At 40.5% G+C, this 115,343-nt stretch carries 92 protein-coding genes and 3 tRNA genes (2 of these 95 only partly in view); 50 read left to right on the forward strand and 45 right to left on the reverse strand.

Annotated elements, in window-relative coordinates; translation table 11 throughout:
* The 3 genes in view from NLF99_RS09475 to NLF99_RS09485 are tightly spaced (at most 21 nt apart) and all read left to right on the forward strand, a layout consistent with a single transcriptional unit that may run on beyond the window.
* On the forward strand, positions 1-204 hold the final stretch of the coding sequence (locus NLF99_RS09475; protein WP_254527924.1) for a flavohemoglobin expression-modulating QEGLA motif protein. 1,632 nt of this gene lie to the left of the window's left edge; only the last 204 of its 1,836 coding nucleotides appear in the window; its start codon lies beyond the left edge, outside the window; the stop codon is at positions 202-204.
* A 21-nt stretch (positions 205-225) separates the two neighbouring features.
* Positions 226-1,233 carry a glutathione synthase gene (locus NLF99_RS09480; RefSeq protein WP_254527927.1) on the forward strand — a complete coding sequence of 336 codons (1,008 nt, stop codon included), beginning with the start codon at positions 226-228 and terminating at the stop codon, positions 1,231-1,233.
* Positions 1,234-1,236: 3 nt separating this feature from the next.
* Entirely contained in the window at positions 1,237-2,346 is a 1,110-nt protein-coding gene (locus tag NLF99_RS09485; protein WP_254527929.1) for a hypothetical protein, read from the forward strand.
* Here the strand turns inward: NLF99_RS09485 and NLF99_RS09490 are convergent, their stop codons facing one another.
* A complete protein-coding gene (locus NLF99_RS09490; protein WP_185214240.1) occupies positions 2,347-3,321 on the reverse strand; it encodes a YihY/virulence factor BrkB family protein in 975 nt (324 codons plus the stop codon).
* Positions 3,322-3,451: 130 nt separating this feature from the next.
* On the opposite strand from NLF99_RS09490, the gene NLF99_RS09495 reads away from it, so the two are divergent.
* Complete coding sequence (locus NLF99_RS09495) at positions 3,452-3,619, forward strand: hypothetical protein (protein ID WP_185214239.1); 168 nt, start codon at positions 3,452-3,454, stop codon at positions 3,617-3,619.
* Between the two features lie 418 nt (positions 3,620-4,037).
* On the opposite strand, the gene NLF99_RS09500 is transcribed toward NLF99_RS09495, so the two are convergent.
* From NLF99_RS09500 to NLF99_RS09520, 5 genes are all read right to left on the reverse strand, one after another.
* Positions 4,038-7,208 (reverse strand): efflux RND transporter permease subunit, encoded by a 3,171-nt coding sequence (locus tag NLF99_RS09500; RefSeq protein ID WP_185214238.1) that lies wholly within the window; start codon positions 7,206-7,208, stop codon positions 4,038-4,040.
* Between the two features lie 25 nt (positions 7,209-7,233).
* Positions 7,234-8,292, reverse strand: a complete 1,059-nt coding sequence (locus NLF99_RS09505) for an efflux RND transporter periplasmic adaptor subunit (protein WP_185214237.1) — start codon at positions 8,290-8,292, stop codon at positions 7,234-7,236.
* A gap of 13 nt (positions 8,293-8,305) precedes the next feature.
* Positions 8,306-9,625 (reverse strand): TolC family protein, encoded by a 1,320-nt coding sequence (locus NLF99_RS09510; RefSeq protein WP_254527931.1) that lies wholly within the window; start codon positions 9,623-9,625, stop codon positions 8,306-8,308.
* Between the two features lies 1 nt (position 9,626).
* Complete coding sequence (locus NLF99_RS09515; protein ID WP_254527933.1) at positions 9,627-10,232, reverse strand: TetR/AcrR family transcriptional regulator; 606 nt, start codon at positions 10,230-10,232, stop codon at positions 9,627-9,629.
* 152 nt (positions 10,233-10,384) lie between these two features.
* A complete protein-coding gene (locus tag NLF99_RS09520) occupies positions 10,385-11,047 on the reverse strand; it encodes an NUDIX domain-containing protein (protein WP_254527935.1) in 663 nt (220 codons plus the stop codon).
* 142 nt (positions 11,048-11,189) lie between these two features.
* On the opposite strand from NLF99_RS09520, the gene pfkA reads away from it, so the two are divergent.
* Genes pfkA through gap form a run of 3 tightly spaced genes read left to right on the forward strand, consistent with a single transcriptional unit; the run spans position 11,190 to position 14,027 of the window.
* Positions 11,190-12,173, forward strand: coding sequence for a 6-phosphofructokinase (pfkA, locus tag NLF99_RS09525; protein WP_185214233.1), 984 nt, complete (start codon positions 11,190-11,192; stop codon positions 12,171-12,173).
* Between the two features lie 4 nt (positions 12,174-12,177).
* Positions 12,178-13,026, forward strand: coding sequence for a BadF/BadG/BcrA/BcrD ATPase family protein (locus NLF99_RS09530; RefSeq protein ID WP_254527937.1), 849 nt, complete (start codon positions 12,178-12,180; stop codon positions 13,024-13,026).
* 5 nt (positions 13,027-13,031) lie between these two features.
* Positions 13,032-14,027 carry a type I glyceraldehyde-3-phosphate dehydrogenase gene (gene gap, locus NLF99_RS09535; RefSeq protein WP_185214231.1) on the forward strand — a complete coding sequence of 332 codons (996 nt, stop codon included), beginning with the start codon at positions 13,032-13,034 and terminating at the stop codon, positions 14,025-14,027.
* Positions 14,028-15,421: 1,394 nt separating this feature from the next.
* Here the strand turns inward: gap and NLF99_RS09540 are convergent.
* Positions 15,422-15,811 carry a nuclear transport factor 2 family protein gene (locus tag NLF99_RS09540; protein WP_254527939.1) on the reverse strand — a complete coding sequence of 130 codons (390 nt, stop codon included), beginning with the start codon at positions 15,809-15,811 and terminating at the stop codon, positions 15,422-15,424.
* Positions 15,812-15,922: 111 nt separating this feature from the next.
* On the opposite strand from NLF99_RS09540, the gene NLF99_RS09545 reads away from it, so the two are divergent.
* A complete protein-coding gene (locus NLF99_RS09545) occupies positions 15,923-16,255 on the forward strand; it encodes a helix-turn-helix domain-containing protein (protein ID WP_254527941.1) in 333 nt (110 codons plus the stop codon).
* A 684-nt stretch (positions 16,256-16,939) separates the two neighbouring features.
* Here NLF99_RS09545 and mnmA read toward each other — a convergent pair.
* Positions 16,940-18,040 (reverse strand): tRNA 2-thiouridine(34) synthase MnmA, encoded by a 1,101-nt coding sequence (gene mnmA / locus NLF99_RS09550; protein WP_185214228.1) that lies wholly within the window; start codon positions 18,038-18,040, stop codon positions 16,940-16,942.
* 187 nt (positions 18,041-18,227) lie between these two features.
* Here mnmA and NLF99_RS09555 point away from each other — a divergent pair.
* The 4 genes from NLF99_RS09555 (at position 18,228) to NLF99_RS09570 (ending at position 20,428) form a co-directional block, all read left to right on the forward strand.
* Positions 18,228-18,303 (forward strand) — tRNA-Phe (locus NLF99_RS09555).
* Between the two features lie 41 nt (positions 18,304-18,344).
* Positions 18,345-18,417: transfer RNA gene (locus tag NLF99_RS09560), tRNA-Phe, on the forward strand.
* 183 nt (positions 18,418-18,600) lie between these two features.
* A complete protein-coding gene (locus tag NLF99_RS09565) occupies positions 18,601-19,419 on the forward strand; it encodes a hypothetical protein (RefSeq protein ID WP_254527943.1) in 819 nt (272 codons plus the stop codon).
* Positions 19,420-19,948: 529 nt separating this feature from the next.
* Positions 19,949-20,428 carry a hypothetical protein gene (locus NLF99_RS09570; protein ID WP_254527946.1) on the forward strand — a complete coding sequence of 160 codons (480 nt, stop codon included), beginning with the start codon at positions 19,949-19,951 and terminating at the stop codon, positions 20,426-20,428.
* A gap of 672 nt (positions 20,429-21,100) precedes the next feature.
* Here NLF99_RS09570 and NLF99_RS09575 read toward each other — a convergent pair.
* The 3 genes from NLF99_RS09575 to NLF99_RS09585 are packed head-to-tail and all read right to left on the reverse strand — an operon-like array spanning position 21,101 to position 23,614.
* Positions 21,101-22,069 (reverse strand): MBL fold metallo-hydrolase, encoded by a 969-nt coding sequence (locus NLF99_RS09575; protein WP_254527949.1) that lies wholly within the window; start codon positions 22,067-22,069, stop codon positions 21,101-21,103.
* Positions 22,069-22,665, reverse strand: a complete 597-nt coding sequence (gene coaE / locus NLF99_RS09580; RefSeq protein WP_254527951.1) for a dephospho-CoA kinase — start codon at positions 22,663-22,665, stop codon at positions 22,069-22,071. The genes NLF99_RS09575 and coaE overlap by 1 nt, the downstream gene beginning before the upstream one ends.
* A gap of 1 nt (position 22,666) precedes the next feature.
* The gene (locus NLF99_RS09585; protein WP_254527953.1) at positions 22,667-23,614 is read right to left on the reverse strand and encodes a YbbR-like domain-containing protein; all 948 of its coding nucleotides are present in this window, start codon (positions 23,612-23,614) and stop codon (positions 22,667-22,669) included.
* 170 nt (positions 23,615-23,784) lie between these two features.
* Between NLF99_RS09585 and purL the strand changes: the two genes are divergently transcribed.
* The gene (purL, locus tag NLF99_RS09590) at positions 23,785-27,459 is read left to right on the forward strand and encodes a phosphoribosylformylglycinamidine synthase (RefSeq protein WP_254527955.1); all 3,675 of its coding nucleotides are present in this window, start codon (positions 23,785-23,787) and stop codon (positions 27,457-27,459) included.
* 85 nt (positions 27,460-27,544) lie between these two features.
* Positions 27,545-28,408: an aminoglycoside 6-adenylyltransferase gene (locus tag NLF99_RS09595; RefSeq protein ID WP_254527957.1), complete on the forward strand. Its 864-nt coding sequence runs from the start codon at positions 27,545-27,547 to the stop codon at positions 28,406-28,408.
* Positions 28,409-28,423: 15 nt separating this feature from the next.
* On the opposite strand, the gene NLF99_RS09600 is transcribed toward NLF99_RS09595, so the two are convergent.
* Together NLF99_RS09600 and NLF99_RS09605 are read right to left on the reverse strand one after the other, a co-directional pair.
* Entirely contained in the window at positions 28,424-29,041 is a 618-nt protein-coding gene (locus NLF99_RS09600) for a hypothetical protein (RefSeq protein ID WP_254527959.1), read from the reverse strand.
* Between the two features lie 109 nt (positions 29,042-29,150).
* On the reverse strand, positions 29,151-30,749 hold the full coding sequence (locus NLF99_RS09605; RefSeq protein ID WP_254527961.1) for a Na+/H+ antiporter: 1,599 nt from the start codon (positions 30,747-30,749) through the stop codon (positions 29,151-29,153).
* Positions 30,750-30,790: 41 nt separating this feature from the next.
* On the opposite strand from NLF99_RS09605, the gene rlmF reads away from it, so the two are divergent.
* The 12 genes from rlmF (at position 30,791) to NLF99_RS09665 (ending at position 50,111) form a co-directional block, all read left to right on the forward strand.
* Complete coding sequence (rlmF, locus tag NLF99_RS09610; RefSeq protein ID WP_254527964.1) at positions 30,791-31,675, forward strand: 23S rRNA (adenine(1618)-N(6))-methyltransferase RlmF; 885 nt, start codon at positions 30,791-30,793, stop codon at positions 31,673-31,675.
* A gap of 465 nt (positions 31,676-32,140) precedes the next feature.
* The gene (locus NLF99_RS09615) at positions 32,141-35,104 is read left to right on the forward strand and encodes a SusC/RagA family TonB-linked outer membrane protein (protein ID WP_254527972.1); all 2,964 of its coding nucleotides are present in this window, start codon (positions 32,141-32,143) and stop codon (positions 35,102-35,104) included.
* A 6-nt stretch (positions 35,105-35,110) separates the two neighbouring features.
* Positions 35,111-36,616 carry a RagB/SusD family nutrient uptake outer membrane protein gene (locus NLF99_RS09620; RefSeq protein ID WP_254527974.1) on the forward strand — a complete coding sequence of 502 codons (1,506 nt, stop codon included), beginning with the start codon at positions 35,111-35,113 and terminating at the stop codon, positions 36,614-36,616.
* Between the two features lie 11 nt (positions 36,617-36,627).
* Positions 36,628-37,728: a fasciclin domain-containing protein gene (locus NLF99_RS09625; RefSeq protein WP_185214217.1), complete on the forward strand. Its 1,101-nt coding sequence runs from the start codon at positions 36,628-36,630 to the stop codon at positions 37,726-37,728.
* A gap of 24 nt (positions 37,729-37,752) precedes the next feature.
* Positions 37,753-38,844: a DUF5007 domain-containing protein gene (locus NLF99_RS09630; RefSeq protein ID WP_185217547.1), complete on the forward strand. Its 1,092-nt coding sequence runs from the start codon at positions 37,753-37,755 to the stop codon at positions 38,842-38,844.
* An 11-nt stretch (positions 38,845-38,855) separates the two neighbouring features.
* Positions 38,856-42,017, forward strand: a complete 3,162-nt coding sequence (locus NLF99_RS09635; RefSeq protein WP_254527977.1) for a SusC/RagA family TonB-linked outer membrane protein — start codon at positions 38,856-38,858, stop codon at positions 42,015-42,017.
* Between the two features lie 5 nt (positions 42,018-42,022).
* On the forward strand, positions 42,023-43,567 hold the full coding sequence (locus tag NLF99_RS09640; protein WP_254527979.1) for a RagB/SusD family nutrient uptake outer membrane protein: 1,545 nt from the start codon (positions 42,023-42,025) through the stop codon (positions 43,565-43,567).
* Position 43,568: 1 nt separating this feature from the next.
* Complete coding sequence (locus tag NLF99_RS09645) at positions 43,569-44,324, forward strand: fasciclin domain-containing protein (protein ID WP_214648463.1); 756 nt, start codon at positions 43,569-43,571, stop codon at positions 44,322-44,324.
* Between the two features lie 4 nt (positions 44,325-44,328).
* On the forward strand, positions 44,329-45,939 hold the full coding sequence (locus tag NLF99_RS09650; RefSeq protein WP_185217550.1) for a DUF5008 domain-containing protein: 1,611 nt from the start codon (positions 44,329-44,331) through the stop codon (positions 45,937-45,939).
* 10 nt (positions 45,940-45,949) lie between these two features.
* Positions 45,950-47,668, forward strand: coding sequence for a LamG-like jellyroll fold domain-containing protein (locus NLF99_RS09655; RefSeq protein WP_254527981.1), 1,719 nt, complete (start codon positions 45,950-45,952; stop codon positions 47,666-47,668).
* Between the two features lie 11 nt (positions 47,669-47,679).
* Entirely contained in the window at positions 47,680-49,056 is a 1,377-nt protein-coding gene (locus NLF99_RS09660; RefSeq protein ID WP_254527982.1) for a DUF1735 domain-containing protein, read from the forward strand.
* A gap of 29 nt (positions 49,057-49,085) precedes the next feature.
* Positions 49,086-50,111: a PKD domain-containing protein gene (locus NLF99_RS09665; RefSeq protein WP_185214209.1), complete on the forward strand. Its 1,026-nt coding sequence runs from the start codon at positions 49,086-49,088 to the stop codon at positions 50,109-50,111.
* Positions 50,112-50,476: 365 nt separating this feature from the next.
* On the opposite strand, the gene yajC is transcribed toward NLF99_RS09665, so the two are convergent.
* The 4 genes from yajC to NLF99_RS09685 are packed head-to-tail and all read right to left on the reverse strand — an operon-like array spanning position 50,477 to position 53,340.
* Positions 50,477-50,788: a preprotein translocase subunit YajC gene (yajC, locus tag NLF99_RS09670; protein ID WP_185214208.1), complete on the reverse strand. Its 312-nt coding sequence runs from the start codon at positions 50,786-50,788 to the stop codon at positions 50,477-50,479.
* Between the two features lie 27 nt (positions 50,789-50,815).
* Positions 50,816-51,259 (reverse strand): DUF1573 domain-containing protein, encoded by a 444-nt coding sequence (locus NLF99_RS09675; RefSeq protein WP_254527983.1) that lies wholly within the window; start codon positions 51,257-51,259, stop codon positions 50,816-50,818.
* Positions 51,260-51,270: 11 nt separating this feature from the next.
* Entirely contained in the window at positions 51,271-52,221 is a 951-nt protein-coding gene (nusB, locus tag NLF99_RS09680) for a transcription antitermination factor NusB (RefSeq protein ID WP_185214206.1), read from the reverse strand.
* Between the two features lie 48 nt (positions 52,222-52,269).
* The gene (locus tag NLF99_RS09685; protein WP_185214205.1) at positions 52,270-53,340 is read right to left on the reverse strand and encodes a Glu/Leu/Phe/Val dehydrogenase; all 1,071 of its coding nucleotides are present in this window, start codon (positions 53,338-53,340) and stop codon (positions 52,270-52,272) included.
* A 147-nt stretch (positions 53,341-53,487) separates the two neighbouring features.
* Between NLF99_RS09685 and NLF99_RS09690 the strand changes: the two genes are divergently transcribed.
* The 4 genes from NLF99_RS09690 (at position 53,488) to NLF99_RS09705 (ending at position 59,337) form a co-directional block, all read left to right on the forward strand.
* Complete coding sequence (locus tag NLF99_RS09690) at positions 53,488-55,260, forward strand: ABC transporter ATP-binding protein (protein WP_254527984.1); 1,773 nt, start codon at positions 53,488-53,490, stop codon at positions 55,258-55,260.
* 98 nt (positions 55,261-55,358) lie between these two features.
* On the forward strand, positions 55,359-57,329 hold the full coding sequence (locus tag NLF99_RS09695) for a DUF3857 and transglutaminase domain-containing protein (RefSeq protein WP_254527985.1): 1,971 nt from the start codon (positions 55,359-55,361) through the stop codon (positions 57,327-57,329).
* Entirely contained in the window at positions 57,326-59,227 is a 1,902-nt protein-coding gene (locus NLF99_RS09700; RefSeq protein WP_254527987.1) for a DUF3857 domain-containing protein, read from the forward strand. The genes NLF99_RS09695 and NLF99_RS09700 overlap by 4 nt, the downstream gene beginning before the upstream one ends.
* A 36-nt stretch (positions 59,228-59,263) precedes the next feature.
* Positions 59,264-59,337: transfer RNA gene (locus NLF99_RS09705), tRNA-Ala, on the forward strand.
* A 259-nt stretch (positions 59,338-59,596) separates the two neighbouring features.
* Here the strand turns inward: NLF99_RS09705 and rpmA are convergent.
* From rpmA to glmM, 7 genes are all read right to left on the reverse strand, one after another.
* Complete coding sequence (gene rpmA / locus NLF99_RS09710; RefSeq protein WP_094256038.1) at positions 59,597-59,863, reverse strand: 50S ribosomal protein L27; 267 nt, start codon at positions 59,861-59,863, stop codon at positions 59,597-59,599.
* 43 nt (positions 59,864-59,906) lie between these two features.
* On the reverse strand, positions 59,907-60,218 hold the full coding sequence (gene rplU, locus NLF99_RS09715; RefSeq protein ID WP_099367640.1) for a 50S ribosomal protein L21: 312 nt from the start codon (positions 60,216-60,218) through the stop codon (positions 59,907-59,909).
* 116 nt (positions 60,219-60,334) lie between these two features.
* Positions 60,335-60,982 (reverse strand): hypothetical protein, encoded by a 648-nt coding sequence (locus NLF99_RS09720; protein WP_185214201.1) that lies wholly within the window; start codon positions 60,980-60,982, stop codon positions 60,335-60,337.
* Positions 60,972-61,475: an RNA polymerase sigma factor gene (locus NLF99_RS09725; protein WP_185214200.1), complete on the reverse strand. Its 504-nt coding sequence runs from the start codon at positions 61,473-61,475 to the stop codon at positions 60,972-60,974. The genes NLF99_RS09720 and NLF99_RS09725 overlap by 11 nt, the downstream gene beginning before the upstream one ends.
* Positions 61,476-61,559: 84 nt before the next feature.
* A complete protein-coding gene (locus NLF99_RS09730) occupies positions 61,560-62,489 on the reverse strand; it encodes a hypothetical protein (protein ID WP_214649552.1) in 930 nt (309 codons plus the stop codon).
* 98 nt (positions 62,490-62,587) lie between these two features.
* Positions 62,588-63,157: a hypothetical protein gene (locus NLF99_RS09735; RefSeq protein WP_254527989.1), complete on the reverse strand. Its 570-nt coding sequence runs from the start codon at positions 63,155-63,157 to the stop codon at positions 62,588-62,590.
* Between the two features lie 74 nt (positions 63,158-63,231).
* Positions 63,232-64,614, reverse strand: coding sequence for a phosphoglucosamine mutase (gene glmM / locus NLF99_RS09740; protein WP_254527999.1), 1,383 nt, complete (start codon positions 64,612-64,614; stop codon positions 63,232-63,234).
* Positions 64,615-64,805: 191 nt separating this feature from the next.
* Between glmM and NLF99_RS09745 the strand changes: the two genes are divergently transcribed.
* Together NLF99_RS09745 and NLF99_RS09750 are read left to right on the forward strand one after the other, a co-directional pair.
* Entirely contained in the window at positions 64,806-65,405 is a 600-nt protein-coding gene (locus tag NLF99_RS09745) for a phosphatase PAP2 family protein (RefSeq protein WP_185217560.1), read from the forward strand.
* Entirely contained in the window at positions 65,402-66,238 is an 837-nt protein-coding gene (locus NLF99_RS09750) for a ZIP family metal transporter (protein ID WP_185214196.1), read from the forward strand. The genes NLF99_RS09745 and NLF99_RS09750 overlap by 4 nt, the downstream gene beginning before the upstream one ends.
* Here the strand turns inward: NLF99_RS09750 and NLF99_RS09755 are convergent, their stop codons facing one another.
* Positions 66,239-66,712 carry a MarR family winged helix-turn-helix transcriptional regulator gene (locus NLF99_RS09755; protein ID WP_185214195.1) on the reverse strand — a complete coding sequence of 158 codons (474 nt, stop codon included), beginning with the start codon at positions 66,710-66,712 and terminating at the stop codon, positions 66,239-66,241.
* 106 nt (positions 66,713-66,818) lie between these two features.
* On the opposite strand from NLF99_RS09755, the gene NLF99_RS09760 reads away from it, so the two are divergent.
* The 5 genes from NLF99_RS09760 to NLF99_RS09780 all read left to right on the forward strand — a co-directional run bounded on the left by NLF99_RS09760 (position 66,819) and on the right by NLF99_RS09780 (position 72,734).
* A complete protein-coding gene (locus tag NLF99_RS09760) occupies positions 66,819-67,058 on the forward strand; it encodes a FeoA family protein (protein ID WP_185214194.1) in 240 nt (79 codons plus the stop codon).
* Entirely contained in the window at positions 67,058-69,160 is a 2,103-nt protein-coding gene (gene feoB, locus NLF99_RS09765) for a ferrous iron transport protein B (protein WP_254528001.1), read from the forward strand. Before NLF99_RS09760 ends, feoB begins: the two co-directional genes overlap by 1 nt.
* Positions 69,160-69,306, forward strand: coding sequence for a FeoB-associated Cys-rich membrane protein (locus NLF99_RS09770; protein WP_185214192.1), 147 nt, complete (start codon positions 69,160-69,162; stop codon positions 69,304-69,306). Before feoB ends, NLF99_RS09770 begins: the two co-directional genes overlap by 1 nt.
* Positions 69,307-70,615: 1,309 nt before the next feature.
* Positions 70,616-72,055 carry an amino acid permease gene (locus tag NLF99_RS09775; RefSeq protein WP_185214191.1) on the forward strand — a complete coding sequence of 480 codons (1,440 nt, stop codon included), beginning with the start codon at positions 70,616-70,618 and terminating at the stop codon, positions 72,053-72,055.
* 10 nt (positions 72,056-72,065) lie between these two features.
* Positions 72,066-72,734, forward strand: a complete 669-nt coding sequence (locus tag NLF99_RS09780; protein WP_185214190.1) for a lysoplasmalogenase — start codon at positions 72,066-72,068, stop codon at positions 72,732-72,734.
* A gap of 47 nt (positions 72,735-72,781) precedes the next feature.
* Here NLF99_RS09780 and asnB read toward each other — a convergent pair whose 3' ends face one another.
* The 3 genes from asnB to NLF99_RS09795 all read right to left on the reverse strand — a co-directional run bounded on the left by asnB (position 72,782) and on the right by NLF99_RS09795 (position 77,694).
* Positions 72,782-74,476 carry an asparagine synthase B gene (gene asnB, locus NLF99_RS09785; protein WP_254528003.1) on the reverse strand — a complete coding sequence of 565 codons (1,695 nt, stop codon included), beginning with the start codon at positions 74,474-74,476 and terminating at the stop codon, positions 72,782-72,784.
* A gap of 443 nt (positions 74,477-74,919) precedes the next feature.
* Positions 74,920-76,758: a UbiD family decarboxylase gene (locus tag NLF99_RS09790; protein WP_254528004.1), complete on the reverse strand. Its 1,839-nt coding sequence runs from the start codon at positions 76,756-76,758 to the stop codon at positions 74,920-74,922.
* 63 nt (positions 76,759-76,821) lie between these two features.
* On the reverse strand, positions 76,822-77,694 hold the full coding sequence (locus tag NLF99_RS09795) for a hypothetical protein (protein WP_185214187.1): 873 nt from the start codon (positions 77,692-77,694) through the stop codon (positions 76,822-76,824).
* Between the two features lie 204 nt (positions 77,695-77,898).
* On the opposite strand from NLF99_RS09795, the gene NLF99_RS09800 reads away from it, so the two are divergent.
* The 4 genes from NLF99_RS09800 (at position 77,899) to NLF99_RS09815 (ending at position 84,505) form a co-directional block, all read left to right on the forward strand.
* The gene (locus NLF99_RS09800) at positions 77,899-79,134 is read left to right on the forward strand and encodes a deoxyribodipyrimidine photo-lyase (RefSeq protein WP_254528005.1); all 1,236 of its coding nucleotides are present in this window, start codon (positions 77,899-77,901) and stop codon (positions 79,132-79,134) included.
* A 199-nt stretch (positions 79,135-79,333) separates the two neighbouring features.
* On the forward strand, positions 79,334-82,075 hold the full coding sequence (locus NLF99_RS09805; protein WP_185214185.1) for a 2-oxoglutarate dehydrogenase E1 component: 2,742 nt from the start codon (positions 79,334-79,336) through the stop codon (positions 82,073-82,075).
* A gap of 65 nt (positions 82,076-82,140) precedes the next feature.
* Complete coding sequence (gene odhB / locus NLF99_RS09810) at positions 82,141-83,388, forward strand: 2-oxoglutarate dehydrogenase complex dihydrolipoyllysine-residue succinyltransferase (RefSeq protein ID WP_185214184.1); 1,248 nt, start codon at positions 82,141-82,143, stop codon at positions 83,386-83,388.
* 97 nt (positions 83,389-83,485) lie between these two features.
* Positions 83,486-84,505, forward strand: a complete 1,020-nt coding sequence (locus NLF99_RS09815; protein WP_254528006.1) for a hypothetical protein — start codon at positions 83,486-83,488, stop codon at positions 84,503-84,505.
* Here the strand turns inward: NLF99_RS09815 and NLF99_RS09820 are convergent.
* Entirely contained in the window at positions 84,502-86,427 is a 1,926-nt protein-coding gene (locus NLF99_RS09820) for an LTA synthase family protein (RefSeq protein ID WP_254528007.1), read from the reverse strand. The two genes, NLF99_RS09815 and NLF99_RS09820, sit on opposite strands and share 4 nt — an antisense overlap.
* A 1-nt stretch (position 86,428) precedes the next feature.
* On the reverse strand, positions 86,429-88,309 hold the full coding sequence (locus NLF99_RS09825) for an LTA synthase family protein (RefSeq protein ID WP_254528008.1): 1,881 nt from the start codon (positions 88,307-88,309) through the stop codon (positions 86,429-86,431).
* 166 nt (positions 88,310-88,475) lie between these two features.
* Here NLF99_RS09825 and NLF99_RS09830 point away from each other — a divergent pair, with 166 nt between their 5' ends.
* Positions 88,476-91,091 carry a valine--tRNA ligase gene (locus NLF99_RS09830; RefSeq protein ID WP_254528011.1) on the forward strand — a complete coding sequence of 872 codons (2,616 nt, stop codon included), beginning with the start codon at positions 88,476-88,478 and terminating at the stop codon, positions 91,089-91,091.
* A 67-nt stretch (positions 91,092-91,158) separates the two neighbouring features.
* Here the strand turns inward: NLF99_RS09830 and NLF99_RS09835 are convergent, their stop codons facing one another.
* Entirely contained in the window at positions 91,159-91,659 is a 501-nt protein-coding gene (locus tag NLF99_RS09835; RefSeq protein WP_185214180.1) for a PepSY-like domain-containing protein, read from the reverse strand.
* A 197-nt stretch (positions 91,660-91,856) separates the two neighbouring features.
* Between NLF99_RS09835 and NLF99_RS09840 the strand changes: the two genes are divergently transcribed.
* Positions 91,857-92,495, forward strand: coding sequence for an HdeD family acid-resistance protein (locus tag NLF99_RS09840; protein ID WP_185214179.1), 639 nt, complete (start codon positions 91,857-91,859; stop codon positions 92,493-92,495).
* A gap of 59 nt (positions 92,496-92,554) precedes the next feature.
* Here the strand turns inward: NLF99_RS09840 and NLF99_RS09845 are convergent, their stop codons facing one another.
* From NLF99_RS09845 to folB, 6 genes are all read right to left on the reverse strand, one after another.
* Positions 92,555-95,626, reverse strand: coding sequence for an efflux RND transporter permease subunit (locus NLF99_RS09845; protein WP_254528012.1), 3,072 nt, complete (start codon positions 95,624-95,626; stop codon positions 92,555-92,557).
* Between the two features lie 18 nt (positions 95,627-95,644).
* Positions 95,645-96,700, reverse strand: a complete 1,056-nt coding sequence (locus NLF99_RS09850) for an efflux RND transporter periplasmic adaptor subunit (RefSeq protein WP_254528014.1) — start codon at positions 96,698-96,700, stop codon at positions 95,645-95,647.
* A 5-nt stretch (positions 96,701-96,705) separates the two neighbouring features.
* Positions 96,706-98,067 (reverse strand): TolC family protein, encoded by a 1,362-nt coding sequence (locus tag NLF99_RS09855; protein WP_254528017.1) that lies wholly within the window; start codon positions 98,065-98,067, stop codon positions 96,706-96,708.
* A 33-nt stretch (positions 98,068-98,100) separates the two neighbouring features.
* The gene (locus tag NLF99_RS19795; RefSeq protein WP_185214175.1) at positions 98,101-98,730 is read right to left on the reverse strand and encodes a TetR/AcrR family transcriptional regulator; all 630 of its coding nucleotides are present in this window, start codon (positions 98,728-98,730) and stop codon (positions 98,101-98,103) included.
* A 143-nt stretch (positions 98,731-98,873) separates the two neighbouring features.
* Entirely contained in the window at positions 98,874-99,317 is a 444-nt protein-coding gene (locus NLF99_RS09865; protein WP_185214174.1) for an Hsp20/alpha crystallin family protein, read from the reverse strand.
* A 172-nt stretch (positions 99,318-99,489) separates the two neighbouring features.
* Entirely contained in the window at positions 99,490-99,858 is a 369-nt protein-coding gene (gene folB / locus NLF99_RS09870) for a dihydroneopterin aldolase (protein ID WP_185214173.1), read from the reverse strand.
* Between the two features lie 77 nt (positions 99,859-99,935).
* Between folB and NLF99_RS09875 the strand changes: the two genes are divergently transcribed.
* Positions 99,936-100,667, forward strand: a complete 732-nt coding sequence (locus NLF99_RS09875; RefSeq protein ID WP_254528019.1) for a DUF1080 domain-containing protein — start codon at positions 99,936-99,938, stop codon at positions 100,665-100,667.
* A gap of 70 nt (positions 100,668-100,737) precedes the next feature.
* On the opposite strand, the gene NLF99_RS09880 is transcribed toward NLF99_RS09875, so the two are convergent.
* The 3 genes from NLF99_RS09880 to NLF99_RS09890 form a co-directional block, all read right to left on the reverse strand.
* A complete protein-coding gene (locus tag NLF99_RS09880) occupies positions 100,738-102,249 on the reverse strand; it encodes a carbon-nitrogen hydrolase family protein (RefSeq protein ID WP_254528021.1) in 1,512 nt (503 codons plus the stop codon).
* 318 nt (positions 102,250-102,567) lie between these two features.
* Positions 102,568-102,885 (reverse strand): DUF3467 domain-containing protein, encoded by a 318-nt coding sequence (locus tag NLF99_RS09885; protein WP_185214170.1) that lies wholly within the window; start codon positions 102,883-102,885, stop codon positions 102,568-102,570.
* A gap of 24 nt (positions 102,886-102,909) precedes the next feature.
* A complete protein-coding gene (locus tag NLF99_RS09890) occupies positions 102,910-104,025 on the reverse strand; it encodes a M42 family metallopeptidase (protein WP_185214169.1) in 1,116 nt (371 codons plus the stop codon).
* 93 nt (positions 104,026-104,118) lie between these two features.
* On the opposite strand from NLF99_RS09890, the gene lgt reads away from it, so the two are divergent.
* Together lgt and NLF99_RS09900 are read left to right on the forward strand one after the other, a co-directional pair.
* Complete coding sequence (gene lgt / locus NLF99_RS09895; RefSeq protein WP_185214168.1) at positions 104,119-104,946, forward strand: prolipoprotein diacylglyceryl transferase; 828 nt, start codon at positions 104,119-104,121, stop codon at positions 104,944-104,946.
* Between the two features lie 47 nt (positions 104,947-104,993).
* Complete coding sequence (locus NLF99_RS09900; protein ID WP_254528023.1) at positions 104,994-106,199, forward strand: multidrug effflux MFS transporter; 1,206 nt, start codon at positions 104,994-104,996, stop codon at positions 106,197-106,199.
* 70 nt (positions 106,200-106,269) lie between these two features.
* Here the strand turns inward: NLF99_RS09900 and aroQ are convergent, their stop codons facing one another.
* Entirely contained in the window at positions 106,270-106,692 is a 423-nt protein-coding gene (gene aroQ / locus NLF99_RS09905) for a type II 3-dehydroquinate dehydratase (protein ID WP_254528025.1), read from the reverse strand.
* Positions 106,693-106,725: 33 nt separating this feature from the next.
* The gene (locus NLF99_RS09910; protein ID WP_254528027.1) at positions 106,726-108,366 is read right to left on the reverse strand and encodes a gliding motility protein RemB; all 1,641 of its coding nucleotides are present in this window, start codon (positions 108,364-108,366) and stop codon (positions 106,726-106,728) included.
* Positions 108,367-108,559: 193 nt separating this feature from the next.
* Here NLF99_RS09910 and NLF99_RS09915 point away from each other — a divergent pair, with 193 nt between their 5' ends.
* On the forward strand, positions 108,560-109,981 hold the full coding sequence (locus tag NLF99_RS09915; RefSeq protein ID WP_254528028.1) for a glycoside hydrolase family 125 protein: 1,422 nt from the start codon (positions 108,560-108,562) through the stop codon (positions 109,979-109,981).
* Positions 109,982-110,041: 60 nt separating this feature from the next.
* On the opposite strand, the gene NLF99_RS09920 is transcribed toward NLF99_RS09915, so the two are convergent.
* On the reverse strand, positions 110,042-110,899 hold the full coding sequence (locus tag NLF99_RS09920; RefSeq protein WP_254528029.1) for a hypothetical protein: 858 nt from the start codon (positions 110,897-110,899) through the stop codon (positions 110,042-110,044).
* Positions 110,900-111,205: 306 nt separating this feature from the next.
* Between NLF99_RS09920 and murI the strand changes: the two genes are divergently transcribed.
* Positions 111,206-112,030, forward strand: a complete 825-nt coding sequence (gene murI / locus NLF99_RS09925) for a glutamate racemase (RefSeq protein WP_254528030.1) — start codon at positions 111,206-111,208, stop codon at positions 112,028-112,030.
* A gap of 80 nt (positions 112,031-112,110) precedes the next feature.
* Positions 112,111-112,851 (forward strand): carboxypeptidase-like regulatory domain-containing protein, encoded by a 741-nt coding sequence (locus tag NLF99_RS09930; RefSeq protein WP_254528031.1) that lies wholly within the window; start codon positions 112,111-112,113, stop codon positions 112,849-112,851.
* 35 nt (positions 112,852-112,886) lie between these two features.
* Here NLF99_RS09930 and NLF99_RS09935 read toward each other — a convergent pair whose 3' ends face one another.
* The gene (locus tag NLF99_RS09935; RefSeq protein WP_185214159.1) at positions 112,887-113,312 is read right to left on the reverse strand and encodes a SufE family protein; all 426 of its coding nucleotides are present in this window, start codon (positions 113,310-113,312) and stop codon (positions 112,887-112,889) included.
* A 6-nt stretch (positions 113,313-113,318) separates the two neighbouring features.
* Positions 113,319-114,542 (reverse strand): aminotransferase class V-fold PLP-dependent enzyme, encoded by a 1,224-nt coding sequence (locus NLF99_RS09940; RefSeq protein WP_254528033.1) that lies wholly within the window; start codon positions 114,540-114,542, stop codon positions 113,319-113,321.
* 154 nt (positions 114,543-114,696) lie between these two features.
* Here NLF99_RS09940 and NLF99_RS09945 point away from each other — a divergent pair, with 154 nt between their 5' ends.
* Positions 114,697-115,343 carry the 5' portion of an acyl-ACP desaturase gene (locus tag NLF99_RS09945; RefSeq protein ID WP_185214157.1) on the forward strand. The gene runs 346 nt beyond the window's last position, so the window shows 647 of its 993 coding nt (coding positions 1-647); it begins with the start codon at positions 114,697-114,699; its stop codon lies beyond the right edge, outside the window.

The following is a 115,343-nucleotide window of genomic DNA, read 5'->3' on the forward strand; positions in this document are numbered from 1 at the left end:
CTGAATTACCTGAAGGATGGCAACAATGTACACCTGCTCATGATGGGAAAAATCCGAAAGGATTACCTGCCCATTATCAAGGATCTCCTCCAAAAGGAAATCTTGATCCCCCCTGCTATCACACCACGCTACCTCTTCCCAGAGTTCAGTCCACAATGGAAGGACGTGAAAAGGAAAGGCAGCATTTTTAAATTAATTCAATAAGAAATTTTTTCAACAACATATATGAAAATAGCGATCTTAATCAACCAGTCTCACAAAGAAGAGGAAAAATTCACGACGACCATGCTGGCCCTCAAAGCCCTTGAAAGAGGACATTCCGTTCTTTACATTGGCTTGGCAGATTTTGTTTATGAAGATGAACAGACCGTATTGGCGCATTGCCGCGTCATTAACCCCGAACATGGCCTCAGCAATGGAGCAGATTTTGTAAAACACCTGAAAGATGCTGAAAAGACCTTGGTCGATTTAGGCGAGATCGATGTCCTTTGGCTTAGGTTTGACCCTACCCTGGACATGCTCAATAGACCTTGGGCCGCAGCAGCGGGAATCCAGTTTGCACAGATCGTCAAAAGGAATGGTCGCTATGTTATCAATGACCCTGATTATTTGGTCCAAGCCAACAACAAACTCTATCTGGAGAATTTTCCAAAATCCGTTCGTCCCAAAACCTTGGTCACCAGAAACCACGACGATGTCCTTCGTTTCTTGGAGGAGCAAAAGGATAAGATCATCCTTAAACCCTTAAAAGGTTCCGGAGGCAAAAATGTCTTTATGATCGACTATAAAGAACGCCAAAACCTAAAACAAACCGTAGAGGCCATTGCTAGGGACGGTTATGTCATTGCACAGGAATACCTTCCTGAAGCAAAAAAAGGCGATATTAGATTCTTTATGATGGATGGCGAACCATTGATCGTCGATGGAAAGTATGCCGCAGTCAGGAGAGTCCAAAAAGAAGATGAAATCCGTAGCAATATCCACCAAGGGGCTAAACCGGAAGAAGCTATCATTGATGAAAATATCCTGAACCTCGTTGGCAAGGTATCCCAACAGCTTAAAGATGATAACATGTACCTAGTTGGTTTAGATATCGTTGGCGACAAGATCATGGAGGTGAATGTATTCAGCCCAGGTGCTTTATACCATGCTTCACAAATTTTAAAGAAGGACTTTGCAAATGCCATCATCATGGATTTAGAGAAAAAGGTCAAGGATTTTTACAATAAATAATTGATGAAGAAGCTTTCAAAATGGAGCCTTTTACTTGTGGTCATAACGGCCATCAACCAAGCTGAGGCTTCACAGGTAGCTTTAAGGGATACCATTCAGGTAGATAGCGCATTTACAGACCTGCTGCTGCCAGAAAACCCTATTGGGATATCAGGAGCAGATGGAAGCATTTCAATAGATCTAGGCCAAGGAAAATCGCTCTTCCTCTGGGGAGACTCTTTCCTTGGCCCTATCAAAGATAATATCAGGCAGCAGCCATCAAAGTTTATCTTAGGGAATACCGCAACGCTCATGAGCAAGGATTCCATCAGAAGCCTATATTCCGGAAATTTTGATCAACCCAGTTCCTTTATTGATGTGAAGGAAGAAGAAAAAGGCAAGTACTGGTATTGGCCAGGAGATGCAATAATCTACAAGGAAAAGCTACTGGTATTTATGGCCAAATACAGCAAGAAAGCTAACGAGAAAGGACCATTTGCCTTTCAATATGAAGGCTGTGATTTCCTGTTGCTGGACCCTGTGAACTATAACATTCTAGATCGTTCTCCATTTATTGCAGGCAGTAACCCAATTCATTATGGACATGCCATCCTCCGAAAAGATAATGTGCTCTATATCTATGGTTCGAAAGCAGACAACAAAAACTTCAGGTCGGAATTGCATGTTATGCGAGCTCGCATAAAAGGGAGCAGATTAGAAAAATTAGAATATTGGAATGGTAGCAATTGGGTAAAAGAAGCTGATAAAAGCCAAGCCATCAAGGGCATAAACAGTATGGTTTCCGAGCAATTCAGTGTTCTGGAGCTCAATGGCAAGATTGTATTGATCAACCAAGATCGCTATCAGATACCTGGAAAGATCCTTTCCTATACCGCTGATAATTTCCAAGGACCATTTGCACAGGAGAAACTGCTCTATCAAATCAATGAACCCGAACTTAAATCAGATAGCCTATTCACCTACAATGCCATGTTCCATCCTCAGATCAGGAAAAACAACAGCGTATTGGTCAGTTATAACGTCAATACCTACAGTGAAAGACTATGGTGGAAGAAAGCCTCCGTTTACCGCCCAAGATTTATCTGGATTCCTATAGACAGCATCTTCAATTGATTATTTTTCAATAACCCTTTCCTCCTCAGTTAGTGGCGCGGGGGGGATTTCACTGACATTCCTTTCTATCTCTTTTAATTCTACATGAACCGCATATTCCGATGGTTCAATACTGATGCCATGGAACGTAGCAAACTCTCGGGTAAATATGGCTCCAAAATAAAGGATGGCGGCCGTATAGTACACCCATAACAAGATCAAGACAATGGATGCCGCAGTACCATAGGTAGACTCCGTGTCGGATGATTGTAGATAAAAACCAATTCCAAAACGGCCAATAGCGAACAATATAGCTGTAAAAAGGGCTCCTGCCTTTACAGGCCTCCAGCTGATGGTCACATCGGGTAGCACCTTAAAGATCACGGCAAAGAGGATAAAAGTGATACCGAAGGTCAATGCAAAATTGATTAAATCCATCACATAGACCGTCATATCCGGGAAAAATCGTAATAACCTATCGGTAAAGGCCAGGATAATACCATTGACAACCAAAGTCACGACCAATAAGAATCCCAATCCAATGATCAAGGAAGAAGAAAGCAAACGGTCCATAATCATCTTTAACCAGCCCTTTTTGGGTTTAGCCTTGACATGCCAAATCTTATTGATGGAGTTTTGCATATCCCCAAATACTGTGGTGGCACCGATGATCAAGGTCACGATACTGACGATAAGGGCCAGATTAGATTTACCAGAAAGACTCAGGTTCTTGATGACGTCCTGAATCTGACGGGCAGCGGTCAGCCCAACAAGCTCATTCAACTCTGAAAACAACTTACCTTTGATGGCATCCTCTCCATAAAAGATCCCTGCCAGGGAAATCATCAAAACCAATATGGGACCAAGTGAAAATATCGTATAATAAGCTAGTGAAGCGCTGTATTTCATACTGTCCTCATTCATAAATCCCATGACAGTATTCTTTAATATTTGAAATGTATCCTTAAAAAATCCTTTGCTTTCTTGTTTTTCCATAAATTATCGTTGCTCTCTATCTGTTAGAAACATCCATCAAATTAAAATGTTTGCTTATGCAATCAACAATTGTTCCGAACATAAAGCTGCCTCTCTTGTTCTAAGCATAGAAACAATTAATACACAGATCATGAGCAAACAGAAAGAAACAAGACCTGAAGAATTAGAAAAAGACAAACCTGAACAACCAAGGGAGGACAACGAAAAAGTACAATCGGATACCGGAAAGCGTCCGGAAGGTGATACCAATCCGCTCCCTCCTAACCCCAATAAGGTCGATGACCACGATGGCGATTAAAAGAAAACGGAAAAAATTAAACGGCCTGTATCCTTGCGGATTCAGGCCGTTAGCATAATAGTTAGTGTGTGTGATCTTTAAATATCTCGACCCAAAAAATCGATTTCAAATTTAATTCGATTCGTTGGAGGAATTTGCTTTGTACCAAGTACGGTAAATTTCACGAGAGAAGGATATATTTCTAAAAAAAGTAAAGGTTTTATCGGTCTCAAAAAACCATAAATCTGTCTTAAAACCACAAAAAACAATGATTTTACCAGAAATAAATTACATGTTTAACCACCTGCTTTTCCGTCGATTTCCATCAATTTCTAATCCATTTCCAGCAAAAATGGACGCTAAAATTTACCTATTATCAATAAAAAAGGCCTGAAACGAATTCCAGGCCTTTGGTATTTAGAAAATTAATTGTTCAAGTTTAGTTATGCTTAACTTCCATTTCGTCAACATAATGTTCGTTTGGAACATAATCCGCTTCCATCAATTCAGCATAATCCGTTTTTTCTTTCTTACCCCAACGACGACCGAAACCATCGAAGATCGAGTAAACTACCGGCACGACAACTAAGGTCAATAATAGAGACGATAAAAGTCCCCCGATAATTACAATCGCTAAACCTCTGTTGGTATCCGCACCATCACCTGTCGCCAATGCAATCGGGATCATACCGAAAACCATCGCGATGGTTGTCATCAAGATCGGACGTAGACGGGCATGGTTGGCAGCAACCAAAGCGTCATGTGTACTGTCCCCATGTTCTTTTCTATGGTTGGCAAAGTCAACCAATAGGATCGCATTCTTCGCCACCAAACCGATCAACATGATAATACCCAAGATGGTAAAGATGTTCAAGGTCTGGTTCGTTAATGCTAGCAACAATAACGCTCCGATGAATGACAATGGAATCGAGAACAATACCACAAATGGAGTAGAGAAACTATCGTAAAGAGCAACCATAACCAAGTACACCAATAAGATGGATGCAATCAAAGCTACTCCTAAGGTACCGAAACCTTCAGTTTGACTTTCCATGTTACCACCCCATACATATACTACACCAGGCTTACGCTCCAACTTAGAGAATCCTTCTTCCCATTCAGCAGCTACGGTACCCATTGGGCGACCAACTACCGAACCTTGGATAGATACCGCCGGTGATTTATCACGACGTTCCAATAATGTTGGTCCTGATCCGTAACCTACGGTTGCAAACTGATCCAGTGAAATGGTAGCCCCTTGATTATTGATAAACTTCAAGGTTCTCACATCATTGATATTTGCTCTTCCACTCTCAGCGAAACGGATATTGATATCATATTCGTTATCACCTGCACGGAATTTATTGTCCGTGTTACCCGAGAATGCTGTCTGCATGGTCATACCTACAGTAGCCACATTCAATCCAAGTGAAGTCATCTTATCACGGTCCACTTGAACACGGATCTCAGGGTTACCATCTTCCGAAGTCAATTTCACACCTGTAGCTCCAGGGATATTGCGTAAAATCTCTTCCGCCTTGATCGCAAACTCACGTGCATCTTCCAAATCTGAACCCATTACGGTCAATTTCAAAGGTGCCTGCTCTGCTCCCATCAAGCCCATGTTTACGGCCGTAACTTTGGAACCGATCAATTTATTCTCCAACTCACGTTTCAAACGAGCTGAATAAACCTTCGAACTTTCTGTATAGGTATCTTTTAAGATCACGTGGATCTCTGACTTATAGCGTGAACCTGCTGTAGACATTACCCCATCAGAGGATTGACCTACTGTGGTAATGATACTTTCCACTTCTGGTTTAGACTCGATAATCGATTCTGCTTTTTGTGTCAGGAAGTTGGTTTTCTCCAAAGACGCATCCTTCTCCAATTCCAACTGGATCATGAATTCTCCCTTATCTGATGCCGGGAAGAAGTCAGTACCGATATATCCAAGTCCTACCAATGCGAATGAACCGAAGAATAGAACCAAAGCGATAAACAAGGTTGCCAATTTGGTTTTCCAGTTTTTCAAACACCATTCAAGGATACCTGTGATCCAGTGCGTGAATGCTGTCAATCCTGCTTCAAAACCATGTACAATCTTTCCGATAAAGGAATTAGGATTGATATGCTCTAATTTTCCGAAACGTGAATACAACCAAGGCACCACGGTAAAGGAAACCAATAAGGATAATAAGGTCGAAATAATTACCGTCACACAGAACTGTGCTAGGATGTTAGCTACCAAACCGGTTGACATCGCAATAGGCAAGAATACCACCACGATAACCAAGGTAATCGCCGATACGGTAAATCCAATCTCTTTTGCTCCATCATAAGCTGCACGAACCTTATTCTTACCCATCTCCATATGGCGGTGGATATTCTCGATTACAACGATCGCATCATCGACCAAGATACCTACCACTAGGGAAAGACCTAACAAGGACATCAAGTTCAAGGTATATCCCATCAATAACAGACCGATAAAGGTTGCCACCAAGGATAACGGAATCGCAATCATGGTGATCGCCGCATTTCTCAAACTGTGCAAGAAGAACAACATGATAAAACCTACCAAGGCAATCGCGATCATTAAATCGTGGATTACGTTGTCTGCTGCATTCAAGGTATAATCCGTTGAATCGTTCGCAACTTTGATCTGAATATTATCTGTTTTGTAATCTACCTGAACAGTTTCAATGGTTTCTTTTACCAATTTGGAAACCTCAACCGCATTCGCATCCGACTGCTTGAATACCTGTAATAGAATGGTATTCTTACGGTCCAAACGAGCGATTTTTTCGATTTCCTTGATACCATCCTGAACATCGGCAACATCTCTCAAGAAGATCGTTACACCTGTAGGCGTGGTAATAGGCAAGTTTCTCAACTCTTCAACATCCACAACTTTACCTGCCAAACGGATTGTCGTTCTAGACTCACGTGTGCTCACGTTACCCGTAGGAAAGTCCAAATTGGACTGTGCAATTACGTTCTGGATCTGGGAAATGGAAACTCCATAACCTTCTGCTTTTTGTGGATCTACGGAAACCTGGATTTCACGTTCTTCACCACCGACCATGTCTACTTTTGCAACACCAGAGATACGCGCAAAGATCGGCTGTATCTTGTTGTCCAACAGGTCGTACAATTCTTTCTCAGATTGGTTGGAAGTCACCGCCAAACTCATGATGGCGATATCATCCAGGGAGAATTTATTCAAGGATGGAGCCTCGACATCTTCAGGGAGGTCATTGAGGACCGCATTGATCTTCCGCTGGGCATCTGTGAGCAGGAAGTTGACATCCGCTCCATCATTCAGGGTAATCATTACGATCGAAACGTTCTCCAAGGAAGTGGATTCCAATTTCTTGATATTTTCCAACGAGGATACGGCATCCTCAATTTTCTTGGTTACAGTACTCTCAACCTCGGAAGGTGAAGCACCTGGATACACGGTTTGGATGGTAATTACGTTTACCTCAAACTTAGGTATCAACTCATAACCCAATTGGGTATATGAGAATATCCCGCCTAATGTCAATAGTATGAACAATACTATGATTAGACTCGGACGTTTTATCGATATTTCAGTAATCTTCATTTTATGAGTTCGTTCTTAGCACAAATTATTTAATGATTTCAACAGGTGAGTTGTTAAACAAGTTGATCTGACCTGAAACAATAACTTGGTCACCAGCTTGTAAACCGCTAAGAACCTCAATATTATCACCAAAGCTTCTACCTGCTACAACCTCTGATTCTACTGCTTTTCCGTTTTTCAAAACGAATACTTTGTTATCCGAAATACTACCTACGAATGCTGTTCTAGGAACCACTAATACGCTTGAAGTACCGCTTGCTCCGAATACAGCAGTTCCGTACATACCTGCACGCAATTCATTGTTCGGGTTGTTCGCAATCTCGATCTCCACTGGGAAGTTTAAGCTTCCATCGGACTTAGGTGCAATGAAAGTAATCTTTCCAGTAAACTCTCTGTCAGCATATACACTCACTCTTACGTTTACAACCTGTCCCACTCGTAGGGTTGCAACATTCTTTTCGTCAACATTCACACGCAATTTCAAAGTGCTCACATTTACGATATCAAATGCCGGAGTACCTGGGCTTACATAAGCACCTGGTTCAATCTTACGGGAATTCACGATACCTGCAACCGATGTTTTGATCGTTACGTCACCAGCAGTCAATTTTGCACTTTTCAGGTTATTTTTCGAACTTTCAAACTGAAGGCGCATTTGATCCACTTGTTGTTGAGTAACACCACCAGTGCTCAGGGCATTCTCATAACGTTGTAGGTTCGCTAGCGCATTATCATAACTTGCCTGCGCATTAGCAACATTCACGTTCAGCTTATCGCCTTCCACGATTGCCAAAGTCTGTCCTGCTGAAACTCTTGATCCTTCATCAACCATAACACGAACCACACGACCACCAGTTTCTGCTGCTACCGTTACTTCTTGTTTTGGCATAAAAGTACCGTTCGCTAGGTATTCTAAGCTCATATTGCTATTCTCAGCCGTATCGATACGAACTGCCACTGCAGCATTCTTCTCAGCTACCGCAGCTGTATCTGCATCATTTTTTGCTTTATTCTTTTGGAGGATAAAGTAGATACCTGCTCCAGCAGCAATGATAACAATTAGGGTAATTAATGTACGTTTCATTTATGTGGTTATATTATTCGTTTACTAATGTTTTTAACTGTCCGTTTGCTTTGATCAACTGGATCTCGGCAATTTTATAATTCAACAATGAGGTATTCAGGTTGTTCTCTGCCGTAGCCAGTGCATTCTCTGCATCCAAAAGCTCGGTCAAGGTTGCCAAACCGTTACGGTAGTTGTTCTGGGTATCATCCAAAACTTCTTTTGACAGGTCAACGTTTCTTCTGTTCGCATCCACGGTCAATAAACTGTTCTTGATCTGCGCTTTCGCATTTTCATTGGCCAAGTTCAGTCCAAGACGTGTATCTTCAATATCAACCTCCAATTGTTTGATCTGGATGGTTGCCTGATTGATCTTCGCTTTGGTAGAACCACCATTGAAGATTGGAATGGATAGGTTCAAGCCTAGTCCTGATGTTGGGAACCATTTGAAGTCATTGCTTCCCGGAATCCCTTGACCGAAACCTTGGTAACCGATATCACCACCAAATGACAACGATGGATAATAGGCCGCTTTCATGCTCTTCCTGTTCAGCTCCAATAATTCAGCTTGTTTTTCCATCAACTTGATCTCGGTCCTACCTGATAAATCCATGGTTGATGTTGCCATTTCCAGATTTACATCAAATGTTTCTTCTGGCAATTCAATATCTGTTTCGATTGGCATACCTATCGCAAACTTCAAGGCATTTTCCTTTAGTTCCAATGCATTGACAACGATCTGTCTCTGTGCAACCAAGTTGTTGATGTTTACTATGATACGATCTAAGTCGATCTGTCTTGCGATACCCGCAGTAACCAAACCTTCAATTACCGTCTTGGTCTTATTGGTATTTTCCAAGTTATTGTCAATGGTTTCCAATTGCAGTTGCGTTTGGAAAACATCGTAATACGCATTGGCCACTTTCTCGATCAAGGATTCATCGGTCAACTGTCTGTTGATTATATAAAATTCGCGCGTGGTCTTTGCTGCTTTCAAGCCAGTGAACAAAGATTGGTTAAAGATCTGTTGGTTCACTGAAAGTCCAGCAGTGGAGTTCCAAGGCTGACCCATTTTAAGGTATTGGGTCTGTCCACCAACTTCCAAGGGCATACTTGGGATGATGGCATTGTATTTTACACTTGCCGAGCCGTTGATTTGTGGTAAAGCTCCTGCCCTAACCTCGTCGATTTGGTACTCCGAGTTTTCTAGGTCCAGCATCGCCTTTTTGGCTTCAGCTTTATTCTCCAATGCAAATTTTACCGCTTCCTGCAAGGTTAAGGTCTCTTGTGCATGTAACAATGATCCGGATAGCATTCCCGCTACCATAAGGGCCATAAGTTTTGTTTTATTCATTCTATTTGTTGCTAGCTATTCGTGCTTCGAAAATTAGTTTTAGCGCTCTTTTTTGACTCTCTACGATCTTGTCTACATTCGCCTCATTCGGAATGCCTGTAATGACATCCGAAATGGTATGAATAATCCCAAGGCCTTTCTGTATTTCTACTAGAGTCTGTGCACATCCTTCCACATCATCCATGATCAATTCGGCAGCTTCTATCGAACGTTGGAAAAGCATCTTGATCAAGGCCACCTCACGTTTATAGAACTCCTCCATCACCTCGTTCAAGTCCAGACCTTTGATCCAGTCCAGGTTCTCACAGATATGCAACACATAATATTTGCGGGTATAAGCAGCCCTATATTCCAATACATCCGTCATCGTCTTCATCAGGTCGCCTGAATAGGACTCTACAATCTCCTTCTCTCCTGCATACACATCATTTCCAATCTTTATCAATACATCTAAAATAAAAGTTGACTTATCTGGGTAATAATAGTAAAGATTGGCTTTTGTAATTCGCAGATCATCGGCAATTTCATTCATTGTGGTTTTATGAAAACCAAAATGAGAGAAGCGTTTCAACGCTGCATCAATGATTTGATCCTTACGGTTCTCCATTTTTATACCTTTTTTATTTTTGACTTTTTCTAAAAATTGTTCAAAAGTATAAAATAGAAAATAAATAATATCATCCCTTTGTCAAAAAAGTGACGATTAACACTTTTTTAACATAGGACCTACGTTTAGACAAAAATTTAAGGAAGTTGTTTTTAGTCCTGGCTAAAGATTTTGTGGAATTTTTTCTTGTCGAATGAATACAGCTTTGCTGCACGATAGGATACTCCTTTTTGGAATTCATTCAATTCTTTGAGATAACCCAGATTATTGATTTTTTTCCTAAAGTTCCTTTTATCTAGCTGTTTGTTGAGTAAGGCCTCGTAGACTTGCTGCAATTGGGTCAGGGTAAACTTGGCTGGCAATAACTCATAGGGAGTGGTAGAAAAAGTGACCGTTTTCTTGAGTCGGTCCAAGCTCAGCTCTATAATATCTTTGTGGTCAAAGGCCAGGTCAGGCAATTCTGTTACAGGAAACCATTTCAGCTGACGCATATAGGTACCGCCCGAGGAAATTTTATTCTTGACCTCTTCCATCTGTACCAAAGCCATGTAAGCAACCGTTAGGATCCGCCCTTCGGGATGTCGCTTGACCCCGGCAAAGGCGGCCAATTGATCCATGTAAATATACTTTAACCCAGTCATCTCGAATAGGATACGGGCCACAGCATCGGCCATTTCCTCGTATTTATTCACAAAATAGCCCGGTAGAGCCCACCAATCCTTGTAAGGATATTCATTTCTTTCCGCTAACAATACTTTTAGTTGGCCCTCATCAAATGTCAGAATGACACAATCTATGGTAAAATGTGTTTGCAAAATCTAAATTTATTTTAATTGATCAATTGTTTCCCCTAAAACCTCAACAATAATAAGAATTACACAAACAAATTACTAAAAAAATTTAATAGTGTAAGAAATACACATTATATTCGTATTTCTAAAAAATAAGAAAGACCTAATGAACAAGATACGAAGGATTGGCGTTTATACATCAGGAGGAGACGCTCCAGGCATGAATGCAGCCATTCGCGCAGTAGTTCGAACAGCACTTTTTAACGACCTCAAAGTAACAGGTATATTTAGGGGATACGAAGGAATGATCGAGGGAGATTTCACCGAAATGGTAAGTCGCTCGGTAAGTTCTATCCTTCAAAAAGGTGGAACTATTTTGAAATCTGCTCGCTGCCCCGAATTTAGAACTCCTGAAGGACGTAAAAAAGCGTACGAAAATATTAAAAGAGTGGGGATTGACGCTTTGGTGGCAATCGGTGGAGATGGAACCTTTACAGGGGCCGAAGTGTTCTCCCAAGAATATGATATCCCGGTGATGTGTATCCCAGGAACTATCGACAACGACCTATATGGTACGGACTATACCCTAGGTTTTGACACGGCAAACAATACTGTCATTGATGCCATCGACAAAATTAAAGATACCGCCGCATCACATAACCGTTTGTTTTTCGTTGAAGTAATGGGTAGAGACTCTGGATGTATCGCCCTGAATGCTGGTGTAGCTGGTGGTGCAGAAGCCATTATGCTCCCTGAAAAGGATACCGCGATCGACGAACTCATCGAAATGTTGGAAGTTGCAAAAGATCGAAACAAAACCTCCATGATCGTTATTATTGCTGAAGGTGATAAAAATGGTGGCGCCTACAATGTTGCCAAACGCGTGGAAGAAAAATTTGATTTTTATGACACAAAAGTTAGTATATTAGGACATTTACAACGTGGAGGATCCCCAAGTAGTTTCGACAGAGTACTTGCAACCCGAATGGGATATTTCGCAGTCAATGAACTAATAAATGGCAATAGAAGCGCTACAGTAGGAATACGTGGTAGCAAAATGGTAAGCACCACTCTGGAGGAAGCTTTGCGTGGCAAGGAATTCAAACTGGATGAAGAGCTCATCACTATTGCTGAAGTAATGAACATATAAACTTATGATTGCAGTCGTTTTTAGTGGATCAAGATACGCCGATTGGCGACTTGCCGAAAAAGGCAGGATCCTTCATGGATTCCGCACTACCGGTATCAACCCTTATATCCAAGATGAAAGGTTTATCTTTCAGCTGCTCAATAAAAACACCCAACTGATCAACAATGCCGAAAAGATCCGCAAGATCTATTTCTTCGGCGCCGGTGCCTCTTCCAAAGAAAGACAGGAAAAGATCGAAAAGGTATTTTCCAATTTCTTCAAGAATGCCAAAGTCAAAGCCAGCCACGATATGCTGGCCTCGGCAATCTCCACCTTCGGAAACGAAAAAGGGATCATTGGCATCATCGGCAGTGGGTCAAATGCTGCATATTATAACGGACGTAAAGTCGTCGAGAACAATTATGGTCTGGGCTACATCCTAGCGGATGAAGCTTCTACAAACTGGCAGGCACGTCAGATCCTCAAGGATTTCCTGACCGAGTCCATGCCCCAGGGATTCCGCGAAAAGTTATTGCACAAGCACAACATCGACCGCAAGGTCATCCTGGACAAAACGTACAACAGCCCAAACCCTAACATCTTCCTGACCTCTTTCGCCGACTTCATCCTGGAAAACAAGGATGACCCTTACATGGAAGGGATCATCAAAAAAGGTCTCGAAAAATATGTGAAGACCTATTTGGTCCCCCTTTCGGAGACATTCCCTGACTCAACCTTAAATTTCACAGGTTCAGTAGCTAATAATTACGCCGATTGGTTGCGCGAAATCGCCAAAGAAAACCATCTGGCCGTGGGCACCATTATTAGGGAACCTGTACAAAACCTTGTTAAATATTTTATAAATAAAAATTAGTAAAAATGAAAATTGGAATTAACGGATTTGGCCGTATTGGCCGTTTAGCATTCAGAGCTGCTGTAAAACGCAGTGATATCGAAGTAGTAGGTATCAACGACTTAGTAGAACCTGATTACTTAGCATATATGTTGAAATACGATTCAACACATGGTCAATTCGACGGTACTGTTGAAGTAAAAGACGGTAACTTGATCGTTAATGGAAAAACTATCCGCGTTACAGCTGAAAAAGACCCTGCAAACCTGAAATGGAATGAAGTTGGTGCTGAAGTTGTGATCGAATCTACAGGTTTCTTCTTGACTCAAGAATTAGCTCAAAAACATATCGAAGCTGGTGCTAAGAAAGTAATTATGTCTGCTCCTGCTAAAGACGACACTCCTACTTTCGTAATGGGTGTAAACCATAAAGATCTTAAACCAGAATACAACATCGTTTCTAACGCTTCTTGTACTACAAACTGTTTAGCGCCTATCGCTAAGGTATTGAACGACAAATTCGGTATCGTAGAAGGTTTGATGACTACAGTTCACGCCGTGACTGCTACTCAAAAAACTGTGGACGGTCCTTCAGTAAAAGACTGGAGAGGTGGACGTGGTGCTTACCAAAACATCATCCCTTCTTCAACTGGTGCTGCTAAAGCGGTTGGTCTTGTTTTACCTGAATTGAAAGGTAAATTGACCGGTATGTCTCTACGCGTTCCTACTGCTGACGTTTCTGTTGTTGACTTAACGGTACGTCTAGAAAAAGGTGCTTCTTACGAAGACATCAAAAAAGCAATGAAAGAGGCTTCTGAAGGCGACTTGAAAGGTATCCTTGGATACACTGAAGATGATGTAGTTTCTACTGACTTCTTAGGTGACGCCCGTACTTCTATCTTCGACGCTAAAGCTGGTATCTCCTTGAACGATAACTTCGTGAAAGTGGTATCATGGTACGATAATGAGTGGGGTTACTCAAACAAAATTATCGACCTAGCTCAAGAAGTAGGTAAATTATAAGGATAATTTGATTTGTTCCTGGAAACAGGAATAATTCCTATATGAAAAACAGTAGTGGCGTAGTGCTGCTACTGTTTTTTTGTTGTTACTTTTTGCGAAAAAGTAAGCAAGTTCATGTTTGAACCAGGATGGAAGGGATGTGAGGATGGTCCAAGATTATGCTTAATTTGCCACTGGAAAGGTAGCCGATTTTGTAGGAGCTTATTGCATAAGCCCGCTTTCTGCAATCCTAACATCAACATCAATTCTGATTAAAGAAATTCCTCGATTTTCAAACTCTCGCGCGTACAAATCCATAACCCAACCCTCCATGGGGAACATCTTTATAAAAAATGGAAATCGATCAACGACCAATCCACAGCATGGCTGAAATATTTTTTACCATCTTTTATGTGTCACCCTGAGGGCTCCGCCGAAGGGTCTTGGAACTATCCACAATCATTTGAAATAGTTTCCTCATCTTACGATTACGGAATGACACGGATCCTTAAAAAGTTAAAAAATAGATTCTTCGTTTCACTCTGAATCCCTCTTTAGCGCATTTTGATTCTGAACGAACAGTGAAGAATCTGTACGCTTCTCTACTAATATTCCCTGTCATCCTTTACCGAAGGTAAAGGACCTGTACGCCAAAACCATTCTTAACTTTTCATGACTAAAGATAAATAAAGGTATTTAGGACTCATAAACCCCTAGAATGGATGGAATATTTGTAGAAATTGGATGTTTGTAACGACCAATCCACAGCTTGGGTGAAATATTTTTCACCATCTTTTATGTGTCACCCTGAGGGCTCCGCCGAAGGGTCTCGGGACTATCCACAATCATTTGAAATAGTTTCCTCATCTTACGATTACGGAATGACACGGATCCTTAAAAAGTTGAAAAATAGATTCTTCGTTTCACTCTGAATCCCTCTTTAGCGCATTTTGATTCTGAACGAACAGTGAAGAATCTGTACGCTTCTCTACTAATATTCCCTGTCATCCTTTACCGAAGGTAAAGGACCTGTACGCCAAAACCATTCTTAACTTTTCATGACTAAAGATAAATAAAGGTATTTAGGATTCATAAACCCCTGGATGGGTGGAATATTTGTAGAAATTGGATGTTTGTAACGACCAACCCACAGCGTGGGTGACATCTTTGTAGACCCATGTTATCAATCAATGACCAAACCTCAGCATGGCTGAAATATTTTTCACCATCTTTTATGTGTCACCCTGAGGGCTCCGCCGAAGGGTCTCGGATCTATCTATGCCCATATTTTTTTTGAAAACCCCTGGATGGAATGAAATATTTCCCAACCCTTCCCTTCCTTGCTTATCCCTGAATAAAAAAAGAGCATTTTTTAGAATGCTCTTTTATCAATATGTCCTTTAAATAATATTTTACTATTTCCCCCAAAAAGCATTTTCAGCTTCTTGGTCATCTGAAAACAACCAAACTTCGGTAATCTTTCCATTTTCCACTTTAAACAGATCAACACCTAACATATCCAATTTGCGTTCGTCTATCGAACCGCTGAAACGCAAAGGCATTGCAACCAAATCACCATTGACCATTAAATTACTGTTTGGCGTTAATGCAAAGGTCCCTTTGGAAACTTCCATCATACCAGCAATCATTTTACCGATTTCATCAGCACCGTTTTTCAATCCAGAAAATTGATTGTCGCCTGGCTGATGCCATTTAACGCCTTTTGAAAAATACGAAAATGCTGTCGGTACATCACCTTTTCCCAGTGCTTCAGCATATGCAATTACTACTTCTTTTGCTGTCATAATAATTTCTTTTAATGTTTATTGTACAAAATTAGAACATTACTTACCTTTGTACAAGTACCTACCTATTGGTACAGTACTTACCTATTTGTTAGAAACACTGATTATCAAATGGAAGAAAATAAAAAAATAATTAAGCAGTCCGACGAAAACTGTCCTGTACGGAAATCTTTGGAATTATTGGGTGGTAAATGGACCTTATTGATACTGTTTCAAATAAACGAAAGGGTAATCCGTTACGGCGAACTCAAACGCTGCATTCCCAAAATCAGCGAAAAAATGCTGATTCAAGAACTAAACTCCCTGGTAGCAAACAAATTAGTTTACAAAAAATCATATCCCGAAATCCCCCCAAAAGTGGAATACAGCCTTACCGATTTGGGCTTAAAAACATTACCCATCGTGGATAAACTGGCTACTTTTGGATTGGAAAATTTGAAATAGAATAATTAAGGTCAGAGAAACAGATAAGCTCTAATCAAAATCTAAAGATCGAAAAAGATTTCACCCACCCTGAGGGTTATACGTTATATATTTTCAAAATCTATAAAGATTTCACCCCTGCTAGGGGTTTTGCTAATTATTCAATCCACATATAATCTTGCCCTATCCTCTCATCCTTTCCATCCTGGTTCAAAACCCAGATCTTGTCCCATCCTCTCATCCCTTCCATCCTGGTTCAAAACCCAGATCTTGCCCCATCCTCTCATCCCTTTCATCCTGGCTCAAAACCCAGATCTTGATCCATCCTCTCATCCCTTCCATCCTGGTTCAAATCCAATTCCCTAAATTTTTCAATAAACCCCATCCGCTTGTCTCGCGACCATTCCCTTTCCTTTTCCAAAAACCAATACAAAAACCATCCCCTCATCCCCCAGCCCTTCTCAATAAAAAAACTCCAAAAATCCATCAAAATTTGACCACGTCAGCTTAGTATCCTTTTACTCTCATTCGAGGCATATTGCGAAAATTCCGAATATGTCTCGAATGAGACCAAAAGCATTCCCGACCTTAAGCTCATCTCCTAATCCAAACAAAAATGGTCCAAAAACAACAAAAGGCGATGTGATTTCCACATCGCCTTTTAGCATTTTTATTAATTCACTTTTTTACAAAAGTGATCTTATTTTATCTCTCTTCTTTCATCAAGAAACCACCACCGATCAAATCATCGCCTTCATAGAATACGGCCGACTGACCTGGGGCAATCCCTTTTACATTATGGACAAAATCCACCTTCATGATATCTCCTTGTTGGGTCAAGGTCGAGATAGCCCCAGAATCCTTGTAACGGATCTTGGTGATCGCTTCCATCGGTTCATCAAGGGAGGCATATTTAACCAGATTGATGTTCTTGACAAATGCTTGGCTTCTTTCCAGTTCATGTTCCTCACCTAATACCACCGAATTGGACTCCGGTAAGATCTGTATCACAAACATTGGCTTTCCTAGGGCAATTCCCAAGCCTCTGCGCTGTCCGATCGTGAAATATGGATACCCAATATGCTGACCAACTACAGTACCGTCAGAAAGGATAAAATTACCCGGTCCGATCTCTTGATCCAAGCTAGGGCGTTTATGTCTTAGGAAGGAGCGATAATCGTTGTCAGGGACAAAACAGATCTCATAGCTCTCCGATTTATTCGCCAATTCCTTTTGATCCATATCTAGTGCCATCTGGCGGATTTCCTTTTTGGTAAAACTTCCCAAAGGAAACTGCGTCCTTGCCAAGTTCTCCTGGGAAACGCCCCAAAGTACATACGACTGGTCTTTGTTTTCGTCCTTACCCTTGGAGATCACATATCTACCGTTGTCATGCATGCGGATATTCGCATAGTGACCGGTTGCAATAAATTCACAGTCCAATTTATCGGCACGCTTCATCAAAGCTTCCCATTTGATATGGGTATTGCACAGCACACATGGATTCGGAGTTCTTCCGGCAATATATTCATCAACAAAATTGTCAATCACATAATCTCCAAATTCTGAACGAATATCAAGGATGTAATGCGGGAAGCCATAGTTTACAGCCAATGTCCTAGCGTCATTGATACTGTCCAGACTACAACATCCTGTTTCCTTTGAAGAGCCGCCGGAACTAGCATAATCCCATGTTTTCATCGTGATCCCGATGACCTCATATCCTTGTTCGTGTAGCATTACTGCAGCCACGGAGCTATCCACCCCACCACTCATTGCTACCAAAACTCTTCCTTTTTTACTCATAATATTTTATTGAAGTGCAAAGATACCGTTATTTGCCCATTCCCAATGTTTATTTGATGTAATTTTATCTCAATCAAAATCAAGACTTTGAATATTTCAACGAAAATATTTAAGGCAAAAGTTTTAGAATTCGAAAAAGGACGGTATATTTGCATCGCAAGTTCGGTAACGGACATGTCAAAAAAAAGGTGCCATAGCTCAGTTGGTAGAGCAAAGGACTGAAAATCCTTGTGTCGCTGGTTCGAATCCAGCTGGCACCACCAAAAATCTGACAAGTAACAGATTGTAAAAACAAAAACTTGAAGGTGCCATAGCTCAGTTGGTAGAGCAAAGGACTGAAAATCCTTGTGTCGCTGGTTCGAATCCAGCTGGCACCACAGAAAAAATCCTCAATTTTCATTGAGGATTTTTTTGTTTTTAAGAGGTTTGCCGGAAGCCTGAAATGGATAATAATATATTATCCAGTTTTTATTAGTAATAACTAGTAGATTTAAAGTGTATAATGCACCCATTTGTCAAGGAAGACCACCAATTTTAATATCATAAGCCATATTGCTAATATGAAAAATAATCAACGAGATCTATTATTAAAATTATATGACCAAAAATCTAATGGTTTATTTTATGAAAATAGTCCATTTGACATTCTTATTCATTCTATATTAAACACTATTAACTTCGAATCAATAATAAATTTATATTTCAATAATTCTTTACAAGAATTAAATTCTTCTATATTATCTAACCTAAGAAAGAGGGTTGATTCAGAATTTCATTTAGATAAAATATATGAGAATTTAAAAGAAATTATTGAAAACAATTCAGATTTCAGACAATCACAAAGACTTAGAATAATCGCAGAATTATTAATTCAAAATCTACCAAATGAGTATAAATCAGATTATTTTAATACATATTTCTATTCAAAATATATAAACGATAAAAAGGCATCCCTAAAATATCTTCAGTATTCAAAAAAAAATGTTGTTAGCGACCTCTTAAATACATATTTAAATACTAATAATAGAGTATTCTTAAATGCAATCCTAAAGCAAAAAAATCGGAAAATATTATTAAAGAATTTTAATAAAATTTGGTCTTCAGAACTACCATTCCATTATAAAAAGCAATTAATTAACTGCATAAAGCCTGTCAACAAGGAAATATATGATTTAATAAAAACACATGATGGTGATATGTATTTTCATTTAAAACTATTAAATAATACAATTACAAATGCAGATTTATTAGACAAAATAAACACCAATTCTGGACAAAAGCAGCTATTTTATATTTGGCAAGCAAGTAAATATTTAGAGTTTGATACCCTAGAAGAATCAATAAAACAATTAATCCCCAATGAAAATACTCACAAATAAAAATAAAATTTTATTAATCATAATCTAAATTCTCAATATGTCCTTTTAATGCGATTTTAAACATCAACTATAAAGCAGAGGTAATTTTTATTATATTAAAAAAATCAATTTTGACTACACAAATATTCATTAATAATGATTAGATAAAATTTATTTATTTGAAGATATCTCCTTAATGCTAAAATTTACTATTTAATACCAAATGACCCAGTTAAACAACTATTTGAATTTTCTTAAAAACAATTTAACATTGTCCATAACGCTCATATATATTGTAAGTTTTATCAATTATTTTATATACTATAGTTCTTTTGATATTCCAATATCCAATTACATTGAATTAACGGATCTACTATTTTTTTTCTTTGATTATGTAATACAAATTCTATTAATAATTTTCTTCGCTGAAATAACATTATTTATTATTCATTCCTTTTATTTTAAAATATTCCATATTTATTTACCTCTAATTGTAAATGGAAAAATTTTATCTTTTTTAGGATCAAATAAACATAATAAAAAAAGATACTTGAAAATTTTGGAAATTAATTTTGGCAACAATCTTTGGAAATTCAAAATGGCTATCCTAATCTTTTCTATGTTCTTTATAAGCAAGTACCCCTTGAAATTGATTATTATTCCTAGTTTATTTTTTTATTCCTTCTATTTATTAAATCAAATAGACAGAAAAAAAACTCAAAACCTAACATTGTATTTATGTTCCTTAACAGTAATCATTGGTCTTGCTTTAACAACAATTAATAATTTAATTAACAAACGTTTTAATAAAGATGAAACGGCCATTTCTTTTATGGAAGGAGAGCAAATTATATCAACTAATAAACAGAATAGTAATCTAAATTATTTAGGAGAAACATCTAAGTATTTATTTATTTTTGATATAAAAACTAAGACTACAAAAATTTTTCCCAAAGAAAGTATCACAAATTTACAAATTGAAAACTCTCATAATCTACTAGAAAGGTTTGGTAAGTTAATAACCAGATAACAACTCAATTAAGACAATAAAACATAACTTTCTCATTTTCATAAAATTAACTTAAACCCTCAGAACATTTTAAAACCAAAAATTCACAATCCCTTACCCTATCCTTCCCCGTATTTTCCATCAGGTCCCGTTACAAAGCCTTGAAATTTCCATAATTTCAACAATACCTTACTCTCTTTATTAATTTTATAATATTAATACTCAATCAGTTATCAAATAAAAAACGTAATTACGTAAAATACCTACTGTTAGGTATTCATTTATTGGCTTTTATACAATATATTCGGAAAACAGAGATTTGGAATTCTAACAATTGGGATTTCACTATAAACCTTAATACCGACGACTATTAATTGCAGTAGAAAAACAGAGAGATTCAAGAATTTTATTAAAAGTGGAAATCATGTGTTCCCTACACAATTTCTTATATAAGCCGTCCTGGCTATTATTGTTAAACAGAAAAATGGCTAGATATTCCGCATCTAGCCATATTTTTTTGATTGATTTTCAAAGTTCTACCTTGCTCCTACAAATAGCCGAGCAAATAATAGATTATGATAAATACCACTATGGTTCCAAAACATCCGAGGCCCATCTTCTTGGCGCCCCAGCCTGCTATCAGTGCTCTAAAAAATTTGTTCATAAGTTGATCTAAATTGTTTACCAATCCTATCAACAATAATCTGGAATAAATGTTTGACTGTGTATATCTCGAATTGCAATATCTTCTGAAAAATGAGCATGCAAGGCCCTACCATCTCCGTGCAAAGTCCAGATAGCTTTTGGCTTTACCTTACCCACAAAATATAGGATATCATTCCAGTCCACATGGTCGGACAGAAATAGGCTGATATCGTTCTGAGCCTGCAAGCGCTCCCATCCCGAAGCAAATGCCTTAAGCACATTCTTTGCCCTGCGGTAACTGTTGAAGGTTAGTGGTGGCACCAAATAGATCTTGTTGTCGCCGGCTTCTTTCATGGATTTTCTGTTGTACTGCTCGTATTTCAAGGGTACATCAATAAATTGATCATAGATGCGATGTATAGGCATGATCTGATAGTGCAATAACACCTCTTTCTGCGGGAGATGTTCATTGAGCAGGGCGGTAATACGCTGGGCTTTACCCAGGGAATAACAGCCCAAGAGGATATTGCTTCTGACATCCAGTTTCATGATTTCGCAAACAGGATCTGGATGTTTGGTTTCTGGATTGGCGAAAGTCGTTTCGGTAATCAAAACTTCTGCCTCTACGATCTGAATAGGTTCGCAGGTACGGTCTTCCTGCAACTTATAGTCGCCGGTATACAGGTACCTCACGCCTTTATAGATCATCATGATCTGTGCGCTGCCAAGGATATGACCAGCGGGATATAGATAGATATCGACGCCATTGATCTGAAAAAATTCAGAAAATCTCTTGACATGATAAGAATCCAAAGCTTGTTTTGGGTAGCGGTACTGCATAATGGCGGCAGTTCCCGCAGTACAATAGATATTTCTATGGCCAGGGGACGCATGGTCACCATGGGCATGCGAAACGACGGCATGTTTGACCGGATATAGGGGGTCTATATAGAAATCGCCATAAGAACAATAATATCCTTTATCTCTTTTTACTAGAAAGTCTTCAATAATCTGCATTAGCTTGTTTTTCCTTGAATAAATTTCTGATGCAGTTCCATCACCTGCTCAATCAGGCTATGCTCATCATCGTTATAGACGATGCAATCGCTTAGCTTTTCCTTTTCCTCTGCGGGCATCTGTTTATTTATCCTTCTCAGCACCTCTTCTCTGTCCACTTTATCGCGCTGTATCACCCTTTCGATCCGGAGATCCAATGGTGAAACCACCAGGATGGTGAAATCCAAAGCTTTATAGGATCCGCTTTCAAATAAGAGTGCAGCTTCTTTGACACTATATATGGAAGTCTGGGCTGCTGCCCAATCTTCGCCATCCTTGATCACGGCAGGGTGAACGATGGCATTCAGTTTTTTCAGTTCTTCGGCATCGCCAAAGACCCTTTTACCGAGCCATTCCCTATTGAGGCTACCGTCCTCAAAATAGACCTCTTTGCCGAAAGTTTTCATCAGGGATTGACGGACCGCATCGTTCTTGACCATGATATCCTTGGCTTCCCTATCGGCATCATAGGTCGGTATGCCCAATATCTTGAATATCTTGGTCACTACGCTCTTTCCGACGCCTATGCCTCCTGTAATCCCGATTTTTAAACCCATATTATCTCCTTACAAAAAAATCAACATTCTGAGGTTCTACGCTCAATACCTTGACATAATCAGGCATTTTGGTAATGATGACCGGTAAGCTGGAAACCTTATGGTCTTTCCAGGCATCCAGATCCACCACCGCCTCAAAATCCCTAGAAGTATATTTATTATAATCTTTTACGGCCAACAAAATGGTTGCGCGAACCTTACTCGGCAATACGCGAACTGAGGTATAACCCTTGCTGTTCTCCACTTTGATCGGCAGTTCGATCACCTTCTCCGTAATCTCTCCGACCGGTACGATCACTTCTGCAAAGGTCGGATAGATTGTAATGTTAGTTCTTTGCTGCTTATTCAAATAAGCGACGGTACGCACATCAGTATTGACATCTTTGCCTTTGATGGTATCGGTCTCCAGGTATTCAATACTTGCCACATCTTCCAATGGGCCCGTAATGGTAACATATTCGGGGTTGGTTCGGGTTTCGCCGATCACGCCGTATTGCCTTTGGAAAGTCAGGCTTTCTACGGCTTTGACCGGAACCTTACGCTGGGTCTGTTTCGAGAAATCGAAGTAAAGGGTGTCAGGCGAAACGGCAACGACCTGCTTATCCGTAGGGAACTGTCTATTGATGAAACCGATCTGGTTACCAAAGACGATAAAGTTCCGTGATTTAAGCCCTGAAAGGTCGACCTGAATTTTTGCGGTATCGAGGTGCAAGCGTTCCATGAACACCTTCCAGCCGGACATCTTGATCTTGACGGTTACCGTATCTGATTGAAGGGGATGGAAAGCTTTGTTTTCCGGCAAATTAACATAGGACATGCTCGCCTTTTTGGTGAAGGTATAATCACTGGAAATTGCAAACAAGGTCCAAGCTAAAAATGAAATGATGATACAACGCAGGAAAATGGATAATTTTCGACGTTGCACTTTGTTAATCCGCCTTAAAGCCATTCTACAAATGTAATATTTTGTGAGCAAAAATCACATTTTGACAGTAGCATGAGCTATCCGGCTCAAAAAGCGGAATCCTTAGCAAAAAGATGCCATTTTCAGCCGGTTTATTCTTAAAATATTACGTAACTTTGCAGAATAATTGAAGGACGTTCAAATTCACTTTAATAATGATTCATTTCTTCGTGAACCCATTGAACACAGTTTATGCTGTTCAAACCCAAAATGATTTATCTACTGAAGATATCTCCAAACTAAACTGGCTTTTCGGCAACTCTAAAAAACTCGACGAACAAACGCTTAACGACTACTATGTAGGTCCGAGAGCCGCTATGGTAACTCCTTGGAGCACCAACGCCGTAGAGATTACCCAGAACATGGGAATCAGCGGGATTATTCGTATCGAAGAGTTTCAAAAGGTTACGGAAGATTTCAAGGATTTCGATCCGATGATTTCCCAAAAGTTCAGTGCCTTGACTCAGGATATGTTTACCATCAACATCAGCCCTGAACCAATTTTGGATATCGATGACATCGAGGCTTACAACCAGTCGGAAGGCTTGGCATTGAGCCCTGAAGAGGTAGAATATCTAAACAAGCTAACTGAGAAGATTGGCCGTAAGCTGACGGATTCTGAGGTTTTCGCTTTCTCGCAAGCGAACTCTGAACACTGTCGTCACAAGATCTTCAATGGTACTTTCGTGATCGATGGTGAGGAACAGCCTACATCCCTATTTAAATTAATCAAGAAAACTTCAGAGACCAATCCGAATGAGATTGTTTCTGCCTATAAAGATAATGTAGCCTTTATCAAAGGTCCTAAAGTAACGCAGTTTGCTCCTAAAACAGCAGACAAACCAGATTTCTATGAAGAGAAGGATTTCGATTCGGTTATTTCATTGAAAGCTGAAACCCATAACTTCCCAACTACGGTTGAGCCATTCGCAGGAGCCGCAACAGGTTCGGGTGGTGAGATCCGTGACCGTCTAGCTGGCGGTCAAGGTGCACTTCCGCTTGCTGGAACGGCAATCTACATGACAGCCTATTCACGTTTGTTGAATGATCGCACATGGGAAAAAGCAATGGAAGAAAGAAAATGGTTGTACCAAACGCCAATGGACATCTTGATCAAGGCATCCAATGGTGCTTCTGATTTTGGAAATAAATTCGGCCAACCATTGATCACGGGTTCTGTCCTTACTTTTGAACATGAAGAGGATGGTCGTAAGTTGGGGTATGATAAAGTTATCATGCAAGCTGGTGGTATCGGTTATGGCAAGTTGAACCAGGCCAAGAAACATGAGCCACAAGCTGGAGATAAGATTGTGATCCTAGGTGGTGAAAACTACCGCATCGGTATGGGTGGTGCAGCGGTATCCTCAGCGGATACAGGTGCATTCGGTTCAGGTATTGAATTGAACGCCATCCAACGTTCTAATCCAGAGATGCAAAAGCGTGCTGCCAATGCCATCCGTGCTTTTGTGGAAAGTGATGTAAATCCTATCGTTTCCATCCATGACCATGGTGCCGGTGGACACTTGAACTGTCTTTCTGAATTGGTGGAAAATTCTGGTGGTCTGATCGACTTGGATAAACTTCCGGTTGGAGACCCTACCCTTTCAGCCAAAGAAATCATCGGTAATGAATCTCAAGAACGTATGGGCTTGGTGATTGCAGATGAGGATATCGAGAAATTGAAGACGGTTGCTGACCGCGAGCGCTCGCCAATGTACACTGTTGGTGATGTGACTGCTGATCATCGCTTCACTTTCGAATCAAAGAAAACTGGTGAGAAACCTATGGATTATGCCCTAGAGGATTTCTTTGGTTCTTCGCCAAAAACAATCATGAACGATAAAAAGGTACAGCGCAATTATGCTGACCTAGAGTATACTGTAAACGAGGTTCCTAATTACCTAAACCAAGTCCTTCAATTGGAAGCAGTTGCTGCTAAAGATTGGTTGACCAATAAGGTGGACCGTTGTGTGGGTGGCCGTGTTGCGAAACAGCAATGTGCCGGACCTTTGCAATTGCCATTGAACAACGTTGGGGTGATGGCCTTGGATTACAAATCTAAAGAGGGTATCGCTACGACAGTTGGACATGCACCTTTGGTAGCTTTGGTTGATCCAGTTGCTGGATCGAGAAATGCTATCGGTGAAGCGCTTTCTAACTTGGTTTTCGCTCCTATCTATAATGGCCTGAATGGTGTTTCCCTTTCGGCAAACTGGATGTGGGCTTGTAATAACGAAGGTGAAGATGCAAGATTGTACCAAGCGGTACAGGGATGTTCTGACTTTGCAATCGAATTAGGTATCAATATCCCTACCGGAAAGGATTCACTTTCCATGAAACAGAAATATCCGAATGGTGAGCACGTAATCGCTCCTGGAACGGTTATTATTTCTGCTGGTGGTAACTGTACCGACATCAACAAAGTAGTGGAGCCTGTATTGAAGAAAAACGCTGGTTCTATCTATTATATCAACCTTTCTCAGGATAGCTTCAAACTTGGAGGCTCTACATTCGCTCAGGTATTGAACAAAATTGGTTCGGATGTTCCGACCATTCAGGATGCACAGTACTTCAAGAAAGCATTTAATGCGGTTCAGGAATTGATCAACAAAGGTCAGGTTGCTGCAGGTCATGACATCGGTTCTGGTGGTTTAATTACTTCTTTATTGGAACTATGTTTTGCAGATGTGGATTTAGCTGCTGAATACGATCTATCTGCCTTGAACGAATCGGACAGTGTAAAAGCATTGTTCAATGAAAACATCGGTCTGGTACTACAGGCGAAAGAAGATGCGGCATTTGAAAAAGCATTGGCTGAAGCGGGTGTTGAAGCTTTCAAAATCGGTAAGGCGATCAACGGTACTTCCGTGAGCATCAAAAACAATGCGGATTCATTCAGCTTTGATGTGGCTGAAACCAGAGATACTTGGTTCAAGACTTCATACTTATTGGATCAAAAGCAATCGAAAAACGGAACTGCTGACGCACGTTTCAAGAACTTTAAAAATCAGCCTTTGAGATATAGCTTCCCTGCTCAGTTTGACGGTAAAAAACCAGTGATTGACGGAAGCAAAGCTCGTCCTAAGGCGGCGATCATCCGTGAAAAAGGATCAAACTCGGAAAGGGAGATGGCGAATGCAATGTTCCTTGCAGGATTTGATGTGAAGGATGTTCACATGACGGACTTGATCTCAGGTCGCGAAACATTGGAAGATATCCAGTTCATCGGTGCTGTGGGTGGTTTCTCGAACTCTGACGTTTTGGGTTCGGCAAAAGGTTGGGCAGGTGCTTTCCTTTACAATGAAAAGGCTAAGACTGCTCTTGAAAACTTCTTTGCTCGTCCTGACACCCTTTCTGTGGGTATCTGTAATGGATGTCAGTTGTTCATGGAGTTGGAATTGATCAACCCAGAGCATGAGGTTCACGGTAAGATGCTGCATAACACTTCCCAAAAACACGAATCAAACTTTGTGTCGGTGAAGATACAGGAAAACAACTCGGTCATGTTGTCTACCCTTGCGGGCTCAACATTAGGTGTTTGGATCTCTCATGGTGAAGGAAAATTCAATTTGCCAAACCAAGAGGATCAATATAACATCGTAGCGAAATATGCTTACGATCAATATCCACACAATCCAAACGGATCGGATTTCAATACGGCAATGATGAGTGACAAAACTGGTCGCCACTTGGTAACCATGCCACACATCGAGCGTTCAGTTTTCCAATGGAACTGGGCAAATTATCCTGATGGTCGCAAAGACGAGGTTTCTCCTTGGTTAGAGGCTTTCGTTAATGCCCGTAAATGGATTGACAACCAAAGCAAATAAGTTGGAATAACGTAATAGTTAAGAAAAATCCCCATGCCTTCAGCATTGGGATTTTTTTGTTAACTTAAAATCTGAGGAAATGCCCATGAAAGCAAGAGATGAAAAATTAGCAGCAATCAAGGCTTGGACCAGAAGCAATGAAGACATTCGAGCAGCATTGCTGACGAGCTCCTTGGTCAACCCCTTGGCTCCAGTAGATGATTTCTCTGATTTGGACATCGAGCTTGTTTTCCTTGATCCTACACCCTATCTAGAATCTAAGGATTGGATTGATCTTTTTGGAGATCCCCTGAATGTTTACGAGGAAGGAATTGAAGCCTTTGACGGGAAGCATGCCATGAAGATGGTGCAATATTGGGATGGGGTAAAAGTTGATTTCAAGATCTATAGCGTGGAGCAATTTAAAGCTGAAGTATTGGCTGATGAACTTCCTGAGGATTGGGATATCGGTTATGAAATCTTGATCGATAAGGAAGGTCTTTGCAAAGGTTTACAGCATCCGAACTATGAGGTCAGTATTATCAAAGAACCTACTGAAGAAGAATTCCAAAAGATCGTTGCGGATTTCTTTTGGGATGTGACCTATCTTCCGAAATGTCTGGTCCGTGGGGACCTGTTCTACCTCAAATTTATGGTTGAAAAGATCATTCGGGTTGAATATTTTATTCCTATGATCGAATGGTATATTGGTAGTAGAAATCAATGGGACGTGACAACGAATAAGTATGGTCGACTGTTCAAGAAATACCTAAACACAGCGGAATGGGAAGAATTGGGAGCAACTTTTGCCGGGGCGGATATGGAAGAAAACTGGATAGCCTGCGGCAAATTGATCGATATCTTTGATAGAATGGCTCAAGCTGTTTCAAAGGTCCAAGGATACTTCTATGATCTGGATAAAGCTAATGCTACAAAAGAGTTTTTCAACATCCATAATCCAAAAAAATAGTGCAAATAACTACCCTTATGTATCATAAGAGTAGTCATAGCCTATAACTTTCCATTTTCCATCAATCAATTCGAGAAAGTATACAAAACCATGCCCGCACATTATTCCACAGTGGTAATAGGTGTGGATCAAAGCTTTTTTCTTATCAGCAGTGAACAGTGGCTTTTCGAAAGAATAGAATTCAATGAGGTATGCCAAATTGTTATGTTTGCCGTTCTGTATTGGTTTCAAGATTTTGGACAACTTGGTATAGTTGGGGTAATCTTCAGTATCCAATAATTGGGTTTGATAGGCATTGAAATCTTTTATGTCACTGGATAGTTTCTCGGATGCCAACTCAAGAACAGATAGCTGAGACTTCATATCAAATTCGCTGCCTAAGCTGGAATTGTAGTATCCTCTCCCAAACTTAGGATCGTAGAATTTAAGATCTAAATTTTTATCAAGAACATACCTTGCTGTATCAAATTCAACCACCGCATCCACAACCTTGGAGAATTCAGCTCCAATTGGGGAATAAGTCGGAAATACGCTTTCTAAGAACTCTTTCCCTGAGATATTATTTGTTTCCTTTTTCTGCCTACATGCCACCATCAATATGATTAGCAATGTATAAATCCCGAACCTTTTCATAATCCTTACCTTTTGTATTGATATGATGAAAAAGTAAACAGGATTGCATAAAGTAGACGATGGATAAAAAGGAAATTCTATCCAACAGGGTAAAAATCCTTTTCTTCTTTTATCTCCTATTCAACCTGGATTCCTCTAAATCGAGATTATGTTCCAAGGACTTCAATATAGATTCGTCATAATTCTTTTCGCTGACCAAGGTATAGATTACATCCCTCCTCACATTGATCAGATCCTGCATCACCTGCTTATACAGCCCCCTTTCATTCGCAATCTTGATCTTCGACTCGCTACTTAAGTTGGTGGCGGTAGATTCCAAGCTTCGTTTTAAGGATAGATTAATAGCTTTGACGGTATTGCTTTCTTCGAGCTCTGTAGCATACTTAGTTTTCAGCAATTCCATTTCTTCCTTCACTAATCGATATCTGATAGCTTCTATCTGTGCCTCTTCTGGGATCTCTGATGACTTGCCATCGAGGTTGACCAACTTGATCAGCCATGGCAGACTCAAACCTTGCACGACCAAGGTTATCAAAATGACCACGAAGGTGATGAATAGGATCAGGTTACGGTGCGGGAAATGCTGGCCACTGGAAGCATAGATCGGAATCGCCAAGGCAGAGGCTAAGGATACCACACCGCGCATTCCAGCCCAACCTAAGATCAATGGCATCTTCCATCCTGGTGATGGTTCTTTCTTACGGACCTTAGGAAATATCCTGGGAACATAATTGACGATGTAAATAAATGCTATACGGATTACAATGATCACCAAAGTGATGATCAGTGCAATTTCAATCGCCCAGGACGTGGATACGCTTTCTATACCATCAATGATAATGGGAAGTTCCAAACCGATCAATATAAACACAAAACCATTCAATAGGAATCCGACGGTTTCCCAGACCTCACGCGTCTGAATCCGGGTATTATAATCCATGTAGTCTTTGGATCGATAGGAAAGGAACAATCCACCGGAAACCACGGCCAATACACCCGACCATTCGAAGTGCTCCGCAACGATGTACATTATGTAGGGCGCGATCAGGGTGATCGGAGTAGTTATGCTGGATGCTTTGGCAATGTATTTCAAGAAATAGAATAGGATATTGGCGATGACCAGTCCCACGCACACGCCCATAACGGCGAGTAAAAAAAATCCAACCACTGCTTCCTGCATGGTAAATGCACCGGTCATAATGACCGCCAAAGCCATCCGGAATACCGTTAGGGAAGCTGCATCATTGACCAAGCTCTCCCCCTCCAACAAAGTGACCCCACGCTTAGGCATGCTCACTCCCTTGAGGACAGAAGTTGCCGCAACAGCATCGGGAGGAGAAATAATACCGCCCAATAGGAATCCTAATGCAAGCGTAAATCCCGGAATTAAATTGACAGATAAATATGCAACAGCTATGGAAGTAACAAAGACAAGTCCGAAGCCCATGGTCAGGATAGACCTGCGGTTGCTCCAGAAACTATTCCATGAGGTATACCATGCTGCTTCAAATAATAGAGGCGGCAGGAAAACCAAAAACACCACATCGGGGTTTATACTGAACTCGGGTAATCCTGGAATCAGGGAAATCGCTAATCCACCAATTACCAACAAGATAGGATAGGATATCTTGAACCGCTGAGAAACTACAAATAACATGGACATGAAAAAAAAGAGAATCATGACCAATAATATATTGGATTCGATCATATTATCTTAATTAATAGATATCTTTGTGCACAGTAAAAATAATGGAAAAAAACTCAAAAAATCTACACCCGCGCAATAAGTTCAATCAGGATTATGACTTCAAGAAACTGATCAAACATGTTCACCAATTGAAGAAACACATCGTTGTACTTCCTGATGGCCGTCAATCCCTAGACTTCAGAGATCCTGAATCTGTTTTCCTTTTGAACAAAGCTTTATTGGAATCGGAATACAAGATCAACAACTGGGACCTATTGAACGGTAGCCTCTGCCCTTCCATTCCGGGTAGATTGAATTATATCCATTATTTAGCTGACCTCATCCAGCCTAAAAACCCTAAGAAAGTCAATGTCCTGGATATTGGCACTGGCTCTAGTCTTATTTATCCTATTCTTGGCTTCTTGGAATACCATTGGAATTTTGTGGCATCCGATACCCATATCCCTTCCATACAGCATGCCCACAAGATCCTGAATGACAATCCTTATCTAAAAAAAGGAATCAAGATAAGACAGCAAGAAAACAGTGACCATATCCTCAAAGGAATTATTCAACCCAATGAATATTTCGACGCAGTACTTTGTAATCCCCCATTCTACAAATCGCGTGAAGACTATAGGCAAACGGTTCTGAAGAAAAACCAGAAGCTCCATCAGGAAGCTGAAAGCACGAAAACCAATTTCCAAGGTCTTTCGAATGAGCTTTGGTTCCCAGGTGGTGAAAAGAAGTTCATTAGCAACATGATCTATGAAAGCTTTGACCTAAGAGATCAAATTGGTATATGTTCGGTTCTGGTTTCAGATAAAGACAACCTGAAGCCGTTAAAAGCTATCCTCGAATATCACAAAACAGAGGGGGTAAAAGTGACACAAATGAATCAAGGCAACAAGATAAACAGAATTCTTTCTTGGCAGTTGAATAAATAAGACCAAAGTTTAGTTTAACTTTTCTATGTTACAATAGATCAAAATCCACTTTAACGTTAAAGCAGATTTGGACAGGAATCTTTATTTTTTTAAAAAAAATTTGCTAAAACGTTTTTAATTTATAAATTAGTCTTAACCATTAACAAAACTAATACTAACAGTCACTTTATGAACTTATTTTTACCTACAACAACCTGCAATTTATTTTCCGGCTAATTAAAGGAAATCTTGTTTAATTTTTACCCAAACTAAACACAATTAACCATTGCTGTACTGGAATCCTATTACCCAAAAACTTTAAATTATGAACCAAAAAAAATTGCATTTAAACTTTATGAGCAGTTAACGGATTTAAAGCAAAGCCTTCTATTTCCCTTTTACTGACCGAATAGCTCCCTTCTGGATTTGCTATCCGAAACCTACTAGTATCTACTATTTTACTAACCTATAAACAGCACTACAAATATGAGTGTATTATGGAAGTTTAAATCGTTATTGATTTTTATGTCTATGTCCGTGGGGCATGCGCATAGTCATAACGTTGATTTTGCCAACCTATCCCTGCAGGACACAACCGAAACGGACTCTATTCCTACAGTCGATACCTTGGCGGAGTTAAAGCCACTTTATGAACTGGACCTACCTAAGTTCAACAACCTTCGGAACATGAAAGCCAATTCGCTGATTACTGCCAATAGTTTGCAGCAGTATATCAAAGGTGAATTACCAGGCGTCTATGTTTCTGAATCAAGCGGTGAGCCTGGAAGTAATATCCAGATGTTCGTGCGCGGTATCAGTAAACCTATCCTGAGCAATAGGGATATTTACAATACCCAACCCTTGGTCGTTCTAGATGGTGTTCCCTTAATCGGAGAACATCCTTTTGCGTTTGATGTGCAAAACTATGACATCGAACGTATCGGAACCGAAAACAACCTCCTGGGCAACATTGATTTCGACAACATCCAAAGCATCAAGGTATTAAAAGACCTTTCGGCAGTTGCAACCTATGGTCCGCTTGGGGCTAACGGAGTCATTGAGATCACGTCGAGGAAGACTGAAGGTGATGGCGACAAAAGAATAACGGTAAACAGTTATATCGGAATGTCTCAACGCCCTCGCGTCACTACCATAAACGGTGCCTATGAAAATTCATTTAGGAAGCAATTTTATGACCTCTACACCACCAATGGTAAATACAACCAGGACGATGTCTATCCAATCTATTTAAGTGACTCCTTAAATAACGATTACTATGGACCATCAAACTGGTCTGATAGCTATTATTCCAATGGACTCAACCATGGTGTCAATGCCAATATCTCGGGTGGTCAGCCTCGTGCTACCTTCCAGTTCTCTCTGGGAAATGTAAAAACCTCAGGAGTAGCGGATGACACTAAATTTGACAAGTACAATGCTCGTTTCTTCTTGAACCTGAGACCTTTCAAATGGCTAAACTTTGAAACCCTTTTCAATGCTTCGCGATTGAACAGGGACCGCAACAGAAACTTGCGCAACAGATTTGCCATGATGGGTTATCTTCCTGACCTAGGTGCTCCACTTGCTCCTAACAAGGAAGTTTATGATTCCTATCTAAAGGAATTCGACAAGAGCTTTGACAATAACTTCAGCAATATCCTGGAAGGATTCTTCCGTTTACAGGTAAATGTTGGAGCTTTAAAGATCCGTAGCAAGTTCGCCGTTGATTATAACGAAGGCTACCGCGACCTTTTCTACCCAAGCACCATCTTAGAGAAAAGTAATTTCGCTTCTAACTACTATGGTTACAACCAACGCTTATTGGTGGATAACCAAGTTTCTTACGATATAGAAAACGATGCAAACTATTTCTATTTCGAAGCTGGGAACACCTTGATGTGGGATACCTATAAATACAACTATGCCTATGCATACAAAGGTGTCAATGACTTCATCAAACTTAACCTATTGGAGTCTGACCCAAACAACGGGAACTATCTAAATCCTACTGCTTTCCCTAGACAATTGGTCTATAAGTTCTTGGACAGAACCAAACACAACATGGTCAATCTATACGGTAAAGCATCTTATACCTATAATGAATCCTATACCGCTGCATTGACACTTCGTTACGATGCATCATCAAATGCACAACCGACTACAAGATGGTTCTTCTCTCCTATCCTAGCCTTAGGATGGAATGCGAAGAATGACTTCATGAAGGACAACGAATCCGTTAGCCTATTTAATATCAGAGCCAGCGTAGGCAGGATGGGTCACTATAATCTGTATGATAATTACGGACAAGGACCTAGCTATACTTCAGAAATTGGCTATACCGGTAATGCAATCGTTCCGGGATACAATGGTTTTGCGGCATTGGTTCGTCCATATAATATAGGCTGGGTGGGATATGACCTTCCTTGGAGCTATTCGGATAACCTGAACTTAGGTTTTGACCTAGGTTTCAAGAACCGCGATATCCAAGTTTCCCTTGATGCTTACGTTCGCGATAGCAAAGATCAGTTGATCATGTTGCCAGGTAAGAAAGACTTCGGTTATGACTATCAATATGAAGCTGGAATGGATGTCCGCAATATGGGTATCGACCTTACTGCTTCAGGAAATGTAGTACAAAATGACAAGATCACCTGGAACACCGGGTTAGTATTAGGCGTAAACACAAATAAGCTATTGGCATTGCCAAATAACCTGGATGAAATCGAAGTGAACGACCGATTATTGAAAGTTGGTGAGAGAATCGATGCCTTCTGGTTATATGAAAACAACGGAATGTACCAAACAGACCAAGAAGTTCCGCAATCAGGGGGTCAACGAATGACCTACAATGGTATCATCTTGAAAGCTGGTGATCCAATCTGGTCTGATACCAATGGGGATAACCAGATCAGCAAAGAGGATAAAGTCCTACAAGGCAACATCATCCCTAAGCTTAGCGGTTCATGGAACAATATGGTTGCTTACAAAAACTTTGACTTGAACCTGAACTTCTACTTCAACCTTGGAAGAAAGATTGTCAACCAAGAGATGTCAAACCGTTTCAACTTTATTGAAAATGAGAATGCCAGCAGCATAAATTCCATCAAAGAGATCACCTACTGGGAGAAAAGAGGGGATTATGATCAATATCCACTTTACAACCCTTGGTCATCCGTTGCGCCATTCCAAACCAATCAATCCCTATTCCTTGAGGATGGTTCTTTCTTGAAACTTAGAACAGTAACCTTAGGCTATAATTTCAGGGATATCGTTGGAAACCGTTTAGGCCAAAAGGGAGATCTATATGTCTATTTATCTGCCAACAATTTATTTACTGTCAGCAAATATTCTGGAAGGGATCCAGAACTGGTGAATTACATGGGTTACGACCAAGGTTATTCCCTTCCGATTCCAAGAACATTTGCCTTAGGATTCAAACTTAAACTGTAACCGATCATGAAAAGAATATTAATCATTTTAATCGTATTGAGCCAAGTTTTCGTGTCCTGCAAGAAAATGCTGGACATCAATTCCACTCGATTGGTTTCAGAAGAAAATATGTGGCTTAGCATGGAGGATTCCAGAGCGGCCTTAATGGGAGTTTACGGATTGACCAAATCCGCACTGAATGATAACAATGCACATTGGATCTATGGCGATGTACGTTCCGGAGAGTTCTCCGTGCCTATCCGCCAAGACTTGAAAGCTATCGCCAAAAACGACCTGAATGCTTCCTTCGGCGTAATGAACGACCTAAAGAGCTGGAGACGTTGGTACGCAGTAGTGAATGCTGCCAATATCTTCCTAGAACGTATCCAGGAGGTAAAGGACAATGACCAACGCTATACCAACAACAATATGGTGGTGGATATCGCGCAAGCCCGTTTCCTACGTGCCTTTGCCTATTTCTATATGGTACGCATTTGGGGAGACGTTCCATTGATCGTCTCTTCTAAAGAAGGTACTTTTGATGATCAACCTCGCGAAGATCAGAGCAAGATATTGGCCTTTGTAGAACAGGAATTGCAAAAGGCAGCAGATGATCTTCCGTTCCTTTTTAGCTCCAATGACCCGCAGCAACAAGGAAATTACTACAACGAATCCAACAGCAGATGGGACGGCGCCTTAGCTCGTAAAACTACAGCTTATGCCATTTTAGCCCATGTTGCAGCCTGGCAGAGTAATTACCCTGATGCTGCAGCATACGCTAAATTTGTTATCGACAATCAACAGAAAGGTAGCTTGACTTTACTCCCTACCAATAACCTAACAGATCCAAATGGATTCTTCTACGATAAAAACCGGAATCAGTTATTAGGTTTCGGACATATCTACAACCATGTGGAAGGTTCCTTTACAGGGCACATTGAAGAGTTAACCTTGGCATCGCCCGTGGTAAACAAAAGTATCCCGGATATGTACATGTCCAAAGACAAGATCCTTTCCATCTTCAATGAATCTACCGATGAACGCTTCTCTGCTGATACCCTAGGAAATCCTGTAACCGAGGTTTATTTCAAAAACTTCAATGGACAGTATCCTATCTTCAGCAAAGTGAAATGTATCATGGGTGGAGTAACAGACCCAACGTTCAGGTTCTATTCCAGTGCCACCATTATCACCCGTCTTGAAGACATGTACCTATTGCGTGCAGAATCATTGGCGGTAATTGGTGAGCAAGCAGGAGCAATCGACCTATTGAATACCATCCGCGAAAGAAGAGGGCTTACGAACTATTCAGCAGCGAAAAATGGAGACTTGATCGATGCGATCTTCCAAGAAAGAAACCGGGAGCTGATGGGTGAAGGGCATCGTTGGTACGATATGGTCAGACAGTACAAGATCAAGAATGACAATTCAGATCTGAGCAATCTGATCCGTTCCAAAGGACAATATTGGCCGATCTCTGCCCAAGTCTTGACCCAGAACAAATTATTAACCCAAAATGAATATTGGAAATAAACCGTATAACCATGAAAGTCAACAATCTATTTTATAGTTTACTCTCCTTGATTTTGGTTAGCGGATGCACCAAAGACAATGGATATTACAACGAGACGGTAAATAAGGTGACTTATGATGGTACTATTTTGGAGTACCTTCAAAGTAAGCCCGGCGTTTTTGACTCCCTACTTAAAGTATTGGATCGCACAAAAATGCAAGCAGTGCTCGCTTCTAATGATAAATACACCTTCTTTGCACCAACCAACCAGAGCTTTCAATTAGCAATCGAAAACCTCAACAATACCCGCAAAGAATCGGATAAACCTTTGGAATATTTATCCAATGTGGACCTCCTACAATTGGATACCATGATGGCTCAATACCTGATCAAAGGCTTCTACCCTAGTGATTCCATGATGATGAAAGATGGAATCCAACTGCATGACTACAAATTCAAAAGAACGATGAACGCTAAATTAACCACAGCGACCTCATCAGGATTTGAAAGCGGCGGCCCTAAGGTCATTGAATACTCGGACACAAAGAACAGTCAGTTCACCAGAAACTGGATTACCGCAACCACTGCTTCCATCAACATCGAAGCAAAGAACGGGATGATCCACGTTGTTTCTCCGAACCATGTTTTCGGTTTTAACGACTTTGTGACCCGATTGACCTACATCCCACCTCCACCAAACTTATTTGTAACCGTCGGAGGTAAATTCTCGGTATCACGCGAGAACGATGGTGGTGTCAATGCCGTTGAAGCATCAAAATATGTGTTTGATGGCAACCCAGAAACCAAGTACCTGTTAGGTAGTTTCGGTGGAAACTGGATGCAAGTAGAACTAAACACAGCAACTGCAGCTAACTCCTATACCCTAACCTCAGCCAACGATGCGGTTGAAAGGGATCCAATTGACTGGACCTTGACAGCATCTGATGATGGAGAAAACTGGGTAACACTGGATTCTAAATCAGGCGAAGAATTTACATCGAGGTTCCAACAAAGGGTCTTCTGGATCAATAACACCAAAGCATACAAGTTTTACAGGTTAAATGTACAACGCGTTCGTTCTGGAGATCTATTCCAATTGGCCGACTGGAGCGTAAATAAAGGAACTAAATAATCTATTAACCTTAATTGAAGAAAAATGAAAATCAAAAATAGTATCCGATTGCTCTGTCTCTTTATAGGGAGTTATGGATTATTTACTGCATGTTCGAAAATGTACGACCTTCCTGAAGACAGGGATTTTATAAGCGAAAACATCAATTATATCATCAAGATCATTGAGCCTACCCTAGGCAGGAACAATGTCTTTACCTCCCTATCTGAGGACAACTCTACCCTACCGATGAAGTTTGAAATTGTCAATGCTAGGTATGGAGACGGTCGTCCAGTGACAGACCTATTTACCAAAGTCCAAACCTATGAATGGATCCAGGAATATGATGGCAAGGAAAAATCCCTAGCTGAAATTGAGGCGAAGAGAAGATTGGTTGAAAAACCAGCATTCGAAGTAGACAGCAATGGCCGAATGATTTTATGGGCAGGGGCAACAAATGCGATCATCAAACCAAGACCTGTCGATACGGTCTTGAAAACACAAGATATCCGTTTCTTTGACCTGAAGGTTCAGAACTCAGGCGGTACACAGATCATCAAGGATTTCCAATTTATCCCTTGGCGTGAGATCCCTTATTTTCCATCGACGGACATCAATCCCTATACAGGAGGAAAAGCTCCAGATCCACTACGGCCTAAGGATACCACTAGACAGGATTATATCATCCCAAGTTTCTTAAACAATGTAATTGGCGAAAGGACCCAATTGCCTTTGGTCAACAATAACATCCAAAAAGATGTGGTAGTTTACATCCGTCCATTTTCTGGCGGCAAAGGCAACAGCTTACGTTTCAAGTTCATGGGTGCTGACGGTAAGTTTATCAATCCCGTGAAATTCAATGAAACCAGATGGGACTTCTTAGTTCATGGATTCAATAAAGTGATGACCCCCGAATATGTGCAATATGATGTGGCTTATCCGATTCCATTGACGCCTTACCGCACAGACTTTTCAGATGCGGGCGGGGCACATGTGTCATTCTCTTATTCTCGATTGGGATTTGGAGGCGGGCGCACCGTGGGTCAATTTGGACTGAACTTCGCGATCTATAAAAAGGGAGATTGGGAAATTGTTTTCCATTTCCGTAATCAGAACCCAAAATTCGAGGATGAATAAACCTTAGCCTTATGAAATTACAGAAACTAATCATATTAATCTTAAGCATTTTTAGCCTACAATTTGCTTATGCTCAAAACCAAAACCTGCGTGGTCGAGTGGTTGATGAGTCTAATAACGGTATTGCCGGCGTAACAGTAGTGAATGCGGCGACCAATAGGGCTATTACGGCAACAGACGACAACGGTAACTTTGGCGTGAGTGTAGCCCCGAACACGGCTTTAATTTTTAAAGCTGTAGGTTTTAATCAAAGAAGAGTAACAGTAAGAGCCAACCAAACGACTCTAACCGTTCAGATGAGCTCTACACAGGACCAGGTAGAAGAAGTCGTGGTCCGTGGATATGTGGCCCGAAAAAAGGAAAATACCACAGGATCTTCTTTCACCCTTGGAGAAAAGGACATCCGTGACGTCCCTACTGCCAACCTTGAGCAATTGATGCAAGGTAAGGTTCCGGGACTGAACGTACAGGTAAATACAGGTGCTCCAGGATTTAGGGGCTCTACCCAAATCCGTGGTCTATCGACTCTTTCCACAACAGGTTCTGGTAGCGAGTCCATCTTGATGCCTACATCTCCCCTATATGTAATCGATGGGGTTCCGATGGATGCCGATAGAGCTTCAGAATTCGGTCTACAACAACAAGGGCCGGGTATCTCGCCGCTGTCCTTGATCCCACCTGAGGATGTACAAAGCATCGAAATCTTGAAAGATGCCCAAGCAACGTCACTTTATGGTTCTCAAGGTGCCTACGGGGTAATCATTATCACCACAAAACGTGGTAATTCTCCCGTGCCTAGAATCAACTATACACACAGTACCTTCTTGAAGACTCCACCAAAATTGAGAGAGACCTTAGGAGGTAATCTAGAACGCCAAATCAAAATCTGGCAAATTATCAATAACGCGAGAACACAAGCCGAAATTGACAGGATCATGCAAACCCCAATGCTTGCAGATAGTTTGAATGCATTCTTCAATAACTCGACTAACTGGCAATCCCTTTATTACCAGAATACATTCAACCAAAACCACAACTTGAGTTTGGATGGTGGTAATGAAATCCTTTCCTATAAATCCAACTTGGGTTATTATGGTGAAACCGGGGTAATCAAGAATACAGGCTTCAACCGCTATTCAGCTAACTTGAGAATGGATTACCGTCCTACAAAACGCTTTGAGTTTACAGGACAGGTATTTGCTCAGTTAGGTAAACAGAATAAAGGTGATGGTACAGGTATCCTTCAAACGGGGGTGTCAACAGGTGGTATGAACTCTACCCTATTGCCTCCTCCAGGATTCTTCTCGGCAGACAATGATTATATCGCGGCCATTAGAACCAAAAATGATAACAGTTCCAAATTGATCCGTCCATATGTGGAAGGTAAATTTGAGATCCTTCCTGGACTGAGATTACAATCGGCCATGAGTTATGAATTCGCCTCTAACAATGAAGACAAATTCACTCCAGCTGCAGCTGCAGGCCAGTTCTCAGAAGTGTATTCATTCGCAGGTCGCGAATCAAACCTATACAACAGAAATATCCTGAACTATACCAAGGATATCAATGAGGACCACAACATCTTTATCAACTTGTTCAATGAGGTAAGACATAACCAACGTCAAAATACCATCACTAAACAGGCTAGAACTCCTAATGATCAATTCGAAGGTCCTTTAGGTTTCGATGGTTATTTCTCTAGAGGTGGTGGTGTACTGTCCAACTTCAGAAATGAGAAAGCGCTATCATTTGCCCTTGCGACTACCTATAGTTACAAAAGCAAATATATCCTAGACCTATCCTATCGTTTGGATGGTTCCTCTGCCAATGGTTTCAAGAACCTATATACCAAGAACCCAGCAGTCGGAGTTCGTTGGAATGCGCACCATGAAGAATGGATCAAATCCCTTCCATGGATCAATCTTGCATCCCTTCGCTTTACATGGGGTGTAAACGTAATGCCAACCAGTACATTGGAACGTATCTATGGTAAATATGATATTTCAGGTCTTTACAATCAGATCAATGGTATCGGTATCAACTACGAATTTATTCCAAATCCAAACTTGTTACCAGTTACCTCCATGCAGTATAACTTAGGGGTAGACCTTACCTTCCTGAACAACAAAATTGAGATTATTTACGATACTTATTACAAGAAAGTGGACAACCTTTTGTTTGAGTCTTTCTTGAACAATACTTCTGGATTTGACAAGCTTAATTCCAATGATGCTGGACTAGCAAACTATGGACATGAGATTGCCTTAAACTTCCGTCCTCTTTCTGTAAACAGTCCTTTCAACTGGACCCTGTCCTTCAATGGTGCTTACAACCAAGACATCTTGTTGCAGTTGCCTTCAACCTTTAGAGGACAAGCCATCAAATGGGATACTCAATCTGATAAATTGCACATGGTAAACCGCGTAGGTACCTCAGCCCTATCAAATTACTTGTTAGAAAATATCGGTGTATATGCGACAGATGCTGATGTACCAGTTGATCCTGCTACTGGCCTTCGCTATCGTACTGCTGATGGAACATTCTTCCAAGCTGGAGACCCAATGTATGTAGATAGGAACGGAGATTATATCTTAGACAACCGTGACTATGCACGTGCTGGCAATACACAACCATTATGGACTGGTGGTATGCAAAACACCTTGAATTACAAAAACTTCCAGTTATCTGTCTATGCTTCATACACAGCAAAGAGAACCATTTTGAACTATGCTTTAGCACAACGCCTAAGCCTATACAATAATCCTTACGGAGGTAATTTGGTAGGTGGTCAAAGTAATGGAGCCAATTCCATCGTCCCTATTGAAAACCTAGATATCTGGTTGAAGGACGGTGATATTGCCAAGTATCCTTACCCATACGACTTCTCTAGAAATGCCAGCGTTCAACCTTTCCGTTATGATCAAACTCTATGGGAAGAAAACGGTAGCTATTTCAAGATCAACAACATCATCTTCGCTTATGTATTCGATCGTGATCTGTTGAGGAGATTTAAACTAGACCGTTTCCGTATCTATGCTTCTATGGACAATGTGTACACCTTCTCTTCGTATTCTGGGCCAAACCCTGAAAACGTAACGAGCTTAGGCCGCGATGCATCAAACGGATATCCAGTACCAAGAACTTACACCCTAGGCTTCAACCTTTCATTCTAATGACTATGAAAAAATTGATAAAAAATAAATTAGCTGTAATTGGACTTGGGATTGCCTTAGGGTTCAGTAATTCCAGCTGTAATAAATATCTAACCGTAGAACCCATAGACCGATTGACAGGTAACAATTATTACCTATCTCAACAGGATGTGGAAGCTAATATGGCCTTTATGTACGCAAAGTTCTTTGAAAAGATCAATGAAACATGGGTAATGGGTGCCATTGGAGAAGCAAGGTCTGGAGAAATATTTGTTTCCGACGGTGCCAATAACTTCAGTCAACGAAAGGTCGTAGAGGCATTAGGCAAAAATCAGTTACCAACAGCTATGTATTCCACACAGTTCGATTGGTATAAATTATATGTGATCACCGATTGGAAAAAGTATTATCAAGTGATCCAAAGTGCCAATATTTTAATTGAAAAATTAGAAGAAGGTATCCCTGGAGTTACCGGATCAGACCAGAGCAGATACATTGCTGAAGCAAAGTTCATCCGCTCATTCACCTACTTCTGGATGGTCAGGTTATATGGTGATGTTCCATATTATACCGATGCTTACCATACGGAACCACTTCCTCGTGAAAATATGGTATCTGTATTGAATAAGTGTATCGCTGACTTAACACCGCATAAAGATCTAATGCCTTGGTCATTGAATGATCCAGGACTTAGGGGAGCCAGACCAGCAAAAGGTGCCATTATCGCATTATTGATGCACATGAACATGTGGAATTCTAGCTTTGATCCAGGCAACAAACAAAAATACCTAACAGAGGCTGCTGCTTTAGGAAAGCAATTGATCGACAGCAAACAACATAAATTGGTTGCTCCATTCACCGATCAGAACTGGGCAGTGGTTACTAAAGGAAGAAGTGAAGAATCTCTTTTTGAGTTCTACAAGAGTATCAACTACGGCGACAATGTGGAAGCATTAGCACCTTTCTGGGACCACTTCTTGCGTTGGCCATATAAATTCCCTCGCTTTGACAACCAGTTGAGTCACTGTTATTTTATTTCCTCTTACATGAACCAGATCTTCCCGGAAGGCGATGCCGATAAGAGAAGAGAAATGTGGTTTGAGGATATTACTTCAGACAATGGAAGATTTGTGTTAAGGAAATTCGGAACCAACGTGTATGCTTCTGGAAACGAAGATAAAAACCCAGACAATACCTTTAGTATTTTCCGTTATGCAGATGCGATCTTACTTTATGCAGAGGCTTCTGCTGAATTAGGCAAAGATGCAGATGCAATAGCAGCAGTGAACATGGTTCGCGATCGTGCTCAAGCTGCCCGCTACGGCGGTGGCGGTGGTGCTGACCTGAAGAACTTCATATTCCTAGAAAGAGAAAGGGAATTGATCGGTGAAGGCATTCGTTATTTTGACCTTATCCGTACCCGAAGGATCTTAAGCTCTGAGTGGACCATGTCCCCGCTTACACTGGATCAATACAACCGCGGTGGTTGGACTTGGCCTATCGACCCATCGGCCCTGAACAACAACCCGTACATGAAATTAAATGAATACTGGACTACAATTGGACGATAAGATGAAAAAGATATTTAAACCCCTACACATCGCTCTTTTCCTTTTCGGAATCCTGTTTATAAGCGCCTGTAGTAAAGACGATTATTACGAGGATGGTGGATTGGCAAAGGCTGAATTTAATGGAACCATATTGGAATACCTGGAATCTAAACCGGTATTATTTGATTCCCTAGTCCAAGTAATCAAACTTGCCGGACTGGAAAATGAATTCAAGACCAAAGAGTTTACCTTTTTTGCTCCCTCAGATCCGGATATCAAGCAATTGATCGGAACTATTAGAACCGGTGGTTCACTCAATACCTACCTATTTAATATGGGTCTGGATACCATCCAAAAGTTGAGTGATATTGATTCTGCTATCTGGAGAAAAAACTTGCTGCGCTATATGTTCAACGGAAAGAACAAACTGGCGGACTACCCACAGATCGATTATTCGCTGATGGGTACATATCCAGGTCAAAACTATATTTCGCAATCGGGTAATGTATCCAATATTGGAGTGGTATTCAATGATATTATTCAGATGAGTGGAACTACGGAAGTATCCAGATTGAAATATAAAGGCTACAGACAACTGCACCTCTCGTATTTCCCAGATCCTTCAAACCCTGATGTTTATGTGACGTATCCCGTGGCGACCTCAGACATACAGCCCAACAATGGCATAATCCACGTCTTGGATTATAATAAAAGCTTTTTTGGATTGTATCCTGGATCGCAAGAAATGATAGAAGATGTTGCTCAAAGTAAACGATAAAATTATGAACAAGTTAGCTAAATATTATATATTCATATTTGCGGTCTTCGGATTGTTCTCATGCTCCAAAGAAGTGGATTACCATGCTGAACCTTATCAGGAAGGTAAACAAGCTTTGGGCATCGTGATGGAACGTACGCAAAAACCATCCCCTGAAACAGGTGGACCTGGAACCCAAGTGAAAATCAAAGTGTCGGGTCTGGCTGCCCATAAAGATAAAGCCGTATTTAACTTCAACGGTCAGAAGGCAGAGATTGTATCCATCACCGATTCTGAAATTACCGTTAAGGTGCCGGAATTCGCCAGCACAGGTATTACCAGTATCCTTATTGATGATATCATATTTTATGGTCCCAATTTCTCGGTTCAAGGAAAGGTTAAGATAGACCCTTCTTGGCAAGCAACATATGGTGCCTCTGGCGGTGGTGTATACGATTACTTACAAACCGTAGAAGAGAAAAATATCCTGATCGGTTCCTTTAACAACTATGAAAACAAAGGAAATATCAAACCGATCAATAGAATTGTCAGAACCTTTAAAAATGGACAGTTTGATGCGAGTTTCCGTCCTGGAAATGGAGTACAAGGATTCTTGAGCAGTATCATACAGATCCAAAATGCTTATTACATCGCCGGAAATTTCTCTGGTTATGATCAGCGGACCGACAATATCTCCAATTTGACCCGTATCAACTTAGTAGGACAGATCGATACCATGGCTGTAAAACCTTATCGTCCACCTCACCTACCTGATACCATCAAATACTACGCTAAATTCAATGGTGGTTTCAATGCTATGGTGAACAATATCAATGAACATAATGGCAAAATATTGGCAGTTGGTGACTTTAGATATCATATCCATAGAACTTACGGTAAACCAAACTATCTAGAGACCAGAGACTCTGTAATCCTAGATAGTACCGAGATCCGTTCTGTTGCTTTATTGAACCTGGACGGTACGCTTGACAAGACTTTCCGTTTCTCTGGAAACAAAGCATTTGCAGGTGCTAATGGACAGACCAAGGGCTTCTACCACAAAACCGGAAGCTTAAAAGGCAAAATGGTTGTTTTTGGTTCTTTTACCAGTTTCGACTCTGAACCTCATGGTTATATCGTTCGCCTGAATGCGGATGGAACTGTGGACAAAACCTTCAATGTCGGAAAAGGCGCCAATTATAAAGTGGAAAGTGTGACCTACAATGAAAAAACCGGAAAATATATGGTGAGTGGGGAATTCAACACCTTCAACGGCGTAAGTACGCCAAAATTAGTGATGCTAAATGCGAATGGATCGATTGATACCAACTTTAAAGTAAAAGCATTTAATGAAGGTGGTACCAGCAAATTTGCCTTACAGCTAGAAGATGGATTGATTGCCGTTTCAGGTAACTTCCTTACTTACAATGGTATTTCAAGGACCAACTTCATGATTATCGATGCGAAAGGCGATCTAGTAAGTGGCATGAACAATACCGGTATGGTTGGCGGTTTGATCTCGAGAATGTATGAAACGCGTTCTGATGATGGTAAGCGAGCGCTCTTGTTGTTGGGTGATTTCTACAAATTCGACAACATAGACACTAGAGGTATAACTAGAATAACCATTGAATAAACTCCTAATTATGAAGAAACGTATTTTAAACTCCATTTCAGCCTTCATGCTGATAATTCTGGGCCTTAATATCACTTCCTGTCAGGAGGAATTCTCTAAGGTTATTCCAGAAAACAATACGGATACCGTAGATGTAATCTACGGTACGCCAAAGGTATTGTTGTTGATAGCAGATGGTGCCCGCGGCGAATCCGTACGCACCTCCAATGTCACAACGATCAATGCCCTTCTGCCCCACTCCATTTACTCTTGGGTTTCCCTGAGTGAAGAAAACGCAGCAGGTATATATTCCAACTGGGCAAATTTGTTCACTGGTGTAAACTACAGCAAACATGGGGTAAGGGAAAATGATCTGGAAGCCAATAAATTTGATGCATATCCACTATTGGCTGCCAGGATCAAAGAATCGTCCGGTGATTCCATTAAGATGAGCACCATCAGCCCGAATGCTACCTTCCTCAAATATTTTGGGGCCAATACCAAAGCGCAGGCTGCCCAAAATGATGATGATGTAACCACGAAAGTAATCAATGACTTAAAGGACGAGAAGCTATCTTTCATTACAGGTCATTTCACAGCCATCGATGCCGTTGGTAAAACAGCTGGCTATGATGTTTCTAAACCTGCATACAAGGCTGCAATCGAGAAGTTTGATGGACAGGTAGGTCAGATCATCAAAGCCTTGGAAGCAAGACCTAATTATGCCAAGGAAAATTGGATGGTGATCATTACTTCAAGCCAAGGTGGCGATTATGAAATCCCACCAGCGCAAAATGACAATACCATCTTTAGTAATGCGGCATTGAACACATTTACCATAATCTATTCACCAAAATATGCAACCAAATTTATCGGTAAACCATTTATTGGGAATAAATTCATCGGTGATTTTATGCGTTTCAATGCTGAAAACTATGCCCAATTGGATGTTGGTGACAACAGTGTTTTCAATCTGGACAACGACGATTTCACAATCGAGCTAAAAATCAAAAAGAACAAAGGCCGTGACAATAACTATGCATTCTGGTATCCTTCCATTATTGGCAAGAGACAACATTGGCAAGGAGGCTGGGGTGAAGATCCAACAGGCATCGGATGGGTAATCCACCTAGATGGCGAGTCCTGGATTTTCAATGCCCGTGGTGATAAAGGAACGGGTGAGGTAAAAGCTGACCGAAACATGAACCGTGGTACCTGGAACTCGATCGCTATCACCGGACAGATGGTAGATGGCAAGAGAACCGTAAGGTTGTTCACCAATGGCGAGCAAACCAAGGAAGCTGACATTACAGGTTGGGGTTCCATTACATCGGATGCCAAATTCCGTATCGGTTTCCTAGAAACACGTGAAGGCTGGCGTTCTGATGCCTATATAGCCGATGTAAAATTCTGGAAAGAAGCTCTTTCTCCGGAAACGATCAGACAATACAGTTGTGATGTAGGTATTGTATCAAACCATCCGAATATCAATTTCTTGGCTGCCTATTGGCCAATGAACTCGAAGGATGCTACAACCATCGTGGATGAAGGTCCTTTAGGTGCAAACCTAAAAACAAACGGAACTTACCCGATTACCACATTGAACGATTTCATTTGTGCACCGACTTCGTCGACATTGAGTTCAATGGTACCTAGAAATATCGATATCTCTACGCAAATTATCAGTTGGTTGAAAGTACCAAGACAATTGAGCTGGGGTCTTGATGGTCGTGTTTGGATTGATAAATAAACCTATAGATTATGAAAACCATATTGAAATTATTCAAAAATATATACTTGCCCATCCTTTGTTTTTCAGTCCTTTTTGGATGTAAGGATACGGCTCTGGAGGATTTCTCCATCAAACCGGGCTCCGCTACGACGGTAGGTTCTGGGGACATTGCCGGAGGGATTACCAAAACCAATGAACAGATCACCGTTCCGGTAAGTATCAAATTGAGCAGTCCTGCTTCAAAGGCTTTTGATGTCAACCTAGCGGTGAATCAAAAAGCAGCGGCTGACCATATCAAAAGCAAGAACCTGGGCAGCAATTACATTGCTGTAAAACCAGAATCAATCTTTTTACCAAACAGTACCAAGGTAAATTTCGGAGCTGATTCTGCCGTGTTCAATGTGACCGTCACCCGTACCGAGGTGGAAAAATATTTCGGAAAGAACATTGTCATTGGATACAGCATTACCAATGCCGGGAAAGGAAACAATATTGATAAAAACAATGCAACAGGTGTTCTTATACTGAAAGTCAATGATCTGATCACGGAATCAGACATACATTTCATTTCCCTAACAAATGGCGCAGGAGCGATCTTAGAAGCTAAAAACCAAGTAAATTATGTCAGCTCCTCCTCGGGATTGACCATGCCATTGGGTATTAGCTTGGCCAGTTTCCCTGGATCTGCCTTTACCGTGGATGTGGTAACCTCGACTGATACCATTGCTCAATTGATCAAGGACGGTAAGCTACCAGCAAATACGGTTGGTCTTACACCTGAGCAATATACCATACCTTCTAAAGTACAGGTAGCGAGCAATGCGAAATCTGCAGGTCTTGAAATCAACGTTCCTTGGTCGGTGGTCAATGCTAATCTGGACAAAAAATTAGCGGTTCTTGTAGAACTGAGCGCTCCTACCCTACATGTGCTTAATCCTCAGAAAAACTATAGTATCATTCTGATCGATTCAGAAAATGTGGTGGAAGTAGATGTGACCAATGATGCTGAATATTCTTACAGCAGAAATAATGATAATCAAAATGAAAATGCTGTCAAATTGATTGACAACAATTACAACAGCAAATTCCTATTGTTTGATTTCGTAGACCTCGAATTAAAGCTTGTTTATAATGAGCCGCAGAAGATTGGGGCTTATACCTTCACTTCAGGAAATGATGCTCAAGAAAGAGATCCAGCAGAATGGGTACTTTATGGATCCAATGATGGAACTACTTGGGAAGCTTTGGATACACGCAGAACGGAAGTTTTCAATAACCGTACAGAAACCAAACGCTTTAACATTGAATTCCCTAAAGCATACAAACAGTTCAAGCTACATATTGAAAGAACTAGAAGCAGTAGTTTATTCCAAATGGCGGAATGGAGAATGGTTAGAATTCCTTAACAATTACAATGATCAGAACGATGAAAATAATGAAATATGCATTTTTCTGCTTGATCTTGGCTTCGATCAGCAGCGCATGTACAAAGGATGAACAGGGGGTTCCTGAAATCATAGAGAAAGAGCCGAAGCCAACTGCTGCTTTTACCTATGCTTTGGCAAATGCCAATGACCCCTTTACCTATAAATTCGACAACAAGGGTACCAATTTCATGGAAACACGTTGGTCCTTCGGGGATGACAGTACATCCTCTGTGGCTGCACCATCACATACCTTTTTGAATACGGGGACATATGTCGTGAAAATGGTAGCCCTAAATGGAGAAGGATATTGGGCACAACGCGAGGAGACGATCCGGATCTCTGCAGCCAACCTGATCAAGGTAAATACCAAGACCCTTGGAGCAGGCAAACTGAACCTTTCCTTCACTACCAGTATGGCGGTGAGCAAAACGGAATGGCGTGATGGATATAAATCCTCTGGAGCGATCCTGAGTACCGACAAAACTATTGACCTGACCTTTGACCCGGGAACCTTCAAGGAAATCCAGCTTAAGCTGACGACGGCTAAAGGATCGGTTGCACTCATGAATCTTTTTGTGTCCGAATTGGGACTGATCAAAGATGTGACTACCTTTGAGAACATGTTCTCGGTATCCCATGAGAACAATGGTGGCCCGGATGGTGGAGAAGGATCCAAGAAAATGATCGACGGTGATATCACTACCAAAATATTTGTGGGTGGTGTGGGACCAAATATGAGCTGGCAGTTCCTATTTGACTCGCCGCAAGTCGTGAATGGCTATAGCATGACCTCAGGTAATGACTCGCCAGACCGTGACCCAAGACGTTGGAAAGTGGAAGGCTCCATTGATGGTAAGACTTGGGTAGTGGTTGATGAAAGAGGTCCAGAATACTTCACGGAAAGAAGGCAGTCTAGAACCTTTAGATTCACCAATACCACGGCCTATAACTATTACAAATTCTCCATGACTGAATTGAATGGAGGAAGCAACTTCCAGATTTCGGAAGTCCGTATCCTCGAATTCCCTCACTAGAAATTCCACATTAGAATTTAATACGTTAGTGAAAACCTGGTTGCTGATTCTGTTTACAGAAAAAGCAATCAGGTTTTTTTTAATCATTCCTTTTTAGGAATTATTTTTTCAGTTTGACCTCATTGGAGACACATTGCTAAAACTCGCAAAATGCGCTAGAAAAATCTAAAAGAAATCCCGAAGCATTCCTGAAAATGTCTTGAATGAAACCAAAAAAAATCTCGCTGCATCTTTTGAAATGCAGCGAGATTTTTTTAAAGTATTTAGTAATTAGTATTTAGACACCGATTGAAATAAATCAAGACCTAAATTAACCGATTAAACTATGTAGTAAAGTCTAAATACTAAATACTTTCTACTAATTACTATTTAGCTTCAGTATTCAAAGCCTTAGAAGCCTCTAGCGAGATAGCAGTTTTGTCAAAGCGGATTTTCACGCCATTACCTACGTCTACCAAGAAAGTTTTGTCACTTACTTCAACGATACGGCCATGGATTCCAGCAGTAGTCACTACTCTAGAGTTTACACCAATTTCTTCGATATATTTTTTGTGTTCTTTTTGCTTTTTCATTTGTGGTCTAATCATAAAGAAATAGAAAACCACAATGATTAATACCATAGGAATTAACTGTGTAAAGCCACTTCCTCCTACTTGTAATAAAATTGTTGAAATCATTTGTATATTATAGTTTATAGTTACTTATTAGATTGCTTCTACTTCACCTTTCAGTTGAACGGTGCTGATGTTTGCCTCAGCGTTGGAAGCAATGGTGATAATTTTTTGTTGTTGTCCTACCTGACCACTGCTATTGAATTCCACAGCGATTTCACCAACTTTCCCTGGCAATACCGGAGTCGTGGTAAAGGTAGGTGTGGTACAGCCACAGCTCGCAGAAACTTGGGAAAGGATTACTGGGCTAGTTCCGGTGTTTTCGAATTTGAAAACATGCTTAACCACTTCGCCTTCTTTAATCTTTCCGAAATCATAAACGGTTTCCTCGAATTGCATCTTTCCGATTCCATCGTTTCCTTTAGTTGCTACTGTTTCGGTAGTATTTTGCGCATCAGCATCTGCTTTCTTGCCTTCTTGGTTACAAGAAGCAAACAGAACTGTTGCTGCAACAAATGATAAAATAAGTTTTTTCATGTTAATATGATTTAAGCGATCAATCCCCTACCTTCTTTTTTGATTCGTCTTTGCGCGTTCAAATCAGCAAGGATTTTATCTAAGATACCATTGATAAAGGTACTACTTTTCAAGGTACTGAATGATTTAGAAAGTTCGATGTATTCGTTGATGGTAACTTTTACAGGAATTGTCGGGAAATTGATCAATTCAGTGATCGCCATACGCATCAATAGATTATCTACCAAAGCGATACGGTCTGACTCCCAGTTCTTGGTTTTCGCAGCCACCATATCTTGGTATTCATCTGTATATTTGATGGTCAACTTCAATAGATCGATGATAAAGTCTTTGTCCTCTAACCAACTTGGTGTCAGATCAGCCAATTTGTTTTTTGCAGGAACTTCGGAACTAAAATTCTTGAAGGTCTTGGCAATCATAGCTTGAAGAACCTCTTTGTCCACTTGCCAATTGATGAAACGTTCATCTAAGGCTTGCTCGATATCTGGAGACTTAAGGATAATCTTTTTGAAGATGTACTTAATGATATCTTTTTCAGCTGAGATGGAACGGTCTTCAAGATTTAGGTATTCCAGATAGGCCTCTGAGTCCTTGAGTTGGGAAAAGATAGAACGAACAATTTCTGGATCGTAATTCCAATCAACTTTATAGCGCTTTACCTTTTCAAGGTACTCACGGTTTTGGCGCAAGGAATCAATGAAGGTATTGCTATTTAATTTTGTAGAAGTAAAGGTCTTATCTTTATCGCTTGGGATCCACTTATTTGCGATTCCTTCCACATCGACTAGGACATACTCAGCCACTTCATCTAGGAGATTCAGCGTCCAGATGTACATTTCATCGACTTCCTCCACACTTTTGAGCAGACTTTTCTCAAAATTGACGATGTTCTTGTCTTCCGACAAGCTGTAGGCATACAATGTCTGCATGACCTTTACCCTAAGGTGTCTTCTATTTAGCATAATTTATTGAAAGAACGAATATTTAATAAAGAACGATATTATACTATATTATTTTAATTTTCTCATGTCCTGAATACGCTTTTCAGCTAATTCTTTAGCGGCCTGATGAGTTGAGATATTTTCTTCTTTTGATTTTTGGATAACGTGTCTTGTTGCTGTGTAAATGTAACGGATCAGGTGATCAGTGCGATCAGCACCATAACCTTCTAATTCCGAGAAACAGCTGATCAATGCACCTGCATTGATTAAGAAATCTGGTGTGTATAGGATGTTGTTTTCCTTCAGTAATTCAACGGTTTTTTCCTCTTCCAACAATTGGTTGTTTGCAGAACCAGCAATGATTTTACAGCGCATACGTGGAACTGTATCCGGATTAACGGTTCCTCCTAAAGCACATGGAGCATAAACATCAGCATCCAATTCAAAACTTGTAGAGTACGTAATAGGTTCAGCTTTGTATTTGGCTGCGATCTTCATCTTACGCTCTTCGGTCATGTCGGAAACATATACCCTAGCATTCTCAGCACGTAATAGAGAAACCAGATGCTCTCCTACACTACCTACCCCTTGAACTGCGATCTTTCTTCCGGCAAGGTTATCATCGCCATAAAGCTCTTTGATAGCAGCTTTGATTCCGTAATAAACACCTTTGGCGGCAAATACGGTTGTATCACCAGAACCATTCAATGAAGTTGGCAAGCCAGCAACATAATTAGTTTCTGCGTGAATGTATTCTAAGTCTTTTTGGGTGGTACCAACATCGATGGAAGCGATAAAGTTTCCATTCAATCCGTTGATAAACCTTCCAAAACGACGCATCAAGACTTCTGATTTTTCGGTTCTGTTGTTGCCAATGATAATGGCACTACCTCCACCTAGGTTAAGACCGGCAAGGGAAGCTTTGTAGGTGATCGCTTTAGATAAACGCAAGGCATCTTCGATAGCTTCAGCTTCGGTTGCATAAGGCAACATACGAACGCCACCGATAGCAGGTCCTAAAGTGGTGTCATGAATAGCTACAATAGCTTTCAAACCAACTTCCTTATCATTACAAATGAAAATATTTTGATGGTCTGAAACACGCATCAAATCAAATAGCGAGGTAGAATCTTTTTGCATAAACAAACAAAATTAACAGGTACAAAATTAGCAAATTATTTAGTTCTTTAGCCAAAAGCCTTAAAATATTCGATTTAAGGCAAACTATTGACATTATCACAACTTTACTGCATAGTTTATTGAAAATTATCCATTATTTTTGTTCAAATGAAGGAACTATCATACCTCAATAAATTTTTCTATAAATATCGTTGGCGCGTAATCCCAGGTGTGATATTCGTAATTATATCCAATTACTTCGGAATTCTGCCTGCACAGGTCATCCGTGAAGCTTTTGACTTGGTCAAAGAGAACATCGACCTGTACCGGTTGTACGATGGTTTTGATAGGCAATCCATCATCTATGAGGTATTCAGTAAATCCCTTCTGTTTTTTGGTATCGTCGTCCTGGTCTTGGCCCTGTTGCGCGGGATATTCCTCTTCATGATGCGCCAGACCCTGATCCTGACCTCAAGACATATTGAATATGATATTAAAAATGAAATCTACCAGCATTATCAGCAGCTAGATTTCGCCTTCTACCGTAGGAATAATACGGGTGACCTGATGAACCGAGCGACGGAAGATGTCAATCAGGTCCGTAACTACCTAGGTCCAGCAATCATGTACGCGATCAATACGGTTGTATTGTCCATCATGATCATCTATGCCATGTACAATGTCAATGCGACATTGGCTACTTATGCCCTACTGCCTATCCCGATCATTTCGGTGATAATCCTGTTTGTAAACAAGGTGATCAATAGACGGAGTGAACGGATCCAGCGTCAATTGTCGCAACTTTCTTCATTTGTGCAAGAGACTTTTTCTGGTATCCGCGTTATCAAGACCTACACCCGCGAACAGGACAAGATGGACAAATTCAAGGTGGAAAGTGACCGCTATAAGGACATCAATCTGAACTTGGTTAAGGTCCAGGCTGTCTTTTTCCCTTTGATTATTTTCTTGATCGGCTTCAGTACCATCATTACGGTATATATCGGTGGCCTTGAAGTGAACGCTGGTAACATCACTGCGGGAAATATCGCGGAGTTTATTATCTATGTCAATCAATTGACCTTCCCGGCGATGTCCTTGGCTTGGGTGACTTCGCTTATTCAACGTGCTGCAGCATCCCAGAAGCGGATCAATGAATTCCTGGACACCAAATCTGATATTGCTACCGGCCAACTGACGCATGAACTGCACGGTGATATTGAGTTGAAGAACGTCTCTTTCACCTATCCGGAGACAGGCATCAAGGCCATAGACAATGTCAGTTTCCATATCCCTGCTGGTAAAACCATGGCCATCATTGGAAGAACAGGTTCAGGTAAATCCACCTTGGCCAACCTATTGATGCGCATGTTTGATGCAGACCAGGGTGAAATCCTTTATGACAGGCATAACATCAAGGAATATGAACTAAAATCGGTGCGAGAGCAAATCGGCTTTGTACCGCAACAGGTTTTCCTTTTCTCGGATACCATTGCCCGTAACATTGCATTTGGTCTGGACCAAGTTGATACTCCAAAAGTGGAGCAGGCAGCTAAAGATGCCGTGGTGTATGACAATATCGTCGGTTTTGACGAAGGCTTTGAAACCCATATAGGTGAACGTGGAATCACCCTTTCTGGAGGACAGAAGCAAAGGGTTTCCATTGCAAGGGCACTGGTAAAAGACCCTAGGATCTTGATGTTTGACGACTGTCTATCGGCCGTGGACACCAAGACCGAAGAAGAAATCCTTCATAATCTCGGCAAAATCATGGATGGCAGAACCTCCATCATCATCGCCCACCGTATCTCCACCATTAAAAACGCGGACCATATCATCGTCCTGGAAGACGGTAAAATCATCGAAGAAGGTACCCACGAACAGCTCCTGAATATGGATGGTGAATACGCCTCCCTCTACGAAAAACAATTGTTGGAGGCTTAAAAATTATCCTCAGAAAATATTTTCAAATAATTCGTTTCCCCTCCTGTTAAATCAGATGTAAAATATTTACATTTGACTATAATTATTACCAAATCATTATGAAATCTATGTTGTTAGGCCTCTGCATGGTATGTGTATGCCTATTGGGGAAAGCTCAAGACAATCCTTTACCAAAATTGGACTTGGCATTATTCTCTACTGACCACAAGCAGAACGATACTTCGGCACATGCAATTGTATTATTTGAACATGGGAGAACTGAACTGGAGTACAGCGAAAGCGACCGAGCCTTGATGGTGGTCCACAACGTGCATGTTCGGATCAAGATCTTGGACAAAGAGGGTGCTAGTTCAGCCAATATCAATATCCCACTCTATAAGTATGGGTCTGATATGGAATATGTGCGGGACCTCAAAGGTAGAACCCATAATTTTGAAAACGGCAAACTCGTAACAGATGACCTGAAGAAAGAAGCCATCTTCACCGATAAAGCCTCCCAATATAGACATGAATTAAAATTCACCCTTCCCAATATTAAAGACAACTCCATTATTGAATATTCTTACAGACTATCATCTCCAGGTGTAAGAACCTTCAGGACTTGGTACTTCCAATCGGATCTGCCAAAGCTGCATAGTGAATATGTTGCAGTTATTCCCGCAACATTTGTCTATAACACTAACTTGAAAGGCTATTTGCCGTTATCGGACCAGAAATCTACGGTTTTGAACAAGCATTTCCTTTTGGGTGGTGATAGACAGGATTGTTCGAAAATGACATATATCATGAAGGATGTTCCAGCTTTCAAGGAAGAAGATTATATGTTGGCTCCTATCAACTATATTTCGTCGATCAACTATGAGCTCAGGACTTACCTCGACCCAACTGGACCGCATACCAATTATGCAAAAAACTGGTCCGATATCGACCAAGACCTGATGTTGGAAAAAGAATTTGGTGGACAGATTAAAAATAAAGGGGCTTTTAAGGATATAATGCCTGGGATATTGGCAAGCAAAGAAAACAAATTGGACAAGGCTAAGGCCATTTACTATTATATCCAGAAAAACATTACGTTCAATAATGTCTTGGGAAAATTTGCTGAACAAGGAATAAAAAAAGCCTTAGAAACTAAAAAAGGCAATATTGCTGATATTAACCTCGGCTTGGTAGCGGGATTGAATGCTGCTGATATTGAGGCTTACCCTGTCATAATCTCTACCCGTAACAATGGTATCCCAAACTTTCTGTTCCCTGCGATGACGGATTTCAACGCAGTTATCTGCATGGCTAAGATTGATGGAAAGGATTACCTTTTGGATGCCTCTGAAAAGTTCCTTCCGTTCGGTGAACTGCCCATGAGCTCCATCAATGACCGCGGTAGGGTTATATTTTCGAGAAGCAATTCGGATTGGGTTCCGTTAAAGAATGAAATATCCTCGAGGAAACAGTATAATATTCTTGGAAAATTGGACAGTACGGGCAAGATTACAGGAACTATCCGTATTCAGTACTCAGGATTGGACGCTCTTTATAAGAGAAATGAGATAGACAGTTATAATAGCTTTGAAGAATATGAGGAAAAACAGATGGAAAAAGTTACCTCCCTAAGGCTATTGAGCTCCAAAGTGGAAAATATTGATGACATGGAAAAACCTCTTGTTGAACAGTTGGAATTTGAAATGGACCTAAGGGAAAACTTTAGACCTGATGCGATCCTCTTGAATCCGATAATCTACGAGAGAATGAGCAAAAACCCGTTCAAACTGGAGGAAAGAAATTACCACGTGGATTTTGGCGCGCCAAGAAGCGAGACTTACAATATCAATATCAGCATTCCAACTGGTTATACCATTTCAAACAAACCTAAGGATTCTGCCATGTCCTTACCGGAAAGCACAGCTAAATACACCTTCAGGTCCTTGTATGACAACAACATTTTGATGTTGCAGCAAACAACCATGTTGAACAAGGCCATTTTCACTCCCGAGGAATATTTTCACCTGAAAGAATTCTTCTCTAGGATCATCCAACAACAAATGACTGATTTTCAATTCAAGAAGATATGATCAGAAAAATAGGATTTATACTTACTTTCCTCCTGTTGAGCCAATATGATTCATTTGGCCAATACGAGGTTTCCAACATACCGAAGGAATTGCTGAGCCGTGCGTCGGCAACAGTCCGTGAGGAACATACCACTTACGATATCAAGAGCCCTAGCGAGATGATCGAAACAGGACGACGCGTGATTACCATCCATAACAGCGCTGGAGAAGACTACAACAGTATCACGATGTCTTATGACAAGTCCAAACAGATCAAGAACATCAAGGTAGAGGTCCTAGATTCGGATGGCAAGACTGTAAAGAAATATTCCATGAAGGATTTTAAGGACTATAGCGCTTCTGATGAGGGAACTATGTTCACTAACACCAGAATAAAGCACTTATCCCCTTCACTGCCTTCTTTTCCCTATACAGTAGCAACAGAGTATGAGGTTCGTCATAACCAAACACTGGCCATCAATTCTTGGCGCCCTGACTTTGCTGTTGACATCTCCGTTCAAAAGAGCAGTTATGAGATCTTGGCGGATCCCAACTACACCTTGAGGATCTTGAAAAAGAACCTCAAAAAAGAGGGCAAAGAAACCATTAAAGGGAAACAGAAATCTTACTATTGGGACATCGAGAATATCAATGCGGTTCGTTCCGAACCCTATAGCCCAAATAGACATGAGACTGGCATGCGCGTTTTTGTAGTTCCTGAATCTTTTGAATACTACAAACATGCCGGAAAAGCCAATGACTGGAAATCTTATGGAGACTGGCTGAACAGCGCCTTGCTAAAGGACAAAAGAGACTTGCCTGCAGCAACCGCAGCAAAGGTTAAGGAGATCTGCAAGGACCTAAAGACCGATCAGGAAAAAGCCAAGGCTCTCTACGAATATCTACAGAAAAAGACAAGGTATATTTCCGTTCAGGTTGGTATCGGTGGACAGGAACCTTTTCCGGCATCTGATGTAGACCGCTTAGGCTATGGCGATTGTAAGGCTTTGGTAAACTATATGCAATCATTATTGGATGTAGTCAATATCCCCTCCTACTATTGCATCGTGGAAGCGGGCAATCGAAAGATGAATATCGAACCTGAATTTGCAAACCTCATCGATGGAAACCATGTAATCCTTTGTCTACCGTTTCAAAATGATACCACCTGGCTGGAATGCACGAACCAAGATCTTCCATTTGGCTACCTAGGCGATTTTACCGATGACAGGCTGGTATTGGCCATGACCGAAAATGGTGGTAAGATCTTAAGGACTGACAGCTATCCCTATGATGAGAGCCTACAACATAGAAAAAGTATCTTTAAGCTGAATACCGATGGAAAGATAAGCGGAATGATCAAAACTGAATTTTCAGGCTTCCAGTTTGAAAATCACTTCCCTAACGTAAAGAAGATCAAGGATGAGCAGATCAAATCGCTAGCTAGGCAATATGACATCAACCGTATCCAATTCAAGGACATTAAGTATAGTATTAACAACAATGGCAAGCTTTCGCTTACTGAGGACCTAAATATTGAAGCTGAGAACTTTGCTATCAAGAACAATGACAACGTCACGGTATTTCCGAACTTCCTGAACCGTAGCGCTTCGATCCCTGACATTCGAAACAGGATGAACGTCGTTCGGATCTCAAGGGGCTATACCGATATCGACGAGACAGAAATCGAATTACCGGAGAATCTTTCAAACAATATTATCCCGATCAACAAAAAGTTAGAAGTCCCCATGGGTACTTATGAGTTTCGTGTGGATATCAAGGACGGCAAGATGATATGCTATAGAAAGCTGCAACTCCGTGAAGGTGAATACCCTGTATCGAGCTATGCGGATTTCAGCAAGTTCATGTTGGATGTATCCATCACGGACGGCACAAAATATAATTTAGCATTGAAATAGGAAATATCGGAAATTCCAGTATATTTGCTGCGCTAAGGGGGATTAGCTCAGCTGGCTAGAGCGCTTGCCTGGCAGGCAAGAGGCCACCGGTTCGAATCCGGTATTCTCCACAATATAACGCAAGAGGCAGGATCAAGCATGATCCTGCCTCTTGCGTTAGACATAAGACAATAGACACAAGACATCAGACCTTTCCATTCGCGATCTTAGAACACTACTTCATTAAGCTATATCTAATAAAAAAATAGACAAAGAAAAAACAATAGAACTTTCTTAGTGGCCATGCCCAGTCTGATGTCTGATGTCTAAAACAAGAAAAGGTCTATTTGGAATTCCAAACAGACCTTTTCTTGTTTTTTTAAACTAACCTTAGTTGTTTTCTTCTACTGGAAGAACTGAAACGTAAGATTTGTTGTTTGCTTTTTTACGGAAAACTACTGTACCGTCGATTAAAGCGTATAAGGTATGATCTTTACCGATACCAACGTTAGCATCAGGATTGTGCTGAGTACCACGTTGACGTACGATGATGTTACCAGCGATAGCTTGTTGACCACCGAAAATTTTGATACCTAATCTCTTACTGTGTGACTCACGGCCGTTCTTGGAACTACCCGCACCTTTTTTGTGTGCCATTTCTTTATTCTAATTTATGACTTGCGTCAGATTAAAAATTCGATTATAAACTGATACCAGTGATCTGGATTTTAGTGAAGTGTTGACGGTGACCGTTTTTCTTTTTGTAGCCTTTACGACGTTTTTTCTTGAAAACGATAACTTTTTCACCCTTCAAATGTGACAAAATAGTAGCTGAAACTTTAGCACCTGAGATACTTGGCGTACCTACAGTAAACTTACCACCGTCTTCTGCTAACAATACATTGTCAAATTCAATACTAGCGCCCTCGTCTCCTTGTAAACGGTGTACAAAAAGGTACTGGTCTTTTGCAACCTTAAATTGCTGTCCTGCTATATTTACTATTGCGTACATTGTTATTTATTAAAATTGTTAATATTTAATGAGTCGCAAAGATAGAATATATTTTTCATTTCAACAAAACTATTTCATCTATTTTAATACTGTTTTGTTAACATACCTCAAGCAACCTATTCCTCTGGTTTCAGTAGATCCAAGGTCTGCTTTATTTGCTTCAAATAACGTCCATACATCTTTTGGATCACCCAACGGAACAGAAAAGTTCCTCCAACAATTATGGTGCCCATACTCCCAAAATAAATCAGCTTGCCTGTGAACCCAAATGTAAGCGCTCTACCGATTGCATCTTTACTGCCCTGATCCATTTCCAAGGTCGCGGTCATCAACCCTATTGATAGACCGAAAGCCAAACTCATGACAAATCCCACAAAGAAAAAGGTATGATAGAATTCAATGAAATACCGCAGTTCATAGTAAAACCACATCAGGTTATCCCGGCTATCATAGCTCAGGTTATAGGAATGTTTATAAAACTTGAAAAATTTGAAACAGAAGAAAAACATCAGACTGAAGAACAGGAATGCAAAGCTGACTATTGTAAAAAAGACGACCGGTTGAATATCAACCTTCAGACCTACATAACTGAGCCCGACAATTGCCAATACCCCTAACACGAGCAGCCCGTAAAAATCCAGCCTCATATTTGCGCGCACCTTATCAATGGCATTATTCGCATGTTCGACGGACAGTTGAACTTCTTTCAAATCTTTCCCTTCTCCTTCCTCTTCCCATGCCTTCTTTAAATCGTCAAAATTCATATCCTTGTTTTTTAATGATTTCCTGTAATTTATCTTTGGTCCTATTCAGCTTCACCCGTGCATTTCCCTCTGAGATCCCCAACTGACCCCCAATTTCGCGATGGGAAAACCCTTCCAAGAAAAGAAAGATCAAGGCCTTTTCCACTTCATTGAGCTCTTTGACCGCTCTATAGAAATAAGTTAAGCGCTCTTCTTTCACTGAATGATCAGAATGATCCACAACATCAAGATCCTCGATCAGACTTTCCGTCTTTGGGGACTTTTTGTCCTTCTTCACAAAGACCAATGCCGTATTTAAGGCCACACGGTACATCCATGTAGAAAATTTGCTCTGTCCTTTAAAGTTTTCATAGGATTTCCATAGCTGATACAGCATTTCCTGATAGAGGTCCTCCCTATCAAATTCATCGTCCATATAAATCTTAGAGAGTTTATATAGGATGCCTTTGTGCTGTTCAATAACTAATAAAAATTCCTTTTCTTTAATTTTCAAAGCCAATAGTTTACCAATTCCATAAGTTAGTATAGATTATGGCAATACGTTACAGAAAAAATAAAAAAATTGGGAAAGGTTAGGTTAGATGACCTTGATTTCACCTTTAATAGGCACCTGTTGTTTCCAACGGCCTTTCAAGGTGCTCAGATATCCGGTTTGTTTGTTCTTGATCTTAAAAGTAAATTCGCATTCACGGTTTATCACTGTAACTTCAGCATATACCGTTTTCATTGAATTCGCAGGTACAATGATATCTACAGGTTGAGTTGCATTTGCCATATAAGGGGTAGATTGTACTCCTCTGACATATTTGACCTTTTCGTCCCAGACCTTCGCCCCTTGATGCTCCAATGCGATCATACTGATCAAACTATCAGGTGCTGGAGTCCAATCGAAAACACTGAAAAAATTCGCGCTGAATTCTGAAACAACATTCACACTCTTATAATACTCCTTAATAGGAGTTTTAATGGTCATGGGATTGCTTGCTTTGTTATCAATGATAGTACTGTTCAGCTTAAGAACAGTTACCTTACGTGCATCAGTCTTTTCGGTAATGATCTTATCAACCAATTCATAGTCGCCACCTCTCTCTTGGATGATCTCAATTTCCTTGGTAGACTCTTGGTCCTTAATTCCAATCAACAACCTTCTCGGTTCTGCGCTGAAGTTTTCGGTCATGGAAATAAATAACTTTCTAGGGTCATTTCCTTTTTTCTCCAAAGTAATGAAACCTTGTGAATTTTCCACGCGACCTACCCCTCCTAATCGCATGATTTGCAAACGGGAATCTAATAGATACTTAGTTGGATTAATATTCCTGACATGAACCACCTCCCAGTTGTCGGAGGCCATAGGAACTTCTTTATCAACAAAACCGGTATTGGTCTGGATATTAGCCTTTTCCTCCTTTACGAGTGGCTTCTGGAAATCTGGTGCTTTCTCGCAAGATGAAAGACACAAAACAGACATCAACAATAGTGTGCTTAAAAAGCGAAATGGGGTCTTCACTGGCGAAAATTGTTATAATATATCGCCAAATTTATTAAATAGTATAATATGTTGTAGACAAATAGCTATAAAAATAAAAAAAATACCGAAAATAAATACTACATATTGATTTTGGCATGATAAAACACCTTTTTATCGATCAAATTATAGTCCTCATCATAAACTGGCTCATAGACAACGACATAAACTGGTCTCACCATATCTTCCAACTTGAAGGATTCACTGAACTCAGCCAGATAAAAAGAATTTACAGTGCGTTCTGCCAGCCATTCCTGCGGGGTTCCATAAGGGTCCTTATCAAAACGATGGTCATCGATAGCTGTAAAGTACCAATAACTTGGCGCTTCATCCGAAATCGTGGTCGTCAGGTCTTCATTGAATCGACCTTCAGCCATGCCCGTATTCTCAAACCACATGACTTCCATATCGGCCTCTCCTATTGCAGAACGGTAAATATCTTCATCTTGGGTGATCCCAACACAAAAACCATCTGTATTCCTTACATGAAAAACCAACTTGAAAGGTTTTCTCTGGATATTGAACACCCCATCCTTGGCAGTCAATGTTTGATAATCCTGCTTGATCTTGATATTTACAGACTCTTGAGCCTGTAAGCTCAAATAGCTCAAAGAAAATAGACAAAGAAGGATCAGCTTGATGTTTTTCATAGTGCAAATAAACAGAAATCCCCCAGAACAATAAATAACTGTTTTGGGGGATTTTTATTTCGTCCCTACAGACCTTATCCTACGATCTCTTGGATCTCGTTCATTATTTTTTGAGCGATTGCCTCGGCAGCTTCTGCCGTTGGGCCTTCCGAATAGATACGAATGATAGGCTCGGTATTGGATTTACGAAGGTGAACCCACTCATTCGGGAAATCTATCTTCAGTCCATCAATTGTAGAATGTTGTTCGTGGGCATATTTTGCTTGCATTTTCGCCAACAGATTATCGATATCCAAATCAGGAGTAAGCGTAATCTTATTTTTTGACATATAGTACTGCGGAAGCTCAGCACGGTATTCCGTTACCTTCTTACCCAATTTTGCTAAATGCGTCAAGAACAATGCAACCCCAACCAATGAATCACGACCATAGTGAGATGCCGGATAGATCACACCACCATTACCCTCGCCACCGATTACCGCATCTACTTCCTTCATCTTGGTCACCACATTCACTTCACCTACTGCAGCCGCAAAATATTGTCCTCCATGTTTCTCCGTAACATCTCTCAATGCACGGGTAGATGAAAGGTTAGAGACTGTATTTCCTTTTTTCTGTCCCAAGATAAAATCTGAAACAGCCACCAGGGTATATTCCTCACCGAAAAGCTCACCGTTTTCCATCATGAAAACCAAGCGGTCCACATCAGGGTCAACAGCAATACCCAGATCAGCCTTGTTGTCAAGCACAGCTTGGGAAAGATCAGTTAAATGCTCTTTCAAAGGTTCAGGGTTATGCGGGAATTGCCCATTAGGCTCACAGTGAATCTTATAAACCGTCTCCACACCTAAAGCTTTGAACAGCTCAGGGATAAAGGTACCTCCTGTACTGTTCACTGCATCAACTGCAACTTTAAAGTTGGCTTTTTTGATCGCTTCCACATCCACGAATTCCAACGCCAATACATCTTCTATATGTTTCTGTAAAAACGAATCGTCTTTAGTAACAGAGCCCAACTGGTCTACCTCAGCAAAATCAAAATTCAGGCTCTCTCCCAACTCCAAAACCTCTTTACCTTTGGCATCATCAATAAATTCACCCTTCTCGTTCAACAGTTTCAGTGCATTCCATTGTCCAGGGTTATGGGAAGCCGTTAGGATAATCCCACCAGCAGCCTTTAACTTAGGCACTGCAATCTCAACTGTTGGTGTAGTTGACAAGCCTAGGTCGATTACATTAACCCCAATACTCTGCAAGGTCCCAATCACTAGATTAGAAACCATCTCTCCAGAGATACGGGCATCTCGGCCTACGACAATAGTCTTGTTCTCTGCATTTTCTGTAATGATCTTTCCGTAAGCAGCAGTAAATTTCACAATATCAACAGGTGTTAGGTTATCTCCAGGTCTTCCGCCTATTGTTCCCCTAATTCCTGAAATAGATTTTATTAAAGCCATAAGTATAAATGTTATTAATGCTCGTAAAAATAACGGAATAAAATAATTATTAATGTTTTTTATTCTTTTTTTCCTTCTTATGCATATCTTTGTTGCAACTTAGTTTCGTTTACTATAATAAGTAAGGTATTACATCTTATTTTTTTAGATTTGGTTTAATTAATGAAAATTGACCATTCTACAACAAAAATATGTTAGAGAAAATAATCCATTTCGATCAAGATTTATTTCTATTAATCAACCAGGGCTTGAGCAACATTGTTTTCGACTGGTTACTGCCTATCTTACGTAATCCTTACACTTGGTCCCCACTTTATTTATTTTTAATCATCTTTTTCATCAAACATTACGGCAAGACCGGAATTTTGATCGTTGCCTGTACATTGGCAACTTTTGGGATTTCAGATGGTGCCTCTTCGCATTTGATCAAAAAATCGGTTAAACGAGTTAGGCCCTGTAATGATGTAGTATTCAAAAACCAGGTTAATTTGCGCGCTCGCTGTGGCTCTGGGTTTAGCTTCACCTCTTCCCATGCCACAAACCACTTCGCGATGGCGTTCTTCTGGATTGTATTATTTCGTCGCAAATGGAAACATACCTTATGGCTATGTATCCTTTGGGCGGCTTCCATATCCTTTTCTCAGATCTATGTCGGAGTTCACTACCCCTTGGATATCCTCTGCGGGGCCATCCTGGGGACACTCATAGGTTTAGGGACTGGCTATTTATTCAAAAGGTTTTATCCTCAGTTTTTTGAACCCAAACCCATTCCAACAACAACAGCTGCATGAGTAGTTTCTTGATCGTATCCATCCTATTTTTCTCCGCATTACTAAGTGGTATTGCTGTATTTTTTGTCAAAAGAGACAATACCCAGTTATTGAAACTGGTCCTTTCCTTCAGTGGTGCATATTTATTTGCCATAACCGTATTGCACTTGATACCTGAAGTGTACCACAGCAATCAGACTCCTGGGGAAATCATTGGACTGTATATCTTAGGGGGATTCCTATTTCAGTTAGTTCTGGAGCATTTTTCACAGGGTATTGAGCACGGTCATATCCACCATAGCAACGATGGGCATAACCATCAGGCATTTCCCATTGCTATCCTGATCAGTCTATGTCTGCATGCCTTCCTAGAGGGATTCCCATTGGCTTCAGGACACCGAAATGAACTGGTCTTTGGTATCGCTATCCACCATATCCCAGCTGCCTTCGCATTGGGAAGCTTATTGATCGGAACAAGGCTAAAGAAAGCCACCATCATCGTATTTATCGCCATCTTTGCAGCTATGACCCCACTGGGATTCGTAACGAGCAAAGGGATCAGTGCTGGTGAAATCGGAAACATAGCACAGTATTTCGACAAGATTATGGCGGTTGTGATCGGTATTTTCTTGCACATCTCGACCACTATCCTGTTCGAATCAGGATCGGCAGATCATCATACCTTCAACAAGAAAAAGATGTTGGCAGTGTTATTAGGTGTTTTGGTTTCCATGGCCAACTTCTTATTTGAAGGTCATGACCACTCTCATCATAACCATGGTACTACAGATCAAACTGAAGAATCCCACGATCATGATCATCATGACCATGACCATTCAGATCATGAACATTAGTTAGTACTCGACCTCATTCATCAGGCCTCTGAACTTATCCAATAATTCACTGAGCTTAAAGCAATCTTCGGCTGTAATGTTTTCTGGAAGTACATCATCCAGCATCATGTCAGTCTCGATTTCTTCTAGCAGCTCCAAGCCTTTGTCGGTGATCAATAGATCGACTGCGCGCTTGTCTACGCTGTTCTTTTCCCTAGAAACTAGGCCCTTACTTACGATGCGATCAACTAACCTACTGATATCAGGCGTTTTGGTTAGCAACCTCTCCTTCAACAAATTATTGGTAACAGGATTGGGATACTGACCGCGTAAGACGCGCAACACGTTAAACTGTTGCAAGGTGATTTGTTTGGCATTCGCTCTCTTCTCCAGCATCACGTTCAACCAGTTGTTTGTGTAAATAATATTGATCGTAGCGCGATGCCAAGGACTTGCGAATTGCTTTACTTTAACCAATTCTTCGATCTTCGGCATATTTAATAATACATTAGTGTGACTTAATTCGCAATTTAAAAGATTTTAATTATTTATCTTTGCTATTGTTGATTTTTATTCAAAAAACATAAAAAATTGTCGTCGAATGCCGCAAAAAATTAGCCTTGATAAATTAAAAATCGGAGACCTTGCCAAGATTAATACCATACAGTCCACAGAAATTCCTGCAAAATTCTATGAATTAGGCTTTTACCCTGGTTCCATTGTTGAAATAAAACATAAAGCTCCGCTTAGTGGACCTATCTGTGTCAACGTCATTGAAAACAATGCCCTTATCGCCATCCGTAAATCCGAAGCCAAACTTATCACTGCAGAATTAATCTAATGAAAGACCCGAATATTGTCCTTCTGGGAAACCCCAATGTTGGTAAAACCTCTCTGTTCAATAGACTTACTAAACTTAACCAAAAGGTTGGTAACTATCCAGGGATTACCGTAGAAAAACGAGAAGGAACATTAAAAGCAAATAGCAAGACTTATCATATCATTGACCTCCCTGGTACTTATACCCTATTTCCTAACTCTTTGGATGAGGAAATTGTTTTCAAAATCCTAAGCCAGCGAGAAAATAAACTCAGTCCTGACCTTACCGTGGTGGTGGCAGAACCCTCAACACTAAAAAGAGGGATCATCCTGTACCAACAAGCGCGTGAACTGGGACTTCCAGCCATCTTCGTAATCAATATGATCGATGAAGTGGAAAGTAAGGGTGTAACCATCGACTTCCATAAATTGGAAGCCTATCTGAAAACCAAAATCTATCAAACGAATGCCCGTACCGGTAAAGGACTGGAAAAACTGATCAGTTCCCTGGATGAAAAACCATCCTTCTACCAAGGCACCTTCCAGATTCCGGAAAAATACAGCAAGGCACTCAACGAAGCCAAGAAACTTTTCCCTTTAGCAACAGAATATCTTACTTGGCAATATCTAGCTCAGGAAAACGTAAGTTACCTACCTGTAGACCAACAAGAAGAATTGGCAGCAATCCGTGCTAAACACCAATTGGATCCGCACGAGATGCAGAAGACAGAGTCGCTTTTCAGACAGGACCAAATCAGCCTGGAACTCGATAAGATCTTGATCAAATCCAAAAACCAAACCTTGGATACTACATCCAAGATCGACAGGATCTTATTGCACCCTGTACTTGGCTATATTATCTTTTTTGGTCTTTTGTTGTTGATTTTCCAGGCCATATTCAGTTGGTCCGGACCGTTAATGGACTGGATTGACGGCAGCTTCGGAGATCTAACGGCCTACCTATCCACGGTCCTTCCAGAGGGTCCATTATCTTCCCTGTTTATTGAAGGGATCGTAGCTGGTATTGGTGGTATCGTAATTTTTCTCCCACAGATTGTCATTCTATTCCTTTTCCTTTCCTTAATGGAAGAATCAGGCTATATGAGCCGTGTCGTATTCATTATGGACCGTTGGTTAAGACCATTCGGGTTGAACGGTAAATCGGTCATTCCATTAATGTCTGGAGCGGCATGTGCCATTCCGGCCGTTATGTCTGCCCGTAACATCGAAAACCCCAAAGAAAGGCTGTTGACCATCTTGGTAACTCCATTTATGACCTGTTCGGCACGTCTACCGATCTATATCGTTATCATCGGGCTGATCATTCCTGAGACTACCTATTTGGGCTTTAACGTGCAGGGAATCACCCTATTTTTCATGTATATCTTGGGGATTGTTGGCGCATTAGGTTCTGCATGGATCTTAAACAAAGTGATCAAGAGCGTACGTTCTTCCTTCCTGATCTTTGAATTACCGACATACAAACTACCAGATTGGAAAAATGTTCTAACCAATGTATGGGATAAGGCCTCTGGTTTCTTAATCGAAGCAGGTAAGATCATCTTGATGATTTCCATCGTATTATGGGTATTCGGAAACTTCGGACCGAACCAAAAATTCTACAATGCGGAAGAAATCGTGCAACAGAACAACCCTAACCTTACAGGTGCTGAGCTGGAACAAGAAGTTGGTTCATATAAATTGGAACACTCTTTCTTAGGTTACATCGGAATGGGAATCGAACCGATCGTAAGACCCTTAGGCTATGACTGGAAGATGGGAATCGGTCTGATTTCATCCTTCGCGGCACGCGAGGTCTTTGTCGGAACGATGGCCGTAGTGTACAGCATGGGACCCGATGTAGACATCGAAGATGAAGCCCAAAAGGGTTCCCTATTGACCCGAATGCGTTCGGAGATCAATAGCAACACCGGAAAACCTGCATACAATTTTGCATCAGGAATTTCGTTATTATTATTTTACGCATTTGCAATGCAATGTATGGCAACCATTGGTGTAGTTCGTAAAGAAACAGGTTCATGGAAATGGACCATGATCCAAACGTTGTTCATGACTGGCTTAGCCTATGTTGCGGCGCTGATTGCCTATCAAATCTTAAAGTAATGAGCATAATTATACAATACATCATCATCTTTATCCTTTTCATCTACGCATTGTACGTGATCTTTAAACCCTTTTTCAGCAAGAAAAAAGGAAACTCAGGATGTAGCAAAGGTTGTTGTACGGTAGAAGTAAAGCCAAAAAGCTAATAAAAAATCTTAAATAAAATAGAAAGGCATCCCGAAAAAGGATGCCTTTTTTCTTTGGCGAGAGAGCCTTCCCTGTTTGTAGAGGTGAATTGCATTCGCCCGCCCATGTATTTGAACCAGGATGTTAAGGATGAGAGGATGGACCAAGATCATAATTAACATCTAGCTGTAAAGCTATCTCGCTAGGTTGGGATGAATTGTGTTAGCCCGTTGTATCTAGGGTAAGAACCCCCAGAGGGCGTGACATCTTTATAGAAATTGAATGTTTGCAACCGCTAACCCCTAGCGGGGTGAAATGTTTTTCAATAGTTCATGTTAAAGAAAGAAAACAGTTCGTTCGCTGTGCTCACGATGACAGCTATCCTAAAAAACAAAAAATAGATTCTTCGTTTCACTCTGAATCCCTCTTTAGCGCATTTTGATTCTGAACGATCAGTGAGGAATCTGTACGGTTTTCCTCCCACCGACCCTGTCATCCTTGACCGAAGGTCAAGGAACTGTACGCCAATGCATTTTTTATTAAAGGTTGGTTTGCTGCATTCCGAGACCCTTCCTGCATCAGGGTGCCTGTGTGGGGTTAACCTTCGGTTAAAGGGACTATACGCCAATAAAATCCAGATGTTTTTAATCTTGAAGGTTTTCTTTTTTAAAGACTTTTAGGATACACCATCCATATTCAAGTTGGAATTCTGAGAACCCCCAGCGGGGGTGACATCTTTATAGAAATTGAATGTTTGCATCGGCCAACCCCCAGAGGGGGTGAAATGTTTTTCAATAGTTCTTGTTAAAGAAAACAGTTCGTTCGCTGTGCTCACGATGACAGCTATTCTAAAAAAACAAAAAATTGATTCTTCGTTTCACTCTGAATCCCTCTTTAGCGCATTTTGATTCTGAACGATCAGTGAGGAATCTGTACGGTTTTCCTCCCACCGACCCTGTCATCCTTGACCGAAGGTCAAGGAACTGTACGCCAATGCATTTTTTATTAAGGGTTGGTTTGCTGCATTCCGAGACCCTTCCTGCATCAGGGTGACAAGGTGTGGTTCTCCAAAATTTAAGGAACTGCCCAGCAATCCTAATTTTATTCTAGCTTAGGTTCCAATTCCTCCCCACCCTAAAAAACCCACATCCGCCCTAATCCTACTTAACATAAAAAAAATTATTTTCCATAATATTCCGATTAAAACACTCTTTATTTTATTTGATGCACAAAAATTAAAATGAAAAATTTATCTTGTGCCTTTTATCGGTCCTCAGGCCGATGGAGAATATTAACTAGGAACATAATCAGGAATTAACCTTCTTCAGAGTGCAAGAAAACAACGAAAAAGAACTAAAAAGAGGCCTTAGCAATAGACATATTCAGTTAATTGCCTTAGGTGGAGCCATCGGTACAGGTTTATTTTTAGGGGTTGGACAGGCAGCAATTTTAGCCGGCCCTTCTGTTATATTGGGATATGCCATCGCAGGGCTTGTCGCCTTCTTCATCATGCGGCAACTGGGTGAAATGGTCGTTGAAGAACCGATCTCGGGCAGCTTTAGCTCCTTTGCCAATAAATATTGGGGACCCTTTGCAGGCTATGCTTCCGGCTGGAACTATTGGCTACTGTACATCTTGGTCAGTATGGCCGAATTGACAGCAATCGGAAAATATGTACAGTTCTGGTGGCCTGAGATACCGCTCTGGGCTTCTTCCCTATTCTTCTTTTTGGTCATCAATGTCATCAATCTCGCATCCGTAAAGGTATATGGAGAAACCGAATTCTGGTTTTCCATCATCAAGGTCGTGGCTATCATCGCGATGATCATCTTCGGGATCTATCTCTTAGTTTCGGGGAATGGAGGCGAAAGAGCAACCGTAGCCAATCTCTATAATGATGGCGGATTCTTCCCCCATGGCTGGCTCAACGGCAATGGTGATATAGGATATTCGGGATTACTCGCCGCGCTCGTCATTATCATGTTCTCCTTCGGAGGACTGGAATTGGTGGGGATCACTGCTGCAGAAGCTGAAAACCCAGAGAAAAATATCCCTAAAGCGACCAATCAAGTTTTATGGAGAATCTTGGTATTCTATGTGGGCGCCTTATTCATCCTATTTTCCCTAATGCCTTGGCGAACCATTACTGCCGACACAAGTCCTTTCGTTGAAGTATTTGCAACCTTAAAAGGCTTCCAATTTGAACTGTTCGGCAAGACATTCTTCTTTACGAGCATCATTGCAAATGCCCTGAACATCATCGTTCTTACTGCTGCCCTATCTGTTTACAACAGCTGTGTGTATAGTAATTCAAGAATGCTTTATGGCTTGGCGGAACAGGGAAATGCACCTAAGTTCCTTAAGAAATTAAATTCAAACCATTCACCTGTAAATGCGATCCTGGTATCTGCTGGAATTGTAGCCATTACGGTTTTGATCAATAAAGTAATCCCAAAAGAGGCATTAGGAATCCTAATGTCCCTAGTGGTATCCGCTTTGATCATCAACTGGATCATGATTACACTGACCCACATGTTTTTCAGGAAACAGAAGGATAAACAAGGGATCAAGACTAAATTCCCAACCATTCTGTACCCGATCAGCAACTATTTCAGCTTATTGTTCTTATTGGGCGTATTGTTGATGATGTGGTTTACCGGATTAAAGATCTCTGTGGAGCTTATCCCTATCTGGGTCTTGCTCCTATGGATCAGTTATATCTTGGTAAAACGGAACAAAGAAAAACAGCTGAAAAATAAGGATATCTAAATCCAATAAAATGAAGCAGTACAAATTACATATCGCATTTTTGCTCCTTGCACTGCTTCATTTATATGCCGTTTATGCCAACCTTCCCAATCTGAGGTTCTTTACAAAACCACTGATCTGCCTCTCCCTAATCTTTATCCTCTATAAGGAAACCGGCTTAAAAAAGAACATTGAAAAGTTGACCGCGGTAGGTCTATTTTTTGGCTGTCTGGGCGATATATTCTTGATGTTGCATGACATGTTTGTGGCTGGATTGGCCTCTTTCCTGATCGGACACATCCTCTATGTCATAGCCTTTAGCAAACAGACGAATGCCAAGGCCCTGAGCAAACATAAAAGCTATATTCTCATCGCCGGAATATTGGCCAGCTATTCCTATTATCTCTATGGCATTCTCCAGCCTAGTTTAGGACCATTAAAGGTTCCAGTGATCCTATACATTCTCGTCATTGCAGCTATGGCCTTTTTTGCCTATACCAGGAGGTATCAGACCAATTCCTTAAGTTTTATCATCTCTTTGGTCGGCGCCCTTTTATTTATCTTTTCAGATTCTATTTTAGCAATTAATAAGTTTGTGGCCTACCTGGCCAATTCTGGTCTATACATTATGTCCAGCTATATCCTCGCCCAATATTTTATTACCCTCGGAATCATATTAGACAAAAAAACCAGGCCGTAAATAATTACAGCCCGGCATTAATACAAGTTGATATGATATGATTTAAACTATGTCAGTAATTCTTCTTGTGCCTTTTTTCCATAACTTTCATTATGCACATTGGCAACCGCCCTACCCGAAGGATCGTTTAGGTTCTGGAAGGAAGCATCCCAAGCCAATGCTTCAGGCGTACTGCATGCAACAGACTTCACTGAAGGAACTGTTTTCGCGGCAGCATCCGAAGGGAAATGTGTTTCAAAGATACTTCTGTACAGATACTCCTCCTTGTTCTTTGGCGTATTGATCGGAAACCGATGCGCCGCTGCTTCGAATTCTGTATCTGAAACTTTTTCTTCCGCTTGCGCCTTTAAGGTATCGATCCAAGAATATCCTACCCCATCCGAGAATTGCTCCTTTTGTCTCCAAGCAATCGACTCTGGCAAATAATCTTCAAAGGCCTTCCTGACCACCCACTTTTCCATTCTGCCATCCCTGATCATCTTATCTTCAGGGTTGATGCTCATGGCAATATCCATAAACTCTTTGTCCAAAAACGGAACCCTTCCTTCGACTCCCCAAGCAGCTAATGATTTATTCGCCCTCAAGCAATCATATAGATAGAGCTTTTTCAGCTTTCTCACAGTTTCCTCATGGAATTCTTTTGCATTTGGGGCTTTATGGAAATACAGATAACCACCAAATAATTCATCCGACCCTTCTCCTGAAAGCACCATCTTTATTCCCATTGATTTGATTACCCTAGCCAATAGATACATAGGTGTTGAAGCACGGATGGTCGTCACATCATAGGTCTCCAGATGGTAGATCACATCCCTGATTGCATCAAGACCCTCCTGTATGGTAAAGTTTACCTCATGATGGATGGTACCAATATGATCTGCAGCCTTTTGAGCGGCAATTAGATCCGGTGAACCCTGAAGGCCTACCGCAAATGAATGCAACTGTGGGTACCAAGCTTCTTCCTCATCATTGCTCTCAATCCTTCTGGAAGCAAACTTTTTGGTTATGGCAGCGATGACCGAGGAATCTAATCCACCAGACAGCAATACGCCATATGGAACATCGGACATCAATTGATGATGGACCGCATCTTCCAAACCTTTTCTCAATTTGGCGATATCCGTTTCATTGTCCTGTACAGTCTCGTAAGACTCCCAATCCCTTTTATACCAACGCTTAGGCTCCAAACCTTCTTTACTATATAAATAATGCCCCGGAGGAAACTGTTCGATCTCTGTACAGAAACCTTCCAAGGATTTTAGTTCTGATGCGACAAACAACTGTCCGTACTGATCTTTCCCATAGTATAGCGGGATAATACCCATGTGGTCCCTAGCAATAAAGAATGAATCTTCGCGAGAATCATATAGGGCAAATCCAAAGATCCCGTTAAGTTCCTCAACAAAAGCAGGTCCTTTTTCCAAGTAAAGAGCCAAAACAACCTCGGAATCGGACAAAGTCGAGAATTGATAATTTGGCAGAGAATTTCGTAACTCCTTATGATTGTAGATTTCACCATTTACAGCAAGGACTACCTGTCCATCAGGACTGTATAAAGGTTGACTTCCGGATTTAGGGTCAACAATGGCCAAACGCTCATGAGCTAACAATGCTTTCGATGAGCTATAGATCCCCGACCAATCTGGTCCTCTATGACGAATTCTTTTCGACATTTCCAAGACCTGCGGCCTTAAGGACTCTAGGGGTTGTTTCAATTCAAATGCTCCGACAATTCCGCACATACGATTGTTGTTTTGTTAATTATTTACTTGTTTTCATGAATTAATGACACAAAGTAAAGTATTAAAAAACAATTTTCATAATCTTTTTTAATTTTTATTGAATATTTAATAAATATTTTAAAGTTTTGTTGATTTATTCATACCTATTATTGGTTTTTATTAAAAAACACATCAGGGTAAAAATTTTAACCATGCTGGATTATTGGCTCAAATTATTTTAACAATTCATTCGAGCGTCCCTACCAACCGGCTTCGAGAATTCCTTTAGTCTCATTCGGGACACATTCGGAAAATTCGGAATGTGTCCCGAATGAGACCAAGTTTAAATGGAGGAAAAAAAAGATTGTAAATTTTTAGGGATGGCCAGAATAATGACTGAGCATGGCATACAAAACGAGGTTGCCAAAAAAGGCAACCTCGTCTATTATTTTTTGGAATTTGTTCTAATATATACCGTGCAGGGATCCACCTTTAGCGGCAAGTTGATCAACTCGCTTCTCCACTGCCGGATCTTTGATCAGATCAGGAGCATGATGAGGTTTACTTCTCGCATCGATGATCACAGGACCATGGCAGCCCCAGTGTTTATGGCTCGTGAAACTATCGATACCATAAATATCAAAGGCAGGATTGGACTTTGTAAAGGTCACCCACACAAAATTGTTTTCATTTTCTGCGGTAAAGGCTGCATCATCTGCTAATACGATAAGCTGTATGCCTTCCCAATTTCTATCCTTTGCTGCCGCGCACCATTCTCCCAGCAGCTTGGCTTCTTCTTCATAGCTCGTAAAGGCTTGACCATCTAGTACGATGATCCCAGGTAAGGCCACTTTTCCATGGTTGAAAGGTCTTGGTAAATCTAATCCCACAGGATATTCGCTAATCAATTGTCTTTTTACTTCCCCTACAGCTGCAAAAGTGACCTTTGATCCTGCATTCAATCCATCCCCTGTATAATCCAGGGTATCGATTGTCGTGTTGGTTTGGAAGTGCAGATCCCTGCTAAGGTCAATCCTTTCGAAGATATGGGTAAAGAAATCCTTGATACTATGGATATCCAATTGAGGGTTATCCTCAAAGGCTGAAATAAATAGATATTTCGCAAGACTGAGTTGGTTGGTACCTAAAATCTGGTTTGCAATGGTCAATACTTCCTGAGGTCTATCGACCTTTTGATATGGCGTATATCGTTCGCTACCTATGGCAAACAACAGGGGATGCACTCCAGCTGGATCAACGGCATGTACAGCATGTAGACCGCCGATCTGCTGAGGGATCGCATTACCAGTAATTTCATGGATCAATGCACCAAAGCTGGTATCTTCTTGTGGAGGCCTACCCACGACGGTAAAGGACCAGATGGGGTCCTTTCTATGGTAAACCTTATGTACCTTCATCAATGGGAAAGGGTGTACCAATGAATAATAACCGATATGGTCCCCGAATGGGCCTTCAGGTTTGTTGTCATTTGGATAAACGGTACCTGTAATGACAAAATCAGCATCTGCAGAGATACAGAAGCCTTCCTCATCATAGAAATAACGGAAGCGACGGTTCCCTAGGGCGCCAGCAAAGATCATTTCGGAGAGCCCCTCTGGAAGAGGCATCACAGCCGAAAGCGGATGTGAAGGCGGACCACCGACGAAAACACTGACCTTCAGCGGTTTCCCTAAGGCATTTGCTTTGGTCTGATGTATACCTATACCACGATGCAACTGGTAGTGCAAACCGATCTCTTGATCTTGGACATATTCATTGCCCCCTAGCTGTATCCGATACATACCAAGGTTGGCATTCATGATGCCCGGTTTGCTGATATCTTCTGTATATACCTGCGGCATGGTCACAAAAGGGCCACCATCCATAGGCCAGTTTACGATCTGAGGAAGTTCGGAGATCTTGGTTTGCCCATACAAAATGGGAGCTGCAGATTTCTTTTTCCAAGGCAAAGCACCCAAGGCCACCATGGAAGAGCCCGCATAGGAAAATGGTTTTTTCAAAACGGACATCGGGTTCATTTTGACGTCAACCAATTTCTTGACGTGATCCAAGGTGTCCCGGAACATGAATTTCGATCGCTCAAGGGTTCCAAAGAGGTTTGATACTGCCGGAAATTTTGATCCTTTGACATTCTCAAAATATAAGGCCGGACCCTGGGCATCATATACCCGCATCTGAATAGAGGCCATTTCCAGGTAAGGATCGACTTCTTCTTTGATTCGGATAAGATGACCATGTTTTTCTAGGTCGGCAACACATTCTTGTAAACTTTTGTATCCCATATTTAATAGCTCGCTTAGCTACAAATGTAAGCTAATAGCGGGAATATAAGAAGGTTTAAGAATTTATTGGTCGAGCTTGATGACCTGATCTAGCGGGGTAAAGGAGAATAAGATTTTGTTTTTCCAAGATGTATTGTCAATAGGGTATTCACGCTCCATGAGGCGCTTGAATTCAATAAGGTCCTCTTTATGGATATGGTAGGCTTTTTTGAAAACCAAACTCATAATAAAATGTGGGACCAATATGCTTTTCACTTCGGCATTAGGGTACAAAGTTTTCTTGTACAAGCGATAAATTTCTTGAACGGTGATGGTTCTTGGCCCTCCAATCTCAATGGTTTCATTCAGGAAACATTTGTCCCAATCAACATTATAGACCCAGCGTAAGAGGTCCAGTGATGAGATAGGATTGAACTTAACTTTGGCAATGGCATTATCATAGGGCAGATAACGTCCATTGATCAGGAGATGCATATATTTATCCAGGACACTGCCCTTCCCTATAGCCAAGTTTTTGAGCACGATGGTATAAGTGATATTGGAAGCTTTCAAGAGCGCTTCAATATCCTTAATAAAAGGCTTATCCATTAGCCTTGCTATGTAGACGATTCGTTTACCTCCATTTAACTTGGTCAGTTCAATGAAGTTTTTCAATGTTATAAGTTCTAAATTAAGGTTAACGAGTTCACCTAATGTAGGAACATGGGTAATATAAATGGAAAGGCCCACTCCAGACTCGATTTTAAAGGCTTCAAATTCTCTGCCTCTCCGCAATAAATCGACCTTATCAAGAGTTGCCGTCAATGTCTCAAACACTCTGGATTTAAACAAATCCAAGTCCCTAACAATCCCATGTACATTAAAATCCTCCCTGCTCAGGTTACTCATGGCTCGTTTTCCCAAATAAGAATTCAAACCTGATAATAACACTTCCATCTTCCCTCCTCTTATTTGTTATAATATTTATTTAATGCTAACAGAATTAAACTGCGAAAGTTTAAAGTTTCTAAAAATTTTACAAATCAAATAAATTTTAACAATTAATCACATTGTCTTTGACATGTAAAAATTCGGGTTGGGGATGCCCCCAGTCACTTAGAATAGACTATATTTGTTAAGTAACGCATTTCGGGGTATAATATGAGTAAAAGAGTAGTTCTTGTTTGGTTTAGGAATGATTTAAGACTGCATGACAATGAAGTATTAATTGAAGCTATAAACAAATCAGACTTAATCATTCCCGTTTACTGTTTCGATCCTCGTTATTTCCACAAAAACAAATTCCAACAAAACAATACCGGCATCAAAAGGGCACAATTTCTTTTGGAATCGGTTGCGAAATTAAAGGCGAAACTCCAAAAAATGGGCAGTGACCTGATGACATTTGTTGGAAAACCTGAGGAAATCCTTCCTGTTTTATGTGCTAAATATGAGGTTGGAGAAGTATTCCACCATCGGGAGGTAGCCTCGAGGGAGACCCAGATTTCCGAGATCGTGGAAGCCGAGCTTTGGGAGAACAAAATCAACCTGAGGCATTTTATCGGCCATACCCTTTTTCACAAAGAGGACTTACCCTTTCCAATCAAGGATATTCCTGATAAATTCAATATTTTCAGAAAAAAGATCGAACGAGAAAGTTCGGTTCGCCTTCCCCTTGCAGCGCCTCAGAATATTCCTAGCCCGCAACACTTGGAAGAAACGAATATCCCTAGCTTAAAGGAGTTAGGCTATACGGAAGAGGAAATAGAACCCCTCGCTGGGAAAAGCTTTGAAGGGGGCGAAGATTTTGGTATAGAAAAACTTAACAACCTTTTGGACCCCAATTACGAAGGGCTGAACAATTTCTCATTGATCTCCCCATATATCGCTATTGGAGCCCTATCGCCGATTTACGTGTACCATGAGATGCAGGATTCAGCGTTGGTCCAAAATAAAAAAAGATACGATCGCCTGATGACCATGCTATTGTGGAGAGACTATTTCCGCTTTATGCTCAAAAAATATCCCAATGTATTTTTTAAGCTAAATGGAATGGAAACAGAGCAAAATAATATAGAAAGCATCAATGAGGAATTGGTCCTGAACTGGAAAACGGCCAATACGGGTCAGGAAACAGTTGATGATAGCATCCAAACTCTATTGAGCACAGGAAACATCACCTATGCGGAGCGAAGGTTGATTTCCAAATATTTTACCCAAGAGCTAGACTCCAACTGGCTTGCCGGTGCTAGCTTTTTTGAGGAGCACCTATTAGATTATGCGCCAGCAACCACCTATGGCTTTTGGTCGCACATGGCTTCTGTGGGGACCAGTCCTAAGGAAAACAGCTGTGCTGACTGGCAAGATCTTGCCAAGAAATTATATGTTTCGAAATAAACAAATTCATTTTCTCAACGTTAAAATATTATGGAGAAAACAATAATAAACCCAAAGTTTATCAAAAATTGACTATTATTTATTTCTTAAACAGAATACACGAAAAAACATGCTAAAACATTGTATTTTATATCGATTAAATGCGGAAAAGTATGTTTATTATTTATAAATTTGGCAAAATTTTATCACCCCAATCCACATGGACAAATTGACATTTTTGAGTAATGCTGATTCGAGTTACATCGACGGTTTATATCAAGCATACAAAGCTGACCCAAATTCAGTAGATTTTGGTTGGCAAAAGTTTTTTGAAGGATTTGACTTTGGTCAAACATCAGAAGGTGGTTCGGTTGAATCAGTTGAAGGTGTATCTGATCACGCATTAAAAGAAATCAACGTACTAAACATGATCCATGGTTATAGAGACCGTGGTCACCTATTTACCCAAACCAACCCTGTTCGCGAGCGTCGCAAATACTACCCAGGCAAAGAGTTAGAGACATTTGGCCTATCAGAATCTGATATGGACACGGTTTTCAATGCTGGTGTGGAAGTTGGTTTAGGCCCTGCCAAATTAAGAGATATCCGTCAGCTGATTGAAGACACTTACTGTCGTTCTATTGGTGCTGAATTCAAATACATCCGTAATCCTGAGAAAATCAAATGGTTGCAAGACCATATGGAAGCGGACAGAAACCAACCTCACTACGATGTAGATCAGAAGAAACGCATTTTCAGGAAACTGAACCGTGCGGTGATCTTCGAAAGTTTCTTGGGAACCAAATTCTTGGGACAAAAACGTTTCTCCCTTGAGGGTGCTGAAAGCTTAATTCCAGCATTGGATTCCATCATTGAAAAAGGTGCTAGTTTAGGAATCCAAGAATTTATGATCGGTATGGCTCACCGTGGTCGTTTGAACGTATTGGCAAACATCATGGGTAAACCTTACAAAACTATCTTCTCTGAATTCGAAGGTAAAATGTATGCCGAAGAGGATCCGGAATTACAATTTGGTGGTGACGTAAAATACCACTTAGGGTATTCATCGGACGTGACTACAGAAGACGGTAAATCTATCCACCTATCTCTGGCTCCAAACCCTTCGCACCTAGAAACTGTAGATCCTATCGTTGAAGGTATCACGCGCTCTAAAATCGACATGAAATACAATGGCGATTCATCGAAGATTGCGCCGATATTGATTCATGGAGATGCGGCAATTGCAGGTCAAGGTGTGGTATATGAGGTAACTCAGATGTCAAAACTTGAAGGATACCGTACTGGTGGTACCATTCACATTGTCATCAACAACCAAGTTGGTTTTACGACCAACTATAAAGATGCCCGTTCAGGAACTTACTGTACGGACGTTGCCAAGATCTCTTCTTCACCAGTTTTCCATGTCAATGGAGATGATGCTGAAGCAGTAGTTTATGCGATTAATTTAGCGGTAGAATACCGTCAGAAATATAAAACTGATGTTTATATCGACCTATTATGTTACCGTCGTTACGGGCATAACGAGGCTGATGAACCTAAGTTTACTCAACCATTATTATACAAGGCTATTGAAAAACATCCGAATCCAAAAGATGTATATGCCAAGAAATTGGTGGATGAGAAATCCATTGACCAGACCTATGTGAAAAACACAGAGAAGGAATTTAAGGATTATCTTCAAGAGCAATTGGACATCGCCAAGAAAACGGATAAATTGGATGAAGAAGTTCCAATGTTCGGTGGAGCGTGGAAAGGTTTACATGCCGCTAAAAAGGCTGATAACTATGAAGAGGTAGACACGAAGGTTCCTGCAAAGGAATTCTTGAAATTGGCTACGGAAATCACGACCCTACCAAAAGACAAGAAGTTCTTCCGTAAGATCTCAAAATTGTTCGAAGATCGTGCTGCCATGGTTAAAAATGACAACTACGATTGGGCGATGGGTGAATTGATGGCTTATGCTACCCTATTGGATGATGGCAAACGCGTTCGTATTTCAGGACAGGATGTTCAACGAGGTACATTCTCTCACAGACATGCAGTTTTGACTTTGGAAGACTCGGAGGAGAAATACATTCCATTGGCAAATGTTAATGGTGGTGAGCGTTTCAACATCTATAACTCCTTACTTTCTGAGTATGCAGTCCTAGGTTTTGAATATGGATATGCATTGGCGAATCCTCAAGCATTGACAGTTTGGGAAGCACAGTTTGGTGACTTCTACAATGGTGCTCAGATTATCGTTGACCAATATTTGTCAAGTGCTGAAACCAAATGGAAAAGATCGAACGGTTTGGTCATGATGTTACCTCACGGTATGGAAGGTCAAGGTCCAGAGCACTCTTCGGGACGTATCGAACGTTTCTTGGAATTATGTGCGAACGACAACCTGATCATTGCAAACTGTACCACTCCAGCGAACTACTTCCACTTATTGCGCCGTCAATTGGTAAGAGATTTCCGTAAACCATTGGTAGTCTTTACGCCAAAAAGTTTATTGCGCCATCCAAAAGTGGTTTCTAAACTGGATAACTTTACCAAAGAGAACTTCCAAGAAGTAATCGATGATAGCTACGCAAAAGCAACGACCGTAAAACGTGTATTATTCTGTTCAGGAAAAATCTACTACGATTTATTGGAGAAACAACAAGCAGACAAACGTACCGATGTAGCCATCGTTAGGGTTGAGCAATTGTATCCTGCACCGGTAGATCAATTCAAGGCGATCCGTGCGAAATACAAGAAAGCGACTGAATTCATCTGGGTTCAGGAAGAAAACGAAAACATGGGTGCATGGCCATATTACTGCCGTATATTCCGCAAGACTGACCTTGATTTCACGGATTATATTGCACGTACGGAGAGCGGAAGCCCTGCTACAGGTTACATGAAAAAACATGTGGCGCAACAAGAAGCAATAATTAATAAATCATTCGAATAAACAAAATGTTTAACCGTCCGTTGTAATATTATAGTATATTTAATGGAGGTTTAAAAGAAGTAAATATGAGCTTAGAAATCAAAGTCCCTTCGGTTGGTGAATCAATTACCGAAGTAACCTTGGCCCAATGGCTAAAACAAGATGGTGATTACGTCGAAATGGACGAGAACATTGCCGAATTAGAATCTGATAAAGCAACGTTTGAACTACCTGCTGAAAAAGCTGGTATCCTACGTATTATTGCACAAGAAGGTGATACACTGGAAATCGGTGCGGTAGTATGTACCATTGAAGACGGAGACGCTCCTGCAGGATCTGGCGATGCTCCAGCGAAAAAAGAGGAAGCTCCAGCTGCACAGGCGGAGTCAAAACCTGCTCAAGCTGAAGCTGACGAAAGTCCTGAAACTTATGCTGCTGGCACAGCATCACCTGCTGCCGCTAAAATCTTAAGAGAAAAAGGAATCGACCCATCTACGATCAAAGGAACAGGTAAAGACGGAAGAATCACCAAAGAGGATGCTGAGAAAGCTCAAGCAGCTCCAGCGAAAGCGGAATCTAAACCAGCGGCTCCTGCTGCAGCGGTAACTCCATCTGCTCCAGTGAGTGCAGGTGAGCGTGTAGAACGTCGTGAGAAAATGAGCTCATTGCGTAAAACAATCGCTAAGCGTTTGGTTGCTGTTAAAAATGATACAGCCATGTTAACTACATTCAATGAAGTAAACATGCAACCTATCATGGATCTTCGTGCTAAGTACAAAGATACTTTCAAAGAGAAACATGGTATCGGTCTAGGCTTTATGTCATTCTTCACCAAAGCAGTGACTACTGCCTTGAAAGAATGGCCTGCAGTCAATGCTCGTATCGAAGAGAATGAACTTGTATATTCTGACTTTGCTGACATTTCAATTGCAGTTTCTGCTCCAAAAGGATTAGTAGTTCCAGTAATCAGAAATGCAGAGTCTATGGCCCTATACCAAATCGAAAAAGCAATTGCTGAATTGGCTACAAAAGCTCGCGACAACAAATTGACGATCGATGAAATGACTGGTGGTACATTTACCATTACCAATGGTGGTGTATTTGGTTCAATGATGTCTACGCCTATTATCAATGCCCCTCAATCGGCAATCTTAGGTATGCACAACATTATCCAAAGACCAATCGCTGAAAATGGCCAAGTGGTTATCCGTCCAATGATGTACATCGCTCTTTCTTATGACCACCGTATTATCGACGGTCGTGAATCAGTGAGCTTCTTGGTACGCGTTAAGCAATTACTTGAAGATCCAGCTAGATTATTATTGGAAGTTTAATTCCAAAACACATAATTCTCAAAAGGTCGCTTAAAATAATTAAGCGACCTTTTGTATTTTTGAGAGATTCTTTATAAGTTGAGCTCCAAATTATTTTATGCAGCATTACCTATTATCCATGTCAAGACCAGTCCTAACAGCTTTACTTTTATTGATAAGCTTCAGCACATTTGCACAAAAGATAGGCCTTGGGATAGATTTTTTCGGATATGCAGACAACAGGGAGTATGGAGCCCAATATACCATCCCAAAAACCTTCTTTGGAGCGACCATCTCCCCTAACCTATACTTCGAGATAGAGAAGAACCATAGGCTTTATGGCGGAGCGCATTTTAATCAGGAGTTTGGAATCAATTCAGAAAACAAAAGTCGATGGAACCCCATCGCATACTATAACTACAAGACGGAAAAAATTGATTTTGCTTTGGGGTTTATGCCTAGGTATGAACGCTTGAAAGACATTCCTCGCATGGTTTTGGCTGACACCTTGATGTATGACCGACCAAATATTGAAGGGATGTACTTCAATTACAAGAACGGCAATTTCCAACAATCCGTTTTCATTGACTGGATGAGCAAACAAGGTTATCAGAATAGGGAACAATTTGTCGCTGGAATATCTGGAAAATATAGCATTGGAAACTTCTTTATCCGCAATGATGGGATGATGTACCATAATGCGCTAACTAGCAATGATAGCATCGACGAACATATACAAGATAATGCGGTAGTAATGCTAAGGCTGGGTGTAGATCTAAGCCATAAGACTGTCTTTGACTCACTGACCATTGATGCTGGTGCAGCTATGGGATTCGATCGCGTCAGATCGGTCTATGACATGCAAAAAGCAAATGGATTTATCTCCAATATACATCTGGGCTATAAAAGGTTCTTTCTTGCTAATACATTGTACCTAGGTGAACCATTGAACCTACCTAATGGCGACTCGTTTTACCACCGTAGGACCTATGATCGTTTAGACTTAGGTTGGATGCCCTTCAAATCAGACAAAATAGAAGGAAAGTTTACCGCATCATTCCATTTCTCCCCTGGAAAAGTGGACAATCAGCAGATGTTCACCCTTCGATATAAATTTGGAAAAACCATTGTAAATTAATCGGCCACTAATTTATTGTGGATCATCCGATTGTTGTATTGTTGCATAAAAGATTGCAGATGTCTCATCAGGGAGTCCTGAACCTGAGGTCCCTTTCCTTTCAGGTCATGCTCTAATAGCTTATCGGTTTTGAGGTTATAGACAGACTTCACTTCCTTATCTCCATAGGTCATGAAATAATCACCCATAAAAAAGTTGTAGATATTCCCAATATTGCTGACCACGAAGTTATTTCGGTCGGGAGCTAAAGCATCAAATCCAAAAGAGAAATAAGGTTTATCATATTCCAAATAGTTCAATACCGTAGGCATGATGTCTATCTGTTGAACAAGCTTATCTGAAACACCTTTTAAATCCCCGCCAGGATAGTAGAACACAATTGGGATGGCAAAGGAATTGGGCATGGTATTGTACTCTTTAAAATGGCTCATACTGGCATGGTCGGCACAGATCACAAATAAGGTATTCTTGTACCAGGAACTTTTTGAAGCCGTTTCGAAAAATTCCTTTAGTGCATGGTCAGCATAGCCTAAAGGCTCGTGCAACGGAAGGGTTCCCTTCGGAAACCTACCGGCATATTTCTCTGGAACCTTGAAAGGATGGTGTGAAGACAAGGAAAAAAAGCTACTGAAAAAAGGTTCTTGCATTTGATCCATTTCTTTTGCCATGTATTGCATAAAGGGCTCATCCCAGATTCCCCAGATACCGTCAAAATCAGCATCATTATTGTATTCATTTTTACCATAATAATGCTTGATTCCCGCTAACTGCATATAGGCCGAAAAACCCATGCTACCATTCGGGGCTCCATGGAAAAAGGAAGTTTCATAGCCTTCATCCGAAAGCAGCTTTGCCAAACTTGTTGTTTTGTTTCCTGAATAGATCGAAAGTACAAAGGGTTCTCCAATCGAAGGTATCCCTGTAATCACAGAGGGCAATGCATCGATGGATTTACGGCCATTTGCATACGATCTGGTGAAAGTATATGATTGCTGGATCAAGGAGTCTAGGAAGGGAGTATATCCTTTGTAAGTTCCATTGTCCAGATCTTTGTTAAAGAATCCAATATGCTCTTTACCAAAACTCTCCATTATCAAAACGACAACGTTCAATTTCTTAAACTGTGCAGAGTCCTTAGGTTGATGGACAACCGGGTACATGGCATTAAGTTCTTGTTCTGAAAAGAAATGTTCTTCTTTGAGGCTTACAGCCTTTAAGGTCTTCAAGATCGAAAAGGGCGTATTGAGCACGATGTTCATTTCCTCTGGGGATTTCACATAATCTCCGGCATTGCTCAATGTGATCGGTCGAGTGCTATGGGCCCAGCCACCACGTACACCTCCAACAAAGAGAAAAGCCACGGTCAACAAAAGTACTAGCTGCACGGAATAGAATTTCCAATTGAATGCCACCGGTTTTTCAACTTGGATCAGGTCATAGAGCTTAATCAAGCCCCATACGATCAGGATAAAAAACAGTAGCAGGTACCAATATTCCAAACCAAAGTCCAAGAACAAATTTCCAAGATTCTCTTCATTGGCAAACTGCCCAAACACGGTTCCGGTAGTTCGCTTTAAGGTAAAAGGGTAATAGGCGAAATCAACGAGGTTAAGGGCTATACCAATACTATTGGATACGACAAAGACCCATTTGCTTATTTTGGAAAAAACAGGGTTATATTTAAAAGGAACTGGAAAGGAAACAAGCAGGATATATAGGATATTGATGTACAGCAAAGCTACGATATCAAACTTCACTCCACCGGCCATCATGAGCATCAGTTCAGAAAAAGTTACCTGGGGAAATTGGGACATATTGAATCCATAGAACCCGAGCCTAAGGATTCCATAGAGCAATAGCATCAATCCAAGGCGAATTGCCATTGCCAAATAAGGTCCAAACCATCCTCTTAACTTAATCATATTAATATTTCATAAAATCTTCATATACCTCTTGGTAATAAGCTTTTGCCATATTCATAAGGCTATCTGCTTTTTCCTTAGGGTACTGCTCGTTGGCATTAAAGTTCACTCGATTCCCTACACGATCGTATGAAACCACTTCCTCTTTGGTTATTACTCCAAAAGCATCCTTAGAATTATAGAAGGCGACCTGAGGGAAGCTATGGTTGAATAGATCACGGCTCCAATGATAGCGATCAGTAGGTAGTTTTAATTGATTTAACAGGGATTTGGCAAGATCTGTTTGATTTCCGATCATGTTCATCTTTTTCCCTCTGTATTCAGCTTTTATAGGTTCACCAAAGAACAAAAGCGGAATATGAAAACGTTGGGGCATAGTGATGTCCCATTTCTCCGAAGGCAATCGGTGACCATGGTCTGCCACAAGCACAAACAAAGTATTTTTATACCAATCTTTGGTTTTTGCCTGCTCCAAGAATTCATGGACTGCCTGATCGGTATAAAATGCCGTACTCTTGAACTTGTTTACATTATTGTCCTTACCAAATTTATAGCCATCGTAAAGTTCAAAAGGTTCATGATTGACCAAGGTAAAAATACTGGAAAAGAAGGGTTGATCTTCTTCATCCAAGTCCTCGATCATTCTTTCAAACACGACATGATCATACACTCCCCAAGAGGTTCGCGGCAACAGCGGGTTGAAGTTCATGATATCAACTACTTTTTCAATACCATGGGACAACATATAAGACTTAAAGTTGTAAAATTCACTCTGCCCACCATGATAGAATGAGGTTTTATACCCAGCATCATGGAACTCCTGCCCTATTGCAGGCATATTTTCATGTTTATCGATATATTTTATGATGCTTTCAGGACCTTGTGCAGGAAATCCGCTGAAAATACCGACGATGCCTTTATCAGAACGATCAGACGCTGCATAAATCTGGTCAAAAAACAGACCTTGTGCGATCAATTCTTCAAAATGCGGTGTTATTCCCTTCTCTCCGCCCATGGAATGTATCAGATCAGCAACGAAACTTTCCAGAACAATAACCACGACATTAGGCTTTTTGGCATTCAGGATATTGAAGGTGGAGTCCGGTATTTCTGTGAAAGCAGGTTTCAATACTGTTTTGGCCTCTTCGTCGGAGGAAAAGTATTTATATGGAGAGCGCATGCGCTGGTTTCTCGTAAAATACTCGCGCAACAGGGCGTAATGGGTATTGACCGCTGCATGATTATAAAAGGTATTGGCTGAAAAATAGGCTTTACTAGGATTCAAAGGGGCCCTTCCAAATCCACCACGGATAAATCCGAAGAGAATAAGTCCACCAATGAAGAACTGTATCCCCAATTTCCACCATGCTAATTTCTTAGGGAACCTCACTTCTCTAAATAGCCTTAGAAATAACCAATATCCTCCAGAAGTCAACAGGACGATGCCCAGGACAGGAATCAAGATTGGGGTCGATTCAGCTGAGGCCGCTGCTCCGGCAGCATCTTCAGCGATGGCATCAATGGCGCGTTTTGAAATTTTATCCCCCCATTCCCTATAAATATTGACATTGGCAAAAGTGACAATCTGAAATAGGATAAGTATCAGAAAAGTATAGGCATTGAGCAGTTTTCGCTTAAGGATCTCGTTAGAATAATGGTTCAGAACGAGGTAGCCCAGAAAAGGAAGGGCACATATATAAGAGACCACGGAAAAGTCAAGTGGCAATCCGTGGTAGTAAATCCTCAATACATCCTTAAAGTTGGAAAAATTGACTTTATCGTAAAACGAAATTAGGAATATCAATCGATCTAAGAAGCTCATCAATAGCCAGTAGCCAAAATAGAAGAAGAAACCCCTTAAATCCTTAATAACATTTTTCATGTCATAAAAAATTCAATCGCCAAATTTACATTTAATTACAGATAGTAACAGTTAATTAACATTAATTTTTCATTTAGTAAATACAGCGGATTTATTTACGGTTAGCAAGTGGGAAATAAGGCATTAAATGCGTATTTTTGTAACCTTTTAGAACATTAAGAATATAATGAGCATAGCAAAAACGTACAATCCAAAAGAAGCTGAAGAGAAGTGGTATTCCTACTGGATGTCAAATGGATTTTTCCGTTCGGTACCAGATGAGCGCGAACCATATACCATTGTCATGCCACCTCCAAACGTCACTGGGGTCTTACATATGGGCCATATGTTGAACAACACCATTCAAGATGTGTTGATTCGTCGTGCACGTATGCAGGGCAAAAATGCATGTTGGGTTCCGGGAACAGATCATGCATCCATTGCTACCGAGGCGAAAGTCGTTGCTATGTTAAAAGAAAAAGGCATCGAGAAAACTTCCATCAGCCGTGATGAATTCTTGAAATACGCATGGGAATGGAAGGAAAAATACGGTGGTATTATCTTGAAGCAATTGGAAAAACTAGGAGCTTCATGTGACTGGGAAAGAACCAAGTTCACCATGGACCCTGACCTTTCTGAAGCGGTGATCGATACATTCATCAAATTTTATAAAGAAGGTTATATCTATCGCGGCATCCGCATGGTAAACTGGGATCCAGAAGGTAAAACAGCTCTTTCTGATGAAGAGGTTATCCGCAAAGAAGTCAATCAAAAGTTATACTACGTACGCTATAAGATCAAAGATTCGGATGAATATGTGATCATTGCTACGACACGTCCGGAGACTATCATGGCTGATACAGCAATCTGTATCAATCCTTTGGATGAACGCTATAAACATCTTCAAGGCAAAACGGTATTGGTTCCATTGATCAACCGTGAAATCCCGATCATCCAAGATGAATACGTGGAGATGGAATTTGGTACAGGTTGTCTGAAGGTAACACCTGCCCATGATCTGAATGACTATGAATTGGGTCAAAAGCATAATTTAGAGGTTATTGATATCTTGAATGATAACGGTACTTTAAATGAGAAAGCACAGATCTTGGTTGGTGAGGATCGTTTTATTGCCCGTAAGAAGGTAGCAACATTACTAGAAGAAGCAGGCCAGATCGAGAAGATCGAGGACTATAAATCGCAAGTAGGTTTCTCGGAACGTACTAACGCTGCCATTGAGCCAAAGCTATCGATGCAATGGTTCTTAAAGATGGACAAACTTGCGAAACCAGCATTGGAATATGTGGAAGATGGCACCATTAAGCTGATTCCTGAAAAGTTCTTTGCTTCCTATAAGCATTGGATGGAAAATGTGAAGGATTGGTGTATTTCCCGTCAATTATGGTGGGGACAACGGATTCCAGCATGGTACAACGAGAAGAATGAGTGGGTAATTGCGAAAACTGAGGCCGAAGCCATTGCAGAATTTGAAAATACCGGAAAATCCGCATCAGGTATCCGTCAGGAAGATGATGTATTGGATACATGGTTTTCATCGGGTCTATGGCCAATGTCGGTTTTTGATGGTGTAAGGAATCCAGAGAACCCAGACTTCCAATATTATTACCCTACAAATGATCTAGTGACAGCACCAGAAATCTTGTTTTTCTGGGTTGCCCGTATGATTATCATGGGTCATGACTATACACAGAAACCTCCATTCCGCAATGTATATCTGACAGGTATCGTTAGGGATAAATTGGGTCGCAAGATGTCCAAATCATTAGGAAACTCTCCTGATCCGATTGAATTGATGGAGCAATATGGTACAGATGGAGTTCGCGTGGGGATGCTTCTATCCTCTCCTGCTGGAAATGACCTGATGTTTGATGTTTCATACTGTGAACAGGGAAGAAACTTCGCCAATAAGATCTGGAATGCATTCCGTTTGGTTAAAGGTTGGGAAGTAGTAGAGCAAGAGGCTACAGCGTCGCAAAAAATGTCTGCAAAATGGTTTGAATCCCGTTTTAACCAAGCCTTGGTTGAAATTGAAGAGCATTTTGCCAATTACAGGCTTTCAGATGCCTTAATGGCAACCTATAAATTAATCTGGGATGATTTCTGTTCATGGTACCTTGAACTGGTAAAACCAGCATACCAAGCGCCAATTGAAAAAGAAACCTATGAAACTGTTAAAGGTCTATTCCGAAAGGTACTGAAGTTAGCTCATCCATTTATGCCTTTCATTACGGAAGAGTTATGGCATGATGAGATTTTTGGAACCCGCAGCACCGAAGACTGCATCATTGTAGCTGATTTCCCTAAGGTTGAGGCATTCGATGAGAACATCATCAAAGAATTTGCTATCGTTCAACAGATCATCTCTGAGGTACGTAATATCAGAAATTCTAAAGGTCTGTCTCCAAAGATTGCTCTTCCTTTAGCTATCAATGCAACGAATATTGATTACAGTCAATACCAAGATAGCATCAAGAAGCTGGCGAACATTGAAGACTTATCCTTTGTAAAAGAAAAAGTAAGTGGAGCGGTAAGTTTCCTTGCTGGAAAGGACGAATGTTATGTTGCCCTGGAAAACAACATCGATGTTGATGCGGAAAAGGAAAGAATCAGCAAAGAGATTGAATACCTGAAAGGATTCTTGATCTCTGTTGACAAGAAGTTATCAAATGAGAGATTTGTGCAAAATGCAAAACCTGAAATCGTAGAAAACGAGAAGAATAAAAAGGCGGATGCAGAAGCCAAGATCCAGATATTAGAAGAAAGCTTACAGAGCTTAGGTTAATACCTGAAAAATAAAAAAGAAGCCCTCGCACAACTTGTACGGGGGCTTTATTATTAGACTAAAACTTCTATTTATCGACTCTCAGGAATTTTCCATCGAGGTCAAATACTAGATCAGTATCATTTTTCAGTTCTACAGCCATCACATCGATATCCTTATCGATTGATTGAATGGTCTGACCGGCATAATTGGCATTGATATATTCCTGAACCGAAGAAGGTAATACCGCCATCGGTACAACTACATCCCCTTTGGTACTGATTTCTCTCCATTCGCCATCTTTATCAAAATCAATTTCCGTATTATCAGAAAGGTCCACATCGAAAACAGTCCCATCCGTCACTGGGCTTTGTTTATTTTCAACATGTTGGATTGTTGCATTCGGGAAATGGTCTTCTATAAACTTTTTTGCAGCATGCGGCAAAACATCCGCTGGATTATTTGCCGGAATGGGACCTTGGGTGGAACCATCCGAAACCGCACTGTCCGCATTGTTATTGTTCTGTTTATTCTGGTTATTGCAGGCCAACATTAATAAGGCCGATCCTAATATCAATAGTTTTTTCATGTTTACTCCTTTTAAACATAAACAGCTACAACTAATATTTGTTTGTAAAGAAAATTCATTAACCTTCTTTTTGGTTAACTTTAGCTAATAAATGACATTCGTCATTAATGTTTATAATTATAGAAAACTTAATGAAATTTGAGTTGTATTAGGTTATAACATATAATCTAGATATCATGCTACATAACTCATAAATCATGGAAAACTTTCTTAAAACCATTAGAACAGCCGTAAAACAATGGTATCTGCCGTTGATCGTGGGTATCCTACTTGTTATTTTAGGTTTTTACGTACTAGCCACCCCTTTGACTTCTTATCTGGCCCTATCGTTCGTTTTTAGTATTTCATTTTTATTTTCTGGGGTGATGGAAATCATATTCGCCTTAAACAACAAGAATGAAATCGAAGGCTGGGGTTGGTATTTAGCAGGTGGGATCCTGAACACCTTATTCGGGTTGTTATTGTTGAGCAATCCTGCCATATCATTGGCAACATTACCCTTTGTAATCGGATTCTTTGTGATGTTTAAATCGGTTCAATACCTTTCATTTGCTTTGGACCTAAAACAATATGGGATCAAGAATTGGGGATGGATCTTATTTTTTTCCGTACTAGGTATGATTTTCAGCTTTATCCTGTTGTGGAATCCTGTATTTGCAGGACTGACCATCGTCATCTGGACAGGTATGGCTATAATCTCTGCCGGATTGGCTTCCTGTATCCTATCCTTTCAATTGAAAAAACTGAAAAACATTTCGGAAAGAACTCCAGAGGATTGGAAAAGAAGATATGAAGAACTGAAAGAAGAATACCATCGATATAAATCGAATAACTAAATTACAATTAGCAAAAGTAAAGGCTGGTCGATATTAGATATTGGCCAGCCTTTCGGTTTTTATGAATGTTGTTCTTTTTGTTCTTCTACTTCTATCTTTGGCGGAATCAATTTATAGATTACCGGAGTTACTATCCTTGACAATAAGGTCGAACTGATCAATCCACCGATCATCACCGTTGCCAATGGCGAAATCAGGGGATTGGACGACCAAGCGATCGGCAATAATCCACCAATGGCAGTTAATGTTGTCAGGATGATCGGCAGGAACCGAATCTCGCCTGCTTTTTCAATGGCTTCATTCAGCGCCATCCCTTCCCTTCTCAACTGGTTGGTGAAGTCCACCAAAAGGATGGTATTCTTGACTTCAATACCTGCAAGGGCAACAATACCAATGGTGGCCACAAAGGACAGAGTATTTCCAGTTACGAGCAAGGCCAGCACAGCTCCAACAACACCTAAAGGAATTACAGACAATACAATCAATGTACTCTTGAAGGTCTTGAATTCCAAGATCAGCACCGCGATAAACATAAAAATGGTAATCAGAATAATGGTTCCAAAACCTCCAAATGCCATCTCACGGCTTTCCACCTCGCCGCCCATCTCATAGAAATAACCGGTAGGGAAAGGGAATTTATCCATCTGCTCGATTACCGAATTGATAACCTCATCGTTTCCATATCCCTTTTTCACAAAGGAATTGACCGCAACGGTCCTGATCTTATTCTGGTGATAGATATTGGAAGGCGACTCTTCAAACTCGAGTGTAGCCAATTGGGTCAATGGAATGGAAGTACCTGCAACATTGTCGATAAAGATACCTTCTAAGGTTTCTATGGTTGCTTCGCCATCTCGCGGGACACTGACCATGATATCATAGTCATTATCATCGGAATTCGGGTCTGAATAGGTACCTACGCTATATCCTGACAAGGCTACTCGGATAGTTTGGTCAATAGATGAGGTCGGCACACCAAGGGCCATGGCTTTCTCGCGATTGATGTTGACCTTGATGTCCGTTTTATTGTTTTTTATAGGGTTATTGACATACTCCGAACCTTCTGTATTTTTCAACAGCTCCTCTACTTTATAGGATAAGGCCTGAAGGGTATCGAGGTTCTCGCCAAATACCCTGACTTCTACTGGTGAAATGATCGGAACGCCCTGTTCGAAATCTCGCACTTCTACTTTTGCACCAAGATAGGGCGTCCATTTGGCTCTCAATTCTTCAATTAAGGCGACCTTTTCCTTTGAATTCACGTCACCGTGAAGCTGTACAAAGATATCCGCATAAGAAACGTCTTCCCGAGCCTGTTGCATATTATAATAGACCCTGGGGTTTCCTTTTCCGATGTTTGAGGTATAATACTTTACTTCAGGAATCTGTTTTAGATCATGCTCAATGGCCTTTGTGATGCTATCGGTTGTCTGTATATTCGATTGCAAGGCGGTCTTGATGTGGACCATGAACTGCGGTTTCTCCGAAGCTGGGAATAAACTGAAACCTACGATAGGTATCAGGGCCAATGAGCCCAAGAAAATAGCCAAGGCAATAATGGCGGTGCGACCAGGATGCTTCAAGGCTTTGTCCAAGAAAACGCCATATGATTTATGGATAATTTTCTGCATGCCTCGAAGGATGGCATTTCCACCTTCTTCTTCATGCGGCTTCAGGATCTTACTGGAAAGAAAAGGAACAACCAATATGGCAATAAACATGGATCCAATCACGGAAGAAATAACCGCAATTGGCATACTGCGGATGAATTCACCCGCCATTTCAGGCATAAATACCAGCGGCATAAAGGCAATCACCAAGGTGACCGTACAGCCCAATACCGCTAATGCTATCTGTTCTGTTCCTTTTATAGCGGCTTCCATCTTGCTATATCCTTCACGCATCCAGCGTTCGATATTTTCCACAACAACGATACTATCATCAACCACTAAGCCCAATGCCACCACAAAGCCAACTATACTTAACTGATTCAATGAATAACCAAAGGAATTCATTGCGATAAGTCCAATTCCAAGGGATAAGGGGATGGCGATCATAACCACCAGGGATGCCCGGGTTCCCAAAGGCAATAAGGTGAAGAGTACCAAGAAAATAGCTATTCCAAAATCAATGGCCAGCCCTCCTAGGCGATTGTTTACATTTTCTGCCTGATCAAAATTGAGCACCAAGTCTATATTGTCTGGCAATCCTGCCTTAAATTCTTCCAAGATCTTTTTATACTCTTCTTGCGTATCGGAAATATTCATCCCTTCCTTCTGGGCAGCATTGATAAGGATGCATTTATAACCATTCAAACGGGTCATATGGTTATTTATACCAAATGTAGGATAGACATCCGCCACATCCTTCAATAGAATATTGCGCCCTTGGGCACTCGAAATGATGGTATGCTGTATATCGCTGATGCTCTGATAATTTCCTGAACTCTTGACGCTAAAAGACTGGCTTCCGGCATTGATACTTCCTGCAGGGATGTTTTGATTTTCACTTTGGACCGCTTGGATAATCCTGCTCATCGGGATATTTAATTCCGCAAGCTTGGCCTGGTTCAGGTCGATACGGACCTGTTGGTCAGGAAGACCTGAAATCTCAACTGATTTTAAAGCTTTCACTTTTTCAAGCTCCTCCTTCAGTTTGTCGCTATATTTCTTCATGCTGCTTGCTGAAGCATTCTCAGAGATCAGAGCCGCTTGGATAACACTGACATTGGTTGGGTCGATCTTGAGGACCTCCATGCTGTATATATTATCGGGTAGCTCCGAGTTGGCAGCATTCAATTCACGTACTAATTCTTGGTATTTATCATCGTAATCTTCTCCATAATCGAATTCCACCAAGAAAAATGCTACGCTGTTATTGATGGTGGTTTTAATGGTTTTGATATGGTCCAAGGCATAGAACCTGGCTTCCAATGGTTTCACCACCAATTGTTCCATATCCTTTGGGCTGGTTCCAGGATGCACCACCAAAACTGGGAAAGTGACCCCCTTCATATCAGGATCTTCTGCCCTTGGCATGGTCAACATGGATGTAATAGCAACCACCAGAATCATCAATACCATGATCATGGTAAATTGGTAGTTCTTAATTGGGTATTTAATTAAGCTCATGATTTCGGGTGTTAGGTATTATTTTTTAACAACAATTGCTGATCCATCGACCAAATACGGGCTTCCGGAAACAATGATGGATTGCGCTTGCTCGAGACCAGCTGCAACAAGTACATCATCATTTTCAATTTTGGCGACCTTGATCTTTTGCTTTTTAGCCGTTTTGCCATCTTCTGTGATGAAAACATAGCCTTCACGCCCATTTCCGTCCAGCAAGGCGGAGAATGGGATGCGCCATTGGTTGCCTGCTTTCATTCCAGAATTCATGATAATGGATTTTCCAAAAATCCCTGTAGCCAGTTTATAGCTAGGTTTTTCCTTTAGTTCCAAAAAGATGGTAAATGTACCTGTCTGCGGATCCAATCCTTCCGACTTCTTAGAAACCACTGCATCCAAAGTATCGGTAGGCATAGCATCTGTGCTGATCTTGGCCGGGTCACCAACCTTGATCTGGCTCCATTGCTGGTCTCCAACACCAACCTTGAGCTTCCAATCGGCATTGCTTGCACCATTGACTTGTAGGATCGGTGTTCCAGGACCTACAACTTGACCTTCATTGGCCATTTTCGCGAGCACAAATCCAGAAACCGGAGAAAATATATTGGAATATTGTTGATTGAAACTTACAGACTTCAGATCTTGCTGGGCAACATCAAGCGCTGTTTTTGCATTCTGCATTTGCTCCAGCGTGGCTACACTGTCCCGGTACAGCTTACTTGCACGCTCGAAATCCCTTCTAGCCTTTTCAACAGCAAGTTTAGCTTGTCCAGCTTTTGCATCTACCTCAGAACTGAGTACAGAAGCTAAAAGCTGACCCTTGCGGACCGCATCGCCTTCTTTGACCGTGATCTTAGAAATTACACCGCCATTCTTAAAGCTTAATACAGTTTCATCATCTGTGGTAAAGACGCCTGTTGCCTCTATTCCAGAATCTCCTGCACCAATATTGATAGGCATCAATTTAACGGGAATGGTATCCTGTACGGATATTTCTGATTTTCGTTCGGCTTGTTTACAGCTAGAAATAGAGATTGCTATTCCTGCAAACAATAGGGTTGTATATCCTAATTTCATGGGTCTTATTTTAGTTGGTATGATGCGTTTTCTCGTTCTAATTTTGCTATGGCAGACAATAATTTGAAGGCTGCAATATTATTAGCCATTTGCGAATTGGTGTACTGTGACCTGGCGTCGATGGTTTCGATATAGGTGTTGACACCTTCATTGAAGCCTCTTAATATCAACCGCTGATAGGTTGAAGCTGCTTCCATCTGGATTTTTGAACTTTCGTAGTTCTTTTGCATAGCTATCAATTCATTTTTTGCTACCTCAGCGGAAAGTTCCAATTGCTGTTTGGCTTGATCCAATTTGTTTTGAGCTTCGGCGACAGCAATCTGGTTTTCCTGGATCTTCAGTCGGTTTCTGTTTCCCTGAAATATGGGGAAACTCAATTGAGCACCCACCATGAAATATTGCGATTGACGGCTTACGCGCAAACCCTCAGCCTGTGATCCTAAATCCAAAAAGGCACTGAGCTTTGGAACAAAGGCTTGCTTGCTCATCTCTACCAAAGACTCTTGGATGGAAATATTGCCTTCAAGCGACTTCAATTCTTCACGTCCATCGATATTTACCGATAGTTCGGTTGCATGGAGATCATTGGTCCTGTTTTGTGCAGGATCAAAATAGATTTCTGCATTCGCATCTCGGTTCAATAGTGAATTGAAATAATACTTGGCATTCTTGATCTGCTGTTCTGCTTCTGCGATTTTTGATTCCTGTTGCGCGATTTCGGCATCTGACCTGATCACGTATGCTGGCAGTCCTTTTCCTGCTTCCAGTAATTTTTCGTTCACCCGCCTGCCCTCTTTGGCTAAAGTCAAAGCGTTCAAATAAATTTCTTTGGCTTGGACCGCACTTAAATAATTGAAATAGGCTATTTTAATATCCTTAACTAATTCCCTTTTGTAGGTTTCTGTTTCGGTCTTGCTCAGCTCGACCATTTTTTCACGGACGACCTTATTGTGTTTGATATCAGTATTGATGATTGGCACGGATGTCCTCACCTTGGCATCGTAATAGTTCTTTGGAAGGAAGGTTATCTGTTCATTCTCAATCTGGGGGAAATTGCTGCTTTGAGTCAATTGATTCAACGTAGTGTAGACTGGATTCAACATATCGCCAATTGGAAGGTCGATGGATCGGCCGCCATCTGCATGAGAATAGGTCAAGTCGAAAGTAATATTAGGAAGGTACATGCTCCTTGCCACCTCTAGTCCATTCATTGCCTTTTTCATGGATAGGTCTTTCTGGATCAACACCAAATTGCTATCCAGGCCCTGTTGTACATACTGTTCTAATTGATGGTCTTGCGCGTAACTGATTCCACTTATTCCGGTAAAAAGGATTATCAGCTTAGTTAGTGATTTGTATAAGCTCATTATTAACAGTGTTAACTATATATTCAAAAAAAACTATTTTGTTGCTTGGATCAATCCAACCAGGATGAGGTAGGAAGAATAAACATGGTCTTCCAGATCACCTGTTTTTCCAAACAGCTCATGTAAACAATCTAAATGCTTTGTGATATGTAATGAAACCAATCCATGCACAGAACTCCAAGCTTGAATGGTCACAAATACAGGATCCATACCTTTGAAATAACCCACCTGTTGACAATCAACAATGGTCTTCTTTAATAATTCGATCACCAATTCACCCTCAACCCAAGAACTATCCTCTATCTGCGAATTCAAGAAAGACAATGGCTCCTTCATCATAAACATAACCTGGTAGTATTCAGGGTGTGTAAAAGCAAAATGAATATATATCCGTCCGACTGCTTTTAAACGTTCAAAGGGATCTTCCACGGTCATCAATGGAAGGAACTGATCCTTAAGCATCCCGAACCCTACTTGATGTAAGGCATAAACGATATCATTCTTATCCTTATAGTATAGATAGATCGTTGTAGGACTGAATCCAATTTCCTTTGCGATCTTTCTTATTGAAGTCGCCTCATACCCTTCCTGGACAAACAGCTTTTTTGCTGCTTCTAAAATCACGGTACGTAGGTCTTCTTTTTGTTTTATTTTCTTTTCCACTTGATATTGTTTTCAAAAACAAAACTACTTAACAGTGTTAAGTAGTTTTGTTTAATTTTTCTAAAAAGACATTTGTATGACAATCCAATAAAAAAGGAGCTGTCCAAACGGACAGCTCCTCATTCAACTAACCACAATTAAACTTACTTCACTTCAATTAGTCTCTTTGCTACGATTGCTTCTTCTTTTTTACCGATCTTAATATTCAATACTCCATTTTCATAGGCAGCATCGATATTAGAATAATCAACTACTTCAGGTAGTGTGAAAGATCTGGAGAACGAAGTGTAGCTAAATTCTTTTTTGCTATATACTTTACCCTCTTCTACTTTTTCTTCTTGTTTTTCAACAGAGATATTGATTACATTCTTATCCACATTGATCTTGAAATCTGATTTCTGCAAACCTGGTGCAGCAACTTCAATATGGAAAGCTTCTGCGGATTCCGTAATGTTAACTGCAGGTACGCGTGTTACCAAGCGGTCTGTTAAAAAAGAATCATTGAATAAATTGTCAAATACATTGTTTACAAATGGATTCACTGCATCTGTGTTGTAAGATTTTCCTGGTAATTTTATTAATGCCATGTTTAATTCCTCCTTATTTTTTTAGTTCTTTAATTTCTGTTTTATAACATCCTATAATCAACTAACGTACCAAGGGCATACAAACTTATTTACAAGACAATTTGTCCTGTATCAAGTAAAAAACACAGCCAAAATGACCGGTTAAGAAAAATTCAACATGATTTTTAGACAGTTAATCCTTTGTGTAATAAAGAGATACTACAGAATTAGCAACATCACCTCCAAATGGAGGATTAATCTTTCGAATGGATATCTCGATCTGTTGGATATGCGAATATTCTTCAACAATTCTGTTTAGGATATCTTCTGCTGCAGACTCCAGTAACTTTCTGCGAGGGCTCATCACCTCTACCAAGATAGCATAAAGCTCTTCGTAATTTACTGTATTTTCAATTTCTTCAGCGTCTGGATTTTTGAAGGGGAAACTTACTGAAACACTAACCATAAACTCATTCCCTAAAACCTGCTCTTCTTCATAGTAACCAATCGGTGAATAAAAACGAACATCTTCTAGTGCAATTTTTTGGGTAATCTGGGCCATTATGAATAAAGTTTTTGATTTTGCTTATTAAAAATAATGTTTTTTCTTATATTAACCATAACAAAATACTTAAACCGATGTTAAAACATTCTTTATTAATAGCATTGCTTGCTGGAGTATCCTATGCAAGCGCACAAACAAAGTTTAAACCTGAAGACACTGAATTTTATGAACCAGTTCCTCGCGTCGTTAATACCAAAGCTAATGCAGCCCCTTCGGATGCCATTGTCTTGTTCGATGGAAAGAATCTATCGGAATGGGTAAGCGACAAAGATGAAAGTGCTCCGCAATGGACCATCAAAGATGGCGTACTAACGGTTAAGCCCGGTACTGGTGGTATCCATACCAAAAAGACCTTTGAAGATTTCCAATTACATATCGAATGGAAAAGCCCTGAAACCATCAAAGGTGAAGGTCAAGGACGTGGAAACTCCGGCATATTCCTACAAGGAAAATATGAACTTCAGGTATTGGATAACGACAACAACAAAACGTACACCAACGGACAAGCGGGAAGTATATACAAACAAAGCCCTCCTCTTGCAGAAGTGAGAAAACCTGAAAGTGGATGGCATACCTATGATGTGATCTATTCAGCTCCTAAATTCAACAAGGACGGTCATTTGATCAAAAGAGGAACGGTTACCGTCCTACATAATGGCGTAGTTGTTCAGAACAACACCGAAATCCAAGGTACGACAGAATACATTGGATTACCAAAAATGCAGGCACATGGCGCTGGTCCGATTGCATTACAAGATCATGGCGATCTAGTTTCTTTCCGAAATATTTGGATCAGGGAACTATAAGAAATTAAGAATATTAAATAGCAAAGGGGCAATCAAAAAATTGCCCCTTTGCTATTTAAATGTTGATAGCCTATTTTAGAAGCTTCACTTCATATAAGTCTTTTCTTCTATCCTTCAAGATCTTGACAGTTCCATACTCATGCAGATCACGCAGAGCGTAAAGATCAACGTCAGCGATCAGGACCATTTCGGTATTTGGCGTGGCTTCTGCCTTGATTGCATTGTTTGGAAAGGCAAAATCTGATGGAGTGAATACCGCAGATTGTGAATACTGAATATCCATGTTGTTTACACGAGGCAAGTTACCTACCGACCCTGCGATCGCTACATAACATTCATTTTCGATAGCCCTAGCTTGTGCACATGCACGGACACGGATATAACCATTCTGTGTATCTGTCATAAAAGGCACAAATAAGATCTGCATTCCTTGATCCGCCAAGATCCTGCTCAATTCCGGGAATTCAACATCATAACAGATCAAAAGCCCCACTTTACCGCAATCGGTATCAAACACCTTCACTTCCGAACCGCCCACTAAACCATAATACTTCATTTCATTCGGTGTAATATGTATTTTCTTATAATGGTCCAAACTACCGTTACGATGACACAGGTAACTGATGTTATACAACTTACCACGCTCCATGATTGGCATAGATCCGGAAATAATATTCACGTTATAAGAAACGGCAAACTGCTGGGTTCGCTCAACGATCTCCTTGGTATGTTCCGCTAACTTCTCCATGGCCAGACGCTCTGGAAGCTCATTATAAGGGCTCATCAATGGCGTATTGAAAAACTCAGGGAACATGATGAAGTCGGTATTGTAGTCACTCACCGTATCCACGAAGAATTCAATCTGATCATAAAATTCCTGAATATCCTTAAACTGGCGCATCTGCCATTGCACCAAGCCCAAACGGATGGTTTGCTTGGTTGCCGAGTTCGAAGGAGCGTCCGGTTCATAATAAATATTGTTCCACTCCAATAAGGTCGCTACCTCCATCGATTCCGCATCTTCAGGAAGGTAATTCTTTAAGATCTTCTTAACGTGGAAATCATTCGAAAGCTGGAAGGTCAGAGTAGGATCATAGATCTCTTTTCTTTTCACCTTTTCAATGTAGGTCCTTGGGGTCATACTGTCCGAATAGTTATGGTAATTCGGAATACGTCCACCGGCGATGATCCTTTGCAGGTTCCTCTGCTCACATAACTCCTTTCGCTGATCATACAACCTTCTTCCTAATCGCAAGGAGCGGAAATCCGGATGCACAAATACCTCGATACCGTATAGGGTATCCCCATCTGTATCGTGTTTATCAAACTTACCATCATCAATGATGCTGTAATATTTATCGTAAATATTGGTCTTGCGTGAATTCAGGATAATGGATAATGCACATGCCACAACTTTCCCATCCACCTCAACAGCGATCTGTCCTTCAGGAAAAATATCGATAAGGTCAACAATATTCTCTTTGGTCCATGGATCCCCTACCAAACCATGGTAAGCTTCTTCCATAGAATTCTTTAAATCCTTATAATCTTTTTTACTAAGGTTTCTAACTTTAATATCCATTTTAATATGATTGAATTGCCAGAAGCGGCAAAGTTATCCATAAAACAAAACCCATTCCAAATTTTAACTAAAAATCACTATCCATTCGTAATGAACATCTTAGCTATTTAAGAGCAATCTCCATTTCCGTGAAACCGTGTAGGATTAAAAACAGGTTTTTATTTCAGTAAAATACATTAAAAAACAAAACATTCAGCAATATTTTCAAGAAACTGATTTTAACAGGCTGGAATCATTTCATGATTTTATACCTTCTCAGGAAACATCAAACAAAAATAGCTGCCAATGGCAGCTATTTTAAAGCTTTATGAAATAAATTTAAGCTTCGCCTTTTGGAGTTCCGAAGTTAAGGGGGTATGGCATATCCTTTGGTTGGATTGTTCCATTTTGCCCTTCAAAACGGCTGATGTTCTCCTGCAAAGCTTTCATTAATTGTTTTGCATGTTCAGGTGTCAAAATAACCCTAGACTTAACTTTAGCCTTAGGCACACCAGGCATAATCCTAACAAAATCCACCACAAACTCTGTATTAGAATGGGTGATAATTGCAAGATTTGAATACACTCCTTCTGCAATCTCTTCGGTTAGTTCTATGCTTAATTCTTGTCCTTCCGGATTTGGATTAGGGTTTTCCATGTCTGTTCTCTTCTCTAATTTATTTTATTTACTAAATGTTCTGAAATCCTGATCTTTTTGGATGGTGAGGACCATTTCGTAGATCAATCGGATCACATTATCCACATCTTCTCTGTGAACCATTTCAACAGTTGTGTGCATATAACGCAAAGGTAAGGAAATCAACGCAGATGGAACACCTCCATTTGAATATGCAAATGCATCGGTATCGGTTCCCGTAAATCGTGATGACGCCTGTCTTTGAATTGGAATATTATTCTTTTGGGCCACCTCGATCAACTGTCTGTTCAAGTTAATCTGAACTGCAGGGGCATAAGAAACCACAGGTCCTTTCCCACAGGCCAGATCTCCTTGGGTGATCTTATTGATCATCGGTGTATTGGTATCATGGGTAACATCCGTGACGATCGCCACATTTGGCTTGATATAATTGGCAATCATTTCTGCTCCGCGAAGACCAATCTCTTCCTGAACCGAATTGACTACATATAATCCAAAAGGAAGTTTTTTCTTGTTTTCCTTCAACAATCTGGCAACCTCGGCAATCATAAACCCACCAGCTCTGTTATCCAATGCCCTACCTACATAATAGCGGTTGTTCAAGATCATGAACTCATCCTCATAGGTGATCACACATCCAACGTGGATGCCCAGTTCTTCGACCTCCTCTTTGGAAGTACAGCCACAGTCCAAGAAAATATTCTTCAGGTTCGGGCTCTCTTCTTTTTCACCAGAACGGGTATGGATGGCTGGCCAGCCAAAAACCGCTTTCACAATACCCTTGTCCGTATGGATATTGACACGTTTTGACGGAGCGATCTGATGGTCAGAACCGCCATTACGGATGACATAGATCAAACCGTCTTTAGAGATATAGTTCACAAACCAAGAGATCTCATCCGCATGAGCCTCAATTACCACTTTGTATTCTGCTTTCGGATTTATGATCCCAACCGCAGTTCCGTAGTTATCAATATAGGTCTCATCGACATAGGGCTTGATATAGTCCAACCACATTCGCTGTCCCCCCCATTCAAAACCTGTTGGAGAAGGATTATTGATATATTTTTCAAAAAAAGACAAGGAAGCATCCGTCACTACCGATGCTCTTTCTTCTACTTTTGCTGATTTTTTTGCCATAGTGAAGTATTAATTCTCGCAAAATAAGTATTTCCTTAATTTTCGCAAAAATAAAATCCGAAAGCTTATCTTTACCGGACACATTATTGCAATATGTTAGATATTTTAAGTTTTATTACCTGGGGACCTGAACCAGAAATCTTTAAAATTGGATCATTTGGCGTACGCTGGTATTCGCTATGTTGGTTGTTAGCCTTTGTAGTATCTTACTTCTTGATGCTCAAGATCTTTAAGAGAGAAGGAAAATCGCAAGAGTTATTGGATAAATTAACCATCTATATCTTTGTTGGAACCTTAGTTGGTGCTCGACTTGGTCACTGTTTCTTCTACGACTGGGCATACTACAAAGAACATTTCCTGGAAATATTCATCCCCTTTCAGAAAATCAATGGAAGTTGGGAATTAACTGGTTTTACCGGATTGGCGAGCCATGGTGGAGCCATTGGTATACTGATAGCCTTATGGTTGTTTTCCAGAAATACAAAGACTAATTTCATGTGGATTACAGACCGTTTGGTCCTTGTAGTACCTATTGCAGGAGCTTTTATTCGTCTAGGGAACTTCTTCAATTCAGAAATGATCGGGAATCCTACAGACCTGCCATGGGCGGTCGCATTTACCCACATTGACCAGATCCCTCGTCACCCTGCACAAATGTATGAAGCCATTGCATACGTCATTATCTTTTTTATCCTTTGGGCAATGTACCAGAAAAACAAAGACCCAAAACCAGGGAAATTATTTGGAATATTCTTGATCCTTCTTTTTGGAGCACGTTTCGTAATTGAATATGTAAAAATCGATCAAGTAGCTTTCGAAGCTGGAATGTTATTGAACATGGGGCAGATCTTAAGTATTCCATTCATCTTACTGGGAATCTTTCTGTTGGTCAGAAAACCTAAAGAAACTAAAAAAGCTTAACAACATATAGCCCTGCATTAGAACAGGGCTTTTTTTATCCTTATTGAATGTCATCTGCGCTAAAAAATAACAGAAAAGTCACGCTGCTAATTTTAGGTTTACTATCTGCAATCGGACCTTTCTCCATTGATCTTTATTTACCTGCTTTTGATGTCATAGCTGAAGACTTCAATACTTCCGTGGATAAAGTTCAACTGACGCTTACCAGTTATTTTATCGGCATTGCCTTCGGTCAAATGATCTACGGACCGATATTGGACAAATATGGCCGCAAAAAGCCGCTATTGGTCGGGTTAGCTATATATTTCTTTGCTTCCCTTCTGTGTATCTTGACCAAGGACATCAATCATCTCATTATTCTTCGATTCCTACAAGCTTTGGGAAGCTGTGGTGGCATGGTTGGCGCAAGAGCTATGGTCACCGATTATTACAGCAATCGTGAGGCAGCCAAGGTCTTCAGTTTATTGATGTTGGTCATTGGGGTCTCGCCTATCCTTGCCCCGAGCATCGGCGCCTTTATGCTGGCCCATTTTGACTGGCATTATATCTTTTTATTCTTGGCTGTGCTATCCTTATTTATTTTGGTTGCTACGGCTTTCTTGTTGCCTGAAAGCTTTGCTGGAAACCGAAGTTTGTCCTTAGCGCCAAAATCTATCTTGGGAAACTTCTGGCAGGTCCTTTCCAATAAGGTCTTTATTTCCTATTGTCTGATCGGCTCTATTGCTTCGGCCGGAACTTATGCCTATTTAGCGGGTTCCTCCTTTGTGATGCAGCAATTCTTTGGGCTAACAAAAGCAGAATACGGGATAGCCTTTGCCTTTATAGCATCTGCGATGGTCATTGCAACCCAATTGAACCGTTACTTCTTGAAAAAACACAGTAGCGAATACATTAGCCGGATGGCGAATACTTGGCAGGCCTTCATAGGAATACTGATGATAATAGCATTAATGACCAATAGCCTGAGTTTTCCGGTATTATTGATCTTAATTTTTTGCTTCCTTTTCGGTCATGGTTTTATTTTCCCGAATACCTCAGCAGTAGCTTTGACACCTTTTAAAAGCCTAGCCGGCAGTGCATCTGCCCTATTGGGCTGTATCCAGATGGCCATTGGAGCCTTTGCTTCAGCCTTGGTCAGCTTCTTCCATAATGGAACGGCATGGCCGATGCTAATGGTGATGTGCTCTGGAGGAATTTTGTCCCTGATACTACACCTTATCGTCAAAAAAAGGGTTCCAACAACAGAATCTTAATCAAAAAAATAACATAAAACAAATAGCGGGGAACTTATGGTTCCCCGCTATTTGTTTTATGTTCATGAACTTATCCGTTCAAAAAGCTTTCTAATCCCAATCGATAACTATCCAATCCGAAGCCTAATATTACACCTTTGCAATTTTTGGACAGGTAAGAATGATGTCTGAATTTCTCACGTTGGTGAACATTGGAGATATGAACCTCCACAACAGGCGTATTGATCGCAGCGATTGCATCTGCTATGGCTACTGAAGTATGGGTATAAGCACCGGCATTCAATATTACCCCATCAAATGAAAAGCCAACTTCATGGAGTTTATCGATAATTGCTCCCTCAGAATTACTCTGAAAATAATGCAGGTCCAAAACCGCATATTTATCTTTCAGTTGTTCAAAATAGGTTTCAAAGGATTGGTCTCCATAGATCCCCTTCTCTCGAACACCAAGTAGATTCAAATTAGGCCCATTTAGGATTAATATCTTCTTCATTATTTGCGTTTATTCGATAAATATACTATAATCCTAAAGATCTCCATAAAGATTACGGAAACTTGAACGTAATCCCACTGTAATTACACCAGATTTCTGGGTCGGAGCTTTTTCGATCTTATTATAACGCTGCGTATAGCCCACTTCAAACCTCAAATTATATTTCGGGTTCAAGACATAGGCAGCTTTTAAATCCGCGTAGTAAAGATCGTTTTGAACACCTTGGCCGATTTTGTTGCCATAGGTAATAGGTGCAGTATTGTACGATTGGAAGATATCTCCACCATAGTTGATAAACTGTCCCAATTGTCCCATCGGATCGGTCCCATAACGACTGTACATCCCTTGAACAGAAAAATCAAAACGATTCCAAGAATAGTTTGCAATACCGATCAACTCCCTAAAGTTCGCTCCTCTAGGATGCGCCAAAGGTTCCCCACGGTTACTATAGTTAGAGATCGAAACAAAGTGCTGATAGGTATATGGACGAACCGCATTATATTCTGCCAAAATATTTAAGTTTCTTACACCAAAAATATTAAAGGCTTTTGCTCCCAATTGCATCCCCCATTTATTGTGTTTATATCCGTTGTTTGAGAAGAATTCCTTCGCAGTAAATTCACCTAAGAGAAACTGACCGTAAGCAGTCAAGTTATCAAGGATCTTATATTTTGCATTCAATCCCAAGAACATCTTATCTGGGGAAGAAATATTATTATTTTCCACCGGTCTCAGGAACAATACAGGATTTAGGTAATTGAAATCGAACCCTCTATGTCCAGCTTGATTACGGTTGGCCCAAATAACGGATTGGAAGAATCCTAAGGACAATCTATTGGTCACATTCCAATCTAAATACTGGAATGCACCCCATTTGATACCATCACCAAAACGACCACCTGAATTCAGGGAGTCAATCCTTGGATTATTTGGATCGGTCATATATGCCCAAATGGAAGTATATTGCACATTACCAACCTTACCGGTCAGTTTCAAATGCGCCATATTCGCTGAAAAATCTGACAATAGAACAGATCTATACCCATCACCTATAAAATTCTTATCATAGGCCAAGGTCGCTTGGAAATAGTCACTGAAATCGTAAGTTAGGTTCGCTGTAGCATACATCCAGTCCTTGGTCTTGTTGAAAGGTCTCTTGGCCATTGCCTGTCCAGGAACAACCTTCGATTGCATGATATACTCATCGATATATCTTGGGAATACACCTTGATTCTCGAAGAAGTTACCGTAGAAAGTAAATTTATCCTTTATGGTAACACCCGCTTGAACCCCACGGGTATTTAGCCAAGTGGTCCTTTTATCAGGATCAATCATTTCTGTACCGATGACAAAGTCTGGTAAAACATCCAAATAAAAGGAATGGTCTTCTTTTTCAACCTGAACAAGGTGTTCATTGAAGATCTTGCGCATAAACCAGTTATCTGAATCCACCGGATTCAATGATTGAATGGAATCCATCTTCTCTAACAATCGCCCTTTAAACAAATAGGGTTTTGAAGAAGTATGATAACGCGTATTCGGAGAATACAACTCCTCATCATACTTTTGATAATGCTGGTAAGAGTAAGGCTGATTTTTGACTTGCGCATGCAATTGGCCAAAGGCACTTAGGCTGAGCAGTCCGGCTATCGCATAAGATAAAGTATGTTTCATAAATTATTAGTCGAGATGTTTGGGCTATACTATCAAATTTTATTCCTAAAAACTCCCAAAGGTACTTTTATTAATTGAGCTAAACTTATTTTTGCTCATATTAAACGCTAAAACGTTTAGTCTATCCAAGGTAAAATCAAGTACAATTTGTATATTGCTACCTAATTAATTGTAAAACTATTCTATTAAAAATATGAAACGTAGAACTTTTCTTCAAAATTCTGCCTTATTGGGCGCCGGAATGCTCGCTAGCAAGTTCTCTTTTGCCGAGGGGATCAATGATTTCCCAGTAGTCCGTACGCCGGTAGACAAACGTCATTTCAGCAGTAAGTTGGTGGAAGGCATGATCAAGGAATTCCAGAAAAATGTAGCCGATAAAGAACTTGGTTGGATGTTCAACAACTGCCTTCCAAATACCTTGGATACCACTGTATATGATGAATCCAAAGGCGATAGAAAATTAACCTATGTCATTACGGGCGACATCGATGCCATGTGGCTTCGCGACAGTAGTGCACAGGTTTGGCCGTACATTCAGTATGTCAACAAGGACAAAGACCTCAAAAACATGATCCTTGGATTGATCAACAAACAATCTGAATGTATCAATATTGATCCTTATGCCAATGCATTTTACAATGATCCGACCAAAAAAGGAGAATGGTTTACGGATCACACCGACATGAAACCGGGAATGCATGAGCGTAAATGGGAAATTGACTCCCTTTGTTATCCTATCCGCCTGGCTTACCGCTATTGGAAAGAAACAAATGATAACACGCCATTTGATGACACTTGGGTAAAAGCGCAAGAAGCTACCGTGAGGACCTTCAAAGAGCAACAACGTAAAAATGGTGTAGGACCCTATAAGTTTGAAAGAACAACATCTAGAGGTTCAGATACCCTACAGGTAGATGGATATGGATACCCTGTGAATCCAGTGGGATTGATCGTTTCCAGTTTCCGTCCTTCCGATGACTGTAGCATTTTTGGATTCTTGATCCCATCAAATCTTTTTGCCATTGTCAGCCTTCGTCAATCTGCAGAAATCCTTAGAAAAGTTAAAAACAATACGGCGCTCGCTTCAGAAATGGAAGCACTTGCCAATGAGGTTGAAACAGCTGTCAACCAATATGGTATCATTGACCATCCAACACATGGCCGAGTTTATGCATTTGAGGTGGATGGATTTGGAAGTTACCTGATGATGGACGATGCCAATGTACCTAGCCTATTAGCCCTTCCATATCTAGGTGCGGTGGATGTCAATGACGAGGTTTACCAGAGAACAAGAAACTTTATCCTTTCGGATAAAAACCCATTCTTCTTTAAGGGAAAATTTGCAGAAGGCATCGGTGGTCCACATATCGGCCGCGATATGATTTGGCCGATGTCAATCATTATGCGCGCAAATACCTCTACCAATGATGAGGAAATCAGACAGTGTGTACAAACCTTAAAGAAAACACATGGCGGAACAGGCTTTATGCATGAATCTTTCCATAAGGATGATCCAAAAAAATTCACCCGTCACTGGTTCGCATGGACCAATACCTTATTCGGAGAATTGATGTGGAAACTTTATAAAGAAAAACCAGAGCTATTAAAAGCTTAACAACATAAAAGCCCTCAAACCAATGAAGTTATGAGGGCTTTTTTATTTCTATCATGTTTATTAATTTCTAGGCTCGGCCATGACAAGATAATACGTTTCTGAAGAATTTATTGGATCCTGTGCTGGTTGGGCCAATAAAACGATGTTATTTTTTGCCGTTTGCCAGATTTTTATTGGATAATATTTTTCATCCAATGGATTTTTAAAAAGCTCCTTGTATTTTCCAAAGAGATTAGTTTTTTTAACATCTCCGGTATAACTAAATTGACTTTCACCAAAATTCGTATTGATACATCTTGTTAATGCATTGAATGATATTTCTGAATATTCATTTCCCAGTGTGCCTCTGCCCAAACCAAATTCTAGTCTAGCAAATGGTTTATCTCCAGTAATGTTACTTTTTAGATTAAAATACTCTTTACTAAAAGTATTGTTTGAACTGTAAAACTCTGTATCCTTGCCATCCTTCCAGTTTATTCCCAAGAAGTCTTTTGTGTTTTTGACATGAAATTCTACCGAATCCCTTCTTACAACAGCATTGTCCTTAAAAGCTGATAAATAAAGGGTATAGGTCCCTGGTATGGAGAATGCAAAGCCAACCTTTACAGTAACTGAAGATTTAGTTTTTGATTCAAAATACATCTTAGGAATTTCCCAATGAACAGAATCAAATACTCCCATATATGTAATACCAATATCAAAAGGATCAGCTTTTTCTCCTTCTAATCCCAAAAAAGCATCCACGTTTTCGAAAAGACTCAGATCCGACTTATTTGCATTAATAGTAATTTTCGGATATTCTACCGCTGGTTTTGGATCTGGCTCTGGCTCTGGCTTCGGATCAGGTGTAATCTCACTCTTTGTACATGCAGCTAACAAAGCTACTACGGCAATTAAGGCCAATGTGATTTTTTTCATAACAAATAAATGGAATAGTTAAAAAGTACTTATACAGTCAAATACCGATATTATTAATAATGTATCTCACTAACAAAATGACCAAATTTATTTCGATTGGTTTAAATAAATCTGAAAATTTAATATTGAGTTAACATTAGCAGGAACCCTCTGTAGGATTAACGAAAAAACTAAAACTGAGATGTGTTTTTTTTTCAGATTCACTGCACCCACACATAACTTTATACGAAACAATTTTTGCAATCATTTGCATTTGAAAACAGAATCTGCAACCTTTGTATCAATTTTTAAGAAAGCACATTGTTCATGTCTGCAAAAAACAGTCCCGGTCCTATTGGCATATTTGATTCTGGATATGGTGGTCTTACGGTTTTCAAAGAGATCCATAAGCATCTTCCAGATTACGATTACATTTATTTAGGAGATAATGCTCGAGTTCCCTATGGCACCCGATCGTTTGAGACTGTATATGAATATACCAAAGAATGTGTTTTCAAATTATTTGAACTAGGCTGCAATCTGGTAATCTTGGCTTGCAATACCGCATCCGCCAAGGCCCTAAGGACCATTCAACAGCATGACCTCCCCGAAGGCAAAAAGGTATTGGGTGTGATCCGTCCGACCTCCGAAGTCGTCGACCAATTTACAAAAAGCAATAAAGTTGGAATTTTGGCGACCCAAGGAACGGTAAACTCCAACTCCTATGTCCTTGAGATCAATAAATTCCATCCGCAGATTGAAGTATTCCAGCATGCCTGTCCTTTTTGGGTCCCTTTGGTGGAAAACAATGAGCTAGAAAGTGAGGGCGCAAATTTCTTTGTCCAACAAGATATCCAACAATTGCTTGCCACGTCACCGGAGATGGACACCATCTTATTAGCCTGTACACACTACCCATTGCTATTACCCTTGATCGAAAAATACACACCAAAAGGCATCAATATTATTTCGCAAGGTAAATTGGTCGCAGAAAGCTTGGTTGATTACTTAAAGAGACATCCTGAAGTAGAAGAGATTTGCTCAAAATCCCAATCCTTGCAGTTCTTTACCACGGATGACCCCAATGATTTCAATCAGAAGGCGGAAATTTTCTTTGGCAAAAAGATCAGTTCAAAGTTTATCAAGGTATAAAATTCAGTTTGAGTTAAATTAAGTTAATAATCTAAAAACTACCGTTTTACTCTTTATTTTTAGGTATAAAACATACCTAGATGAGAATCCTTTTACTTTTTCTCTTGATCATTTCAGGAACACTTTCCCAAGCTCAGACCGTTTCTGGTATCCTTCGAGATTCGGAGACCGGAAGAATATTGGTCAAGGCCAAAGTAAAAAGCAGTATTGCAGAAACTTTTAGCGATCTGCAAGGAAAGTTCTCCATAAAGGTTATGAAGCAGGATAGCCTGTTTTTCTATCAGCAAGGTTATCAGGTACTGAAGATAAACCTCTATTTGGATCAACCCCAAAAAGATTTATCCATCATTACCTTAAAACCGAGTTATATTGCCATTGAAGAAGTAAAGGTTGAAGGAAAAACAGAGAAAAACGATTCCACTCAAATCAAAATCGACCTGGGCATCCCAAAAACGCCAAAATATCGACAGGTTGTCCTAGGTAGAGCAGATATGTCGGGCAATCCAAGAGGATTCTTGGCAAATGGAAGTACCGCAAGATTGTTTACCGTAGATTTACTTGCGGTCAAGAGAATGCTATTTAAGAGCAAAGTCAAAATCCCTTTAGAAGAACAATTGGAAGCCGATGAGTATAGCATACAATATATCGACATGACATTCTCGAAGGAATTGATCGAAGAAATGACCGGTCTGAAAGGCGATCAGGCTACTATCTTCCAAAACACCTATAGACCAAGCTATGAAGAGTTTTCTAAAATGTCAGATTACGAACTCCGTACCTATATCAAAAACCGCTTCGAAGAATATAAACCATCAAACTAAAAATGAAAAAGCTACCCTTGGGTAGCTTCTAATCTTTATGATGCTTTAGCCTGTAGAGCCAAACCATATAATTTCATCTGTTTGACCATGGAAAGCAATCCATTTGCCCGCGTCGGCGAAAGATGCTCCTTTAAACCTATCTGATCGATAAAATAAAGGTCGGCATCCGCAATTTCCTTTGGACTATGCCCAGATAGTACTTTTACCATGAGACTTACCAAACCTTTAGTGATGACCGCATCAGAATCAGCCGTAAAATATAATTTTCCATCATCTTTCAACTCAGGGACCAACCAAACTTTAGATTGGCATCCTTTGATGATATATTGATCTTGTCTATTCGATTCATCAATCAATGGTAATTCCTTCCCTAATTGGATGATGAGTTCATATTTCTCCATCCAATCTTGATAAAAGGAAAAATCCTCAATCAATTCATCCTGTATTGCATTAATTGTCATAATCTTTTATACTAACATGGCAACGGCACGTTTCACTCCTGTCACCAATGCGTCGATTTCTTCTTTTGTGTTATAAACTGCTAAGCTTGCCCTTACTGTTCCCGGAATATGGAACTGCTCCATCACGGGTTGAGCACAGTGATGTCCCGTACGAACCGCAATTCCCAATTTATCCAACAGCACGCCGATGTCATAAGGGTGGGTACCATCAACAACAAAGGAAATCACGGAAGATTTCTCTTTTGCTGTTCCGATAAAACGGATTCCTTCTACTTCACTCAATCTTTCCGTAGCGTAGGCCAACAATTCATCCTCATACTTCTTGATATTATCCAATCCCAAATGGTTGATATAATCAATCGCAGCATTTAAGGCAATTCCGGCTTCAATATTAGGGGTACCGGCTTCAAACTTAAAGGGAAGTTCATTGTACGTGGTTTTCTCAAAGGTCACATCTTTGATCATATCACCGCCGCCTTGATATGGAGGCATCTTATTCAACCATTCTTCCTTACCGTACAATACTCCAACACCTGTTGGGCCGTACATCTTATGTCCTGAGAACACCAAGAAATCAACGTCCAGTTCCTGAACATCAATTTTTATATGTTGAACAGCCTGCGCCGCATCAATCAGCACCGGTGTATTTTGAGCATGCGCCAAATCAATAATTTCCTTGATTGGATTGATCGTGCCCAATGCATTCGAGACATAATTCACAGAAACAATCTTGGTTTTGGGGCTTAATAAAGATTTATAAGCATCCATATCCAATTCACCAGCTTCTGTCATCGGGATTACCTTCAAGGAAGCACCCTTCGCTTCGCAGATCATCTGCCAAGGAACTATATTAGAATGGTGCTCCATGGCCGAAATTAGGACCTCATCCCCTGCCGAAATAAACTCCTGTCCAAAACAGGTCGCCACTAAATTGATGCTATCTGTTGTTCCTTTGGTAATAATGATTTCATAGTCATGCTTTGCATGAATGAACTCCTGAACCTTTCTACGGGTTACCTCAAAGGCATCCGTGGAAATCTGACTTAGGTAATGAACCCCACGATGAACATTGCTGTTCATATCGGTATAATAGTTTAGGATGGCATCAATCACCGCTTTAGGCTTCTGTGTTGTTGCACCATTATCTAAATAGACCAAAGGCTTCCCGTTTACCTCACGTTTCAAAATCGGAAAATCTTCTCTAATCGCTTTGATGTCTAATGTATTCAATTCTAACTCTTTTTAATTAACACACAAAGTTAAGATATAATAAAACATATCGGGCATCAATAAAGTTATTTATAAGTAATAATCCATATTGCGGTTTGAAATAATAAAATATTAAATTATTATTAAGAGCAGATTGACTACCTTTGTTATAATTATGCAAGAACTACCTTTAAACATACCAGAAGGCTCAAGAAAAGAGGTAATGACCTACTTGGAACCCTTCATGCTCAATGAAATGGCCGAGTACCTAAAACCTGTTGAGGATATGTGGCAACCAGCAGATTTTCTGCCTGATTCTGCAAGAGACACTTTTTTTGAGGAAGTCCGTGATTTACAGGAAAGCGCGAAGGAATTACCTTACGACTTAGTAGCAGTGCTGATTGGCGACACCGTGACCGAAGAAGCCCTACCTACTTATGAGTCTTGGTTGACCATGGTGGACGATGTAAACAAAAACGAACAAGGTGGCTGGATGAAATGGGTTCGTGCATGGACTGCGGAAGAAAACAGACACGGGGATTTGCTGAACAAATACCTTTACCTGTCGGGCAGGATTGACATGAAACAGTTTGAGATCTCCGTTCAATATCTGATCAAGGATGGTTTCGACATCGGTACAGGTGCCGATCCTTATAGAAACTTTATCTATACTTCATTTCAGGAATTAGCAACGAATGTTTCCCATAGACGTGTTGCTGCCCTTTCTAAGAAAAGCGGTGATAAATTGCTGGCAAAAATGTGTGGTGTTATTGCTTCGGATGAAGCGAGACACGCAAAAGCATATATGTCCTTTATCTCTCA

Source organism: Sphingobacterium sp. LZ11T8 (assembly GCF_024261425.1).
GTDB lineage: Bacteria > Bacteroidota > Bacteroidia > Sphingobacteriales > Sphingobacteriaceae > Sphingobacterium.

Bases quoted from the DNA above. Each gene is read 5' to 3' on its own strand.
- murI (WP_254528030.1), top strand. From the start codon at position 111,206: ATGTCTGCAAAAAACAGTCCCGGTCCTATTGGCATATTTGATTCTGGA.
- NLF99_RS09515 (WP_254527933.1), bottom strand. From the start codon at position 10,232: ATGGAGAACCGTAAGGATCAAATCATTGATGCAGCGTTGAAACGCTTC.
- NLF99_RS09695 (WP_254527985.1), top strand. From the start codon at position 55,359: ATGAAATCTATGTTGTTAGGCCTCTGCATGGTATGTGTATGCCTATTG.
- rplU (WP_099367640.1), bottom strand. From the start codon at position 60,218: ATGTACGCAATAGTAAATATAGCAGGACAGCAATTTAAGGTTGCAAAA.
- NLF99_RS09815 (WP_254528006.1), top strand. From the start codon at position 83,486: ATGCAGCATTACCTATTATCCATGTCAAGACCAGTCCTAACAGCTTTA.
- NLF99_RS09480 (WP_254527927.1), top strand. From the start codon at position 226: ATGAAAATAGCGATCTTAATCAACCAGTCTCACAAAGAAGAGGAAAAA.
- NLF99_RS09495 (WP_185214239.1), top strand. From the start codon at position 3,452: ATGAGCAAACAGAAAGAAACAAGACCTGAAGAATTAGAAAAAGACAAA.
- NLF99_RS09720 (WP_185214201.1), bottom strand. From the start codon at position 60,982: ATGAATTTTGACGATTTAAAGAAGGCATGGGAAGAGGAAGGAGAAGGG.
- NLF99_RS09685 (WP_185214205.1), bottom strand. From the start codon at position 53,340: ATGCAAAAAGATTCTACCTCGCTATTTGATTTGATGCGTGTTTCAGAC.
- lgt (WP_185214168.1), top strand. From the start codon at position 104,119: ATGTTAGATATTTTAAGTTTTATTACCTGGGGACCTGAACCAGAAATC.
- NLF99_RS09800 (WP_254528005.1), top strand. From the start codon at position 77,899: ATGAGTAAAAGAGTAGTTCTTGTTTGGTTTAGGAATGATTTAAGACTG.
- NLF99_RS09485 (WP_254527929.1), top strand. From the start codon at position 1,237: ATGAAGAAGCTTTCAAAATGGAGCCTTTTACTTGTGGTCATAACGGCC.
- NLF99_RS09865 (WP_185214174.1), bottom strand. From the start codon at position 99,317: ATGGCATTAATAAAATTACCAGGAAAATCTTACAACACAGATGCAGTG.
- NLF99_RS09595 (WP_254527957.1), top strand. From the start codon at position 27,545: ATGAAAGCAAGAGATGAAAAATTAGCAGCAATCAAGGCTTGGACCAGA.
- NLF99_RS09850 (WP_254528014.1), bottom strand. From the start codon at position 96,700: ATGAAATTAGGATATACAACCCTATTGTTTGCAGGAATAGCAATCTCT.
- pfkA (WP_185214233.1), top strand. From the start codon at position 11,190: ATGAACAAGATACGAAGGATTGGCGTTTATACATCAGGAGGAGACGCT.
- NLF99_RS09625 (WP_185214217.1), top strand. From the start codon at position 36,628: ATGAAAGTCAACAATCTATTTTATAGTTTACTCTCCTTGATTTTGGTT.
- NLF99_RS09745 (WP_185217560.1), top strand. From the start codon at position 64,806: ATGTTAGAGAAAATAATCCATTTCGATCAAGATTTATTTCTATTAATC.
- folB (WP_185214173.1), bottom strand. From the start codon at position 99,858: ATGGCCCAGATTACCCAAAAAATTGCACTAGAAGATGTTCGTTTTTAT.
- NLF99_RS09835 (WP_185214180.1), bottom strand. From the start codon at position 91,659: ATGAAAAAACTATTGATATTAGGATCGGCCTTATTAATGTTGGCCTGC.
- NLF99_RS09780 (WP_185214190.1), top strand. From the start codon at position 72,066: ATGAAGCAGTACAAATTACATATCGCATTTTTGCTCCTTGCACTGCTT.
- NLF99_RS09825 (WP_254528008.1), bottom strand. From the start codon at position 88,309: ATGAAAAATGTTATTAAGGATTTAAGGGGTTTCTTCTTCTATTTTGGC.
- NLF99_RS09750 (WP_185214196.1), top strand. From the start codon at position 65,402: ATGAGTAGTTTCTTGATCGTATCCATCCTATTTTTCTCCGCATTACTA.
- NLF99_RS09660 (WP_254527982.1), top strand. From the start codon at position 47,680: ATGAAAACCATATTGAAATTATTCAAAAATATATACTTGCCCATCCTT.
- NLF99_RS09540 (WP_254527939.1), bottom strand. From the start codon at position 15,811: ATGACAGCAAAAGAAGTAGTAATTGCATATGCTGAAGCACTGGGAAAA.
- yajC (WP_185214208.1), bottom strand. From the start codon at position 50,788: ATGATTTCAACAATTTTATTACAAGTAGGAGGAAGTGGCTTTACACAG.
- NLF99_RS09900 (WP_254528023.1), top strand. From the start codon at position 104,994: ATGTCATCTGCGCTAAAAAATAACAGAAAAGTCACGCTGCTAATTTTA.
- NLF99_RS09760 (WP_185214194.1), top strand. From the start codon at position 66,819: ATGCCGCAAAAAATTAGCCTTGATAAATTAAAAATCGGAGACCTTGCC.
- NLF99_RS09650 (WP_185217550.1), top strand. From the start codon at position 44,329: ATGAACAAGTTAGCTAAATATTATATATTCATATTTGCGGTCTTCGGA.
- asnB (WP_254528003.1), bottom strand. From the start codon at position 74,476: ATGTGCGGAATTGTCGGAGCATTTGAATTGAAACAACCCCTAGAGTCC.
- NLF99_RS09640 (WP_254527979.1), top strand. From the start codon at position 42,023: ATGAAAAAATTGATAAAAAATAAATTAGCTGTAATTGGACTTGGGATT.
- purL (WP_254527955.1), top strand. From the start codon at position 23,785: ATGATTCATTTCTTCGTGAACCCATTGAACACAGTTTATGCTGTTCAA.
- NLF99_RS09805 (WP_185214185.1), top strand. From the start codon at position 79,334: ATGGACAAATTGACATTTTTGAGTAATGCTGATTCGAGTTACATCGAC.
- NLF99_RS09645 (WP_214648463.1), top strand. From the start codon at position 43,569: ATGAAAAAGATATTTAAACCCCTACACATCGCTCTTTTCCTTTTCGGA.
- NLF99_RS09910 (WP_254528027.1), bottom strand. From the start codon at position 108,366: ATGAAACATACTTTATCTTATGCGATAGCCGGACTGCTCAGCCTAAGT.
- NLF99_RS09585 (WP_254527953.1), bottom strand. From the start codon at position 23,614: ATGGCTTTAAGGCGGATTAACAAAGTGCAACGTCGAAAATTATCCATT.
- NLF99_RS09545 (WP_254527941.1), top strand. From the start codon at position 15,923: ATGGAAGAAAATAAAAAAATAATTAAGCAGTCCGACGAAAACTGTCCT.
- NLF99_RS09530 (WP_254527937.1), top strand. From the start codon at position 12,178: ATGATTGCAGTCGTTTTTAGTGGATCAAGATACGCCGATTGGCGACTT.
- NLF99_RS09770 (WP_185214192.1), top strand. From the start codon at position 69,160: ATGAGCATAATTATACAATACATCATCATCTTTATCCTTTTCATCTAC.
- aroQ (WP_254528025.1), bottom strand. From the start codon at position 106,692: ATGAAGAAGATATTAATCCTAAATGGGCCTAATTTGAATCTACTTGGT.
- NLF99_RS09890 (WP_185214169.1), bottom strand. From the start codon at position 104,025: ATGGCAAAAAAATCAGCAAAAGTAGAAGAAAGAGCATCGGTAGTGACG.
- NLF99_RS09880 (WP_254528021.1), bottom strand. From the start codon at position 102,249: ATGGATATTAAAGTTAGAAACCTTAGTAAAAAAGATTATAAGGATTTA.
- NLF99_RS09630 (WP_185217547.1), top strand. From the start codon at position 37,753: ATGAAAATCAAAAATAGTATCCGATTGCTCTGTCTCTTTATAGGGAGT.
- rlmF (WP_254527964.1), top strand. From the start codon at position 30,791: ATGGAAAAAAACTCAAAAAATCTACACCCGCGCAATAAGTTCAATCAG.
- odhB (WP_185214184.1), top strand. From the start codon at position 82,141: ATGAGCTTAGAAATCAAAGTCCCTTCGGTTGGTGAATCAATTACCGAA.
- NLF99_RS09490 (WP_185214240.1), bottom strand. From the start codon at position 3,321: ATGGAAAAACAAGAAAGCAAAGGATTTTTTAAGGATACATTTCAAATA.
- NLF99_RS09875 (WP_254528019.1), top strand. From the start codon at position 99,936: ATGTTAAAACATTCTTTATTAATAGCATTGCTTGCTGGAGTATCCTAT.
- NLF99_RS09845 (WP_254528012.1), bottom strand. From the start codon at position 95,626: ATGAGCTTAATTAAATACCCAATTAAGAACTACCAATTTACCATGATC.
- NLF99_RS09635 (WP_254527977.1), top strand. From the start codon at position 38,856: ATGAAATTACAGAAACTAATCATATTAATCTTAAGCATTTTTAGCCTA.
- NLF99_RS09565 (WP_254527943.1), top strand. From the start codon at position 18,601: ATGAAAAATAATCAACGAGATCTATTATTAAAATTATATGACCAAAAA.
- feoB (WP_254528001.1), top strand. From the start codon at position 67,058: ATGAAAGACCCGAATATTGTCCTTCTGGGAAACCCCAATGTTGGTAAA.
- NLF99_RS09500 (WP_185214238.1), bottom strand. From the start codon at position 7,208: ATGAAGATTACTGAAATATCGATAAAACGTCCGAGTCTAATCATAGTA.
- NLF99_RS09755 (WP_185214195.1), bottom strand. From the start codon at position 66,712: ATGCCGAAGATCGAAGAATTGGTTAAAGTAAAGCAATTCGCAAGTCCT.
- NLF99_RS09930 (WP_254528031.1), top strand. From the start codon at position 112,111: ATGAGAATCCTTTTACTTTTTCTCTTGATCATTTCAGGAACACTTTCC.
- NLF99_RS09620 (WP_254527974.1), top strand. From the start codon at position 35,111: ATGAAAAGAATATTAATCATTTTAATCGTATTGAGCCAAGTTTTCGTG.
- NLF99_RS09615 (WP_254527972.1), top strand. From the start codon at position 32,141: ATGAGTGTATTATGGAAGTTTAAATCGTTATTGATTTTTATGTCTATG.
- NLF99_RS09840 (WP_185214179.1), top strand. From the start codon at position 91,857: ATGGAAAACTTTCTTAAAACCATTAGAACAGCCGTAAAACAATGGTAT.
- gap (WP_185214231.1), top strand. From the start codon at position 13,032: ATGAAAATTGGAATTAACGGATTTGGCCGTATTGGCCGTTTAGCATTC.
- NLF99_RS09665 (WP_185214209.1), top strand. From the start codon at position 49,086: ATGAAATATGCATTTTTCTGCTTGATCTTGGCTTCGATCAGCAGCGCA.
- mnmA (WP_185214228.1), bottom strand. From the start codon at position 18,040: ATGAGTAAAAAAGGAAGAGTTTTGGTAGCAATGAGTGGTGGGGTGGAT.
- NLF99_RS09735 (WP_254527989.1), bottom strand. From the start codon at position 63,157: ATGAAAAACATCAAGCTGATCCTTCTTTGTCTATTTTCTTTGAGCTAT.
- NLF99_RS09935 (WP_185214159.1), bottom strand. From the start codon at position 113,312: ATGACAATTAATGCAATACAGGATGAATTGATTGAGGATTTTTCCTTT.
- NLF99_RS09510 (WP_254527931.1), bottom strand. From the start codon at position 9,625: ATGAATAAAACAAAACTTATGGCCCTTATGGTAGCGGGAATGCTATCC.
- NLF99_RS09655 (WP_254527981.1), top strand. From the start codon at position 45,950: ATGAAGAAACGTATTTTAAACTCCATTTCAGCCTTCATGCTGATAATT.
- NLF99_RS09795 (WP_185214187.1), bottom strand. From the start codon at position 77,694: ATGGAAGTGTTATTATCAGGTTTGAATTCTTATTTGGGAAAACGAGCC.
- NLF99_RS09855 (WP_254528017.1), bottom strand. From the start codon at position 98,067: ATGAGCTTATACAAATCACTAACTAAGCTGATAATCCTTTTTACCGGA.
- NLF99_RS09700 (WP_254527987.1), top strand. From the start codon at position 57,326: ATGATCAGAAAAATAGGATTTATACTTACTTTCCTCCTGTTGAGCCAA.
- NLF99_RS09885 (WP_185214170.1), bottom strand. From the start codon at position 102,885: ATGGAAAACCCTAATCCAAATCCGGAAGGACAAGAATTAAGCATAGAA.
- NLF99_RS09675 (WP_254527983.1), bottom strand. From the start codon at position 51,259: ATGAAAAAACTTATTTTATCATTTGTTGCAGCAACAGTTCTGTTTGCT.
- NLF99_RS09920 (WP_254528029.1), bottom strand. From the start codon at position 110,899: ATGAAAAAAATCACATTGGCCTTAATTGCCGTAGTAGCTTTGTTAGCT.
- rpmA (WP_094256038.1), bottom strand. From the start codon at position 59,863: ATGGCACACAAAAAAGGTGCGGGTAGTTCCAAGAACGGCCGTGAGTCA.
- NLF99_RS09575 (WP_254527949.1), bottom strand. From the start codon at position 22,069: ATGCAGATTATTGAAGACTTTCTAGTAAAAAGAGATAAAGGATATTAT.
- NLF99_RS09605 (WP_254527961.1), bottom strand. From the start codon at position 30,749: ATGATCGAATCCAATATATTATTGGTCATGATTCTCTTTTTTTTCATG.
- NLF99_RS09790 (WP_254528004.1), bottom strand. From the start codon at position 76,758: ATGGGATACAAAAGTTTACAAGAATGTGTTGCCGACCTAGAAAAACAT.
- glmM (WP_254527999.1), bottom strand. From the start codon at position 64,614: ATGGCTTTAATAAAATCTATTTCAGGAATTAGGGGAACAATAGGCGGA.
- NLF99_RS09915 (WP_254528028.1), top strand. From the start codon at position 108,560: ATGAAACGTAGAACTTTTCTTCAAAATTCTGCCTTATTGGGCGCCGGA.
- nusB (WP_185214206.1), bottom strand. From the start codon at position 52,221: ATGCTAAATAGAAGACACCTTAGGGTAAAGGTCATGCAGACATTGTAT.
- coaE (WP_254527951.1), bottom strand. From the start codon at position 22,665: ATGGGTTTAAAAATCGGGATTACAGGAGGCATAGGCGTCGGAAAGAGC.
- NLF99_RS09505 (WP_185214237.1), bottom strand. From the start codon at position 8,292: ATGAAACGTACATTAATTACCCTAATTGTTATCATTGCTGCTGGAGCA.
- NLF99_RS09600 (WP_254527959.1), bottom strand. From the start codon at position 29,041: ATGAAAAGGTTCGGGATTTATACATTGCTAATCATATTGATGGTGGCA.
- NLF99_RS09690 (WP_254527984.1), top strand. From the start codon at position 53,488: ATGAAGGAACTATCATACCTCAATAAATTTTTCTATAAATATCGTTGG.
- NLF99_RS09820 (WP_254528007.1), bottom strand. From the start codon at position 86,427: ATGATTAAGTTAAGAGGATGGTTTGGACCTTATTTGGCAATGGCAATT.
- NLF99_RS09830 (WP_254528011.1), top strand. From the start codon at position 88,476: ATGAGCATAGCAAAAACGTACAATCCAAAAGAAGCTGAAGAGAAGTGG.